The sequence below is a fragment of the Gordonia sp. 'Campus' genome (assembly GCF_022206305.1).
Classification (GTDB): Bacteria; Actinomycetota; Actinomycetes; order Mycobacteriales; family Mycobacteriaceae; genus Gordonia.
Window position 1 is genome coordinate 288,083 of the sequence record NZ_JAKOIW010000002.1, and the last position, 90,409, is coordinate 378,491.

Here is a 90,409-nt window from a genome sequence, read left to right on the forward strand (position 1 = left end):
TGGATGAGATCGAGCAGCGGCATGCCGCGGCCGGTGTAGCGCTTGGCCAGCGACACCACGAGGCGCAGGTTGGCCTCGAGGAGATGCGCCCGGGCTGCTTCGCCCTCACGGACGATGGTGGCCAGGTCTCGCTTCTTGACCGCCGAGAGCCGTTTCTTGGTCGCCAGAACGTGTTTGGCGTAGAGGCCGGCCTCGATCTGCTTGGCGAGTTCGACCTCCTGCTCCGCATTGAGGAGAGCGGTGCGACCGATTCCGTTCAGATAGACGCGGACCAGATCCGCCGCCGGAGACTGAGCGTCGAGATCCTGTTCGGTCATCGCCGGCCGGGTACCCGGAGGGGTGGGATCGGCGAATCCTTTGGTCGGGGTCGAACGTGCAACTGTCGAGCGTGACATGCGGCCTCCTGACTTGAGTGCGTTCACTGGGTCCAACGTCCATGTGTGGCCGATAGTTCCCGAGAGTGATTCGGCGCAAACCTGCCGGAGGCTTGGTTGACCTGCGAATTCTTTTTCTCGAGTCGACAAGCGGCTGAGAAGTTGCTGAGATGTCGCGCGCGTGGGAACGCGCTCGCCCGTACGCGGAAGACCCCGCCGGGCGCGGCGTCAGCGGTGGGGGTCGTCCGGGTCGACGACGTGGCCGTCGACGGTGCGCGACAGCTGATGCTCGGTGTGGGTGAGCGCGGGCGGCCCGACGACGTGGTGGTCGGCCCCGTACTTGTACTGCGGCACCTCGCCGCGCTTGCGGGGCGGACGGTCGTTGGCGATCAGGACAGCCATCCACGGCAGGGGGATCGAGACGGCGACGATTGCCAGGGCGAGCAGACCGGACCCGGTCAGGCTGTAGGCGATACCCGCGATCAGCAGTGCCGGGACTCGAAATGCCATGAGGAACAGATACTTCCGGACACGGGCCCGATGCTGTGCCTCGAGGGAGTCCGGTGCGTCGGTGATCAGGTAGGTCTCGGCGCCGACCGCCTGTCTCGCACCGGCACGACCGAAGTCGTCTGCGTGCGGTGCGCTGCTGTCACCCATGTCATCCCTTTGTTCGAACACCTTCTCCACTGTCCCACTTTCGTTCATCGATTGCACCCACGGGCATCCGCGCCCACCGTGTGACGCACCGAGAGCCGGTGACGCACAATGGAGGCATGGGAACCGAAACCATCGAACGCCCGGACCTCGACGAATGGTCCGACACCAAGACCGACGAGCGTCCTGATGCCGACGCGACGGACCGGGGCGACGACGACCGCCCCAAGTTCTTCCACTACGTGAAGAAGGACAAGATCGCCGAGAGTGCCGTGATGGGCAGTCATGTCGTCGCGCTGTGCGGCGAGACCTTTCCGGTGACCCGTTCGGCCAAACCGGGTTCGCCGGTGTGCCCGAAGTGCAAGAAGATCTACGCCAAGATGCGCAAGTGATCGCTCGGCTGGCCGGCCGGGGGGCCGGTCAGCCGCGCAATCGGTCAGTCGCGGTCGCGCGGGTGGCGCCGGATCGGACCCGACGACAACCGGTCGGGGAGGGTGCGGAGCTGACCGGTGAAGTCGGAGGTCTGCGAGTTCACCCAATGACGGACCTGCGTGGTGGTGGACTCCTTGGCGGGCCAGAACTGTTGGACCGAGGCGTTGAACTCGGCCCCGATCACGATGCCGAATCCCAGTGAGAACGTGAAGAGCAGGAAGGCGATCGGGGTCGCGAGCGCGCCGTACGACACCCCCGCCTCGGTGATCTTCGTCAGATAGATCCGCAGGACGTAGCTGGCGACCCAGAAGAACACGCCTGCCACGATGGCGCCGCCGATGAGCCGGTGCCAGGGCAGCGGATTGGGCAGCGCCAGATGGTAGAGGGTCGTCAGGACGAACAGCAGCACGACGGCGACGAACGGGAAGTAGCCGTAGTCGATGGCGGTCGTGATGAACGACCCCCACGACTCGGGGACGATCGCGCGGAGGTAGTTGGGGCCGAGCGCGACCAGCGGTAGCAGGAACACCGCCACGCTGAGGAACCCCACGTAGAGAAAGAGTGCGAAGAAGCGCTGCCACACCGGGTGTCGGACCTCGTGCTGGTTGTGGGCGTGTGCGATCGAGGCGATGAAACAGGACACCGCCGACGATCCCGCCCACAGCGACAGGATGAATCCGACCGACATCGGGCCGATGCGTCCTCGTCCCAGGACACTGTCGACGGTCGGGATGATCAGGTCGTCGACGACGGTGGGGGTGAAGGTCCGCTCGGCGAAGTCGACGATGCGCGCGTAGATCACGTCGACGGTGTCCGGCCCGAACCATCCCGAGATGTACCCGACGGAACCGAGCAGGCCGAGGAGCAGCGGTGGCAGCGACAAGGCCTGCCAGAACGCGGCCTGTGCCGCCCAGCCGATGATGCCGTCGTCCCAGGACTTGACGATCGTGCGCCAGACCACGCGGTGGATGTTGGGCAGAACCGGGAGGCCGGGAGCCGTCGCGGCCGCGGGCACCGGGTCGTCGGTGCCGCTGCGGTCCTGGTCGGGGGCTGAATCGTCCGGTCTCGGGGTGACGTCCGGCGGCCGGTCGTCCGTACCCGCGCGCGACGGTCCGGTCGGGGTGGGCCCCGCCGTGAGGACCTCGACATCACCGGACGCGGGTGCCGGCCGTCGCGGTGTGCGCAGTGGTGCGGTGGTGGCGTCGCCACCGATCGGCGCGGTGACCGTGCCCGACACCGCGGGTGCGGACCGGCCCGGTGACGCGACCCGGCGTCGGGTCCGTCGCGAGAGGGGGTCGCCGGATGGGCGCGGCGCAGTCACCGACGACGTGTCGTCGGCGAGCGGTGCCGGGTTCCTCTTTCGCGTTGTGATGAGTTCAATATCCCCGATCCGCGGTGCAGATGGGTACCCGGGTCACCAGGCGAGTCGTTCGGATCGCGCGCCCGCCGCGGTCTCGGCGGCTCCCGGACGCGGTGTCGCGATGCGGAAACCGTCGGCGGGCGGCGGTACGATTGTCGGGTCCCCTTGGGCGCGGGTCCCGCACGCGAGGGGTCATTTCATGCCCGGCAGGGAACCCGCACGCCGTCAGGAGCAGCACACAGGTGACGTCAGCCGAACCCTCCGCCAGCGCCACTGGCACCGCACCTCCGGGACCGAAACTCCAGCTCCGGGCCTGGCAGCGTCGGGCACTGACCAAATACCTGACGCAGAAGCCCAAGGACTTCCTCGCGGTCGCCACCCCCGGCGCGGGCAAGACCACCTTCGGTCTCCGCATCGCCCGTGAGCTCCTCGACGACCGGACGGTCGACAAGATCACCGTCGTCGCGCCGACCGAACATCTCAAGCATCAGTGGGCCGAGGCCGCGGCGCGGGTCGGTATCGCACTCGATTCGCGGTTCACCAACGCCGCGGGCCAGACGAGCTCGGATTTCCACGGCGTCGTCGTCACCTATGCGCAGGTGGCCGCACACCCGGCTCGTCACCGTGTGCGCACCGAGAACTACCGGACCCTCGTCATCCTCGACGAGATCCACCACGGCGGTGACGCCAAGTCGTGGGGCGAGGCCATCCGCGAGGCGTTCGACGACGCCGAGCGTCGCCTGCTCCTCACCGGAACGCCCTTCCGATCCGACGATTCGCCCATCCCGTTCGTCACCTACGAGCCCGAGGCCGGCGGACACCAGCGGTCCAAGGCAGACCACACCTACGGCTACGCCGATGCGCTCAAGGACGGCGTCGTCCGGCCGGTCGTGTTCCTGGCGTACTCGGGTGAGGCGAGCTGGCGCGACAGCGCGGGGGAGGAGTACACGGCTCGTCTCGGCGAGCCCCTGTCCGCCGAACACACCACCCGGGCGTGGCGCACGGCGCTCGACGCGCACGGCGACTGGATTCCGGCGGTGCTCACCGCCGCGCACACGCGCCTGGGTCAGTTGCGCGCCACCGGCACCCCGGATGCGGGCGGCCTGGTCATCGCGACCGATCAGACCGCCGCACGTGACTACGCCGAGCTGCTGACGGCGATCACGGGCAAACCACCCACGCTGGTGCTCTCCGACGATCCGAAGTCGTCGTCGCGGATCGGACAGTTCGCGGCGTCGACCGACGAATGGATGGTCGCGGTGCGGATGGTGTCCGAGGGCGTCGACGTGCCCCGGCTCGCCGTGGGCGTGTACGCGACGAGTTCGTCGACGCCGTTGTTCTTCGCGCAGGCGATCGGGCGCTTCGTGCGGTCCCGGCGCCCGGGCGAGACCGCGAGTGTCTTCCTGCCCTCGGTACCTGTGCTGCTGGATCTCGCCGCCCAGATGGAGGTCGAACGCGACCACGTGCTGGGCAAGCCACACCGGGAGAGCGACGGGCTCGACGATCAGCTCCTCATCGATGCCAACAAGCAGCAGGACGAGCCGGGGGAGGACGAGCCCACCTTCCAGTCCCTGCACGCCGACGCCGAGCTGGACCAGGTGATCTTCGACGGCACGTCGTTCGGCACGGCCACGTTCGCCGGCAGCGACGAGGAGTCCGATTACCTCGGGCTGCCCGGGCTGCTCGACGCCGACCAGGTACGGGCGTTGCTCCGCAAGCGTCAAGAGGATCAGGTCACCGCGCGGACGACCGCCGCGGAGACGCCGTCGCCGACCGAACAGCCCACGCCGGGACGCGCACCGGGCACCACCGGGGACAACCTGCACGCCCTGCGGAAAGAGCTCAACACCCTCGTCGCGATGCATCATCACCGCACCGGCAAGCCCCACGGCATGGTGCACAACGAACTCCGCACGCGGCTCGGTGGCCCGCCGACGGCGATGGCCAGCGCGGACCAGCTCAAGGAGCGCATCGCGGCCCTCCGCGAGTGGCGCTGACCCTACGCGGATCCGGGTCACGAGGTCGTCGACCTGAGACACGAGAGAGCCCGGCCGGAATGTTCCGGCCGGGCTCTCTCAGTTCAGACGGTGCCCGTGTCAGACCGACGAACCCATGTCAGACCAGTTCGCCCGCGGACTCGACGACGGTGGCACTGAGCTCGACGAGACGGGTCTCGTGCTCGTTGAAGTGATGACGGCAGAAGAGAAGTTCGCCGCCCTTGGGCAGGACGGCACGTACCTTCGCTGCGGCGCCGCAACGATCACAGCGATCGGCGGCGGTGAGCGGCAGGTAGATCGGGGCTGTGGTGGCGATGTCAGTCATGGTTCCTCCGTCCCGGTCCGGCGCCGGTGTCCGGACGCCTTCCCTTCGAGCCGACACATCCGGGCGATGCGTCAACCTCACTCTGTCAGACGCTGGAGGCGTCCGTATTGTTCCGGCAGGTGCGCTCGGTGTGTCGTCACTCACCGTTTACATCGGGCAACGGAATGACAACGGAATCGATGATCCAGAACCCACGGTTCCGGCAACGACGGTTCGAGTGACGGCAACGCCTCGCGCAGATGCAGAACGACCCGGCCGGTCGGCCGGGTCGCACCACTCTACGCGCTTCGCGCGCCGGCGATCATTTCGTGCGGGTGCTCTCCTGGGATGCACTGTCCGAGTCGGATTCCGAGGCCGTGTCGGCAGTCGGGATGTCGCCGGTCGACGACGTATCCGCCTCACCCGCGGCCACGAGTGCCTCCTGCTCCTCGCGGAGATGCGTCACCGCGTCGGAGGACTCGTTGTCGCGGTCGCGAAGGTACTCGCGCAGCGAGTACGCGAACGCCGCGGCCCAGCCGATGGCGATCACGATGTAGAAGATGTTGCGGACGGCGCCGGGGGCGTCGATGAAGTCGCTCTTGAGCAGGCTGCGCGTATTGGTGAGGACGATGAGGCCGCCGACCGAGGAGCCGAGGAGACGGGGCGGGACGTGACGGACGAGCCACGCCGCGATGGGCGCTGCGATGACACCGCCGACGAGGATGGCCCCCACCCACGCGAAGTTGATCCCCTGCGAGCCGAGGCTGAAGAGGAAGCCGAGGCTCGCGGCGACCGCGATGATGAACTCGCTCGTGTCGATCGACCCGATGACCTTGCGCGGTTCGAGGCGACCACTGGCCAGGATCGCCGGAGTCCCGACAGGGCCCCACCCGCCGCCGCCCGTGGCGTCGACGAAGCCGGCGACGAAGCCGAGTGGGCTGAGGAAGCGCTTGCGCAGCGGCTTGCCGAGATTGTGGCGCGGAATGCCCTGGAACGTGAAGCGCACCAGGATGTAGAGGCCGAGCAGTAGCAGGATGATGGCCATGACGGGCGCGGCGGCCTCGGTGGACAGATTCGACAGGATGGTCGCGCCCAGGAACGCACCGATCGCGCCCGGGATGGCGATCCGCCGTACGACGCGCCAATCGACGTTGCCGAACTTCCAGTGCGAGACACCCGAGACGAGCGTGGTGCCGATCTCGGCGAGGTGGACGGTGGCCGACGCCGCCGCCGGGTTGCTGCCGATCGCGAGGAGCAGGGTGGTGGTGGTGACGCCGTAGGCCATGCCGAGACTGCCGTCGACGAGCTGGGCTGCCAGGCCGACGAGGCCGATCAGGACAATCGTTCTCATGGTGGGTCTTTCCGGGAAGTCACGCCGTCAAAGGCGTGGCGAGGCTGAGCGGGCACGATGCGGCCGCGAGAAGGAAAACGCGAAGGTGGGGACGCACGTGGGCCCCGGGGTGGGTTGGGTCGTCTCACAGACACAGCATCGAGGCTGTGCGCAGCAGGTCAACGGTGGCGCGGCGCACCAGCATGGCGCCTCGTCTGCTCCCGGTCACTGCGTAAGTCACCGCGCCATCCTATGTAGTGCGTCGGGCAAACTCCGACTCTCCGGCCGTGTCGGAATCGGCGCGCGCACAAACCTTGACAAGCGCGGCACTCCCGTGCATTAGGTCCCGATCGCCAGAAACGCCGCCGGCCCCCGTACCGATGTGGTGCGGGGGCGGCGGCGTACAGAGAACCGGGCGTTCTAGTCCAGGTAGTCGCGAAGGACCTGGGAACGCGACGGGTGGCGCAGTTTCGACATGGTCTTCGACTCGATCTGCCGGATGCGTTCACGGGTCACCCCGTAGACCTGACCGATCTCGTCGAGGGTGCGGGGCTGACCGTCGGTCAGGCCGAACCGCAACCGCACCACGCCCGCCTCGCGCTCGGACAGGGTCTCGAGCACCGACTGCAGCTGATCCTGCAGAAGGGTGAAGCTGACCGCGTCGACCGCGACGACGGCCTCGGAGTCCTCGATGAAGTCGCCGAGCTGGCTGTCGCCCTCGTCGCCGATGGTCTGGTCCAGCGAAATGGGCTCCCGGGCGTACTGCTGGATCTCCAGCACCTTCTCCGGGGTGATGTCCATTTCCTTGGCGAGCTCTTCGGGCGTCGGCTCACGGCCGAGGTCCTGGAGGAGTTCACGCTGGATGCGACCGAGCTTGTTGATGACCTCGACCATGTGCACCGGGATACGGATGGTGCGGGCCTGGTCGGCCATGGCGCGCGTGATCGCCTGGCGAATCCACCACGTGGCGTACGTGGAGAACTTGTAACCCTTGGTGTAGTCGAACTTCTCGACCGCGCGGATCAGGCCGAGGTTGCCCTCCTGGATGAGGTCCAGGAATGCCATGCCGCGGCCCGTGTAGCGCTTCGCGAGTGAGACGACGAGGCGCAGGTTGGCCTCGAGCAGGTGGTTCTTGGCGCGGTTGCCGTCGCGCGAGATCCAGTTGAGGTCACGCTTCTGGGCGGTGCTGAGCTTCTCGCCGGCATCCATGATGCGGCGCAGACGCTCGGTGGCGAAGAGGCCGGCCTCGATGCGCTTGGCGAGCTCGACCTCTTCCTCCGCGTTCAGCAGCGCGACCTTGCCGATCTGCTTCAGGTAGGCGCGAACGCTGTCTGCCGACGCCGTGAGCTCGGCGTCCTTGCGAGCCTGCCGCAGGGCCTCGGATTCCTCCTCGTCCCAGACGAAGTCGCCGGACTTGGCGGCCGCGGAGTCGTCCTTGGCCGCTGCTTTGCCTGCCGCCGGAGCCGCGCCCGCGGCGGGGGTGGACTCGGCGGACTCGTCCTCGGACTCTTCGGACTCGTCGTCGTCCTCGTCGACCTCGAGGTCGTCGTCGATCTCGACGTCCTCGAGAACGGCGTCGGGGCCGTCGATGTCGTCGATCGAATCCGGATCGTCGGGCTCGGCGCCCGCGTCCTCGGCTCCCTCGGCGGAAGCGGCCTTCTTGGTGGCCTTCTTCGGTGCCGCCTTCTTGGTGGCCTTCTTCGCTGCTGCCTTCTTCGCGGGCGCCTTGCGGGCGGCGGTCTTCTTCGCAGCCTTCTTGGCGGTCCGCTTGGCCGGGGTGTCGGTCGCGGCGGGGGTCGACTGCGTCGACTCGTCGGCCTCTGCATCACCCTGGTGGGTCGTGATGGCTGCCACGTACAACCTTTCGAACTGTCTTCTGTGGTGTCTTCCGTCGTCCGTCACCAGACATGACACGGCAGCACGAGCCGCCGTGGACGAGGTCTTGGTTTCTCGGTTGGAATGACCGGTGACGACCATTGTAACGACATCGCGTCGTCCGGTGTGTCAAAGCCCTGGTCACGCCCTGCGCGGCGTCAGGTCTTGAGCCCCTGGGAGACGGCCATGGCCGCACCGACGATACCGGCGGTGTTCAACAGCGTCGCGGGCACCACGGGCGTCTTGTTGGTCAGCAGCGGAATCCACTTGTCCGCCTTACGACTGATGCCACCGCCGGCGATGAACAGCTTCGGCCAGAAGAGGGCCTCATAGGTGGCGAGGACCTCGGACACCTTCTCTGTCCACTTCTCGTAGGTCCAGCCCTTCTCCTCGCGGACACGCGACGAGGCCTGGTGCTCGGCCTCCTTCTTGCCGACCTGGAGGTGACCGAGCTCGGTGTTCGGGACGAGGTTGCCGTTGTTGAGGATCGCCGACCCGATGCCGGTGCCGAACGTCAGCAACATGACGACACCGTCGACGCCCTTGCCCGCGCCGTAGGCGTCCTCGGCCATGCCCGCGGCGTCGGCGTCGTTGAGCACCGACACGGTCCGGCCGCCGAGATGCCCGCTGAAGAGGTCGTACACGTCGGTGCCGATCCAGGCCTTGTCGATGTTGGCTGCCGTGCGCATGACGCCGTCGGTGACCACGCCGGGCAGCGTGATGCCCACCGGCCCCGTCCACTCGAAGTGTGCGACGACCTCGGCGACGCCGTCGGCGACCGCGTCGGGAGTCGCCGGTTGCGGGGTGAGGACCTTGAACCGTTCGCCGACGAGGTCGCCGGTGGCGAGATCCACGATCCCGCCCTTGATCCCGGAGCCTCCGACATCGACCCCGAAGGCGAGGTCGGCCGGTCGGTCCGCATCATCGGTGGACGTGGTGGTGCTGGGGGCAGTCATGGTGGGGCTCCCTGTCCGGGTCGGCGGCAATCCGAAGACCAGGCTATCCACGGGCGGGCCCGGATGCGCGTCATCGCAGCAGATGTCGGCGACCGAACCGCCCCGGCGACCGAGACATGGGTCACCGCCGCACCGGCCCGTCGCGCCGATGTGCTGACATGGAAGGCGTGGATCAGACAATTCCGGTGGACGAACTCGCTGCGGTCGCCGATGCCGTGGCCCAGCAGGCCGCCGCGCACGTGCGCCGTCGCCGACCCGAATTGTTCGGTGCGACACCAGGTCACGGAGCCCCTGACGACGCCGCCGCGCCGGTGTCGACGGCACCGGACCCGGTCGCGACGAAGTCCACCGAGACCGACCCGGTCACGCTGGCCGACACCGAGACCGAGCGCCTGATCCGCGCGTTGCTGCGCGATGCCCGGCCCGACGACGAGGTGCTGGGGGAGGAGGACGGCGGTAGTCGCGTCGTGCCCTCGGGTGTGCGGTGGGTCGTGGACCCGATCGACGGGACCGTCAACTTCATGTACGGCGTCCCCGCCTACGCCGTGTCGGTGGCCGCCCAGGTCGACGGGCGTTCGGTGGCGGGCGTCGTCGTCGACGTCGCCCGGCATGTGACCTACGGCGCCACACTGGGCCGCGGTGCCTGGGTGTCCGAGGGGAACGGTGTCCGGCGGCCGCTGCGCTGCACGTCCGTCGAACGGGCCGAACTCGCGCTGGTGGCAACGGGTTTCGGGTATGACGCGGATCGTCGTCGACAGCAGGGCCGGATCGTCGCCGACTTGCTGCCGCGGGTTCGCGACGTACGCCGGATCGGCGCGGCGGCCCTCGACCTCTGCATGGTGGCCTCGGGTGCGGTCGATGCCCACTACGAGCACGGCCTGAGCCCCTGGGACTGGGCCGCCGGCGGCCTCATCGCGTCCGAGGCGGGCGCGATCGTCCAGACGCCGCCGCCGGATTCGCGGGCCGACGAGGGGCACATCACGGTCGCGGTCGCACCCGGGATCGCCGACGAATTCCTCGCTCTCCTCGACGAGCTCGGTGCCCGGGACCCGTTGACCTGAGCTCCCGGGCAGATCCGGTGGAGCGCACTCAGCAGCTCGCCGAGTGCACCGCCTTCACCAGTGCCGGATCCACACCGGTCTCGGGGTTCTTGGGGTCCGCCGACCGCAGTGCCTCGAGCGCGGCCTGGGCGTCCTGGGACATCTCGCCGCCCGAGTGATACGCGCCGAGGGCGACGTCGACGGCCGTGCCCCGACGTCCGTCGTCGACCAACTGGGCGCAGGGGAAGGCAAGCCACGTGGCAGCGGCCGCCGCGCGTCCGGCGGGCCCGAACCGGATCTGCGCCACACAGTCGAGGTCCTGGTTGGGATACAGCGGATCGTCGGCGTACGGGGTGTCGGGGACCGGGGTGAACCCCTGGGCGGTGAGGTCGTCCGACACCGAACGGGCGGCGCCGCGTTCGTCGGAGGCGTTGAGGACGCGGACGCCGAAGGTGGCCAGCGGGGCGGGGACGACCTCGAGCATCTCGTCCCGGCCGACCACCGTCAGGGTCGGCGGCGCAGGCGGGGGAGTCGCGCCGGCTTCGACGGATGTCGGCGGCGTCGGCTGATTGCACGCGGTCGGAACCGATTCGGTGTCGTCGCCTCCCAGCGCCACCGCCCACACGACGACGCCGAGGATCAACAGGGCGACAACTGTGACGATCGCCGGGGTGTACCGCCGCCGGCGATAGGGCCTGCCGTGCTCGTCGGTCGGATAGCCGGTCGTAATCTTCGACACCACCGTGGACTGGCTCCTCAACTGGCTGTTGCGGCCCTCACCGGTCCGCGCGGTCTCGGATCACTCTAGAGGTTGCCGTTCCGACCGCCGATGCGCCTCGCCGGTGGCGTCCGCGGACACATGGAGCAACGTCCCACTTGGAACACCAGACGTTTTTTGCACCAATATTGCGCCCGATATTGACCGACGGATAGTGGTCGTCTACGCTTCGGGCGCCCGCGCTTCCAGACCCGGGGTGCGCCCGATACCAAATCGTGACTGAACTCACACAATACGCGCGCTACTCGGGTACGAATCTCGCCCGAGACGACGTTGTAGTGACCCCAACGGCAAGACAATCCCGGCGGAGTCGTGCGCACATCACGTGGGAGGGCAACCCGCCCTCAGCGTGAGCGCCCCCACTCTCGACAAGTTAGGCACACAATGGCAACAGATTACGACGCGCCGCGACGCACCGAGACCGAGGATCTCAACGAGGACTCGCTCGAAGAGCTGAAGGCACGACGCAGCGAGGCGCAGTCCTCGGCAGTGGACGTCGACGAGAGTGACACCGCGGAGTCCTTCGAACTGCCGGGTGCCGACCTCTCCGGCGAGGAGCTCTCGGTCCGGGTGATCCCCAAGCAGGCTGACGAATTCACTTGCACCAGCTGCTTTCTCGTCTACCACCGCAGCCGATTGGCAGAAGAGAACGGAAGCTCGCTCATCTGTGTCGACTGTGCGTGAACCCGCCTGAGGGACTCCCTCGGGTAGATCGTCCGGGCCGACCCGACGGCCAGGGGTGACACAGCAGAAGAAGCTGCCGAAAGGGGCCGACGCCGATCATGGCGCGGCCCCTTCGTCGTGTCCGGGTCTGGGTCGTGTCCGGGTCTGGGTCGTGTCCGGGTCTGGGTCGTGTGTAAGTCAGGGGCGTGTCAGTCGGCTACGCCGGGGCGGTTCGCCGCGGCGTCGTCGATGCCCAGCGCGGCGAGTAGCTCGGCCGGGCGACGCGTCGAGACCAGCCAGTACGGGGTGGGGTCGTCGGGATCGTCGAGCACAATCAACACCATCGTCTTCACCCAGGACCGGTGCACGAGGTATGCGGCCGGATCGAGCTGGCGGCCCAGCGCGGCACTCTTCGCCGTGGCCGGGACCGTCGCCCCGCGGGCCACGACAGCCCGCGGTAGCCGGGCGCGGTGCGCGTGCAACTCGCGATCCGGCGACACCCGGATTCGGGTGCGGCCCATCGACCACAACATCAGCGCGCAGAGTGCCGCGGTGACGACATATCCGATCGCGCTCCAGCTGCTGCCGTGCGCCGACAGCTGGATCTCGTAACCGACGACACCGGTCAGGACGACGGCCGCCAGCCACCACCACCACGGGACGTGGAGCCGTTCGTCGAACAGGTCGGCGGACGAGTCGGTGACGACGGCGTCACGGCCTGCGGGTGCATGGGGGGCGTCCGACGCGCCTCCGGGGCGTTCAGGCGAATGATCTGCGGTCACGTGACCAGCGTAGTCTGCGTGCGTGACCCCAGATCTTCCCCCTGTACCGCCGATCGCGGTGCGTCGCCTCGACCCCGATCTCCCTCTTCCCGTCCGGGCCCATCCGGGTGACGCGGGGGTCGACCTGTACTCGACCATCGACCTCGAACTCCCCGCCGGGCGCCGTCAGCTGGTCGGTACCGGGATCGCGATCGCACTGCCCTTCGGAACCGTCGGACTCATCCACCCGCGGTCGGGCCTCGCCGCCCGCGCCGGTCTCTCGATCGTCAATTCTCCGGGGACGGTCGACGCGGGTTATCGCGGCGAGATCAAGGTCTGCCTGATCAATCTCGATCCCGAACAGACGATCTCGATCGCCCGCGGCGACCGCATCGCCCAACTTCTCGTGCAGCGCGTGGAACTCCCGGACTTCGTCGAGGTCGACGAACTCGACGACACCGCCCGCGGCGAGGGTGGTTACGGCTCGAGTGGCGGCCACGCCATTCTCACCTGAGTCCGGGCCTCCCGGAGTCGATTACTGTTCTCTCTGTGACCGGCGGAGCGCTCCGCCTCGGTCGCGGTGTCGAGGATGAACAGCCCAGGGCATGTCGATGGTCCGGGGCGGGCGAGGAGTAGGCGATGGCACAGGACGAATCGGACGAGTTGCGGGTCGGTCAGGCGAGGGGACCCTACGACATCGACGCACTCGTCACCGAGCCGCGCGAGTTGGAGAACTCACATCTGGACCTCGGGTCGGTACTGGTCCCGGTGGTCGAGGGTGGCCAGGTGACCGTGGAGATGTCCGAGGCGCACCAGCCCCAGAACGTCTACCTCGTGACGCCCATCGGGCGGATCTCGGTGAGCGCCTTCGCCGCACCCAAGTCGCCCGGCATGTGGCGCGAGGTGGTGCGGGAGCTGGCCGGTTCGCTCCGCGACGACGGCGCGGTGACCAGTGTCGAGGACGGCCACTGGGGTCGCGAGGTGGTCGCCGAGATCGATGGCGCCACGCACCGGTTCATCGGCGTCGACGGCCCCCGATGGCTGGTCAGGTGTGTGGGCAGCGGCCCGTCGGAGAGCGCTGACGATCTCGCGCGCCTGAGCCGGGCCGTTCTCGCCGAGACCGTCGTCCGTCGCGGCTCGGAGCCGTTCCCGCCGCGGGATCCGCTGCCGATCGTGCTGCCGCCGGTGCTCGCCGAACAGGTCGCCGCGGCTCAGCAGCAGATGTTCGCCGATCCGGCCTCCGCCGAGGCTCAGGCCGCCCCACCGACCCAGGCGCCCGTCGCCGATGCGCCGGACACCACCGACGAGGCCGGCCCGGTGACCGGCGGCGCCCTCGACCAGGTGGCGCACGCGACCGTGTACGGGGACAACGCCTACGCCGACGAGCCCGATCCCGAGGCCGCCGCGCCGAGCCAGGCGCCCGAGTCGGCGGAGGCCACCTCCGCAGACGCCGACGAGGATCCGCAACCCCCGTCGTCGGGTTCGGCGATGCAGCGCTTCCTGCGCCGACGGTGACCGCCGGGTCACGTCAGGCGTGACAGGCCGTCGAAGGCGCTCCGCCCGAGCAACGCGGCATCACGGCCCCACCCGTCGAGGGTGACCTCGGTGAGCGCCGAGCGCGGCGCCGCGCGGTCCCAGGCCCGCGCGACCTCGATCGGATGGACCGGGTCGTCACCCGCCGCGACGATGCCGAGCGGCACTGCCAGTCCGGCGATGTCCGATGGGGTGGGGGCTCGGTAGGACGCGGCCTCGCGCAGCGCGTCGATCAGGCCCGGGTGCAGCCGCCGCCATGAACGAGCCAGCTCGGCGGCCAGCCAGTCGGGGCTGCCCGCGGACATCGCGGCGATCGTCGCCTCGAGACCGTCCCGCTCGAGCGCCTCGGCCGTGGCCCGCGCACTCGAGGCCGCCGGCGCAAGGCGCGCATCCCCGCTCCAGGCGGGCAGCGCCGCAAGGACCCCGGCACAGCGATTCCCATCATCGGTGAGTGCCCACTCCAAGGCGACCGCGGCGCCGATGGACACTCCGCCGACCAGGATCCGGCCGTGTGACCGCGCCGCGCGTGTGAGTGCCTGGCGGTAGCCCTCGATCAGTGGCGTGGCGGGTTCCAGGGCGATGAGCTCCAGCCCGCGAGCCGCCGCGGCGGGGCCGAAGGCGCGGGTGACGTAGTCGGCGTCCGACCCGGTTCCGGGGATCGCGACGAGTGCGGTCGGTCGGGGTCGATCGGAGCGGTCGGTGCCGAGCATCAGACGATCATCCCCTAGGGTGGCCCGGGGTCACGAAGGTGTCCTCCGACCACGGAATCCGACCGTGGTCGTCCACGTTGTCAGTGGACGATGCCGAGGTCTACGCTGGCGGACAGGCCACCGATCATGCGTTCGGTGGCCCACGGACACCGCCGCACACGTCCGCGGTGCCGTCCGAAATCCATTGGGAGGTTGAGATGCCCACAGCCGGCTATCTCAAGCGACTGACCCGTCGGCTCACCGAAGATCTCGGTGACATCGACGCCGAGAAGATCGCCGAGGAGTCGAAGGCGACGGGCGCGCAGCGCGCGTCCGACTGCTGTCGCGGCGACGAGGTCACGATGCACGGTGAACTCCGTGCGGTCGAGACCTGTTCACGCTCCGCCAAGGCCGGCGTGAAGGCCGAGTTCTTCGACGGCTCCGACATCGTGATGCTGAAGTGGCTCGGGCGGAACCGGATCACCGGCATCGAGCCCGGCCGCAAGGTGACGGTACGGGGACGGCTCGCCGAGCAGGACGGCCACAAGGTGATCTACAACCCGTACTACGAATTGCACGGCGTCGACGAGTGAGCGATCCCGAGCCGCGTGCTCCCACGGTCCTCGAGCAGATCGGCGGCGTGTCGGGGCTGATCTACTCCACGGTCCCGGTGATGGTGTTCGTCCCGGCGAACTCGTTCTTCGGCCTCACCGTCGCGATCTACGCGGCGCTCGGTGTCGCGGCCGCGCTGTTCCTCTTCCGGCTGATCCGCCGCGAACCCCTGACCCCGGCCGTCTCCGGCCTGCTCGGTGTCGCGATCTGCGTCTTCATCGCCCGAGAGGTGGGAGATGCCAAGGGTTACTTCCTCTTCGGCATCTGGACCACCCTCGCGTACGCCATTGTGTTCGCGGTGTCGATACTGGTCCGCTGGCCCCTGATCGGGGTGGCGTGGCACCTGGTCAACGGCGAGGGGTCGGCCTGGCGCAAGCAGCGCAAGGTCCTGCGCGCCTACGACATCGCCACCGCGCTGTGGACGCTGGTGTTCGTCGCGCGCTATCTCACCCAGTCCGAGCTCTACGACGACGGTGCCACCGGCTGGCTCGCGTTCTCACGCATCGCGATGGGCTGGCCGCTGACCGCCCTGGTGGTGCTCGCGACGATCCTCCTGGTCCGGCGCGCTCACCGAGCCGAGGAGCGAATCGCCGGGACCATCGACACCGACATCGACGTGGCCGAGGGTGTCCCCACCGACGAAGCGACCGCCGACGATCCGACCGCCGACGATCCGACCGCCGAGAACGTCACCGGGCGATCTGCATCGCCTCGTAGAGCGCGGGTTCCACTTCGGTGGGAGCGATGAAGACGAGCTCGTCCCCACCTTCGATGGGGTCGTCGCTCTGCGGGACGATGACACGGCCTCCGCGCAGGATGGCCACGAGCGCGGCGTCCCGGGGGAGTGCGAGCCTGCGGACCGGTTTGCCCGCCAGCGGTGTGTTCGACGGCAGCGTCAGTTCGACGAGGTTGGCCTGACCCTGACGGAACGTCATCAGACGGACCAGGTCGCCGACCGAGACGGCCTCCTCCACGAGTGAGGCGAGCAGTCGCGGGGTGGAGACGGCGACGTCGACGCCCCAGTCCTCGTCGAACAGCCACTCGTTGCGGGGGTCGTTGACGCGCGCGACGACCCGGTTGACCGCGAACTCGGTCTTCGCGAGGAGGCTGACGACGAGGTTTGCCTTGTCGTCGCCGGTCGCGGCGATCATCACATCGAACGTCTGCAGTTGTGCCGCTTCGAGATTCGCCAGTTCGCACGCATCGGCCAGGACCCACGTGGCGCCGGCGACCGCGTCGTGGTCGATGTGATCGGCGTTGCGCTCGAAGAGGGTGACCTCATGGGTGTTCACCAGCAGCTCGCGCGCGATGGACCGCCCGACCGCACCGGCACCGGCGATGGCGACCTTCACAGCGACTTCTCGTTCACAGCGATTTCTCGTTCACAGCGGGGGGACTCCTTCAGGGCTGACGTGGTCAGGACTCGGTCTGGGTGAACGGTGCCGCGGCGACCCCGCGGGCGTTCTTGAGATTGTCGAGCAGGACTGCTCCGTAGATCACATCGTCCTGTTGCAGAACGGTTTTGGCGTCGGGGAGAACCGGGCGTCCGACCCGGAGGAGAAAGGCGATGCGTGCACCGGTCTGCTCCTGGAACTTCGCGACCGTCACCCCGATCCACGTGTCGTCGACGTCGATCTCGGCGAGTGCGAGCGACCCCGAGGGATCACGCCACTCCGTCATCGTCGTCTCGCCGAGCGCCGAGACGAATCGCTCGGTCGTCCACGGGACGGTGGCCACGGTGGGGATGCCGAGCCGTTCGTAGACCGCGGCGCGCTTGGCGTCGTAGATGCGGGCCACGACACGTTCGACGTCGAAGGTCTCGCGGGCCACGCGTGCGGAGATGATGTTGGAGTTGTCGCCCGAGGACACCGCGGCGAACGCGTCGGCATGCTCGATGCCGGCCTTCTCCAGGATCTCGCGGTCGAAGCCGACTCCGGTGATGGTCCGGCCCGCGAAGTCCGGGCTCAGGCGCACGAAGGCGGACGGGTCGCGGTCGATGATCGCGACATCGTGTCCGCGCTTCTGCATCGCCATCGCGAGCGATGACCCGACACGCCCGCAACCCATGATGACTACCTGCACGACATTCCTCTCCCCAGGCGGTCCGTCTGCCGCGAGTCGAACCTACCCGCCTCGCCGCGAACGCTCTAGGGTTGCCTGGTGTCCACCGTCTCCAAGGTGTCCGTCGCGACGAAACGCCTCCTGCTCGGCAGGCCGTTCCGCAGCGACACCCTCGGTCATACCCTGTTGCCCAAGCGGATCGCCCTGCCGGTCTTCGCCTCCGACGCGATGAGTTCGGTGGCGTATGCGCCGCAGGAGATCTTCCTGGTCCTGTCCGTCGCGGGGATCAGCGCCCTCGCGTTCACCCCGTGGGTCGCGATCGCCGTCGCGGTCGTGATGATCGTCGTCGTCGCGAGCTATCGGCAGAACGTGCACGCCTACCCGTCCGGGGGTGGGGACTACGAGGTCGCCACCGTCAATCTCGGTCCGAATGCGGGTCTGACGGTCGGCAGCGCCCTGCTCGTCGACTACGTGCTGACGGTGGCGGTGTCGGTCACCTCGGCCGCGGAGAACATCGGATCGGCCATCCCGTTCGTCGGCGAACACAAGGTGTGGTTCTGTGTCGGCGCGATCATCCTGCTCGCCGCGGTGAATCTGCGCGGCATCAAGGAATCCGGCGCGTTCCTCGCGATCCCGACCTACGGGTTCATCATCGGCGTTCTCGGCATGCTGATCTGGGGGTTCACCGAGATCTTCGTACTCGGCCAGGACATCCACTCCGAGACCGCGGCCTTCGGCATCGCGGCCGAGCAGGACGACCTCACCGGACTGGCGCTGATCTTCCTGGTGGCGCGCTCCTTCTCCTCCGGATGTGCCGCCCTGACCGGGGTGGAGGCGATCAGCAACGGCGTGCCCGCTTTCCGCAAGCCCAAGTCACGCAACGCCGCCACGACGCTGCTGCTCCTGGGCGCGTTCTCGATCACCCTGCTGCTGGGCATCGTGCTGCTCGCCGAGAAGATCGGCGCGAAGTACGTGATGAACCCCGCACAGGACCTGATCGGCGCGCCCGAGGGTTATCAGCAGAAGGCGATGATCGCCCAGCTGGCCCACGCGGTGTTCGACTCGTTCCCGCCCGCCTTCTTCTTCGTCGCCACCGTCACCGCCCTGATCCTGTTGCTCGCCGCCAACACCGCGTTCAACGGCTTCCCGGTGCTCGGTTCGGTGCTCGCCCAGGATCGGTACCTGCCCCGGCAGCTGCACACCCGCGGCGACCGGCTGGCGTTCAGCAACGGCATCCTCTTCCTGGCGATCGCCGCGATCATCTTCGTGGTCGCCTTCGGGGCGCAGGTGACCTCGCTGATCCAGCTCTACATCGTCGGCGTGTTCGTGTCGTTCACGTTGAGCCAGACCGGCATGGTGCGGCATTGGACGCGCCTGCTGCGCACCGAGACCGACCCCAGCGCGCGGCGCCGCATGAAGCAGTCGCGGATGGTCAACTCGGTCGGACTGGTGATGACGGCGACCGTCCTCGTCGTGGTGCTGCTCACCAAGTTCACCGAGGGTGCCTACATCGCGGTGATCGCCATGATCGCGCTGTTCGTCATCATGAAGCTCATCCACCACCACTACGCCTCGGTGCAGCGAGAACTCGACCGCGCGGAGAACGACGACGAGGCGGTGCTGCCCAGCCGCACCCACTCCATCGTCCTGGTGTCGAGCCTGCACATGGCGTCCAAGCGCGCACTCCGCTACGCCCGCGCGACCCGGCCGGACGTCCTGGAGGCCATCACGGTCAACGTCGACGACCGCGACACCCGCAAGCTCGTCTCCGAATGGGAGGCCAGCGACATCACGGTCCCACTCAAGGTGATCGCCTCGCCTTACCGCGAGATCACCGGGCCCGTCATCGAATACGTGCGACGGGTGCGTCGGGAGTCACCCCGCGATGTCGTCACGGTCTTCATCCCCGAATACGTCGTCGGACACTGGTGGGAGCAGATCCTGCACAACCAATCGGCTCTCCGCCTCAAGGGGCGCCTGCTGTTCGAACCCGGCGTGATGGTGACCTCGGTGCCGTGGCAGCTCACGTCGTCCGACCGCCGCAAGGAGGAGCCGGCGTACTGGGCGCCCGGCGAGACCCGGCGCGCCCTCGGCGAACCCGAGCGGCGCACATGAGCGGGTCGGGTTCCCGTCGTATCGAGGTGAGCGTCGACCGGCCGGCCAACGGCGGGGAGGCGGTCGGTCGGGCCGATGGGCGGGTCGTGTTCGTCCGGGGCGCGATCCCGGGAGAACGGGTGCTCGCCGAGATCACCGACGACCGGCACGACGCGTACTGGCGGGCGGACGTAGCCGAGATCCTCGATGCCTCGCCGCACCGGGTGACCACGCCGTGCCCCGCGGCCGCAGGCGGCGCCGGGTGCTGCGACCTCGGGCATGTCGCACCCCGGTATGCCCGCGAACTGAAACAGGCTGTCCTGCTGGACGTCCTGGGCCGGGTCGGGCACCTGTCGGAAGAGGTGGTCGCCGGTACCGAGCTCGCTGTTCGCGGCGTACGACAGCTGGGGGACGCCGACACCGGGTGGCGCATCCGCAGTCGGCTCGCCGTCGATGAGCACGGGCGTCCGGGCCAGTCCGCCCATCGCGGCTCCCGGGTGATCGTCGAGCCGTGCGTGCAACCGGCGGCAGGGATGCTCGACGGCCTCGCCGGCCGACTGTTCACGCCCGGGGCCGAGATCGCCGTGGTCCTCGACTCCGCGGGTACCCGCCACATCACCGAACTCGCCCCCGTGACGGCCCCCCGTCGGGGCCGCGGGGACAGCAGACGCCGAGCCCAGCAGAACCGCGTCCGCCGGGCGCGTCCGCGCACGCAGGTCGTCGTCGACGGGGAGGCCACGGCGCTGCATCGGGTGGGCGACCGGTCCTGGCGGATTCCCGTGGCCGGGTTCTGGCAGGCCCACCGCGACGCCCCCCGGGCCTACTCCGACACCGTCGTCGAGTTCGTCGGAGCGCACCTAACATCGCCAGCCCGTGTCGCCTGGGACCTGTACGGCGGTGCCGGCGTCTTCGCCGGTGCGCTGCTCGACGCCGAACCCTTCGGCAGCGGTCTGGAATCCGTGCACATCGTCGACTCCGACGCGTCCGCGCTCGACGCCGCGTCGCACACCTTCGAGGCGGAACAGGATCGCGTGCTGGTCCACCGCGGCGATGTCGGTGCCGCGATCGCCGGGCCGGCTGCGCCCGCGCGCCCCGACATCGTGGTGCTCGACCCGCCGCGCACCGGTGCCGGCGAGCAGGTGATCGGCGCGGTGACGGCCGCGGGGCCGTCCGTCGTCGTTCATGTGGGGTGCGATGCGGCGCGGTTCGCACGTGATCTCGGACTCTTCGAGCGGCACGGCTATCGGGTTGCCGAGATCCGGGGTTTCGACGCGTTTCCGCTGACCCACCACGTGGAGGCGATCGCCTGCCTCGTGCCGGCCGCCGCCGGGTGACGCGGCGCGGGTCCCGACGGGTCCCGGTCGACGCCTCGACGACCATCCGTGGGTCGGGGCCGCGACGAATGCTTCCGTAGACTGACCACACATGTACCGGACCCGTCCGGTGCCCACAGCCGACCTGATGTCCTCGCGTGGTGGAGGAACAGGGTGATGGAGGAAATCATGGGTGTGCTCGACCGGATCAGCTCGCCGGCCGATCTTCGGCCCCTGTCGGACGCGGAGATGGAATCGCTCGCGTCCGAGATCCGCACGTTCCTGATCGAGAAGGTGGCCGCCACCGGCGGTCACCTGGGGCCGAATCTCGGTGTCGTCGAACTGACCCTGGGAATCCACCGTGTCTTCGACTCGCCGTCGGATCCGATCCTGTTCGACACCGGCCATCAGAGCTACGTCCACAAGATCGTCACGGGCCGCAAGGACGGCTTCGACCAGCTGCGCCAGCGCGGCGGTCTCACCGGTTATCAGGAACGCGCCGAATCCGAGCACGACTGGGTGGAGTCCTCGCACGCCTCGGCCGCGCTGTCCTATGCCGACGGTCTCGCGAAGTCGTTCGAGCTGACCGGCCAGCCGGACCGCACGGTCGTCGCGGTGGTGGGCGACGGTGCGCTGACCGGCGGCATGTGCTGGGAGGCGATCAACAACATCGCCGCCTGCAGCCGACGCGTGGTGATCGTCGTCAACGACAACGGCCGGTCGTACGCGCCGACCATCGGCGGTCTCGCCAGCCACCTGTCCGGCCTCCGGCTGCAGCCCGGTTATGAGAAGTTCCTCGACGAGGGACGACGCGTCGTAAAGCAGATGCCCGTGGTCGGTGAGCCCGCATACGCGGTCCTGCACGGGATGAAGAGCGGACTCAAGGATCTGCTCGCGCCGCAGGCGATGTTCACCGACCTCGGCCTGAAGTACGTCGGCCCCGTCGACGGACACGACATCGACGCGGTCGAGTCCGCGCTGCGACAGGCCCGCGACTTCGGCGGGCCGGTCATCGTCCACACCGTCACCCGCAAGGGGATGGGTTACGCCCACGCGGAGAACCATGTCGCCGATCTGATGCACGCGACGGGGATCATCGACCCGGTCACCGGCCGGCCCACCAGTGTGTCGCCGCAGGATTGGACCGCGGTCTTCTCCGCCGCACTCCTCGATGCCGGCGCCAACCGCCCCGACGTCGTGGCCATCACCGCGGCCATGCCCGGACCGACCGGACTGACCCCGTTCGGGGAGCGCTACCCCGACCGCATGTTCGACGTCGGGATCGCCGAGCAGCATGCGATGACCTCGGCGGCGGGTCTGGCCCTGGGCGGGCTGCACCCGGTGGTCGCCATCTACTCGACCTTCCTCAACCGTGCGTTCGACCAGTTGCTCATGGACGTCGCGCTGCTGAAGCAGCCGGTGACCCTCGTCCTGGATCGCTCCGGCATCACCGGCCCCGACGGACCCAGCCATCACGGGATGTGGGATCTGTCGCTCATGGCGATGATCCCCGGCCTGCGGGTCGCCGCGCCGCGTGATGCCGTCCGCCTGCGGGAGGAGTTCGACGAGGCGCTCGGGGTCGACGACGGACCCACCGCCCTCCGGTTCTCCAAAGGCGCAGTGCCCGAAGACATCCGGGCAGTCGAGCGGCTCGACGACGGCGTCGACGTCCTGCACCGTTCCGATCGTGATCTCGGTCCCGCAGGCGGCGACGTGCTCATCGTCGCGGTCGGCGCGTTCTGCGGCCTGGCCGTCGACACCGCCGAACGACTCGCCCGGCAGGGCATCGACGCAACCGTCATCGACCCGCGCTGGGTGTTGCCCGTGCCGGCCTCGGTGGTCGAGGTCGCCCGCCGACACCGTCTGGTCGTGACGCTGGAGGACGGATGCACCAGCGGCGGTGTCGGGTCGGCCGTCGCGGCAGTCCTGTCCGCCGCCGAGGTGATGGTGCCGGTCCAGATCAAGGGCATCCCGCAGGAGTTCATCCCGCACGCCTCGCGAGGTGAGATCCTCGGCGAACTCGGTTTGACCGCGCAGGATCTCGCCCGGTCGGTCACGGCGACGGTGTCCGGGATGCAGGCCGGTCCGGGGTTGTCGGGTCAGATCGAGAACCGACCCGACCCGGCCCGGAGTCGCGCCGACGACTAGACCGGGTCCGCGCCGCGTTTGGCGGTGAACGGCGGTGGGCATTTCCCCGTGGTGAACGTCGAACCCGGTGCCGCGGGCCGGGATCGGTTGGACTCGCGGGTGCCGACGATCGGTGTCGAAGAGGAATTCGTCCTCGTCGACCGCGATTCCGGGCGTCCGGTCGGACGCAACCGCGAGGTCGCGGCTGCCGCATCGGCCCGTGGGCTCGACCTCGAACTCGAATTGACCTCGTCCCAGGTCGAGATCGCCACGCCGACGGCGGTGTCGGGCGAGGAGATCGGTACGCATCTGCGCCGACTCCGCACCATCCTGGTCGACGCGGCCCGTGAGGTCGGTGTCGACGTCGTCGCGTGCGGAGTGCCACCGAGGGTGCCGGACTCGTTCCCGGTGACCGACACCGGTCGGTACCGGGCCATCGCCGCCCGGTACGGAATGCTCGCCCACGAGCAGGGGATCAGCGGCTGCCATGTGCACGTCGGTGTGCCCGACACCGACACGGCGGTGTCGGTCTGCAACTGGATGCGGCCGTGGTTGCCTGCTCTGCTCGCGGTGTCGGCGAACTCGGCCATCTACCGAGACGCCGACTCCGGGCACGCCAGCTGGCGCTCGGTGCTGTGGTCACGGTGGCCCGCGGCGGGGCCGCCCCCGCACCTGCGCTCGGCCGAGCACTACGCCGACATCGTGAAAGTTCTGGTCGCCACCGGCGCGATCCTCGATCCCCACATGCTGTATTGGGACGTCCGCCCGTCGGATCACCTGCCGACGGTCGAGGTGCGCGTCGGGGACGTCCAGATGCGGGTCGAGGAGACCCAGGCGTTCGCCTCGATCGTCCGTGCGGCCGTCATGACCGCACTCGACGACGGTGCAACGGGCGCGCGGGCAAGCGCGGTGCTGGACTCGGCGCTGCTGTCGGCCGCGTACTGGACAGCGGCTCATGACGGGCTCGATGGACAGGCCGTCGATCCGGCCACGGGTGCACTGCTGCCGGCGTGGTCCCGCGTCGATCAGTTGCTCACCGTGATCGGTCCGGCACTGGACCGTTCGGGTGAGCGCGAGTCTGTCGATGCGGTGCTGCAGACCATGCGCACCGAGGGCAACGGTGCCTCACGTCAGCGGCGGATCTTCGATGCCACGGGGACCGGCCTGGCAGTCGTGCGCGCAGCGACCGTGGGTCGTGAACTCGGCCCGGGGTGAGGGGCCGTCAGCTTCGGAGCCGCGAGGTCAGCGCAGGGTGGCGAGGTTCGAGATCGACTGGTGCACATCCGATTCGAGCACCTTGGCAACGAGTCGGCCCACCGCGCCGTTGAGGAGCCCGCCGGACAGCTCGGCGGACAGGTCGAAATGCGACCCGTCGGCGATCTCGTCCACCTTCATCGCCAGGTCGATCTTCACCCCGCCCCGGCCGGTGCCCGACAGCGCGATGAGACGCGGCTCGTCGTAATCGGTCACGGTCCAGTGGATGACGTTGCGGAACCCCTTGACCTTGATCAGCGACGAGATCGTGGTGCCCTCGGCGATCGTATCGGGTACCGGGGAGCGCCATCCGCCGAAGATGGTCATCCACTCGTCGAACCGTGCAAGGTTGCTGGCGAGTGCCCAGGCTGCGCCCGGGTCGAGGTCGGAGTCGTAACCGACGGAGACTGTGGCCACTGAATAGCTCCCATCCGTGAGGGTGGTCCGTGCCGGGAGTTGTCTTACCCCGCTCCGGGTCGTGCACTCGGGTGTTGGCTTTCGGGTCGTCGTGACCACCGAATGTAGCCGAGGATCGACCGCCGCGCGGGGCCGGCACCGCGACGACCATGCGCGGCGGGCGTGTCGTCGCCTACTCGCCGACCGTCTCCTGCGCTGGTCGGGCGGCGTCGCGCAGCGCCTCGGCGAGCGGTTCGGCACAGAGTCCGCGCTGCCAGGGCCGGGCTGCCGAGGCGGCGAGACGGGCATCGACGTTCTCGGTGGTGATCTCCCCGTCGACGCCGTCCCAGCAGAGCTGTCGGACGAGATCGGGGGCGAGGAGATTCTCCACGGGCAGGGTGTGGGCCTCGGCGATGTCCTTCAGCACCGGCCGCACCTTCTGCAGGCGTGCGTTCGCCTCGGGGTTCCGCTGTTCCCACCTGCTGACCGGCGGCAAACCGGGACCGTTGGTCTTGCGCGACGGGAGTTTGCTGTCGGGGAGTTCACGCGCCCGCTGCAGAGCGCTGAGCCAGACGTTGGCCTGCCTGCGTTGTCGGGGACCGCCGAAGACCGGGAGCCGGGTCAGTTCGGCTGCCGTCTTGGGATCGACGGTCGCGGCGTTGACGATGGCGGTGTCGGGCAGGATGCGGCCCGGCGCGACGTCGCGTCGTTCCGCCAGCTCTTCCCGCGCGGTCCACAGTTCCCGGACCGCGGCGAGGGTGCGGGTGGACTTGATGGTGTGGATGTTCGACGTCTTGCGCCACCGGTCGGTGCGCGGGGGAGCGGGCGGTCGACCCAGGACGTAGGCGAATTCCTCACGCGCCCAGCCGTTTTTGCCGTCGTCGGCGAGGGCGGCGTCCATCGCGTCGCGCAGTTCCACCAGCACCTCGACGTCGAGCGCGGCGTAGTTCAGCCAATCGGCGGGCAGCGGTCGCCGGGACCAGTCGGCGGCGCCGTGGCCCTTGAGTAGGCCGAGTCCCAGGAACTGGGCGACCATGGCCGCGAGGTTGACCTTCGCGAGGCCGAGCAGTCGACCCGCCAGCTCGGTGTCATAGAGCTCGACGCATTCGAAACCGAGTTCCCGCAGGCAGGGAAGATCCTGATCGGCCGCATGCAGCACCCATTCCGGTCCGCGCAATGCGTCGATGACGGGTGCGAGCGCCGCGGGGTCGCCGATCGGGTCGAGCAGGAAGCTGCCCGCCCCGTGACGCTTGATCTGGATCAGATAGGCGCGCTGGGAGTAGCGGTACCCCGATGCACGTTCGGTGTCGACTGCGATCGGACCCGTGCCGGCGGCCAGGGCCGCCGCTGCGTCGGCGAACTCCGTCGCGGTCGAGAGCACCGGCGGAACCCCGCCCGCGGGTTCGAGCAGTGGCGTGACCTCGGGGGCTGCGTCATCGCCTGCACCCTCGGTGCCGGTTGTCGTCACCTCTGGTTCGACCGGTCCGGCGGCCTCGCTCACGTCGCGCCGAGTTCGGTCACGCCGACCGGCGGGAGACCGGCCGCGGAGGCCAGGACGTCACAGAATGCCTCGAGATGGCTGTTCAGGCCGTCGGCGGTCAGGGCCGTCCAGGACGCGCGTACCTCGAGTTGGTGGGCCCGCGGCGGGCCGGCGATGTCGCCGTAGCGGACGGACGTGGTCGAGGTGACGGTCCCGCCGAGTGCGGTGACCTCGATGCGGGTGGCGGTGTCGTCGGGGGTCGAGCCGGCCCCGACAGGGACGCCGAGGGCGTCGCTGAGCCAGCTCCAGGCCACCTCGGGGAGCAGCGGGTCCATGGCCAACGCGGCCTCGACCTCTGCCTGTAGAAACGCGACGAGTCGGATCGTGCCGTTCCACGCGTCCTGGCCGGCCGGGTCGTAGAGCAGGATCAGGCGACCGAAGGCGCTGCCCTGTGCGTCCGCGGGCACATCGTCGAGGTCCTCGGGCGGGCGCACCTCGGCGCCGACGGCATAGCTGTACGGCGCCAGGCGCTGGGGCGGGCGGATGGGTCCGACCTCGATCTCACGGCGGACCCGGGCAGCGTGCAGCGACTCCACCGCCGCGCGGAAATCAGCAGGCTCGTCCTGAGCTCCCGAAGAGGTCACCGTTCGACCGTAGGGGTGGGGTGCCCGACCAGCGCGGAGGCGCGCCGAGGCAGCCGGCCCCGGCATCGGATGAGGTGGGTTGCGCAGGGCTTTCCCGAGCGAATCGGGGGCATGGCAGAGTAAGCGGTGATGACGAACGCAACTGGTACCCGGGTCCATAGGTCGCACCTGCCGCTGGTCGCCGCGGCCACCGGCGCGACCCCGTCACGCCGACCGGTGTGGTTCATGCGGCAGGCGGGCCGCTCCCTCCCCGAGTATCGGGCGATCCGCGCCGATCACGGCATGCTGGAGTCCTGCTTCGACGCCGAGCTGGTCTGCGAGATCACGATGCAGCCGGTGCGCCGGCACGATGTGGACGCCGCGATCCTCTTCTCCGACATCGTTGTGCCGCTCAAGGCCGCGGGCATCGATCTCGACATCGTCGCCGGCACCGGTCCGGTCATCGCCGAGCCGGTGCGCTCGCCGGAGGCGGTCTCGCGCATCCCGCGTCTGGAACCCGCCGCCGTGGGATCGATCTCGCGCGCCATCGGCCTGCTGCTCGACGAACTGGGCGACACGGCGCTCATCGGGTTCGCCGGCGCGCCGTTCACCCTCGCCTCCTACCTCATCGAGGGCGGACCGAGCCGCAATTACGAACGCACCAAGGCGATGATGCACGGCGACCCGGAGACCTGGGCCGAACTCATGGCGCGCCTCGCCGACATCACCATCGCGTTCCTGAAGGTCCAGCTCGACGCGGGTGTGGACGCGATCCAGCTCTTCGACTCGTGGGCGGGCATGCTGTCGGCCGCCGACTACCAGCGATTCGTGGCGCCGCACAGCGCCCGGGTCCTCGCCGAAGTCGCCGAGTACGGGGTGCCGCGTATCCACTTCGGCGTCGGCACCGGGGAATTGCTCGCCCCGATGGCGCATGTCGGCGCCGATGTCATCGGCGTGGACTGGCGCGTCCCCCTCGAGGAGGCCGTTCGCCGCGTCGGTCCGGGCAAGGCCGTGCAGGGCAACCTCGACCCGACCCTGCTGTTCGCCGGCCAGGACGTCGTGGACGGCGAGGTGCGACGGGTCGTCGCCGACGGCGATCGCGCGGTGGCGGCCGGGGCGATCGGGCACATCTTCAACCTGGGTCACGGGGTTCTGCCCGGCACCGACCCCGACGTGCTCACCAGGGCCGTCGAGCTCGTTCACAGCATCTGATGCCCGGTTCGGCCCGGGTCGCGATCGTCGGCGGTGGCATCTCCGGTCTGACTGCCGCGTACCGCCTGCGCCGCGCCCTCGGTGCCGACGCCGCCCTCGACCTGTTCGAGTCCTCGGACCGGACCGGCGGGGTCCTGCACACGACCACCGTCGGTGATCAGGCCGTCGACGTCGGCGCCGAGGCGTTCATCGTGCGTCGTCCCGAGGCGCTGGATCTCGTCACCGAACTCGGACTGGCCGATCGGATCGTGTCGCCGACGCCACGTCGCCCCGCGGTCTGGTCCGGTGGCCGGCTGCATCCGCTGCCCAGTCCCGCACTGATGGGCATCCCCGCCACCCCCGCGGCGGTCGAGGGCCTCGCCGAGCCCGGTGACCTCGACCGGATGGCCGCCGAGGCCGGTCGCCCACTGGACTGGCAGACCGGCGCCGACCCGAGCGTCGGTGCGCTCGTCGCCGACCGGTTCGGGGAGTCGGTGGTGGCCCGCAGTGTCGACCCCATGCTCGGCGGCGTGTACTCGAGCCTCGCCGGCGAGATCGGGTTGCGCGAGGCCTTGCCGGCCCTCGCGGCGCGGCTGGACGGGGGAGCGCCCTCGTTGACCGCGGCGGTGAACGACCTCGTCTCGGCGGGCGCAGCCGTCACCGGCCCTGTCTTCGGCACCCTGGTGGGCGGTTACGGCGTCCTGCTCGACGCCCTGCGCAGTGCGGCCGCCGCCGACGTCCGGTGCGAGTCCCGCGTGGTCGACGTCGAACCGGCCGAGGACGGATGGCTGGTCCGCACCGTCGACGCCGCACACACCTACGACGCCGTGCTCCTCGCGACCCCGGCGTGGGAATCGGGGCGGCTCCTACGCGGTTCCGTACCCGACCTGGCCGCGCCGCTGGAGGCCGTTCGTGCGGCGTCGTCGGTGGTGGTGTCGATCGCGCTGTCCCCGTCGACCCCGCTTCCCGAGCACTCGGGCGTTCTGGTGGGCACGGGGGAAGGGTTGCGCGCCAAGGCATTCACGTTCAGTTCGCAGAAGTGGGCGCATCTGGCGGCGCCGGACCGGCCGGTGTCGGTGCGTGCGTCGTTCGGTCGGTTCGGTGCGCCCGTACCGGAACCGGGCGACGAACCCGGCGTCGACGACCGGTTGCGCGCCGAGGCGCTCGAGGACCTCGACGAGGTGTGTCGCTCAGCCGGTGCCACCCCGGTGTCGGACCGTGTCGTCGACACCCGTGTGCGACGCTGGACCGGCGGGCTCCCGGTCTACGGACCGGGCCACCTGACGGCGATGGCGCAGATCATCGCGGCGCGACCGCGACGCCTGGCCCTCGCGGGATCGTCGTACGCCGGCGTCGGGGTGCCGGCATGTATCGGTCAGGCCGGACGCTCGGCCGCCGCGCTTCTCGACGACCTCCGCTGATCGGTCGCCACGACTGACCTGGCTGGTCGACGCCGCCGGCCCGGTGGCACGATGGCACCCATGAGCCGCTTGGATTACGCAGAACTCAACTCGACGATCCGCTACCTGATGTTCTCGGTGTTCGCGGTCCGGCCGGGGGAACTCGGCACCGACCGGGACCAGGCCAAATCCGACGCCACGGACTTCTTCAAGTCGCTCGAGGACTCCGGCGTCGTGGTCCGCGGCGTGTACGACGTCTCCGGTCTGCGTGCCGACGCCGATTTCATGATCTGGTGGCACGCCGAGGACGTCGAGCCCATCCAGGCGGCCTACGCGAAGTTCCGGCGGGAGACCGCCCTCGGGCGGGCCTGCAACCCCGTATGGAGCAACGTCGCACTCCACCGTCCTGCCGAGTTCAACAAGAGCCACATCCCGGCTTTCCTCGCCGGTGAGGACCCGGGCAACTACATCTGTGTGTACCCGTTCGTCCGTTCCTACGAGTGGTACCTGCTGCCCGACGAGGAGCGTCGCAAGATGCTGGCCGACCACGGCAAGGCCGCACGTGCCTACAAGGACGTCCGTGCCAACACCGTGTCGTCGTTCGCGCTCGGCGACTACGAGTGGCTGCTGGCCTTCGAGGCGCCCGAGCTGCACCGCATCGTCGACCTCATGCGTGACCTGCGCGCCACCGAGGCGCGGCTGCACGTGCGCGAGGAGACGCCGTTCTTCACCGGCCCGCGCGTCGAGGTGCCCGCGCTGATCGACGCCCTGCCCTGAGGATCACTGCCCCCTGAGGTGCGAGCGAAGCGAGCCCCGAAGGGTCTCGGTCGCACTTCAGGGGAATAGTGCTATTCGGCGGGTTCCAGCGTCAGGCTGATCGAGTTGATGCAGTACCGCAGATCGGTGGGGGTGTCGTAGCCCTCGCCCTCGAAGACGTGGCCGAGGTGGCTCTTGCAGTTGGCGCAGAGCACCTCCACCCGTCGCATGCCCAGCGAGTTGTCCTCGAGCTCGATGATCTTGTCACCGGCGAGCGGAGAGAAGAACGACGGCCAACCGCAATGGGATTCGAACTTGTGCTCGCTGCGGAACAGTTCGGTGTTGCACGCCCGGCAGCGGTAGATGCCCACGGTCTTGGTGTCGGTGTACTCGCCGGTGAACGGCGCCTCGGTGCCGGCCTGGCGCAGGACACGGTACTCGGCCGGGCTGAGGCGCTGCCGCCACTGCTCGTCGGTGAGTTCGGCGGCGTTCGTGGTGGCGTCGTCGGCGTGATCGTCGGGGCGGGTCGACGCGGTGCTGTCGGTCATGGATTCCACGGTAGCGCGCTCGGCGGCAGCGGTTTCAGTTCGACTTGGAGAGCGAGACCTCGGGCTCCGCGTCGGGCGTCGTGTCGGCCGCGGCCGGCGGTGCGGTGTCCGACCGGACCGGCAGCATCGCCCCGGCCACGCCGTCGGCCCGCATGTCGAGGTAGCGGAACAGCAGCGAGCAGAACACGGCGATCATCAGCAGGGACCAGCCCCAGGTGACCTTGTTGTACTCGACCATCCAGCCGAAGGCCGTCCATCGCTGGGAGTAGAAGCCGTCGAATGTCATACAGCCGTAGACGCCGAGCCAGGCCGGCCAGTTGCGCATCGGTGATCCGGGTAGCAGCACCGTCATCAGCAGGGGGAACAGCAGCATCGAGTAGTAGCCCTGGCCGAGTGAGCCGACGAGGAACGTCGTGCACAGCAGCACACCCGACGACGTGGCGAGCCACATGAGCTCGTTCGCCTTGCGGTAGTAGCGGTACAGGAACCACAGCGAGAAGACCGCCATCGCCACGAAGGCGATCCGTAGCAGCAGCACGAGCCACGGGGCGACCCCGAAGTAGGCGCCGTTACCGGCGATGGAGCTGTTGTAGTAGTCGCGCGCCTCGCCCAGGTAGGGCACGGTCCGGCTGATGAACGCGTCGGCGTCGACCGACAGGGGCCACGCGACGACGGTCAGGACGACGGGGATCGCGATGGCGAGGACGAACACGCGCCACTGCCGGTTGAGGAGCGGGAGGAGCATCAGCGGCGCCAGCACGGGCTTCACCGCCAGCGTGAGTCCCATCGGGACGCCGGCCCACCAGTCATGCCGGGATCGCATCAGCATCAGGAATGCGACGAGTCCGAGCAGCACGAACGAGTTGAAGTTGGTGAAGACCAGGGTGTGGGCGACGGTCTCGGTGCTGAAGAAGAAGAACAGCACGACCGGGGTGACCCACGAGTTGAGCGCGTACCCGAACATCCGCGTCAAGAGGTAGGCGCTGATGAGCAGCGCGATGACGCTGACCGCGATGAACGCCCATCGAGCGCGTTCGTAGTCGATGACCGCCACGGGTGCCATCAGCAGTGTCCCCGACGGGGGGTACAGGTAGTGCGGATCGACGGTGGCGTAGTTCTCGCCGTACACCGGCAGGTTGTTGAGGAAGTTGAAGGCCGCGGAGTACACCGGCTTGAAGTCGTCGGTGCGGTCGCCGTTGACCCCCAGGAACACCGAGCGGTGCACGACCATCAGGAGGCTGATCGGCCACAGCACCATCGGGATGATCCGCTGCGCACTCATCTGGGGATAGAGATACCTGTCGAGAACGGCCACCCGCGAACCGTACTACGGGCGCCCGGAAGCCCGACCAGAACCCTGCGGCATGTCAGACGGGGCAGCCGCGCTGGGTCGGACCCGACAGCGGCGTCGACTCGACGTACTGCGCGGCGACCTCGGCCGCGCACGCGCTGCGGCCGAGCACCGAGTAACCGAGGCCGTCCCAGGTGACGGTGACCGGCTCTGAGCCGGCGTTGATGAACAGCGGGACGAGCGCGTTGGCGCCGTCGCCCCCGTTGATCGAGTCGCGCGTTCCGTTGAGGACGAGAGGATCGGCGGGTAGCGAGGTCGGCGGGCGGACCGGGTCACCGGCCGCCCAGCCGTTGCACCGGACCAGCGACAGGGCGCTGTTCGCGCCGGTGAGTGGATTCTGCTTGGACCAGGCGTCGACGAGTCCGGGGACCTCGTTCTGGCCGACCGGTCCGGTCACGTCGTTGCATCGCGACACCAGTGCCCCGTCGGACAGCCGAAGCGTTGCCGCCTGCTCGGCGAGGCGGACCAGGGCGGCGGTCTGGCCACGATCGACGGCACCGATCGCGGACGCGAGGTCCAGGAGCGCCTGAGGACGGTCGGGGGCCAACGCGAGGGTCGTCGTGATGGCGTTCAGCGCCGCCGTGTCGGAGAGGGAGCCGAGATCCCCGGCGCGCGCCTTGCCGAGCAGGCCGGTCATCGTGGCCACACCGTTGGAGCCGAGGGCGCAGCCCGGCAGTGCAGAGCAGCGCTGAGCGAAGCCCTGCAACGCGACCTGCACGCCGCGCGCCTGCGACTGCGCGCGGTCGCGGGCGTTCGCCCCGAACGGTGTCGGGGTGTCGAGGATGATCCGTCCGGCGCGTCCGCCGTACAGGGACGCGTAGCTCAGGACGACGTCGGAACCTTCGCCGACGCCGATCAGACCCAGATGATCGACGCCCCATCGCTGCCGCAGGGTCTCGAGGTCGGCGGCCGCGCTCGCCGCGCCGAAGTCGAGTTGGTAGGGGGTGAGCGTCTCGGTGCAGCCGTCGGACGCCGACGACGCGGCCGCTGCCAGCCGGGAGATCCGCGCGTCGGTGGTGGTACCGCGCTCGGTCAGCCCGTTGTCGGCGATCGTCGTGCGTTCCAGTCGGGTCATGCAATCGAGGTCGCTGCTGAGCGGGATGCCGCGATGATCGACGGCCACCACCGGATGCGACGCGAGCAGGGCGCGGCCCGCACCCGACGCCATCACCATGAGGGTCCGCGAGGAGGGGAGGTCGGAGCCGGAGGTCAGGACGAGGGGTGCGGCGTCCGCGGGGGTTTCGGCGGTGCGGGCGCGTGTCAGCGCGATCGACACGACCTCGCCGTCCGGCTTGTTCCGGTCGATCGGGGAGTCGTACTCGGCGCATTCGATGGTCACGCCGTCGGGTCGCGTGATCTCGTACCGGTTGCTCGTCGCGGATGCGCATTCGCTCCACTCGAGATCCGACTTCGGGGCCGTCAGCGCCGGTGCGGGTGGTTCCGTCGACGACGACGCGGCCGGGCCCTGCTGTCCCGGGCCGCCCGGGATGAGGTCGGGTCCGCGATCGGGACCCACCGCGCACGAGGACAGGGCGATCACGGCGGCCAGACCGAGGACGGCACCGGCGACGGCCCGACGGCGGACCGTCGGGGCCGCACTGCCGGCGGGGGTGTGCGCTCGTGGCATGACCGCGAGGGTAGTCAACGGTTCTGAGAGAAGGCCCGTCACGGGTGTCGGTCCGCGCGGCGCCACCGCGTGAAGACGAAGCCGTCGTCGTCGGTGATGATCGACGCCGGCTGCATGGATCGCAGGGCGGGCGTCTCGGTGCCGGGGTGGCTGACGGCGATGCGCCTGGCGGTGCCACCGACGAAGAACGGGCTCGTCGTCAGGCACAGTTCGTCGAGCGCGTCGGCCCCGGCGACCGAACCGAGCAGGCTGGGTCCGCCCTCACACAGCACACGCGACCAACCGCGTTCGACGCACCGGGCGAGAACCGCCGCGATGTCCACGGTGTCGTCGCCGCAGTCGATCAGGGTGGCACCGGCGTCGGTGAGCGCCCTTCTGCGGTCCGCCGGTGCGTCCCGGCAGGTGAACACGACGGTCTGCGGGTGGGTGACGGGGGCGTAGTCGGGTGGCACCGACAGCGACTTCGACACGAGGGCGAGAACCGGTGCGGGTTGTTGGCCGTCGGCGTCTCGGAGCGCTGCGAAGACGGCGTCGGGCTGCGGCTGACCATAGTCCTCGGTGGTCGCGGTGCCGGCGCCCACGAGGATCACATCGGCGAGGCCGCGCAGGACCCGGAACAGGGCCTTGTCCCCGTCGCCGCCGAGACCCCCGGATCGCCCTTCGACGGTGACGGCCCCGTCGATCGAGGACACCATGTTGGCTCGTACGAACGGTGTGGCCGGTCCGGACCCCGTCGTCGCACGGGGCGGGTAGGCGTACTGGTGGGCGAGCCAGAGCAGCGTGTCGTCGCCGGGACGCCCGTCGTTGGATGTGACGTGGGTCGCTTTCTGCAGGTGGAACATGTGTTGATCATTCCGGAGATGGCTACTCTCCACACATGGTGGCCCGACTATGCGATCGCAACCCTGCGACCTCGCCCGACGTACTCATCGATCAGATGGTGCCCCCGTCGACGTTCGACGAGGTGAGTTTCGACTCCTACATCCCGGACCCCAACGAGCCTTCGCAGGCCGAGGCGGTCGCCAAGGCACGCGACTTCGTGGCCCGGGCCTCGAAGGCCCGTTCGGGCAAGAAGGGCCTCTTCTCGCGCAAGTCGCAGGCGCAGGGGATCGGTCTGTACCTCGACGGCGGTTTCGGTGTCGGTAAGACCCACCTCCTGGCATCGATCTACCACTCGATGCCCGAACCGAAGTCGTTCGCGACGTTCGTCGAGGTGACCCACGTGGTCGGCGCCCTCGGCTTCGTGAACGCGGTGGAGCGGCTTTCGCAGCACACCGTGCTGTGTATTGACGAGTTCGAGCTCGACGACCCGGGCGACACCATGCTGGTCTCGCGCCTGCTGACCGAGCTGACCGCCAAGGGCGTCTCGATCGTGGCCACGTCGAACACCCTGCCGGGACAGCTCGGCGAGGGTCGTTTCGCCGCGCAGGATTTCCTGCGTGAGATCCGCAAACTGTCCGCGGTGTTCGAGACGGTCCGCGTCGACGGACCGGACTACCGGCATCGCGACCTGCCGCCGGCCCCCGACCCGCGCAGCGAGTCCGAACTCGCCGAGCTCGCCGAGTCGACCAGCGGTGCGACGCTCGACGACTTCGACGCGCTGTGCGACCACCTCAGCACGCTGCATCCGTCGAAGTACAAGGACCTCGTCGAAGGGGTCTCGCTGGTCTGCATCTCGGGAGTGCATCCAGCCAAGGACCAGTCCGTCGCGCTGCGCATCGTGGTGTTGGCCGACCGCCTCTACGACGCCAACATCCCCGTGACGGTGGCCGGGGCGAAGCTGGACGAGATCTTCACCGAGGAAATGCTCGCCGGCGGCTACCGCAAGAAGTACCTCCGCGCGACGTCGCGTCTGCTGGCACTGTCGCGGTTCGCCGAGTCGGCGGTCTGACATTCGGGCCGACGCAGTGGTCGGCCCGCACACTGTGGAGTTGTCATGTTCGTGCACGGCCCGCCAATTCGGGCCGTGGCGGCAACGTGCCCGCAGGGAGCAGTGGTTGACGCGGTTCTCGTGAACTACGCGGCGGCGTCGTCGAGGCGCATGGTGCGTCGGTTGTAGGCGGGTAGTGGTCTGCGTCTGGGGTCCACCTCGATGGGTGGGATCAGCCAGGGATGCCGGTCGACACCGATGGCAACATCCCAGCCGTGGTGGTGAACCTGCGTGTGACACCGCTGGCAGAGTAGGCAACCGTTGTCCAGACTGGTCGTGCCACCGTCCGCCCAGTGCTGGATGTGGTGGACCTGGGTGTGCGACGGTGGCGCACCACATTTGATGCAGCAGGCGTCTCGGATGACCACGGCTTTGCGCAATTCTGCAGGGTAGACCCGTTTCTCACGTCCCATGTCGAGGGGCACGGTGGCCGCGTCGACCACGACCTCGGTCAGGGTCCCGTCGCACGTGAGAGCTCGGGCGGTGGCGTCGGTGACGGTGCCCGTCCACGGCAGGGTGCTCAAATCGGTGGTGTCGGCGGGGATTGTCAAGATCAGCTGTGTCCGTGGGGCTCCCGCGGTCTGGATAGTGGCGCCCAGGCAGGCCTGGTCGAGGATCAGTTCGAGCGCGTCGGCGCGTCGCTGTTCGGGCGAGCGGCGATCGTTGGCGCCGTCGGGCTCGGGCCGCGGGACGGAGCGATCGTCGATCATGGCGATGAACTTCTCGCCGATGACGTTGGTCAGATCGGCGGCGATCTCGACCCGACCGTCGTCGGTGACGTTGTGGACGACCGCATTGAGTCTTCGATCGTCGGCGGCCGGAATGCCGCCGTCGGCTTCGGCAACGATGTTGCCGAGTGTTCGAGCCCGTCGTAGCACCTCTGCGGGCGTGGCGCCGGAGAGTACCTGGGTGATCAACTCGGACTCATAGATTGCTCTGTCGACGTCGGAAAGCGAGGTGGGAGAACGCTTCTCGATGTGGTCGACGCCTCGGACGACGGCGTCGACGATCTCTGCGGACATCCGGCCGTCGGCGGCGTGCGCGGACAACCTGTGGAGATCTGATAGTCCATCGGCGGCGCGTAGGACACGTGAGGCGACCGCGGGGGCAAAACCCATCTCGATGAGGAGTTTCCGCAGCGTCGAGTGGTTGCGCTTCGCGACGCCGAGTCGGTTCAGTTGTGCTGTGCGCACGGCGATCCGGTGATCTATCACGTTCCGGATGAGCCGCAGTGTGTCCAGCTCTGTGAATGCTGCACGCCCGGCGGGATCATCATCCGGGGACTCCGCGTCGATCAGTTGATCGAGAATCGGTGTGAGATGGGTCATGCCTCCAAGGTACTCGAACATTCGATCGAACGCCAGGGTCGTCTACGCGAATAGTGTTGCACTGCAACAATTCTGAATCTCACACTGTGGTCTGTTTGGCGTCTCGATGACATCATCTGTCACAGGAGTCTTCGAAAGTCCCGCGATGGGCCGCGAACTTGAGTTGATGTGACTCAACAAAGTTCTTTGGGAATCGTGGTTCACGATGCCCGGAACGTCGCCTGAAAGTCGTTTAGGTCTTCAGCGGGCGTGTCATTTCTCGTGACCTGCCTCGGGCGTGACACCGTCGATGTCATCGACGCGTACCGCGCCGCCCACCCATATGCGCATCGAGTCATCGGCGCCCGAGGGATACCTCACCACCCGAACCGAACCCCCTGAAAATGTGCGCTACGCACTGAGTTTCAGACTTCGTGAAAGCGCTCAGCTCGTTCCTGATACGTGACGTGAGAACCTATGGGCTCGGACGGATCAGCCGCAGGCGACTGATCATTCGGAAGGCGTCGGGACGGGAGGCCGTTGCTGCGGTGCAAAAGACGGGCAAGGTGTGGGACGAGGTGAAGGTGACGGCGACGTCCTCGTCGACCAGGACGTCCACCAGGTTGATGAACCTCTGCTGTGCCTCGTTGTCGGCACGATCGAATGTCGGTATCTCGGTGATGGTCCAGCGGGGATACATTCGCGCCCACGTCAGATACTCCATTGTCGACACCGGCGCGCCACACAATTGCGCGAATGAGGCCTGCAGGCACCCGTCACGCTCGGAGTGGACCTCGAAACGTCGCCCGCGAACAGTGAGCGCGACGGTCCCCGTGTCCTCGGACAGGCGATCTGATGGCAGCACTGTGGTCCATCTTCCCGCGGCGAAGCCGATCGCGTCCCCGCGGGCGGATGAGCGGTAGTCAGTCTCCCCGTTCAGGTGGTGGACGTCGAAATGGTCCTTGATCATCGTGATCCCGGGCTCGAAGAGGTGATGCCAGATGGGGTTCGGCATCAGATCGTCCGGGGCGTAGTTCGACGTCGCCAGCACGGTGATCCGGCGGGCGAGCACGTACTCCAGCAATCGGGTGAGAAGACGTGCGTCCCCGGCGTCGTGCACGTGAAGCTCGTCGAAGTACAGCAACTCGCTGTCGCCGATGACATCGTCGATGCTCAGGTGTAGCGATTGCGGGTGGTTCCGGTGCTCGTGTGCGCGGCGATGGAGTTCATCGAAGAAACTGTGAAAGTGAATCCGCACCTTCCTCGGTGTTGGGGTGGCGTCGTAGAAGGCGTCCGCCAGCCACGTCTTGCCCCGGCCGGCGGAACCGTAGATGTAGAGGCCGCGCCGGCTCGATGAACGCCGTGTCCGGTGTCTCTCAAAATGGAGGTTCGCGAGCCGATCGACGAGCAGCCGTTGCTGAGTGTCCAGCTCGATTCCAGCGTCGATGGCCGCCGCGGAGATGGCGGTGACTATTGCCAGAGGCGCTGGGGTCACTCCCAAATGGTCACACGGGAAGCGCGGCGCTTCGGCTGCGCGTGGTCGATGTCACCTGTCCTGTCCGACCCGCTCGCTCCTACCGCCTACTCACAGCTTCCGCGCCAACACGAAGTCGTGTTCAGTGCTGCCGCCGAGGGTGAACGTCTTCTCCCCGACGCGCGCGAAATCCATCTTCGCGTAGAAGCGCTGGGCGCGGACGTTCTGCTGGTTGACGCCGAGCCACACGACGCTGCTGCCGTGTGATCGGGCACGCTCCACGGCCGCGGCCATCAGCAGACGGGAGGGGCTCGCTCCCTGGCGGGAGTGATGGTCGGGGAGTACGTACAGCTTCGACACCTCGGTGACCGGACGCTCGATGACGACGGCACAGACATCGGGGTCAGTCGGCTCCCGGTGGAAGACCAGCGCATAACCCACGATCGGACCGCCGACGCCGTCGCGTGCCACCAGGACGTCGGTCTGCGGTTCGGCGATGTGTTCGCGGAAGTTGTTCTCGCGCAGACTGTTCTCGATGAAACCGGAGATGTCGTCGGGCGTCGCGTGCGGTGGGCAGGCGAGTGGGAACGTGCGTGCGGCCACCTCCGCGACCGCGGCTGCGGCGGCGGGATCGGTCACGAGTTCGACGGCGAAGGCGGTGTCGTCGACGTCTGTCACCAGAGTGGCCGCGCCGGGTCGGCGGTCCAGGCGTTCATCGAACCGTCGTAGACGGCGACATCGTCGCGGCCGAGCGTCTGGAGCGCGAGAGCGGCTGCGGTGGCGGCGATCCCGCCGCCGCAGTAGGTGACCGGACGCACCGACGGGTCGAGGGCACCGGCCTCGTCGAACAGTTGACGCAGTTCTTCGATGGGTCGGAGCTGCCCGGAACCGTCGACCAGCTCGGCGAAGGGGACGTTGACGCTGCCCGGGATGTGGCCGCTCGCGAACGACTCCCGATCGAGAGCGTTGATCAGCAGGACCGAGCGATCTCCGGTGGCGGCGGCGACCTCGTCGGTGGACACGATTCGTTCGGGTCGGCGACGCGGGGTGAACGACGCTGTGTCAGGGATGATCTCGCCGGTCTCCACCGGCAGCCCGGCGGCCGTCCAGGCGGAGTAGCCACCGTCGAGGACGAGCACGTCGTCGAATCCCTCGAGACCGAACTGCCACCACAGGCGGGTTGCCCAGATGCCGTTGGCGGTGTCGTAGACGACGACGGTCGAGTCGTCACCGATCCCGAGAGCGCCGACGGCCGCGGCAAAACGATCCGGGTCCGCAGCCGCGAAAGGCGCCTCGCCGTCGGGGTCACTGAGGTCGGTGATCTGTTCGGCGAACACCGCGCCGGGCAGATGGCCGGCCCGATAGGTCTCCCGGCCGGAGGCGATGTGCGCGCCGTCGGCGTCGAAGCTGAGGTGGACGGTGCCGTCGACGACACGCAGGTTCTTCTCACCGAGACGCGCGGCGAGGTCCGGGGCGGAGATGAGCGGGGTCATGACAGACACGGTAGTCCCGCGGTCACCACGGTTCCGCAGTCACCTGAGCGGTTCGGCAACGAAATCGGAGAGCTCGACGCGGCGGGTCTTGTCCCAGTAGTCGACGATCCGCCACGGCAGGACCGCGACGACGCGGCCGGCGGGATTGCGGTACCAGTTGGTCATCGCCGGGTGAGTCCACACCATCTGCGCGTGGGCGCGATCGACGGCATCGTTGTACTCGTCGGTGACGTCGTGCCGAACCTCCAGGACGCCCAACCGGTTCTCGATCATCGCGCGGAGGGCGTCACATACGTAGCGCACCTGGTATTCGAGGATGCTGATGAAGCTGCCGCCATGCCCGAGTGCGGTGTTGGGGCCGGTGAGGATGAACAGGTTGGGGAAGTCGGGAGCGGTGATACCGAGGTAGGCGTATGCGTCGTGGTCGCCCCACGCCTCGACCGTCGTCTTTCCGCCACGTCCGACGATGTCCATCGGGTACAGGTATCTGTCGCTGTGGAATCCGGTGGCGAACACGATGATGTCGACGTCGTGAGCGACACCGGTGCTGTCGACGAGTCCCTCGGGTGTGACACGCTCGACGCCCTGCGGCACGAGCTCGACATTCGGCCGGCGCAGCATGCGAAACCAACCGTTGTCCAACAGCATCCGCTTGCCGAAGGGTGGGTAGTCCGGCGTCGACAGCGCGATGAGATCGTCGCGGTCGCCGAGTTCGGCACGCATGTACCGCAGGTAGAACTCGCGGTGACCGTGGTTGACGGCGTTGATCGACGCCGTCGGCTCGGGCCACTCCGGGTCGACGTGCAGCGTCGAGTGGACCTTGTCGTTGAAGATCCACGACAGTCGGGCGCGGTACCACTCGCGGTAGCCCGGGAGGTTGTCCATCAGCCAGTGCACACTGTCGCCGACAGGGGCGAAGTAGTCGTCGTTGGGCGCGATCCATTGCGGCGAACGCTGGAAGATCGTCAGTGAGCCGACGCGGTCGGCGATGGCGGGCCCGATCTGCATCGCGCTGGCGCCCGATCCGACGATGGCGACGCGTTTGCCCTCGAGTGCTCCCGGCTCGTCGAGTTCGTCCGGCCACTCCGCCGAGTGGAACACGGGCCCGCGGAAGCTGCTCATCCCGTCGAGCTGGGGAAGCTTGGGTCGGTTGAGGAGTCCGACCGCGCTGATCAGGATGCGGGTCGTGAGAATCTCTTCCCGACCCTCTCGGCCCCGAACGGTCACGCGCCACTGCTGAGCGTCGGCGTCGTAGATCGCCGAGCGCACCTCGGTGCCGAACCGCACGCGTTCCCGGATCGAATGCCGGTCGGCGAAGGCCTGCAGATATCCCTGGACCTCGTCGCGCTTGCCGAAATGCGTGGACCACGGGTGGTCGAACGACGAGATCGAATACAGGTAGCTCGGGGTGTCCACCCCGGCGCCGGGGTAGTGGTTCTCGTACCACGAGCCGCCGACCTCGTCGTTCTTCTCCAGCACGATGTGTTCGATGCCGGCTTCGGCGAGCTGGGTGGAGATCAGCATCCCGGCCACGCCGGCCCCGATGACCACCGCGTTCATCGAGGTGGCGGATTCGGGCTGCAGGTCCGACAGGTGGGGGTCGCCGAGGGTGCCGTGCACGATCTCGGTCATCATCGGTCCGAATTCGGGCGCGACGTCCTCCCCGGCGGTGAACGACATCAGTGCCGCCACCAGGTCCTCGTCGGCAGGGCGCCGGGGCGGCGCTCCCTGGTCGTACCAGTGCTCGAGTGCGTCGACCACCGCGTCGCGGATCTCTTCCTGCACCTCGGCGGCGAGTCCGCCCGACGAGTTGTCGTCCATCCCACGGCTGCGGGTGGGCCGGTACCGGTCGGCCATCCAGCGCCTGTCCCCGGTCATCTCGACGAGTACGGCCAGCAGGGTCGGGATGTTGCCCGCGGCCACGGCCGAACGGATCTCCGCTGTGATCGGCCGCGTCGTCGGACGCTGGGAAACAGAAGTCATGACTAAAACTAACCACTGTTAGTAGCTGCACGTCAACACCCGGTTACTAGACCCTCAGAGCCTCTTGACGACGAATTCGAGCTGTGCCACTGTGTCCTCAGTCATACTAACAACGGTTAGTGATCACGGAGGATGACATGGAACTCAGCGAAGCAATGCGCACGACGGGCACCTGCCGCTACTTCAGCGACCGGCCTGTCGAGGACGAGGTGTTGTACCGGGCGTTCGACGACGCGCGCTTCGGTCCGCAGGGCGGCAACCGGCAGCCCGTCCGCTGGGTCGTCGTGCGTGACGAGGCCACGAAGAAGGCCCTCGCCGACCTGTACCTGCCGTTCTGGGAGCCCTACTACAACTCGATCCTGGAGGGCAGCAAGAAGGTCGGCGCCGTTCCGAAGACCATCGAGAGCGCCAACTACTTCGCCCACCACCTCGCCGAGGTTCCCGCCCTGATCGTGGTGTGCGCGGAATTGGACGGGCTGCATCCGACCGATCACGAACTGGGTCGTCTCAGCGTGGTCGGCGGCGGATCGATCTACCCGAGCGTGCAGAACCTCACCCTCGCGCTGCGGCAGCAGGGTGTCGCCACCGCGCTCACCACACTGCTGTGCGCTGCGGAGAACGAGGTCAAGGAGCTCCTGGGGATTCCGGACGACTACCTGACCGCGGCGCACATCGCGGTCGGGTACCCGCGAGACGGCTTCCCGCGCAAGCTCACCCGCAGCCCGGTCGAGGACATCGCGTTCCTCGATCGCTTCGACAACCGGATGTTCGCATGAGCGCGCCCCCGGTGTCCCGTTCCGACCGAACTCTCACCGACGTGCAGAAGTCGCCGCTGGGTCGCGCCACCATCGGCGACCAGTTGCGCAGGCTCGCGAGGTCGCAGGGCTCGACCCCGGCCATCATCGCCTACGACGCCGATGGCGGCCGGTCGTCGACCTCGTACCGCGAGCTGAACGCGATGGCCAACCGGGTCGCGCATGTCCTGCTCGACCTCGGCGTCGGTCGCGGCGACCGGGTGGCGGTCATGAGCCGCAACCGTGTCGAGACGGTCGCCACCTATTACGGGGCACTCAAGATCGGCGCCGCGTACTCGGGTGTGAGCCCACTGTTCCGGGAGGGTGAGATCGCCCAGCAACTCGGCCATCTCGAACCCTCGGTCCTCGTGGTCGAACAGGCCCTGGCCTCGCTCGCCGGGCCCATCGCCGACAGCCTGGGCGTCTCGGTGCTCGTCGTCGGCGAGCCCGAGCCGAATTCGTGGAACTCCTACGATGAGTCGGTCGCTGCGGCGGACGATGCGGAACCGGAATGCGACGTCGACGAACACGACCTCGCGATGATCGTCTACACCAGCGGTACCGAGTCGACGCCGAAAGGTGTCGAGATCGCGCACCGCAACTATCTGATCTCCACCTCGCCCGCGTACACCTGGGGTCTGCGTTGCCGCAACGACGACGTGTGGCTCTACGTCATGCCGTTCCACACCATCGCCGGCATCGGTTCGCTCACCTCCCTGACGCTTCTGGGCGCCACCCTGGTCCTGCCCGCCGCCGTCGATCCGGCCACGTCGCTCCGCATGATCCGCGACGAGAAGATCTCGGTGCTGGCGCAGACCCCGACGTTCTTCATCGCGTTGGCCAACCATCCTGACTTCGGGCCCGACTCCGTCGGTACGGTGCGCCGCTGCTTGACCTACGGGGGACAGGTGTCTCCGCATGCGGTCGACGCGTGGGCCGCCGCCACCCCGGAGTCGGTGTGGGGCACCTACTGGGGTCAGTCCGAACTCACCCAGCTCGGCTCGGTGGGCTGGTTCCGCCGACTCGAGGACGTGCCCGGTCAGGACCCCACGTGGATCGGAAAACCGGTGGGTCATCTCGAGGTGCGCGTCGTCGACGCCGACGGCAACGAGGCCGCGGAAGGTGAACTCCTCTGCCGCACACCGTCGGTGATGCTCGGTTACTTCAAGGACCCCGAGCGCACCGCTCAGGTGCTGGAGGGCGGTTGGGTCCACACCGGTGACATCGTCCGCATCGACGCCGACGGCAACATGTTCTTCCGCGACCGGCGCAAGGACATGATCAAGACCGGCGGTTTCAACGTCGCGTCGCAGGAGGTCGAGCGAGTCCTGCAGGCGCACCCCGACGTCGAACGTGCCGCCGTCGTCGGCTTGCCCGATCCGTACTGGTCCGAGGCCGTCACCGGCTTCGTCGTCCTGCGGTCGGGTGCGGAGGTGAGCGGCGACGACATCCGTGAGTACTGCCGCACCGACCTGGCAAAGTACAAGGTGCCCAAGGCGGTCCACGTCGTCGATGCGCTACCGACCGACGCGCAGGGCAAACTGCTCAAACGCGAGTTGAGGAAGGCCTATGGAACCGGTCAGGGCTGAGGACGACGCGGTCGCGTCGACAACAGGCAGTCGCCGGCCGCGCAGGCGGCGCGACGAGATCGTCGAGGCCGCCGCGCGGTACTTCGCCGATCACGGGTACTCCAACGCCGGGATGCGCGACATCGCGCAGGCGGTGGGTATGCGCGGAGCGAGTCTGTACAACCACTTCCAGTCCAAGGAGGAGATCCTCTACGCGATCGCCCTCCGGATGACCGAGGACCCGCAGCAGGATCTGCTCCTGCTCGAGGGTGAGGGCGGTCCCGTCGAACGGTTGACGAACCTGGTCGAAGCACACGTGCGACGCCTGGCGCGTCACCGCGTGGAACACCTTGTCGCACTCCGGGAGCTGTCGGCGCTGACCCCGGAACACCGGCGCGTGGTCACCGACTACCGGAAGTACTACCAGCGGCGGATTCGCGATGTCGTCGACGCCGGTGCCCGGTTGGGGATGTTCGAGGTGCGTGACCCGCACCAGTCGGCCATCGCGGTGCTGGACCTGATGAACGGGATCAGCTGGTGGCTCAACGATTCTCATGATGTCGACCAGCTGGTGCGGGATTACGTCGACTTCACCATCAACGGCGTGCTCCACCACCGGCCGGTGCGGTGAGCGGGCCGCTCGCGGGCGTGCGGGTGGTGGAGATGCCCGGCCTGGGCCCGACCCCGCATGCGTGCATGATGCTCGCCGACCTCGGAGCCGATGTCGTCCGGCTTCGCCGCCCCGGCCCCGAGCCGGCCGGCCCGGACGGGATCGTCGATGCCGATGCCGGGCTCTACCGCTCGCGTCGCAGCGTCGACGCCGACCTCAAGAACCCTGACGATCTCGCCGGAATCCGCGAGATGATCTCGCGCGCTGATGTTCTCGTCGAGGGTTTCCGGCCGGGGGTGATGGAACGACTCGGCCTCGGGCCCGAGATCTGTGACAGCGCACCTCATCTGATCTACGCGCGGATGACCGGCTGGGGCCAGTACGGCGACCGAGCTCACTCCGCGGGCCACGACATCAACTATCTCGCCGTGACCGGCCTGTTGGAGGCGATGGGGCCGGCCGGTGTTCCACCCATACCGCCGCTGTCGCTCGTCGGTGACTTCGGCGGAGGGTCGATGCTGCTGGTCGTCGGCGTGCTCGCCGCCCTGCACGAGCGTGAGCGCAGTGGTCGGGGACAGGTGATCGACGCCGCGATGGTCGACGGTGCGGGTCTGTTGGCGCAACTGCAGTGGTCGTGGAAGGCTGCCGGGCGCTGGGCATCCCGCGACGAGGGCAATCTGCTCGACGGCTCGGCGCCCTTCTACGCAACGTACCGGTGTGCCGACGGGAAGTTCGTCGCCGTCGGTGCCCTCGAGGAGAAGTTCTGGCGCAATGTGGTCGAGACCCTGGGTCTCGGTGACCTGCCGGACCGGTGGGATCGCTCTGCGTGGCCGGTCATCTCGGCCGCTCTCGCCGCACGGTTCGGGACCCGCTCGCGCGACGAGTGGGCCGCGACGTTCGACGCCGTCGACGCCTGCGTCACTCCGGTTCTCGACTTCGATGAGGCCGTGACCGACCCGGTCGCCGTGCAGCGGGGAAGTCACGTGCGCGTCGACGGGGCCGTCCAGGCCGCGCCCGCGCCGCGGTTCTCACGTTCGGAGCTGCGGGTTCCTGTGGCTCCCACCCAGTCCGCGCTCGGGGACATCGTCGACGAGTGGGCAGAACCGGCGTAACCGCCGCAACAGAAAACCCCCGACATGGTCGGGGGTTTTGTGGTGCGCGATACAAGGATTGAACTTGTGACCTCTTCCGTGTCAGGGAAGCGCTCTCCCACTGAGCTAATCGCGCGGGAATGGAGTTGTGTTGACTTGGAGGTGGCGACGGGAATCGAACCCGTGTGCACGGCTTTGCAGGCCGTTGCCTCACCACTCGGCCACGCCACCATCTGCGAGTCGACTCGCGCCGAGCGGATGACGGGATTCGAACCCGCGACCCTCACCTTGGCAAGGTGATGCGCTACCAGCTGCGCTACATCCGCATGCCCACGAGCGATCTTGTGGATCGTCTTGCTCGCGGTGCGAAGAGAAACTTACGCGATGGTCTCCGAACTATCCAAATCGCCTGGTCAGCGCGTTGGTGCCGAGCAAATTCCCAGCGTGTGATTCATCTGGGGCCTGCGTTGAGGTGGCAGTGACGTGGAACACCCGTGGGATTTGGGAGTTGCGGCTCCTGGCGTGTAATCTTCTGCCTCGTGCACAGGCGCCTGTGACATCTCGATGCAAGCGCCGGACACGGTCCCGTGGCTCAGTGGAAGAGCGTCCCGTTCACACCGGGAAGGTCGCTGGTTCGATCCCAGCCGGGACCACCGAATGCAAGAGCCCCGCCGAGTCGCCGGCGGGGCTCTTGTCGTTGCGGGCCGCGTGCGACGACGCATTCCACAGACACGATCTACGGAGTCATGGAGCGTCCGGCCGGATTTCCAGGTCTTTCGGCACAGGAGAATGCTGCCGCAGATACCGGATCACGTCATCGTCGATGGGGCTCCGACCCGTACCGGAGCCGTCGCCGTGAACCTCTGCGTGCAGCCGTTCCATCCGCTGATCCAGTTCGTTCGCGGTGCGGGCCGCCGAGGCAAGTTCGGTCGCCAGATGATCGGGGACATCGCCGTCGTACTTGTAGAAGATCTTGTGTTCCAGAGTGGCCCAGAAGTCCATCGCCACGGTTCGGATCTGGAGTTCGACGACGACCTCGACGGGCCCGGTGGACAGGAAGACCGGAATCGCGACGATCGCGTGCAGGCTCTTGTAGCCATTGGGTTTGGGTGCCGCGATGTAGTCCTTGATCTCGATCACCCGGATGTCGTCGTGCGACGTGAGTGTTTCCAGGATTCGGTAAGTGTCGGCGATGAAGCTGCACGTCACGCGGATGCCCGCGATGTCGGTCAGCTGTGCGCGAATCGAGGTCAGGTCGGGGGCGATGCCTTTGCGCATGGCCTTGCGCAGGATGCTCTCGGGGGTCTTGACCCGCGAGGTCACGTGTTCGATCGGGTTGTAATGGTGCAGGTGGAGGAACTCGGTGCGCAGAATGGTCACCTTGGTCAGGATCTCGTCGACCGCGAACTGGTGTTCCATCTGAAACCGGGTCATGTCGTCCCGGAGTCGCGTGAGATCGCCGAGGATCTCTCGGTCGATCGGACTGTCGCTGTCGCTGGCTGTCATCGGTCCTCCGCGGTGTCACGAGCGATGGACGCACGACGGCCACCGACCATCAACGATAGAAGCCGGCGGGCGCTGCCGGCGCCGCGTCGAGGACGCGCCACCCGGCCCGGAACGTCGGCGGGCGGGATCGAGTCCGTAGCGAGTGTTCCAGGCCCACGGCGCTTCGAGTGAGCTGGCTCACAAACCGGGAGTAGTCTCGCCGCGTGGCCCCCAAGACTGCCGTCGAACCGCCGGAGTCGCCACGTTCCGCGCCCGCACCGATACCGGGGGTCGCGGTCATCGTGGCCGCCGTGTTCGCACTGGGCGTGATCGTCTGGCACATCACGGCCATCCCGATCACGAACCCGTTCTACGGACTGTTCGAGAACGCCACGGACGTGCGGGTCTATCGCTCGGGAGCGGCGACCGTGCTCGACGGCCGTTCGCTGTACGACGACCCGGTGCTGTGGCGACTGCACTTCACCTACCCACCCTTCGCCGCTGTCGTGCTCGTCCCGCTCGCCGTCGTGGGTCAGGCGGTGGCCGCCATCTGCTGGTGGGCACTCGGATTCATCGCCCTGGCCGGCGTCATCGCGATGGGATTGCGCAGTCTGAACTACCGTGTCGACGCGCGGCTGGTCGCCTTCGCGGTTCTGCTCGCCGTCGCGTCGACCGCGCTCGAACCCATTCGCACGACCATCTGGCTCGGTCAGATCAACATCATCGTGATGACCCTGATCCTCGTCGACCTCGTGTTTCTCCGGCCGACGTCGCGGTGGCGGGGGATCGGCATCGGTCTCGCCGCGGGTCTCAAACTCACGCCGCTCTTCGTGATCGTCTACCTGGTGCTGACCCGGCAATGGCGGGTCGCGGGCACCGCGCTCGCGACCTTCGCGGGCACCATCGTGGTCGGGTTCCTCGTCATCCCGGGGGACGCATGGGCGTACTGGACGCGTCACCTCGTCGACACCGACCGGATCGGCCGGGCTGACTCGCCGGCCAATCAATCGGTGCGCGGGGGACTGTCGCAGATGCTCGCGTATTTCGACATCGGACGTTTCGCCGACGCCGGGCCCGGGGGACCGGTGTACCAACCGCCGGTGTGGCTGTGGGTGCCGGCCGCGCTGATCGTCGTCGTGGTCGGCCTGTGGGCGGCGATCGTCGCCCACTCGGAGTCGAGGGAGTTGCTCGCGGCGACGATCGTCGGGATGACGATGTGCGCGGTGTCCCCATTCGCGTGGGGCCACCACTGGGTGTGGTGCGTCCCCCTGCTCGTCGTCACTCTCGACCTCGCGATGCGACGGGGCACGACGGCCGGTACCTGGTGGTACTGGCTGGGGCCCGTGGGTGTCGTCGCGTCGACGTTCACCTGGTGGCGTCACTGGTGGGACAGCGGCCCGTACCTGACCTCCGACCATGCGATCGCGCTGGGACTGTTCATGATGCCGCGGGTCGCGGACGGGCAACCCTGGAACGTCGCCCTCGTCCTCCTCTATTCGTGGTGCTACCCGATGCTGCTCGGGATCACCGCCCTGGCGACGTTGGTCGGCACCCTGCGCGCGCGTCGTCGACGACGGCCTCCGAGGCGGTCGTCGCGGACCGAGGATGTCGTCGCGGTCGCGTAATCTGGACCCCACTTCTCGCGGCCAGACACCGGAGCCGCTCGACCAGGGTGGGAGACCATGTCGACATCGGGGGCCAGGGAGTCCGGGGCGACGAGATCACCGGCCGCGACGCGTCCTGTCCCTCGCGGGTCCCGGTGGCACCGTTTCCGCATCCGCGCCCGGCATCGTCGGTACCTCGTCCGGAACAACCCGCGCTGGCACCGGGTGTACCGCATCGCCGTCGGTGTCGTCGGGAGCATCGTCTTGGTGTGCGGCATCATCGCGATCCCATACCCCGGACCCGGGTGGCTCATCGTTTTTCTCGGACTCGGCATCCTCGCCTCCGAATTCGACTGGGCGCACCGGTTGCTCAAGTTCGCCCGGTCCAAGTACGACGCCTGGATGGAATGGATCGGCAGGCAGCACTGGTCGGTGCAGGCCGTGTTCTGGGTCGGCACATGCCTGATCGTGCTGGCGACGCTGTGGTTGCTCGGTCTCCTGTCGACGGTCGCCGGGTGGGTCGGCCTCGACTACGACTGGCTGGCGAGTCCCATCCTCGGGTGAGTTCGGACCGCCTGCGGACCCGCGTCGGACCGTCAGCGGTAGGGGTGCACTCCGCGGTCGGTGGCGCGGATACCATCAGAGTCGCAAACGTCCCGTCCCGGACGCGTCTTGACGTGTCCTCCCCCCGACCCTAGGAGCGCCCCCGTGCCCGACGACGTCCAGGTGACCAGCCCCGCCACCATCCGTGTGCCGGCTGGGACGACCGCGGGCACCGCACTGCGCGAGGCCGAGCTGCCCAACAAGGGACCGGGCGCCATCGTCGTCGTCCGTGATGCGGCCGGAGATCTGCGCGATCTGTCCTGGGCGCCCGACGCCGACACCGACGTCGAACCGGTCGCGGCCGACACCGAGGCCGGGCGCAGTGTGATCCGGCATTCGACTGCACATGTTCTCGCGCAGGCGGTCCAGGAACTGTTCCCCGACGCCAAGCTCGGCATCGGCCCGCCCATCAAGGACGGCTTCTACTACGACTTCGACGTCGCCGAACCCTTCACGCCCGAGGACATCGCCGCCCTCGAGAAGAAGATGAAGCAGATCGTCAAGTCGGGGCAGCGGTTCTCCCGCCGTGTCTACGCCTCCAAGGACGAGGCGCGAACCGAACTGGCTGCCGAGCCGTACAAGCTCGAACTCATCGACGACAAGGGCGCCGCCGACGACGCCGAGGTCATGGAGGTCGGCGGCGGCGAACTGACGGTCTACGACAACCTCAATCCGCGTACCGGTGACCGGATCTGGTGCGATCTGTGCCGCGGACCACACGTGCCGACGACCAAGTACATCGCGGCGTTCAAACTGACCCGCAGCTCGGCGGCCTATTGGCGCGGCGACCAGGCCAACGCCGGCCTGCAGCGCATCTACGGCACCGCCTGGGAGTCGGCAGAGGCGCAGGAGGCCCACCTCGCCATGCTCGCCGAGGCCGAGAAGCGCGACCATCGCCGCCTCGGTTCCGAACTCGACCTGTTCAGCTTCCCCGACGAGATCGGGTCCGGGCTGCCGGTGTTCCACCCCAAGGGCGGGATCATCCGCAAAGAACTCGAGGACTACTCGCGGTTGCGGCACTCGCAGGCCGGGTACGAGTTCGTCTACACCCCGCACGCGACCAAGGGCGATCTGTTCAAGAAGTCGGGTCACCTCGACTGGTATGCCGACGGCATGTACCCGCCGATGCAGCTCGACGAGGAGGTCGACGCCGACGGCGTGGTCCGGCGCCCGGCCATCGACTACTACCTCAAGCCGATGAACTGCCCGATGCACAACCTGATCTTCAACTCGCGTGGCCGTTCGTATCGTGAACTGCCGCTTCGCTTGTTCGAGTTCGGCACGGTGTACCGGTACGAGAAGTCGGGCGTCGTCCACGGCCTGACCCGTGCACGCGGCTTCACCCAGGACGACGCTCACATCTATTGCACCCGGGAACAGATGGGCGAGGAGGTGCGGTCGCTGCTGCAGTTCGTGCTCGACCTGCTCCGCGACTACGGACTCGACGACTTCTACCTGGAGTTGTCGACCCGGAACCCGGACAAGTCGATCGGGTCGGACGAGGCGTGGGAAGAGGCCACGGAGGTCCTGCGCGACGCCGCGTCGAGCTTCGGTCTCGACCTCGTCGACGATCCCGGGGGTGCGGCGTTCTATGCGCCGAAGATCTCCGTCCAGGCCCGCGACGCCATCGGCCGGACGTGGCAGATGTCGACCATCCAGGTCGATCTGATGCTGCCGGACCGGTTCGAGATGGAATACACCGGTTCCGACGGCGCCAAGCACCGGCCGGTGATGATCCACCGGGCGCTGTTCGGGTCGATCGAGCGGTTCTTCGGTGTGCTCACCGAGCACTATGCGGGCGCGTTCCCGGCGTGGCTCTCCCCGGTGCAGGTCGTCGGAATCCCGGTCGCGGAGGCGTTCGTCGATCATCTGCAGGGTGTCGTCGGCGAGTTGGTCGCCGCGGGCATCCGTGCCGAGGTGGACTTCTCCGACGACCGCATGCAGAAGAAGATCCGCAACCACACCACCGGCAAGGTGCCGTTCATGCTGCTCGCAGGCGAACGGGATGTGGAGGCGGGTGCGGTGAGCTTCCGGTTCCGCGACGGCACGCAGGTCAACGGCGTGCCTGTCGGCGACGCGGTCGCCGCGATCACCGCGTGGGTCGCGAGCCGGCGCAATGAGTCGCCGACCAAGGACCTGCTCGAGGAGGCACTCGGCGAGGTGGAGACGGTGGTAGTCGCGGGGGCGCTCGATGAGTGACGCGACGGCCGGGTCGCCGGGCGAGATCCGGGACGAGGGTGTCGGGATCGGTGACCGCCTGCAACGGCTGTGGAGTCCGCACCGGATGACCTACATCGCCGACCCGCAGCCGGCGGAGAAGAGCGGTCACCCGTTCCTCGACATCCCGACCATGTCCGACGAGGACGGCCTCATCGTGGCGCGCGGCGAGGCGGTCTACGCGGTGCTCAACCTGTACCCGTACAACCCGGGCCACACCATGGTGGTGCCCTACCGTCAGGTCGCCGACCTCGAAGACCTGACGGCCACCGAGTCCGCGGAGTTGATGGCCTTCACGCAGCGGATGATCCGGACCATCAAGTCGGTGTCGAATCCCAACGCGTTCAATGTCGGTCTGAATCTGGGGTACGCCGCGGGCGGCTCCTTGTCGGAGCACCTACACCAGCACATTGTGCCCCGATGGATGGGCGACGCGAACTTCATCACGATTGTCGGCGAGACCAAGGTGATGCCACAGTTGCTCCGCGACACCCGCGGACTGCTTGCGGAGGCATGGCAGCGGCTCGGCGACTGACGCGTGCGACAGGCGATGGGTGAACGAAGTCAGACGATGAGTGACCGGGGCGCGTCGGTGCGCGGCGCGCGGCGACATGGGGAAGGAACTCGGCGATGCTGAGCATTCTGGGTCGGGCGTCGGTCTCCAAGGTGACCCTCCCGATGGGACGCGCTCTCCTGCGCACCGGGCTGACCCCGGACATCATGACCGTGATCGGCACGCTGGCGACCGTCGCGGCCGCCCTGACGCTGTTCCCGATGGGTCACCTGTTCCTGGGCACACTGGTCATCTGGTTGTTCGTCATGTTCGACATGCTCGACGGCGCGATGGCCCGGGCCCGGGGCGGCGGCACACGGTTCGGCGCGGTGCTCGACGCCACGTGCGACCGCATCGCCGACGGCGCCATCTTCGCCGGTCTGGTGTGGTGGTGCACGGTGACCGAACCCCACCATCTGCTGCTGGTGGCCACACTCATCTGCCTGGTGACCTCACAGGTCATCTCGTACGCGAAAGCGCGCGCGGAGGCGAGCGGGCTGTACGGCGACGGCGGCCTCATCGAGCGTCCCGACCGGCTCATCATCGTGCTCGTCGGCACCGGGATCACCGGTCTCGGCGTCGACTGGGCCGTACATGTCGCGATGTGGCTGCTCGCCGTGGGCAGCGTGATCACCGTCGGACAGCGCATGTGGTCGATCTCGGAGTCACCCGGCGCCCGCGACCTGATTCCCATTCCCGCCGAGACCGACGAGTCCGCCGCAGCAGGGGAGTCCGACGATCGGCCCGGTGCCGGTCCGGACGATTCCGTCCCACCGGCGGGGCATCGATGACCGACGTCGGCGCGCTGGCCGCGGACCTCGGTTACCGGGCGGGCTGGGCCGCGGTCCGGTGGGCACCGGAACGGGCTGCCCGCGCCGCGTTCGACAAGGCCGGGTCATTCGCCGGGCGACGCAACGGGGGCCCGGACCAGTTGCGGCGCAACCTTGCCCGCGTCGTCGGCGTCGATCCGGCCGAAGTCCCCGACGACCTCCTCGCCGACGCGATGCGGTCCTACGCCCGGTACTGGTGTGAAGCCTTCCGACTCCCGGCCCAGGACCGGGCGACGGTGTCGTCGACCGTCACTCTCCCCGACGACGACCGGGCCCGGCTCGACGCCGCGCTCGCACGCGGCAAGGGAGTGGTCCTCGCCTTGCCGCACACCGGCAACTGGGACATGGCCGGGGTGTGGTTGGTCCACCACTACGGCCGGTTCGCCACCGTCGCCGAACGGTTGAAACCGGAATCGCTGTTCGACCAGTTCGTCGCCTACCGGGAGTCCCTCGGCTTCGAGATCTTCCCGCTCAGCGGTGGGGAGCAACCACCGTTCGGACGGCTCGCGGAGCGGTTGCGCGCCGGGGGCATCGTCTGTCTGCTCGGTGAGCGTGACATCGCCCGGCACGGGGTCCCGGTGTCCTTCTTCGGTGAACAGACCCGCATGCCGGCCGGATCGGCGCGGTTGGCGATCGAGACCGGGGCGGCACTGATGCCGGCACATCACTGGTTCGAGGAGGCGCCGCGTTCCCGGATGTCCTGCGGTGAGCCGATCGACGTCTCCGGTGGGGTGGCGGCGGCGACCCAGGCGCTCGCGGACGCCTTCGCTGCGAACATCGCCGCCCATCCCGCGGACTGGCACATGTTGCAGCCGCTCTGGGAGGCCGACTGGACCGACCGGCAGCGGCAACGCGTGGAACAGGATCCCCAACAGTGACTTCAGCGACCGAGCGCCCGACGACCGCGGACCTGGGGACCGGATCCAGGGGAGTGGCATGAGAATCGGGATGATCTGCCCCTACTCGTTCGACGTGCCGGGCGGTGTCCAGGCACACGTCACCGAACTGGCCGACGTCTTCCTCGACCGTGGTCACGAGGTCAGCGTGCTGGCCCCCGCGGGTCGTGACACCGAACTGCCGGAGTATGTCGTGCGAGCCGGGCCGGCCCTGGCCATCCCGTACAACGGCTCGGTGTCCCGGGTGAACTTCAGCCCGAAAGGCTATCTGCGTCTGCGACGCTGGATCGCGGAGAACGGTTTCGACGTCCTGCACGTCCACGAACCGAACTCGCCGAGCATCTCGATGCTCTCCCTCATGGTGGCGTCGGGACCGATCGTCACCACGTTCCACACCGCCACGTCGAAGTCGTTGTGGCTCAGCGTCTTCCAGGGGATTCTGCGGCCGTATCACGAGCGGATCACCGGCAAGATCGCCGTGTCGGAGCTGGCTCGCCGCTGGCAGATGGAGTCGCTCGGCTCGGACGCGGTGGAGATCCCCAACGGGATCAACGTGTCGTCCTTCGCCGACGCCGCGCCGCTCGAGGGGTATCCGCATCCGGGCGGGACGATCCTGTTCCTGGGCCGATTCGACGAACCCCGCAAGGGCATCGACGTGTTGATGCGTGCGCTTCCGTCCGTGGTCGCGAGATTCCCCTACGTCCGGGTGCTGGTCGTCGGCGGCGGCAATCAGGCGGCGCTGCGCCGGCGGGCGGGCACGCTGGCGGACCACCTGGTCTTCCTCGGCCAGGTGGACGACGCCACCAAGGCGCGGGCACTGGCCTCCGCGGACGTCTACTGCGCGCCGAACCTCGGCGGGGAGAGCTTCGGGATCGTGCTCGTCGAGGCGATGGCGGCCGGCGCCGCGGTCATCGCGAGCTCGCTCAACGCCTTCCGCCGGGTCCTCGACGACGGGCGCGCAGGCCGACTGGTCGAGACCGGTTCGCCCGAAGAGCTCGCCGCGGGCATCGTCGAACTGCTCTCCGACCCCGAGGCCCGGGAACGACTGGTCGCTGCGGGTCGCGTGCGGGCCGACAAGTACGACTGGTCGAGGGTCGCCGACCAGATCCTGAGGGTGTACGACACGGTGACGGTCGGCGCCGGGCCGGTCGTGGTGTCCGACTGATGGCCACCTGGATCGTCGTCGGGGTCGTCGCGGCGCTGCTCGTCATCGGGTGGGCCTACCACACGGCGAACCGGCTCGACCGTCTCAACGTCCGCGTCGACCTCGCACGCCAGGCGCTGGAGTCGACCCTCGACAGACGCTCGGTGGTCGTACGGGCGGTCGCCGCCGAGATGATCGCGGGCGCTCCCGATGGGGGATACCGCAAGTCCGACGACGACGAGGTGGCCGTGTCGGCCCGTGCGCTCATGACCCTGGCCGATCGCGCCGAACGTGCCGCGCCCTCCGATCGAGAGGACGCCGAGAACGCCTTGTCGGCGGCGCTGGCGCGCACGGATTCGCGACGGCGCTCGCCGGCGCTGGTGGTCGAACTCGCCGATGCCGAGACGAGGGTGATGATGGCGCGACGCTTCTACAACGATGCGGTCCGCGACACCCGCGCCCTGGCGCAGCGCCGTCCGGTCCGGTGGCTGCGACTCGGTGGCCACGCCTCCCCGCCGGAGTACTTCGAGATCATCGAACGCGTCACCCCAGGCCAGGCGGACTGATCCCTCGTGGGAGGGGATCCGCCGCTCACCTAGACTGGTCGCAGGACCGCCGCCGTGAACGCGGCAGGTCGAGACTGCGACACGAGGAGATTTTCAGTGAGTCACAACGGCGCGACCGTTCCCGAGGTCGGCCAGGGCACCGCCCGGGTCAAGCGCGGCATGGCCGAGATGCTCAAGGGCGGCGTGATCATGGACGTGGTCACCCCCGAACAGGCGAAGATCGCCGAGGACGCCGGCGCGGTCGCGGTCATGGCCCTCGAACGTGTCCCCGCCGACATCCGCGCGCAGGGTGGGGTCTCCCGCATGAGCGACCCGGACATGATCGACGGCATCATCGCCGCGGTCTCGATCCCGGTGATGGCCAAGGCGCGCATCGGTCACTTCGTCGAGGCGCAGGTCCTGCAGAGCCTCGGCGTGGACTACGTCGACGAGTCGGAGGTACTGACCCCGGCCGACTACAGCAACCACATCGACAAGTGGGCGTTCACCGTGCCGTTCGTGTGCGGGGCCACCAATCTCGGTGAGGCGCTGCGTCGTATCACCGAGGGTGCGGCGATGATCCGCTCCAAGGGCGAGGCCGGAACCGGCGACGTCTCCAACGCGACCACCCACATGCGCAAGATCCGCGACGAGATCCGACGGCTGACCTCGCTGCCCAAGGACGAGTTGTACGTGGCGGCAAAGGAACTGCAGGCGCCCTACGATCTGGTGGCCGAGGTCGCCGAGGCCGGCAAGCTCCCGGTGACCCTGTTCACCGCGGGCGGTATCGCGACTCCCGCCGACGCCGCGATGATGATGCAGCTCGGCGCCGAGGGCGTGTTCGTCGGTTCGGGCATCTTCAAGTCCGGCAACCCGGCCCAGCGGGCGGCCGCGATCGTGCAGGCCACCACCTTCCACGACGATCCCGACGTGCTCGCCAAGGTGTCGCGCGGACTGGGCGAGGCGATGGTCGGCATCAATGTCGATGACATCCCCCAGCCGCACCGCCTCTCCGAGCGCGGCTGGTGACCGATTCGTCCGGAATGTAGCTGCTCAGCACCACCTTTCACCTCCGCGAGGCCCTCGCCCAACACGCCCGACGACGAACAGTCGACATGCGTGGCGGGTCGGGGGCCTCGCGGCGGTAGTATCTGCTGATCATGGATGCGGCGACCATCGTTCGAGATGCCTCGGTCTCGGGCACACACATCGTGGGTGATTTGCGGCTCGAGTGGTCCGCCGCGTGCAATGTCGGCAGGGTCCGAGAGACGAACGAGGATGCGGCCCTGGCCTTGCCGGGCATGTACCTCATCGCCGACGGTATGGGTGGACACGACAGCGGCGAACTCGCCAGCGAGGCAGCGCTGCTGACCCTCTCCGAGGCGACGAGCGCGGGTGAGCTGAAGGCCACCCAACTGCAACTCGACGACCTGCTGCTCGCCGCGCAACGGCGGATCGGCGAGATCGACACCGAGACCGACCGGCGGGCGGGCACCACGGCCACCGGCGTCGTGCTCGTCACGCACGACCAGGCCCCGCACTGGCTGGTCCTCAACATCGGCGACTCGCGGACCTATCGTTTCCAGAACGGCTCGCTGAACCAGCTGACGATCGACCACTCGCAGGTCCAGGAGTTCATCGACGCCGGGTTCCTGACCCCCGAGCAGGCCCGAACCGACCCGCGGCGCAACGTGATCACACGTGCGCTCGGTGCCGGGATGATCGATCCGGTGGCCGACTACTCGACCACCCCGGTCTATCCGGGCGACGTGCTGCTGGTGTGCACCGACGGACTGACCGGTGAGCTCCCCGACGAGGAGATCGGCGACATCCTGCGGCACGCGTCGGGGTCGCAGGAGGCGTCCGAGCGGTTGGTCGACGCCGCGCTGGCCCTCGGCGCACACGACAACGTGACCGTGATCGTGGTGACCGTCCACGAGTCGGTCCCGACGCTGACGATGCCCGCGCTCGACGGGGCGGCCGCGGGGGAGGCCGCCGGGCAGGCCCCGGCCCCCGACGCGAGCTGATCGGAGATCTCATGACCACGGGTCACGATCGGGCCCCGACCTCCGCGGACCCCGACGACTCCGGCACCGACACACCGCTCGACTCCGGCGCGACCTATGTCGAGTACTGCGGCGAGCGCATCGCCCTCGACGCCGAACGCCGGTTCTTCATCGGGCGTGAGGCCGATCTGTCGATCGACGACAACCCCTATCTCCACCGTCGATTCCTGGTGATACACAACGAGAACGGTTTGTGGTGGCTCACCAATCTCGGCACCCATCTGTCGGCGAGTGTGTCCGCGGGCGATGTCGGGTTCTCCGCGACGCTGGGGCCGGGCGCGCGTATGCCGCTCGTCTTCGGTGAGACCACCATCGTGTTCACCGCGGGCCCGACGACCTACGAGCTGAGTCTTTTTGCCCGGGCGCCGCAGGTGAAGTCAGTGACCCGCCCGGAATACAGCGGCGGACACACCACCCAGGGCGTGCCGACGCTGACCGAGAGCCAGAAACTGCTCATCATCGTGCTGGCCGAGGAGATCCTGCGCCGTGAGGGGACCGGGGCGAGTGCGATCCCGTCGTCGGCACAGGCCGCTCGTCGCCTCGGGTGGCCCATCACCAAGTTCAATCGCAAACTCGACAACGTCTGCGACAAGCTCGACCAGCTCGGCGTCAGCGGGATGCGGGCCGGCGGGGGCAAACTCGCCAGCAACCGCCGGACGAAGCTCGTGGAGTACGCGGTGTCCTCCCGGATCGTGACTCGCGAGGACCTGCCCCTCATTGATGCCGAGGCGGCCCGCAACGCCGCCGGTTGACCGGCGACCCCGTCTTGCGGGGCTGTGACCTGCGGTGACCCGACTGGGTAGTTCTCCCCATGGGGAGGGGAGTTCTCCCCATCGACCCCGCGGTCGAAGCCTCATAATCTTCAACTCATCACCGGGACACCCCGGACGACCACCGGTTCGAATGAGTGAAGAGGAAGCACACAATGACTGCGATCGCCCATCAGGCCCCCCAGCACCTGCGCTCGGTCAACCCTCATCGTGACGCCGCGGCGCTCGCCCGCCGGCAGGAAGCCCTCGCGCGGCTCGCGGCGCGCCGCATGCCGCTGCCGGGGCATCAGCTGCAGCCCTCGCGTCCGGGGCAGGCCGCCGGTCTGGCCCACCGCTCAGGGCACCCCCACCTGCACCGTCCGGTGGCCGCTCCGGTGTCGATGGAGATCCCGGCGCCCGCCGAGGTGACCGCCGACCGGGCGAAGCCGAGTCTCACCTCGCGCGAGGTCGAGGTGCTGCGCACCTGGATGCTCGTGGACTCGAAACCGGCAGTGGCGCAACAGCTCTACATCTCCCTCGGCACGGTCAACACCCACCTGACCCGCATCCGGGCCAAGTACGCCGAGATCGGCCGTCCGGCCCCGACCAAGGCGTCACTCGTCGCCCGGGCCATCCAGGACGGGATCATGACGCTCGACGAGCTCTGATCGCGGAACGTTTGGCCGGCGGGCAGGGGAGAGCCCACCGGTCCGGTGCGCGATACTGGTCTGCGTGGCAGCCATCGAGGACATACTCCAGGTCGAGCAGATCGACAATGACATCTACCGTGGCGGTGCCTTCCCGAGTCGCCTGCAGCGCACCTTCGGCGGTCAGGTCGCGGGCCAGGCCCTGATGTCGGCGACCCGGACGGTATCCGAGGAGTTCGACGTCCACTCGTTGCACGGCTACTTCCTGCGCCCCGGCGACCCGGACCGTCCGGCGGTGTTCCTCGTCGACCGCATCCGCGACGGACGATCCTTCGTGACCCGGCGGGTGACCGGAGTCCAGAACGGCGAGGCCATCTTCACCATGTCGGCGTCGTTCCACGTGCGCACCGATGAAGGCTACGAACACCAGGACCGGATGCCCCCGGTACTGCGGCCGGACGAGCTCGCCGACCGATCCGAAGAGCTGAGTGAGAGCGAGCGGGCGGTCTTCCAGGAGTGGCGCAACTTCGACCTCCGCATCGTCCCGGCGGACAAACTGGTCACCTCGCCGTATTTCGCTGCGCAGCAACGGGTCTGGTTCCGCTACCGGCACCCGTTGCCCGACGACACGGTCTTCCACGTCGGCACGCTCGCCTACATGAGCGACATGACCCTGATCGGTTCGTCGCGCGTGCCGCATCCGGACTCCAAGCCGCAGGTGGCCTCCCTCGACCACGCCATGTGGTTCATGCGGCCGTTCCGCGCCGACGACTGGCTCCTCTACGACCAGACCTCGCCGTCGGCGGGAGCCGGACGCGCACTCACGCAGGGGCGGATCTTCGACCTGCAGGGACGACTCGTGGCCGCGGTCACCCAGGAGGGCCTGACCCGCACCGGGCGGCGCGACCCCGCCCGGACCGATCGGTGACCGCGACGAACCGGCCGCGTATCGGGGTCCTCGCGCTGCAGGGTGACGTCCGCGAGCACGTCCACGCGCTCGAGGCCAGCGGTGCCGATGCCATCGCCGTCCGTCGTCCGGCCGAGCTCGACGAGATCGACGGCATCGTCATTCCGGGCGGCGAGTCGACCACGATGAGCAAGTTGCTCGGCATCTTCGACCTGTTCGACCCGCTGGCGGCGAAACTGTCCGACGGCCTGCCCGCCTACGGGTCCTGCGCGGGCATGATCATGCTCGCGTCCACGATCCTCGACACCCGCCCCGACGCGCGGCACCTCGATGCCCTCGATGTGACGGTGCGCCGCAACGCATTCGGCCGCCAGGTCGAAAGCTTCGAGACCGATCTCGACTTCACCGGGATCACCGACGCCGACGGTGCCGACCCGATGCGGGCGGTGTTCATCCGGGCGCCCTGGGTCGAAACGGTGTCGCCGGAGGTCGAGGTTCTCGCGCGGGTGCCCGACGGTCCCGCGGCCGGCCGGATCGTCGCGGTCCGTCAGGGGAAGGTCCTCGCCACGTCGTTCCATCCGGAGGTGACCGGCGACCGGCGCGTACATGAATACTTCGTGGAGATGGTGCGTCGGTAAGATCGTGCCGGACCATCGGTAGACCACCCGGCGGTGACCCGCCCAGCGGTACACCACGAGCCCCGGCACGAGCCGGGAAACGATCGAGCAGGGCGACCGAGCAGAGCAACAGGAGCGCCGGACGCGGGCAGCGGCCCGCGGCACGTGCCGGCGCCGGGAAAGGAATCGACGGACATGAGCGGCCACTCCAAATGGGCCACCACCAAGCACAAGAAGGCGGCCATCGACGCCAAGCGCGGCAAGATGTTCGCGAAGCTCATCAAGAACATCGAGGTGGCGGCGCGGACCGGTGGCGGTGACCCGTCGGGCAACCCGACGCTGTTCGACGCGATCCAGAAGGCCAAGAAGTCCTCGGTCCCCAACGACAACATCGAGCGGGCCCGCAAGCGTGGCGGCGGTGAAGAAGCGGGCGGCGCCGACTGGCAGACCATCATGTACGAGGGCTACGGGCCCAACGGTGTCGCCGTTCTCATCGAGTGCCTCACCGACAACCGCAATCGCGCCGCGGGCGAGGTACGCACCGCCATGACCCGCAACGGCGGCAACATGGCCGACCCGGGTTCGGTGTCCTACCTGTTCACCCGCAAGGGCGTGGTCACGCTGGAGAAGAACGGACAGTCCGAGGACGACGTCCTCATGGCCGTGCTCGACGCAGGCGCCGAAGAGGTCACCGACCTCGGCGAGTCCTTCGAGATCGTCAGCGAGCCCGGCGATCTGATCGCCGTACGCAGCGCACTCCAGGAAGCCGGTATCGACTACGACTCCGCGGAGGCGAGCTTCCGGGCGTCGGTCGAGGTCGCCGTCGACGCCGACGGTGCGCGCAAGGTGTTCAAGCTCATCGACGCGCTCGAGGACTCCGACGACGTCCAGAACGTGTACAGCAACGTCGACATCAGCGACGAGGTCCTCGCCGAACTGGAGAACGACTGAGCGTCGGGCGTCCGGTGTGTTGCTGACCGGACTCGTCCGTCCCTGCCGATAGAATCTCGAACAACTGTTCGCAAGAGGTTCGTCGATGCCTGGGAGGGTACGAGTGCGTGTCATGGGCGTCGATCCGGGTCTGACCCGGTGCGGCATCGCGCTGGTGGAGTCGGGACGCGGCAGGTCGGTGACGGCACTCGACGTCGACGTCGTACGGACGCCGAGCGACATGGAGCTCGCCGAGCGGTTGCTCGCGATCTACACCTCGGCGTCCCACTGGCTCGATGTCCACCAGCCCGATGTGGTGGCCATCGAGCGCGTCTTCGCGCAGAACCAGGTGTCCACCGCGATGGGGACCGCGCAGGCCGGCGGTGTCATCGCCCTCGCCGCCTCACAGCGCGACGTCCCGGTGCGATTCCACACGCCGTCGGAGGTGAAGGCCGCGGTGACCGGCAGCGGCCGCGCCGACAAAGCACAGGTGACCGCGATGGTCACCCGCATCCTGGGGATGCAGACCAAGCCGAAGCCCGCTGATGCGGCCGACGCACTCGCGCTGGCGATCTGCCATTGCTGGCGAGGACCGATGATGGAGCGCATGGCCGCCGCGCAGAAGCAGGCCGATGCCGCCGCGGCGCGACACCGCGCGCGTGTGGCGCAGTCCCGAGAGGGGAGTCGCGCATGATCGCGTCAGTTCGCGGACCGGTACTCGAGGTGGCCCTCGACCACGCCGTGATCGATTGTGCGGGTGTGGGTTACCGCGTCCTCGCGACGCCCGCGACGCTGTCGCGGTTGCGTCGGGGTGACGAGGCCACGCTGCTGACCTCGATGATCGTCCGCGAGGACTCGATGACGCTGTACGGGTTCACCGAGCCCGACGCGCGGGCTCTGTTCGCGCTGCTGCAGACCGTCACCGGCGTCGGTCCGCGGCTGGCGATGGCGACACTCGCGGTTCTCGAACCCGACGCGTTGCGCCGGGCGCTCGCCGAATCCGACACCAAGGCCCTCACCTCGGTGCCCGGCATCGGCAAACGGGTGGCCGAGCGGTTGTGCGTCGAACTGCGGGACAAGGTCGACCGCCCCGCGGGTGAGCCGACCGTCGGGATCGCCGCCGTCGGCGGAATCCGGGAGCAGGTCACCGAGGCCCTCGTCGGGCTGGGCTTCACCGCGGCGCCGGCCGAGAAGGCGGTCAACGCGGTACTCGCCGACCATCCGGACGCCGACGCGTCGACGGCACTCCGGCATTCGCTCTCGCTCCTGGGCAAGGCGTCGTAGATGTTCGACGACACAGACGACCTCGAGGACCGGGACGTGAGCGCCACCCCGGTGCGCTCCGACGGCGATCTCGACGCCGGCCTGCGCCCGAAGTCGCTCGCCGATTTCATCGGGCAGCCGCGCGTCTGCGAGCAGCTCGAACTCGTGTTGCACGGCGCCAAGGGTCGGGGCGGCACCCCCGATCACATCCTGCTCTCGGGGCCGCCGGGACTCGGCAAGACGTCGCTCGCGATGATCATCGCGTCGGAGATGGGTGCCGCCATCCGGGTGACCTCGGGCCCGGCGCTCGAACGCGCGGGTGATCTCGCCGCCATGCTGTCCAACCTGGTCGAGGGCGACGTCTTGTTCATCGACGAGATCCACCGCATCGCGCGTCCCGCGGAGGAGATGCTCTACCTCGCCATGGAGGACTTCCGCGTCGACGTCGTGGTCGGCAAGGGGCCGGGCGCCACCTCGATCCCGTTGGATGTCGCACCGTTCACACTGGTCGGCGCCACGACGCGGTCGGGGTCGCTGACCGGACCGCTGCGCGACCGCTTCGGGTTCACCGCGCACATGGAGTTCTACGAACCCGAGGAACTCGTCCTGGTGCTGCACAGGTCGGCAGGCATCCTGGGGATGGAACTGCGCGGCGACGCGGCGGGGGAGATCGCCCGTCGGTCCCGCGGCACGCCGCGCATCGCCAACCGCCTGCTGCGCCGGGTCCGTGACTACGCCGAGGTGCGCGGTGACGGCTCCATCACGGTGGACGTCGCCCGGGCGGCCCTCGCGGTCTACGACGTCGACGACCTGGGGTTCGACCGTCTCGACCGCGCCGTCCTCGACGCCCTGATCCGTGCGTTCGGCGGGGGACCGGTCGGTGTGTCCACGCTTGCCGTTGCCGTCGGCGAGGAACCCGCGACCGTCGAGGAGGTGTGCGAGCCGTTCCTCGTCCGAGCCGGGATGATCGCGCGCACCCCGCGTGGACGGGTCGCGACCGCCGCCGCCTGGCATCACCTCGGACTCACCCCGCCTGCCGGTGCGATGAACGCCACTTTCGGCGTGCGTCCGCGCGAGGTCGGGGCGGACACGCTCTTCGACGATCTCTGACCACCGCACCACCTGCGGGGATGACCTCCGCGTCAGACGTGGCACACTGTGTGGAGCACAGCTGAGCCGATGGCCGCACAGGACCCGTCCCGACGCCGCTCGCTCAAGCCGTACATCCCGATACACAAAGGACTGACTCTCACCCATGGACGCTCTGCTCTTCCCGCTCCTGCTCGCCCTGCTGGCCGGCTTCATGTTCCTGTCGATGCGGAAGCAGAAGAAGCGCGTGGCCGAGATGCAGGAGATGCAGAACTCGGTGTCCACCGGCACCCGCGTGCAGCTCACGTCGGGCCTGTTCGGCACCGTGATCGACGCGAGCTCGCCCGACGTCGTCGACGTGGAGATCGCGACCGGTGTGGTCACCCGCTGGAACCGACTGGCCGTCATGCGCGTCGTCCCCACCGACGAGGCCGCCGCGACCTACGCCGGTCACGTCGCCCCGGAGAGCGATCCGGCCGACTACGACGACGTCGATTCGGTCAGCCTGGACAAGCCCGCCGCGGACGACGCGCGCGACAACGACAAGTAAGCCGGACCAGCGCCGCGTCGTCGAGGCGACGCGGCGCGCCCATCTGTTCCCCGTTCCATGCCGCGTTCCCGCGCGCCACGACCACGGAGCAGACGGGTCATGCCGGTTCACACGCCTGTCGGCCGGCTGACGCTCTCAAGGAGACCTGAACAGCTGTGACAACTCCCTCTCGGACTTCAGGGAAGGACCGGACTGCGAGGAAGCGGTCGCGACCGACTCGTGAGATCCCGCCGTGGCGGCCCCTGATGGCCTTCATCGGTCTGCTCGCGATCGTCTACGGCCTGATCTTCTTCACCGGTCCGCAGACGATCGAGCCGAAGCTGGGCATCGATCTCCAGGGCGGCACGCGGGTGACGCTGACCGCACGCACCGAGGACGGCAAGACGCCCACTCGGGAGCAGCTCGACCAGGCCAAACAGATCATCGAGCAGCGCGTCAACGGTCTCGGTGTCTCGGGTTCCGAGGTCGTCGTCAGCGGTGACAACCTGATCATCACGGTGCCCGGTCAGGACGGCGCCCAGGCCAAGTCCCTGGGACAGACCGCACGTCTGTACGTCCGCCCGGTCATCGGGCAGCCGGTGATGGCGACCCCGCAGCCGCCGAAGCCCGAGGGGGCCGACGGCACCGACGAACAGACCAACGCGCTGCCCACCGAGGCCGCGGCCGCGGCCATCGAGGAGCAGCGGAAGCTGCGTCAGGCACCGGGGAACGCGAACCAGGAGCAACTGGCGGCCCTGCAGCAGCAGATGGCCAAGATGGACTGCACGCCCACGGCGAACGACCCGCTGCTGGGCAACGACAGGCCGGACCAGTACCTGGTGGCCTGCTCGACCGACGGCAGCGAGGTGTATCTCCTCGGCCCACAGATCATCGACGGCCGCGACATCAAGAACGCCAACGCGGGCACCGACCCACAGACCGGCGAATGGGTGGTGACCCTCGAGTTCGAGGGCAAGGCCGCTGACTTCTGGCCCAAGTACACCGCCGAACAGGCCCCCAATCGCACCCAGACAGCGTTCACGCTCGACTCGCGGGTCGTCTCCGCGCCCGCCATCAACGAACCCATCCCGGGTGGTCAGACGCGGATCAGCGGTGGCAGCGCGAGCCCGTTCACCGAGTCGTCGTCCAATGAGCTCGCCAACGTGCTCAAGTACGGTTCGCTACCGCTGTCGTTCACCGCGTCCGATGCCGAGACCATCTCGGCGACACTGGGTCTCGCCTCGCTGCAGGCAGGTCTCATCGCCGGCCTCGTCGGCCTGATCGCCGTGTTCATCTACGCGCTGGCCTACTACCGGATGCTGGGCATCCTGACGATGCTGTCGCTGGTGGTCGCCGGCGCCATGGTCTACGGCATCATCGTGCTGCTCGGACGCTGGATCGGGTTCACCCTCGACCTCGCGGGCATCGCCGGCCTGATCATCGGTATCGGTATGACCGCCGACTCGTTCGTCGTGTATTTCGAGCGCATCAAGGACGAGATGCGCGAGGGACGCAGCTTCCGGTCGGCTGTTCCGCGAGGCTGGGTGAGCGCACGGCGCACCATCTGGTCGGGTAACGCGGTCAGCTTCATCGCCGCCGCCGTCATCTACATCCTGGCCATCGGCGAGGTCCGTGGTTTCGCGTTCACGCTGGGCCTGACGACGATCCTCGACGTCATGGTCGTGTTCCTCGTCACCCACCCGCTGGTGGTCTACGCGAGCCGGTCGTCGTTCCTGTCCAAACCCAGCGTCAACGGCCTGGGGGCGATCAGCGAGGTCGCGCGCCGGCGCCGCATCGCGTCACGCCGGGTGGCGGGCGACGACACGACCGCGACCCCGCAGGCGGAGGACACCGCCGACACCATCCGTGAGAAGGGAACGGTGCGATGACCGGTCCGGACAAGCCAGCCGCCGGCTCCTCGGCAGTTCTCGATACGGAATCCACCCAACCGGGTTCCGACGCGGACTTCGTCGCCGACCGGGAGCGGTCGTTCTTCTCCCGCCTCTACACCGGCACCGGTGCCTTCGAGATCGTGGGCCGCCGTCGGATGTGGTACGGCATCACCGCGGCGATCCTGCTGGTCTGCCTCGCGTCGATCGGAATCCGGGGGTTCACGCTCGGGATCGACTTCGAGGGCGGCACTCAGATGTCGGTCCCGGTCGTGTCGTCGGAGGTCACCGCGGAGGGCGTCGAAGAGGTTGTCACCTCGGCCCTCGGCGAAGAACCCGAATCGGTGCAGACCGCGGGCTCCGGCGGGAGCGAGACCGTACAGGTGCGCACCGAGACCCTCGACCTCGCCCAGGCGGAGTCGGTGACCCGTGCGCTGTCGGACAGGTTCGGACCCGAACTGTCCCCGGCGGAGGTCAGCATTTCCGACGTGAGCTCCACGTGGGGACGCGAGATCACCGAGAAGATGATCCTCGCGCTCGCGGTCTTCCTCGTGATCGTCTTCGTCTACATCGCCGTCCGGTTCGACCGGGAGATGTCGATCGCGGCGATGGCATCGCTGTTCTTCGACATCGTGTGCACGGCCGGCATCTACTCACTCGTCGGCTGGGAGGTCACGCCCGCGACGATCATCGGTCTGCTGACCATCCTCGGTTTCTCCCTCTACGACACCGTGGTGGTGTTCGACAAGATCGCGGAGAACACGAGATCGGTCCTGCAGACGACGCGTCGCACCTACGCCGAGCAGGCGAACCTCGGCGTCAACCAGACGCTGATGCGATCGATCAACACCACGGTGATCTCGGTGCTGCCGATCATCGCACTGATGATCATCGCGGTGTGGCTGCTCGGGGTGGGCACCCTCAAGGACCTCGGTCTCATCCAGCTGGTGGGCGTCATCGTGGGCGCATACTCGTCGATCTTCCTGGCCGCGCCGCTGCTGGCGACGCTCAAGGAGCGTCGCCCCGATGTCGCGCGACACACCGAGCGTGTCCTCCGTCGCCGCAACGGGCTCGAAACCGGGACGGCCGACGAGCAGCGTCCGGTCCGTGGCCGCCGCCGTGCAACGGGGTCCGCGGTCGTCGACACCGACGACGCGGACCGGGCGGTCCCGACCGGTAAACGTCGCCGCAACCGCTAGTCTCTGGGTCGTGATCGTCCGGCACGAGGCGCCCATCAGGATCCTGAGCCTGCTCGTCGGGCTCGTGGTGGCTGCCGGCCTACTGACCGCCTGCGGAGACGACGGCCCGCCGACCATCGACTACGTCGTCGACGCGCGGATCTCGACGTACAACGCGAACACGGTGAGCGGCAACGCCGACGGTGCACTCATGGCCACCACCAGGCTGCTGCCCGGATTCAGTCTGTTGGGCCCGGCGGGCCAGGTCATCCCCGACCGGGACGTCGGTACCGTCACCGAGGTCCCGGGCCGGGTTCTCACCCTCCGGTACGACTTCTCGCCGCAGGCCGTCTTCTCCGACGGGGTCGCGCTCGACTGTGACGACCTGCTGCTCGCCTGGGCGGCGATGAGCGGCCGGTTGCCCGGATTCACCCCTGTGACCACCGCGGGCTACCGGGACATCGACCGGGTCGACTGCGCCGCCGGAGACAAGAGCGCGACCGTGACGTTCGCACCCGGCCGCGACTACCGCGACTGGCTCGGACTCTTCGGGGCCGGGACGATGCTGCCCGCGCACGTCGTGGCCCGCGACGCCGGCGTCCCCGATGTCGTCGGTCCGATCCGCGGCGCCGATCGTCCGGCACTCACCCGGATCGCCCAGGCATGGAACACCGGATTCGACCTGGCGTTCGGACCCGTCGACCACGCGGACTTCCCGGCGTCGGGGCCCTACCGGATCGACCGCTACTCGAGGTCGGGCGGACTGGTCCTCGTTCCCAACGACAAGTGGTGGGGTGATCGGCCCGAGACCTCACGTGTCGTCATCTGGGGCCGCGGGACGGACGCCACGCGGAGACTGCCCGACGGCAAGTTCGACGTCGTGGATGTGACCACGGGCATCATCGACGGCGACGTCGCCGGATCACCGGGCGCGAGCGGGACGGCCTCGCCCGCGCGGGCGCTGGGCGTCGAGGAACTCGTCCTCGCCGGCCGTGGCGTCTTCGGCGACCTCCGGATGCGTCAGGCCTTCGCGTCGTGTGTGCCGCGAGCCGACCTCGCACGCGACTTCGGGGGCGGTGCGCCGGTGTGGAACCTGCGCGTGCAGTCTCCGGCCGACAACCTGGCGGGGCAGATGAACGGCGAGTTCGGCCAGAACTACCAGCAACCCGACGTCGAGCGGGCGCGCGGACTCGTCCGCGCCGCCACCGGCCAGGGTGCCGCGGACCAGGATCCCGGCGTCGACGGGACGTCGGCGACCGGCGCGACACTGCAGCCCCGCACGGTCCGGATCGGCTACCTCGCACCCACGCCGCGTTGGCAGCGGATGACCGCTGCGATCGCCGCGTCGTGCCGGGCCGCCGGCTTCGTCGTCGTCGACGCCTCCGCGCCGGATCTGCGGCCCGGTGCGCTCGGCAAGGAGGTCGATGCGTTGATCGTCGCCGGGGGAGCGTCCTTCGCGGCTGCCGGCGCCGCCGACCCCAGCAGGGACGCCTACGCGCTGCGCGGCGGCGACCCCCTCAACCTGTCGGGGACCCGGGAGCCGCAGGTGAGCCGGGGAGTGGACCAGTTCGCGGTGACGGTCTCGGCACCGGACCGCCTGCGGCTGACCCGGTCGATCGAGAACGCCACGTGGTCGACGATGCCGTCGATACCCCTCTTCGCGGCGCCCCGGACACGGCAGTGGAAGGATCGGGTGGGCAATGTGGCCGCCGGTCTCGGCCGGAACGGCACCGGATGGAACATGGATCGCTGGATGATCCGCGGATGAGCAGGCGGGAGTGAGTTGATGGGCGTCGTGCCCGAACGAACGGCGGACGCGGTGGCGCGCGCACAGGCGGCGATCGCCCAGCACACCCGGCTCGTCGACGATTTCCCGAGTCCAGGAATCGCTTTCAAGGATCTGACGCCGGTACTGGCCGACCCCGACGGACTGTCGTCGATCGTCACCGCACTCACCCACGGGTGCAGGGACATCGATCTGGTGGCGGGTATCGACGCCCGCGGTTTCCTGCTCGGCGGAGCGGTCGCGCGCGAGTTGGAGGTCGGCGTCCTCGCAGTGCGCAAGGGCGGCAAGCTCCCGCCGCCGGTGCACGCGATCTCCTACAGTCTCGAATACGGCACGGCGACGCTGGAGATCCCCGCCGACGGGCTGGACCTGACCGACCGACGCGTGCTGCTCGTCGACGATGTCCTGGCGACGGGCGGCACCGCCGTCGCCGCCGCGGATCTCCTGCAGCGGGCCGGCGCGAAGGTCGTCGGCGTCGCCGTGATCATGGAACTCGGCGGTCTCGGCGGGCGGGACACCATCGAGCGCGGACTCGGAGACGTCCCCGTGCACGCGGTGACCCTGGACTGAGCACACTCCGCCGACGGCCTGCACCGACAGCGCCGACCCGACGATGCTCGGCGCACCGTCGTCCGACCCCGGACTAGACTCGCGTGGACCGGCTCGGTTGAGCGCGGTGTGAGCACCATGGCGCGAGGAGGCCCGGTCATGCCCGATGAATCCGACACGGATCAGCGGGGCCTGACCCCGGTGGGGTCGCCCGCGAACGGTGATGCCGGATCCGCCGCGTCCGGCGGTCCGGTCCAGACGTCGAACAGCCAGACCCCGACTTCCCAGGCGCCCGCCTCGCAGGCACCGGCCACGCAGGCACCGGCCACCCAGCCGATGATGGCCCCGGGTTCGCCGTCGACCTCGACCTCGGCGTCCCGACGGGTGCGTGCGCGTCTCGCCCGCCGGATGACGGCCACCCGCAGCCAGGTGCGTCCGGTCCTCGAACCGCTCGCCACGCTGCACCGCGAGATCTACCCGAAGGCCGACGTCGCGCTGCTGCAGCGGGCCTACGACGTCGCCGACGAACGGCACAGCGGGCAGAAGCGCAAGTCCGGCGATCCCTACATCACCCATCCGCTGGCGGTGGCCACCATCCTCGCCGACCTCGGCATGGACACCACGACACTGATCGCTGCCCTCCTGCACGACACGGTCGAGGACACGGGCTACTCCCTGCAAGCCCTCGAGAACGACTTCGGGTCCGAGGTGGCGCACCTCGTCGACGGCGTCACCAAGCTCGACAAGGTGGCCCTCGGCAGCGCCGCGGAGGCCGAGACCATCCGCAAGATGATCATCGCGATGGCCCGCGACCCGCGGGTGCTGGTCATCAAGGTGGCCGACCGCCTCCACAACATGCGGACGATGCGCTTCCTGCCGCCGGAGAAGCAGGCGCGTAAAGCCCGGGAGACGCTGGAAGTCATTGCGCCGCTTGCGCATCGACTCGGTATGGCGACGGTGAAGTGGGAGCTCGAGGACCTGTCGTTCGCGATCCTGCACCCCAAGCGATACGAGGAGATCGTGCGGCTCGTCGCCGACCGTGCGCCCTCCCGCGACACCTACCTCGCCCGCGTCCGCGCCGACATCAACAACGCGCTGGCCGGGGCGCGGATCACCGCGACCGTCGAGGGTCGTCCCAAGCACTACTGGTCGATCTATCAGAAGATGATCGTGAAGGGCCGCGACTTCGACGACATCCACGATCTCGTCGGTATGCGCATCCTGTGCGAGGAGGATCGCGACTGCTATGCCGCGGTCGGCGTGGTGCATTCCCTGTGGCAGCCGATGGCCGGCCGGTTCAAGGACTACATCGCCCAGCCCCGCTTCGGTGTCTACATGTCGTTGCACACCACCGTGATCGGACCCGAGGGCAAACCGCTCGAGGTGCAGATCCGTACCCACGAGATGCACCGGACCGCCGAGTTCGGCATCGCCGCGCACTGGCGGTACAAGGAGAACGGTTACCGCCGGTCGGGTAAGAAGTCCGACACCGCCGAGATCGACGACATGGCGTGGATGCGGCAGTTGCTCGACTGGCAGCGTGAGGCGGCCGACCCCGGGGAGTTCCTGGAGTCGCTGCGCTACGACCTCGCGGTCCGCGAGATCTTCGTGTTCACCCCCAAGGGGGACGTGGTGACCCTGCCCGCCGGGTCGACGCCGGTGGACTTCGCCTATGCCGTGCACACCGAGGTCGGGCACCGCTGTATCGGCGCCCGTGTCAACGGCCGGCTCGTGGCGCTCGAACGCAAACTCGAGAACGGCGAAGTGGTGGAGGTGTTCACCTCCAAGGCTCCGACCGCCGGGCCGTCGAAGGACTGGCAGACGTTCGTGGTGTCCCCGCGGGCCAAGGCGAAGATCCGGCAGTGGTTCGCCAAGGAGCGCCGTGAGGAGGCCCTGGAGGCGGGCAAGGACGCGATCGCGAAGGAGGTCCGCCGTGGCGGGCTCCCGCTGCAGCGACTGCTGAGTGCGGAGTCGATGTCGGCGATCGCCCGCGAACTGCGCTATACCGACGTCTCCGCGCTGTACACCGCGGTCGGCGAGAACCACGTCTCGGCACGGCATGTCGTCAACCGCCTGGTCGCCGCCCTGGGCGGGATCGAGGATGCCGAGGAGGCGATCGCTGAACGGTCCACACCGTCGACGATGCCGACCCGGGCCCGGCAGGGCGGCGACGCGGGCGTGGTGGTCGACGGGATCGACAATGTCGTCATCAAACTCGCCAAGTGCTGCACACCGGTGCCCGGCGACGAGATCATGGGCTTCGTGACCCGCGGTGGCGGGATCAGCGTCCACCGGACCGACTGCACGAATGCGGAATCGCTTCGGCAGCAGGAAGAACGAATCCTCGACGTGTCCTGGGCGCCGTCACCGGAGTCGGTGTTCCTGGTCGCGATCCAGGTCGAGGCACTCGACCGCCACCGCCTGCTCTCCGACGTGACCAAGGTGCTCGCCGACGAGCGGGTCAACATCCTGTCCGCGTCGGTGGCGACGAGCCGCGACCGGGTGGCCATCAGCAAATTCACCTTCGAGATGGGCGACCCGAAGCATCTCGGACACGTGCTGAACGTTGTCCGCAACGTCGAGGGCGTCTATGACGTCTATCGGGTGACCTCCGCAGCCTGACCGCCCTGGTCCCTGAGGTGTGAGGAGCGATGGCGACGAGCCACGAAGGGCGTGCCGCGGCACCTCACGATGCCCTTCGTGGCTCGCTTCGCTCGCACCTCAGGGAGCGGAGGTGGGTCGACTAGTCGATGGTGGCGGTCTGGATGGTCACCGGCAGCTTGGGTTCGCCGTCGCCGGGCTGGCTGCCGACCGGGCCGGGGTTGATGCCGCCCGCGTAGATCTTGTCGAGGACCGCCAGTCCCGGTTCGTCGACCTTGCCGACGATCGAGTAGTCGGGACCGAGTTCACTGTCGTTGATGACGATGAACAGCTGGCTGGAGCCGGTGTTGGGGTTCTGCCCGCCCTGGCTGCTGTTGGCGATCGCGATGGTGCCGCGAGGGTAGATCACGGGCTGTGATCCCGACATCGGGTCGGGCTGGCCGACCTTCTTCAGGTCGGTCGGCGGCTCGTCGGGACTGGTCCACCCCGGTCCGCTCATGCCGGTTCCGGTCGGGTCGCCGCACTGCAGGATCTTCAGCTTGTCGCTGGTGGTCATGCGATGGCAGGTCGAGTCGTCGTAGAACTTGTTCTCGATGAGCGAGGTCACCGCAGCGGTGTTGCACGGAGCGCCGTCGCGTTCGAGGGTGATGGGCAGGACGCCCTGCGACGTGGTGAAGGTGACCTGCTCGGTGCCCGATTTCAGGACGCGGTCGTCGGGTTTGGGTGAGGTCCGCTCGTTCTTGGCCGCGGCCTTCAACTCGTCGAGTTCGGCCTGGTACTGCGCCCGCTGATCGGCGGGCACGTTGTCGGGCACCTGGGCGGGGAGCTGATCGAATCGACTCGGCGAGTCCTCGAAGGCGCAGGTCGTCCACCGAGCCGCCTCGCGGTCGTCCATGATCTTCTTCACCACGACGGCCGTGACGCCCGCGACGACGGCCACCACGACGGCCGTGGAGATGGACGCGATCATGATCTTCCGCTTGCGCCGGGCGAGGCGCTCGCTCTCGAGGCGTTCTTCGAGCTTCCGCTTGGCCGCCTCGCGGCGCTCCTCATTGGTGGACACGCGGGTGGATCCTCCTGAATCCGGCACCTCAGTGCCGACGATTGCGCGGCACGAGGTGCCGACGAATGCGCGGACGTCACTACTCGGTAGGCAAGTGTGCCAGTTGTACCTGAGAAGCTGATGCGGCGGGTGGTGAGCGAGGACACCACCAGCGGCGGGAGTCGGTCGGAAACGCACCGATGTCGGGTGCGCGGGCCTCCTGCGCAACAATGGACCCCGACATCTGGCGTCACCAACCGAGCCGACCGAGGAGCACCATGCTGATCACCGGATTCCCCGCCGGGATGTTTCAGACGAACTGCTACGTCGTCGCGACCGGTCCTGCATCGGAAGCGGTGATCATCGACCCGGGTCAGGATGCGGCGCCCCAGGTCCGGGAACTGCTGGCCGAGCACGAGTTGACCCCGGTGGCGGTGCTGCTCACCCACGGACATCTCGATCACACGTGGAACGCGACCGAGTTGTGCGACGAGTACTCGATCCCGGCCTACATCCACCCCGCCGACCGGCCGATGCTCGCCGAGCCCGGTCTCGGCATCGGCCGGGCTCTCGGCGCCATGATCGGCGACGAGGAGTTCGCCGAGCCGGAGAAGGTGATCGAGTTCGTCGACGGTGAGGCGGTCGACCTGGCCGGCATCTCCTTCTCGGTCGATCTGGCGCCGGGCCACACCCAGGGTTCGGTGGTCCTGGGCGTGGAGGTCGACGTCCCGCCGGAGACGCGCGAGGCCGCCGGTGCCGACACGCCCGAGGTCGTGCCGGTCTGCTTCTCCGGTGACGTGTTGTTCGCCGGCTCGATCGGACGAACCGACCTGCCGGGCGGCGATCATCAGCAGCTCCTCGATTCGATCGCTGCGAAGCTGCTTCCGCTGCCCGCGGAGACCGTCGTCCTGCCCGGACACGGCCCCCAGACGACCATCGGCCAGGAGAGGGCGAGCAATCCGTTCCTGACCGGCCTCGACATCCAGAGCACACGACCGAAGGGACGACACGGACTGTGAGCGGAGCATTTCAGGCCCCCCGGGGCATCCCCGACTACCTCCCGCCCGCCTCGGCGGACTTCCGGCGGGTCCGGGACACGCTCACCGAGGCCGCGCGCCGCGCCGGGTACGGCCACATCGAACTGCCCGTCTTCGAGGACACTGCGCTGTTCGCACGCGGGGTCGGTGAGTCGACCGATGTGGTGAGCAAAGAGATGTACACCTTCGCCGACCGCGGTGACCGTTCGGTGACGCTGCGGCCGGAAGGCACGGCGGGCGTCGTCCGTGCCGTCATCCAGCACGGTCTCGACCGTGGCCAGCTGCCCGTCAAGGTCTGCTACGCCGGACCGTTCTTCCGGTACGAGAAGCCGCAGACCGGCCGGTACCGCCAGCTGCAGCAGGTGGGCGTGGAGGCCATCGGCGTCGACGACCCGGCGCTCGACGCGGAGGTCATCGCGATCGCGGACGAGGGTTATCGACGTCTCGGGCTGTCCGGGTTCCGCCTCGAGATCACCTCGCTCGGCGACGACGAGTCCCGGCCGCGCTATCGGGAAGCGTTGCAGGAGTTCCTGTTCGGCCTCGACCTCGACGAGGCGACGCGCGCCCGCGCGGAGATCAACCCGCTGCGGGTGCTCGATGACAAGCGTCCCGAGGTCAAAGCGGCCACCGCGGGGGCGCCGCTGCTCATCGACTACCTGTCCGAGGACGCCAAGGCCCACTTCGACCTCGTCCTCGCGCACCTGGACCGTCTCGGCGTCGCCTATGAGATCAATCCGCGTCTGGTCCGCGGTCTGGACTACTACACCAAGACGACCTTCGAGTTCGTGCACGACGGCCTGGGTGCCCAGTCGGGCATCGGCGGCGGCGGACGCTACGACGGTCTGATGCGGCAGCTCGGTGCCAAGCAGGATCTCTCCGGCATCGGATTCGGGATCGGTGTCGACCGCACCATGCTCGCCCTCGAGGCCGAGGGCGTCGCGGGGACCGAGGCGGCTCGCTGCCAGGTCTTCGGGGTTCCGCTCGGCGCGGCGGCGAAGGCCGAACTCGTCGGTGTCGCGGGCGCACTGCGCGCCGCCGGGATCAGCGTCGACCTCGCCTACGGCGATCGCGGGCTCAAGGGTGCGATGAAGGCCGCCGACCGTTCGGGTGCCCGGCTGGCGTTGGTCCTGGGGGAGAACGAACTCGCCGAACGGCGGATCGAGGTCAAGGATCTCGGCAACGGCGAACAGCGTCAGGTGGCACTCGACGACGTCGTGTCCCAGGTCTCGCAGCTCCTGCGCTGACGCGTCAGCGAACCACCTCGTCGGCCAGCACATCGAGGGATACGCCGCCCAATGCCAGTGCGCGCGAGTGGAAGTCCTTGAGCGTCCACTCCGGATGCGCGCGCAGGGCCGCGGTGCGGGTCTGCTCCCAGACCCGCTGACCCAGCGCGTAGGACGGCGCCTGCCCCGGCCAGCCGAGATAACGGTCGAGTTCAAAGCGCAGGACCGCATGGTCCATCGCCACCGACGAGGTCAGGAACTCCCAGGCCTTGTCCGCATCCCAGATGCCCCCGCCGAGCGACTCCGGCGCGGGCAGTCTGCAGTGCACCCCGATGTCGACGACCACGCGCGCCGCCCGGAGCCGTTGCGAGTCGAGCATTCCCATGCGGTCACCGGGATCCTCGAGCCAGCCGAGCTCGTCCATGAGGCGTTCGGCATAAAGCGCCCACCCCTCGCCATGGCCGGAGGTGAAGGAGGCGAGTTTGCGCCACGAGTTCAGGTCGGGATCGACGATGGCGGAGCCGAGCTGGAGGTGATGGCCCGGCACTCCCTCGTGGTAGACGGTCGTCTTCTCCTGCCAGGTGTGGAAGACGGTCTGGTCCTGCGGCACCGACCACCACATGCGCCCCGGGCGCGACAGGTCTTCCGTCGGCTGCGTGTAGTAGATGATCCCGGTCGACGACGGGGCCAGGCGACATTCGAGCCGAGAAAGCCGCGCCGGGATGTCGAAGTGGGTGCCGCCCAGTCCGTCGACCGCGGCGTCGGAGGTCTCCTGCATCCAGTCGACGAACCTGTGCCGGTCGTGGATCTGGTACTGCGGTTGCCGATCGAGCCAGGCGAGCGTGTCGGCGACTCCTCGTCCGGGGAGCAGTCCTTCGGCGATCTCGTGCTGCTCGGCGACGATCTGTTCGAGTCGGGTGATCGCCCACGCGTACGCGTCGTCGGGGTCGGCGTCCGCGCCGAGGTAGGCGGGCAGGTGGAGAAGATAGCGCTCCCGGCCGACGGCGTCGTCGTCGAGTGCGCTGCCCACGACGCCCGTGCGGAGATAGTTCGCGAACGTCCCGAAAGCGGTGCGCGCGGCGTCGAGTGCGGTGCCCAAGGTGCCGGCCAGTGCCGGATCGGTCGCGATCGTCGCCGTGTTCGCCGCGATGGCCTCGGCCGCGGACTCGGACTGACGTGCCACGGCCTCGACCTGCCGACGTGCGAGCGACGGCCCGTGACGAAGCCGGTGTGCGAGCCCGTCGACGACGCCGGTGAGGGCGCCGGGTACGGCGGTCAGACGTGCGACGAAGACCTCGCGCTGCTCCCGGGTCTCGGTCGGCATCAGGTCGAAGATGTCGCGGATGGCCTGCAGCGGTGAGGCGATGACGTTGCAGTCGCCGATCTGCTCGCCTGCATCGGCGAGCGCGAGTTCGCGCCGGAGCGACGCGCTCATCGTGGCGACCGTGACCCGGTCGACGGCATCGGTGATCTCAGCGTCGGCGAGCGCGGTCAGCGTTGCCGCGGCGACCTCGGCACGTTCCGAACAGGCCTGCGCGGAGAAGTCGGTCAGCCGGTCGTCGTGCTCACCGTGACCGATCTCGGTCGCGAAGAGCGGGTCGAGTGCGCACAACCGGTCGAGGTGTGCGTTCGCGATGGCATCGACCGCGGTGGGCGGACGAGACGAGGCCTGGTCGACGGCGGTCACCGGTCGGCGTTCACAGGTCGTCGGTGGCGAACGTGTCGCATCGGTCGGGGTCGCCGGACTGGTAACCGACCGTGAACCAGCGGGTGCGCTGGGCGGCCGAACCGTGCGTCCAGCCCTCCGGGTTGGAGCCGGGCCCCTGGATCGTGTCGTCGCCGATCGCCTTGGCGGTTTGGATCACGGTCGCGATCTGCTCGTCGGAGATCGGCGCGAGCAGGGCGTCGGGGCCGTCGTCGGCGTGGTGAGCCCACACCCCGGCGAGACAGTCGGCCTGCAACTCCACCCGGACCGACCCCGAACGAGGCCCCTGCGAACCCATCCGCTGGCCTTTCGCGAGAGCGCCCGTCAGGTTCTGGACATGGTGGCCGTATTCGTGGGCCACGACGTACTCCTGGGCGAGCGGCCCGTCACTGCCACCCATCCGGCGCAGCTGCGTGAAGAACGACGGGTCGAAGTAGGCGGTGGAGTCGGCGGGGCAGTAGAAGGGACCGGTCGCCGAACTCGCGGCGCCGCAACCGGTGCGGACGGCGTCGGCGAAGATCACCGTCTGGGGCGGCTGGTAATCCGGCCAGAGATCCGACCACACCGTGTCGACGCTGACCGTGGTCGCCTTGATCCGGCAGATCGTGTTCTCGTTCGCCATCTCGTACGTGCACGAGTCGAGCTGCTGCTGGATCTGCGCGGCGTCCGAGGACGTGCCCTGCTGGGGGCCCTCGGTGCCGAGGATCTCGCCGGGATTCACACCGAAGAGCAGCGCGACGATCGTCAGGATCAGTCCCGCACCGCCGCCGAGTGCGATCCGACCGCCCCCGCCACCGCCCCCACCTCCGGAAACGCTGCCGGTGTCGATCGATCCGCTGCCCTGGAAGGTCACGCGACCCATTCTGGCACGGTCGTCGGGCCCGGCGGGGGCAGGCGATTGACGTCCACGCGTGCCGATGCGGCACCATGGACACCTGGCCTGCGTTCCCGTCGGGCCGATTCGATCGTTGGGAAGGACTCTCAGTGCTCCGCACGCATTCCGCAGGTTCGCTGCGTCGCGCCGACGCGTCGCAGACCGTCACCGTCGCCGGGTGGGTCGCACGCCGGCGTGACCACGGTGGCGTCGTCTTCATCGACCTGCGTGACTCGACCGGGCTCGTCCAGGTGGTGTTCCGGGACGAGGCGGTCGCCGCGGCCGCGCACCGGCTGCGTGCCGAGTACTGCGTCGCCGTGACCGGCGTCGTCGAGGTGCGACCCGAGGGCAGTGAGAACCCCAACCTCAGCTCCGGCGAGATCGAGATCAACGCCGTCGGACTCGAGGTGCTCAACGAGTCGGCGCCGCTGCCGTTCCAGCTCGACGAGTCGCCGGGCGAGGAGGCGCGCCTGCGTCACCGATACCTCGACCTCCGTCGTGAGGGCCCGAGCGCGGCGCTGCGCCTGCGCTCGAAGGCGAACGCGGCCGCGCGCGGAGTGCTCGCCGCACGCGATTTCACCGAGATCGAGACCCCCACCCTGACCCGGTCGACGCCGGAGGGGGCTCGGGACTTCCTGGTCCCGGCACGCCTGCAGCCCGGCACCTTCTACGCACTGCCGCAGAGCCCGCAGCTGTTCAAGCAGCTGCTCATGGTCGCGGGTATGGAGCGCTACTACCAGATCGCGCGCTGCTACCGCGACGAGGACTTCCGCGCCGACCGGCAGCCCGAGTTCACCCAGCTCGACATCGAGATGAGCTTCGTCGACCAGGACGACGTGATCGCGGTCGCCGAGGAGATCCTCGTCGCACTGTGGAAGCTGATCGGCGTCGACATCGCGACCCCGATCCCGCGCATGACCTACGCCGACGCGATGCGCCGATTCGGTTCGGACAAGCCGGATCTGCGTTTCGGCATCGAACTCGTGGAGTGTGCCGAGTACTTCGCGAACACCCCGTTCCGCGTCTTCCAGGCTCCGTATGTCGGTGCCGTGGTCATGCCCGGCGGCGCGTCGCAGCCGCGTCGTCAGCTCGACGCCTGGCAGGAATGGGCCAAGCAGCGCGGCGCCAAGGGCCTCGCGTACGTCCTGATCGCCGAAGACGGCACGCTGTCGGGGCCGGTCGCCAAGAACCTGTCCGACGACGAGCGCGCCGGTCTGGCCGCCCACGTCGGTGCGCAGCCCGGCGACTGTGTGTTCTTCGGGGCGGGAGAGGTCAAGTCGACCCGCGCGCTGCTGGGCGCCGCCCGCGGCGAGATCGCGTCGAAGCTAGGCCTCATCAAGGACGGCGACTGGGCGTTCACGTGGGTCGTCGACGCGCCGATGTTCGAGCCCGCCGCCGAGGCGACCGCGTCCGGTGATGTCGCACTGGGGCACTCGGCCTGGACCGCGGTACACCACGCCTTCACCTCGCCGAAGCCGGAGTCGATCGACGCCCTCGAGTCCGATCCCGGTTCGGCCCTGGCCTACGCGTACGACATCGTGTGCAACGGCAACGAGATCGGCGGCGGATCGATCCGTATCCACCGTCGCGACGTGCAGGAGCGCGTCTTCGAGATCATGGGCATCAGCCACGACGAGGCGCAGGAGAAGTTCGGCTTCCTCCTCGACGCCTTCGCCTACGGCGCACCGCCGCACGGCGGCATCGCCTTCGGCTGGGATCGCATCACCGCGCTGCTCGCCGGTGAATCCTCGATCCGCGAGGTGATCGCGTTCCCGAAGTCCGGCGGCGGCGTCGACCCGCTGACCGAGGCACCCGCCGCGATCACCGCGCAGCAGCGCAAGGAGTCGGGCATCGACGCGAAGCCCGCACCGCGGGGCGGCGCCGAGGCGGCCGACGGTCAGAAGGCGCCGACGCCGGGCAGCTGACGCCACTGCGGTGAGGCCGGGTCCCCGAGACGCGGGAACGGTGACCGGCACGTACAGTGCTCCGGTGACCTCTTCGCCGGGCAACGCTTCCGCGGTGTTCGATCGCTACCGCGCAGAGGGGTACACGCTCTTCGATCCGGACCGGATCGTCGACGCCGGGCCCGGTGCCGATCGACCGGTCGAGCATTACGACGAGCTCCTGGATCCCGCCGGCACCGTACGTTCCGCATGGCAGGACCTCGCGCGGGTCTACCAGGTGCGCGGCGACGGCCGCCTGCGGGAATCGGCCGCCCGGCTCGCTGCATCGGTCAGCGACGACGGTGTCGTCTACAACGAGTTCGACGGCCACGACACGGTCACCCGCGACTGGGAGGTCGACGCCGTCCCGCTCGTCGTCGACGGTGTCGAGTGGGCCGACCTCGAGAAGGCGATCACGCAGCGTTCGATGCTGCTCGACCTCCTGCTCCGCGATCTCTACCGCGATCAGAAGACGATCACCTCCGGACTGGTCGCGCCCGAGATGGTGTTCGGGCACCCGGGGTACATCCGCAAGGCAGCGCGCCTCGAGGTCGCCGGGCCCCATGCGCTGTTCCTGCACGCCGTCGACATCTCGCGAACCGCCGACGGCCGCTTCGTCGCCTACCGCGACCGCACGCAGGCGCCCTCGGGCGTCGGCTACGCGATCGTCGGGCGCCGCCTCATGTCGAAGACCTTCCCGCAGCTCTTCCAGGCATGTGCCCCGCGCCCGATGGCGAACTTCTCGGCCACGATGCGGCTGGCCCTGACCGAGTACGCGCCACCCGGGGTCGATGACCCGACGGTGGCGGTGCTCAGCCCCGGCAGCATGTCCGAGACCGCGTTCGACCAGGCATATCTGGCGTCGGTGCTCGGCTTCCCGCTGGTCGAGGGTGCCGACCTCACCGTCCGGGACGGCGCGGTCTACATGCGTTCGCTCGGCCGGTACAAACGAGTCGATGTGCTGCTGCGGCGCGTCGACGCCGCCTACACCGACCCCCTCGACCTGCGTACCGACTCCCGGCTGGGCGTGACCGGTCTGGTCGAGGCGATCTCACGCGGCAACGTGACCGTGCTCAACACCCTCGGCTCGGGTGTGCTGGAGAACCCTGCTCTGCACACGGTGCTCGAACGGCTCGCGCCGGCGCTGCTCGACGACGACCTGCTCCTGGGGTCGGTCCGCACATACTGGGCCGGTGACCCGTTGCAGCGCACCAAGATCCAGGCATCCCTCGGGTCGCTGGTGGTCACCAACACCTGCACGGACGAGGAGTTCATCGGTCCCATGCTCGCCACGGCCGATCGAGCCGACCTCGCCGCTCGCATCGAGGCCCAGACCTGGCAGTGGGTGGCCCGCGAGCTCGAGGCGTTCTCGGTGGCGCCGACCATCACCCCCGGGGGGACGCGGTCGGGTCAGGTGCGGACCGGTCAACCCGGCACGCTGCGGGCGGCGCCGGTGTCGGTGCGCGCGTTCAGTGTCGCGCAGGGGCCCGGATACGCCGTGATGCCCGGCGGGCTGGGTGCGGTTCTGGCCGACGGGGCCGAGGGCGCGGCGCACCACGTGGTGGCCGCCAAGGACGTGTGGGTGACGAGCACCGACGTCGGCGGCCACGTGTCGCGACGCTCCGAGACGCGGGCCGAGCCGGCCGAGGAGGTCGCGGTCATCGCCCCGGGACGGGTCGTGCCGACCGGATACTCCGACGTCGCGGCCGCCGCCAGCCCTCGGGTGCTGGCCGATCTGTTCTGGCTGGGCCGCTACGGCGAGCGCACCGAACTGGTGACCCGGTTGGCGAAGGTGTCGCGCGAGCGCTATCAGGACTTCCAGTACCGGCCGTGGATGGCGGGCACCCGGGCGGTCCCGCTGGTGTTGCACGCGGTCGCGACGGTGACCGGCACCGCGGGTTACCTGCGCACCGCCGATCTGTTGGTGTCCGGCTCCGACCGCCCGCCGTCGCCCGACCAGGTCAACGAGGCGATCGAGAAGATCGCCGACCTCACCGTCGCACGCTCGGTTCCCGGGACCATCGCCTACTCCGTGGAGCGGCTCGTGAGCAGCGCGCGGGCCGTCCGCGACCAGATGTCGACCAGTACGTGGATGGTTCTCGCGCCGGTCGAACGAGCGGTGGCCACCACATCTCGGCTGCTCGCCGAGTCGCGGGCGGAATCGGGTTCCGACCGTCTCGGCGACGCCGCACTCGACCTCGGCCCCGAACTCGCGCGTGCGCACGCCGAGATCCTCCACGGTGTGCTGGCTCTGACCGGACTGCAGGCCGAGTCGATGGTGCACGACGCGAGCTGGATCTTCATGGACCTCGGCCGTCGTATCGAGCGGGCTCTGACGCTGGCCGACCTGACGCGGGCGTTCTTCGTCGACGCCGGTGACACCGACGTCGAACAGGCGTTGATGGAGTCCTTCCTCGTCGCCAACGAGTCATCGGTGATCTATCGGCGCCGCAACCGGGGTCTCTATCGACCGGACGGCGTCGTCGACCTGCTGCTGTTCGATCCCACCAATCCGAGGTCGATGATCTTCTCGCTGGAGAAGATGAACGCCGACCTGTCCGCCGCCCCCGAGACCCTCCGGTCGGCGGGCGCCGAACGTGCGGTGCAGGAGATGATCGCCGAACTCCGCCGCAGCGATCCCGCCGATCTCGTCCGCGTCGACGCCCAGCGGCGTCGCCCCGATCTCGATGAACTCATGGGAACCCTGCATGCCGGACTCCGCGACCTGTCGGACCTGCTGACACGGACACGGTTCGCCACGCCGCAGCAGGCGCGACCGATCTGGGGTGGTGGTCAGTCATGAGTTCACGGCTGTACCGGGTGATGCACCGGACCAGCTACACCTACGACGACGACGTGTCGTCCTCCTACGGTCGGTGCCATCTGACCCCCCGGGACCTCCCGGGCCAGCGGGTGCGATCGACATCGCTGGAGATCGAACCCGAGCCCGACGACCGCTCCACCGGCGTCGACGTCTACGGCAACAACGACAGCTACTTCCACGTGCGCACCGCCCACCGCGCCCTGACGGTCACGGCCCGATCGGTGGTGGAGGTGGATCCCATCGACCAGGGGCTGCTGTCGAGTCCGGCGGCGCGGTGCGCCTGGGAGGCCGCGCGCCCGGGCGCCCTGACCGGACGGGCCGCCGCGCTGGCTGCGGAGTTCGTCCTCGACCTCGATCCGCCGGAGATCACCCCGGCGGTCCGCGACTATGCGGCCGAGGTGTTCGTGCCGGGTCGGCCCTTGATCGAGGCGGCCACCGAGCTGACCACCCGGATCTTCACCGACTTCGCCTATCGTTCCGGCTCGACGGCCATCTCCACCCGGGTCGACACGGTGATGACCCGTCGGGAGGGCGTGTGCCAGGACTTCGCACGTGTCGCGATCGCCTGCCTGCGCTCGGTGGGACTCGCCGCGCGGTACGAATCGGGATACCTGGCCACCGACCCGCCGCCGGGCAAGGAGAAGATCTTCGGCGCCGACGCGAGCCATGCCTGGGCCGCGGTCTGGTTACCCGACGGCAGGTGGCTGGCCTTCGATCCGACCAACGACAAACTGGTCGACGAACGCCACGTCACGGTGGCGTGGGGCCGGGACTACGACGACGTGCCGCCTCTGCGGGGCGTCATCTACACCGACTCGACCCGAAGCCGGATCGACGTCGCGGTGGACGTGAGCCCGGCCGAATCGGCGGCTGGGGAGGGACCGGACGCGGGCTGAACATCCGCGTCGGCCCGCGGGTTCGGCGAAACCGGTGTGCCGCAGCGTGTTCGGATGTCGTTTCGGCACTTTGCCAGCCGCAACGTGGTACAGATGGATGAACAGTGCTGTCGCGACCTCGTGGCAACGGGTAGGTTGGTGGGCGACATGACGGTCATTACGGAAAGCCGCATCACCAGCGTGGTGCGGGCGGCAGAGGCGCTGCTGTCACATCGCGCCGGATCAGCGGTCGTGCTGGACGATCCCGAGGACCTCGGCGGGAGCGGCCGCACGACGGTCGTGCGGGTGAGGGTCGCACAGAACCCTCTCAGCCTCGACCGATCACTGGTCATCAAGGCGCTGCCCGGGCATGAGGATCCGCAGGCCTTTCACCGTGAGATCGCGTCGTACAAATATGCGACCGCGCTCCCGAACGAGTCCCGTCCGGGCCCGCAGCTGATCGCGTCCGACACCGATCAACGCATCATGGTCCTGTCCGACCTCGGCCACGGTCGGTCGATGCTGGAGTTCCTGGCCGGCGTCGATCCCGTCGAGACCTCGCGCGCGGTCAGTGCCTGGGGTCAGGCGCTCGGCCGGATGCACGCGGCCACGGTCGGTGGCGAGGTCGACTTCCTCGCGCTGCTGCGGCGCGGGCCGTCGGGCACCCAGGGACGCGACATCCTCCGCGACGAGGCGCTGCGCGCGATCGACTCGGTCGCCGGACACGCCGCGGTGCTGGGTGTGGACGTTCCCGAGCACGTCATCGGTTCGCTGCGTGCGGCGGCCACCCTGTTCGACGACGGCGACCATCGCGCGTTCAGCCCGTCCGATGTCGGACCGGAGAACATCATCCTCAACGACGACGGCGTCCAGTTCATGGACTACGAATGGGGCGGTTTCCGCGACGCGACCCTCGACATCGCCTACGCGCTGGTCACCCTCACGGCCCAGCTGCCGCCGCGCACCTCGGCGCGCGCCACCGACCTCGAGGTGTCGATGGTCGACGCATGGCGGTCGGAGGTGCACTCGATCTGGCCGGCGCTCGCCCACGAACGCGAGATGCAGCGCAAGGTGCTCCTCGCACGACTGCTGTGGGTGTGGCTGTCCACGGCATGGATGTTGCCGGGCGATGCAGAGACCACCACCGACTCCGGGACCACCACCGACTCCGGGACCACCACCGACTCCGGGACCGTCACCGACCCAGCGGCCGACTCCGACGCCCTCACGTTCTCGGCGGCCGGATTCACCCACGACTGGGCCCTGCACACCAACGACCCGCGCGTGATCGTGAGCCGGTGGACCGACCTCGCGGCTGCCGCCGGGCGCGCCGGAGACGACGAGACCTCGGTGTTCGCGACCTCGATGGGCGTCGCGCTGCAGCGCATCTGGCTGGCCTGACACGCTCGTGGACGGACTGTTCGACCCACCCGACGACCCTCGGGCCGGTACTGCCGGGCCCGGGGCGGGCGGGCTCACCGCACCGCCGCCGGGCGCACCGCTCGCGGTACGCATGCGTCCGCAGACGCTGGACGAGATCGTCGGACAGCAGCACCTGCTGGGCACCGGCTCGCCGCTGCGACGACTGATCAGCGGCTCCGGGGCGGCCTCGGTGCTGTTGTACGGTCCGCCGGGAACCGGCAAGACCACGATGGCCTCACTGATCGCCCGGGCCACGGGCGGGCGGTTCGAGGCGCTGTCGGCATTGTCGGCGGGAGTCAAAGAGGTCCGGGCGGTCATCGACGTCGCCCGCCGACGTCTCATCGGCGACACCACGAACGGCAGTCAGCAGACGGTCCTGTTCATCGACGAGGTCCACCGGTTCTCCAAGACCCAGCAGGACGCGCTTCTCGACGCCGTGGAGAACCGGATCGTGCTGCTGGTCGCGGCCACCACCGAGAATCCGTCGTTCTCGGTCGTCGCGCCGTTGCTGTCCCGGTCGCTGGTCCTCCAGTTGCGGTCGCTCACCGACTCCGACATCCGCGAGGTGCTCATGCGCGCCGTCGCCGACCCCCGCGGACTCGACGGTGCGGTCGAGGTCACCGACGCCGCCTACGACCATCTCGTCGCGGTGTCCGGCGGCGACGCGCGGCGGGCGCTGACCGCACTCGAGGCCAGCGCGGATGCCACCGATCGGATAGATCTGGCCGACGTGGAGACCGCGATCGACCGTGCCGCGGTGCGCTACGACCGCGACGGCGATCAGCACTACGACGTGACCAGTGCATTCATCAAGTCCATCCGCGGGTCCGACGTGGACGCCGCCGTGCACTACCTCGCGCGGATGATCGCGGCGGGGGAGGACCCGCGGTTCATCGCGCGTCGCCTGATGATCCATGCGAGCGAGGACATCGGCATGGCCGATCCGACAGCACTGCAGACGGCCGTGGCGGCCGCCCAGGTCGTCAACCTGGTCGGGATGCCCGAGGCCAAACTCGCGCTGACGCAGGCGACCATCCACCTCGCGACGGCCCCGAAGTCGGCGGGGGTCGTCGCGGCCATCGGCGCCGCACTCGCCGATGTCGAGTCGGGCAAGGCGGGCGCCGTGCCCGCGCACCTGCGTGACAGTCACTATCCGGGGGCCAAGAAGCTCGGCAGCGGCGTCGCCTACCGATATCCGCACGACGATCCCGACGGTGTTGTGCCGCAACAGTATCCGCCGGACGATCTGGTCGGCAGGGACTACTACATCCCGACCGACCACGGGGTGGAACGCGAGATCGGGCCGCGGGTGGCCAAGCTGCGGTCGATCGTGCGCGGGGCGGTGTCGCGCAGACGCTCTCGCTGAGTTCGCGCAGATGAGAGTCCATGCGCCGCTGCGCGGTGCGCCGACGGTAGTCTGAGATGTCGCGACAACCGACGGCCGCTACCACCAACGGCGAGGACGAACACCACAGTGCAGACGCATGACATCCGGAAGCGCTTTCTGGACCACTTCATCAAGGCCGGGCACACCGAGGTGCCCAGTGCCTCGTTGCTGCTCGACGATCCCAACCTGCTCTTCGTCAATGCCGGCATGGTCCCGTTCAAGCCGTTCTTCCTGGGGGAGCAGACCCCGCCCTACTCGCGGGCGACCAGCGTGCAGAAGTGCGTCCGGACCCTGGACATCGACGAGGTGGGCATCACCACCCGGCACAACACCTTCTTCCAGATGGCGGGCAACTTCTCCTTCGGCGACTACTTCAAGCGGGAGGCCATCACCTTCGCCTGGACACTGCTGACCAACAGCGTCGACGACGGCGGTTTCGGTATCGACCCACAGAAGCTCTGGCCGACGGTCTACCTCGACGACGACGAGGCGGAGGCCATCTGGCGGGACGAGATCGGCGTGCCCGCCGAACGCATCCAGCGGCGCGGGATGAAGGACAACTACTGGTCGATGGGCGTGCCCGGGCCGTGTGGTCCGTGCTCGGAGATCTTCTACGACCGAGGCCCCGAGTACGGCGTCGAAGGCGGCCCCGAGGCCGACGAGGACCGTTATATCGAGATCTGGAATCTCGTGTTCATGCAGAACGTCCGCGGCCCCGGCGGCGGCAAGGACAACTACGAGATCCTCGGTCCGTTGCCGAAGCAGAACATCGACACCGGCATGGGTGTCGAGCGCGTGGCCTGCATCCTGCAGGGCGTGGACAACGTCTACGACACCGATCTCTGCAAGCCGATCATCGACCTCGCCGCGCAGCTGTCCGGGCGGGCCTACGGCGCCGGTTCGCACGACGACGACGTCCGGTTCCGCGTCGTCGCCGACCACGCCCGTACGTCGGCCATGCTGATCGGCGACGGCGTGCTGCCCGGCAACGACGGCCGGGGATATGTCCTGCGTCGTCTGCTGCGGCGGGTGGTCCGGTCCATGCGCCTTCTCGGCGCCGGGAGCGCCGACGACAAGCCCACCATGGGCACGATCATCGGCAAGGTCATCGATCTGATGGCGCCGTCGTACCCCGAACTCGAGACACAGCGCAAGCACATCGTCGACGTTGCGGTGGGCGAGGAGGCCTCCTTCTCCAAGACCCTCGCCGCGGGTTCGAAGCTGTTCGCCGACGCCGCGACCGCCACCAAGGACGCGTCGCGCACCACCATCACCGGCTCCGACGCCTTCACCCTGCACGACACGTACGGATTCCCGATCGACCTCACGCTGGAGATGGCGGCCGAGGCGGGTCTCGCCGTCGATCAGGAGGGCTTCACCGCTCTCATGGCCGAGCAGAAGCAGCGTGCGAAGGCCGACGCCACGGCCCGCAAGACCGGGCATGCCGACCTCAGTGTGTACCGCGATTTCCTGGACCGTGGGCCCACCGAGTTCACCGGATTCGACGAACTCGTCTCGGAGGCACGGGTTCTCGGTCTCGTCGCCGACGGTGCGCGACTCCCGGCCGCCTCGGCCGGCCAGGAGCTGACCGTCGTCCTCGACCGCACGCCGCTGTACGCCGAATCCGGCGGTCAGATGGCCGACGTCGGCACCATCACCACCGGCTCGGGCGTCCGCATGTCGGTCACCGACGTGCAGAAGGTCGGGAAGTCGGTGTGGCTGCACAAGGTCCGCATCGACGAGGGCGAGATCGAAGAGGGCGACGAGGTGCTCGCCGCCGTCGACACCGCCTGGCGTCACGGCGCCACCCAGGGTCACTCGGGCACACACATGGTCCATGCCGCGCTGCGCGAGGTGCTCGGCCCCGGCGCCACCCAGGCCGGTTCGCTGAACCGCCCCGGTTACCTGCGCTTCGACTTCAACGCCACGGGCCCGGTCACCGAGGCCCAGCGCCGCGAGATCGAGGAGATCAGCAACGCCGCGGTCGAGGCGAACTACCAGGTCAACACCTTCGAGACCGGCCTGGCCGAGGCCAAGGCGATGGGCGCGATGGCGCTGTTCGGTGAGAACTACGGCGACCTCGTGCGCGTGGTGGAGATCGGCGGGCCGTTCTCGATGGAGTTGTGCGGCGGCACGCACGTCGCGTCGTCGTCGCAGATCGGCCCGATCACCTTGATCGGGGAGTCCTCGGTCGGTTCGGGGGTCCGGCGCGTCGAAGCGTACGTCGGCATGGACTCGTTCCGCTTCCTGTCGAAGGAGCGGGCGCTGCTCGCCGGCCTGGCCTCGTCGCTCAAGGTGCCGTCGGAGGAGGTGCCCGGGCGCGTGGAACAGCTCGTCACCAAGCTCCGCGACGCGGAGAAGGAACTCGAACGGGTGCGCGCCGAGGCTGCCCGCGCCGCGGTCTCAGGTCTCCTCGACACCGCGCGGACGGTCGGAGCCACCCTGGTGGTCGAGGGTCGAGTGCCGGGTCTCGACGCCAATGGCCTGCGCTCGGTGGTGACCGACCTGCGCGGCCGGGTCGCCGACCGACAGGCTGTGATCGCACTGTTCTCGCCGAGCGGCGACGGCCCGGATGCCAAGGTGCCGTTCGTGATCGCGACCACCGCTGCAGCGCGCGATGCCGGGATCAAGGCGGGCGATCTCGTGAAAGAGGTGGCCCCGCTCGTGGGTGGTCGCGGCGGCGGCAAGCCGGATCTCGCCCAGGGCTCGGGCACCGAGCCGGGCGGGATCGACGCCGCGCTCACACGTATCCGCGAGTTCGTCGGCTGATGCCGCAGCCGCAGCCCCTGCCGGACGGGCCCACACGGCCCCGCGGTCGACTCCTCGGCATCGACGTCGGGAGTGTGCGCATCGGGGTCGCCGTCTGCGACCCTGATGGCATCCTGGCCACACCGGTCGAGACCGTGCGTCGAACCCCTTCGGACACAACCGATCTCGATCGGATCGCCGAGCTCGCCGCGGAGTACGAGGTACTCGCGGTGGTCGTGGGGTTGCCGAAGACGCTCAAGAACACCTCTGGGGCGGCAGCAGAGACGGCACGGGAGTTCGGTGACCGGCTCGCGGCCCGCATCGCGCCGGTCGCCGTGGAGTGGCAGGACGAACGTTTCACGACGGTGACGGCGCAACAGGCGCTGCACGCGAGTGGCCGGTCGGTGAAGTCGTCGCGCAGTGTGATCGACCAGGCCGCCGCGGTCGCTATTCTTCAGGGATGGCTCGATGCGCGACGGTGAATCAGGTGATCCCTCAACAGAGTCGGGAGAGGACCCTTCGGTGACCGACGATCGGCGTCGCACTCGACACCGGGACAGCCAGGGGCGCCGGGCCGAGGGCATGGATCCCGAACGCCTGCGTTACTTCACCCAACCGGCGGAGGGATCGCCGCACACCCGGCATCGCCGGCGCCGCGCGGGTCAGCCGCCCGCGGACCCGGCCGGACGCCGGCCCGCGCCATCGGCGATACCTCCGGCCGAGCAGTCTCGGCCGGTGCCGGACGCGTCCCGTCCCCGCGCCGCGCCGGTTCGGATCCCGCCCGGAGAGGCGCCCCCCACGGCTCCGCCCCGCCCTGAAGCAC

General features: G+C 68.7%; 81 protein-coding genes, 4 tRNA genes and 1 pseudogene (1 of these 86 only partly in view). 55 read left to right on the forward strand and 31 right to left on the reverse strand.

Annotated features, from left to right (window positions below):
• Together MAY35_RS03350 and MAY35_RS03355 are read right to left on the reverse strand one after the other, a co-directional pair.
• On the reverse strand, positions 1 to 317 hold the beginning of the coding sequence (locus MAY35_RS03350; RefSeq protein WP_238419398.1) for a sigma-70 family RNA polymerase sigma factor. It extends 622 nt beyond the left edge of the window; the window shows 317 of its 939 coding nt (coding positions 1-317); it begins with the start codon at positions 315 to 317; its stop codon lies off the left edge, out of view.
• 285 nt (positions 318 to 602) lie between these two features.
• Positions 603 to 1,031: a DUF3099 domain-containing protein gene (locus MAY35_RS03355; protein WP_238419209.1), complete on the reverse strand. Its 429-nt coding sequence runs from the start codon at positions 1,029 to 1,031 to the stop codon at positions 603 to 605.
• 116 nt (positions 1,032 to 1,147) lie between these two features.
• On the opposite strand from MAY35_RS03355, the gene MAY35_RS03360 reads away from it, so the two are divergent.
• Positions 1,148 to 1,420, forward strand: coding sequence for a DUF3039 domain-containing protein (locus tag MAY35_RS03360; protein WP_238419212.1), 273 nt, complete (start codon positions 1,148 to 1,150; stop codon positions 1,418 to 1,420).
• A gap of 44 nt (positions 1,421 to 1,464) precedes the next feature.
• Here MAY35_RS03360 and MAY35_RS03365 read toward each other — a convergent pair whose 3' ends face one another.
• On the reverse strand, positions 1,465 to 2,673 hold the full coding sequence (locus tag MAY35_RS03365) for a YhjD/YihY/BrkB family envelope integrity protein (protein ID WP_374237918.1): 1,209 nt from the start codon (positions 2,671 to 2,673) through the stop codon (positions 1,465 to 1,467).
• A gap of 389 nt (positions 2,674 to 3,062) precedes the next feature.
• On the opposite strand from MAY35_RS03365, the gene MAY35_RS03370 reads away from it, so the two are divergent.
• Entirely contained in the window at positions 3,063 to 4,817 is a 1,755-nt protein-coding gene (locus MAY35_RS03370) for a DEAD/DEAH box helicase (RefSeq protein ID WP_238419215.1), read from the forward strand.
• Between the two features lie 118 nt (positions 4,818 to 4,935).
• On the opposite strand, the gene MAY35_RS03375 is transcribed toward MAY35_RS03370, so the two are convergent.
• The 4 genes from MAY35_RS03375 to ppgK form a co-directional block, all read right to left on the reverse strand.
• Positions 4,936 to 5,142: a hypothetical protein gene (locus MAY35_RS03375; RefSeq protein ID WP_238419216.1), complete on the reverse strand. Its 207-nt coding sequence runs from the start codon at positions 5,140 to 5,142 to the stop codon at positions 4,936 to 4,938.
• 301 nt (positions 5,143 to 5,443) lie between these two features.
• Entirely contained in the window at positions 5,444 to 6,472 is a 1,029-nt protein-coding gene (locus MAY35_RS03380) for a sulfite exporter TauE/SafE family protein (protein WP_238419217.1), read from the reverse strand.
• 399 nt (positions 6,473 to 6,871) lie between these two features.
• Positions 6,872 to 8,428, reverse strand: coding sequence for an RNA polymerase sigma factor (locus MAY35_RS03385; protein WP_238419218.1), 1,557 nt, complete (start codon positions 8,426 to 8,428; stop codon positions 6,872 to 6,874).
• Positions 8,429 to 8,484: 56 nt separating this feature from the next.
• Positions 8,485 to 9,282, reverse strand: a complete 798-nt coding sequence (gene ppgK, locus MAY35_RS03390; RefSeq protein WP_238419219.1) for a polyphosphate--glucose phosphotransferase — start codon at positions 9,280 to 9,282, stop codon at positions 8,485 to 8,487.
• 158 nt (positions 9,283 to 9,440) lie between these two features.
• Between ppgK and MAY35_RS03395 the strand changes: the two genes are divergently transcribed.
• Entirely contained in the window at positions 9,441 to 10,343 is a 903-nt protein-coding gene (locus tag MAY35_RS03395; RefSeq protein ID WP_238419221.1) for an inositol monophosphatase family protein, read from the forward strand.
• A gap of 28 nt (positions 10,344 to 10,371) precedes the next feature.
• Here MAY35_RS03395 and cei read toward each other — a convergent pair whose 3' ends face one another.
• Complete coding sequence (gene cei / locus MAY35_RS03400) at positions 10,372 to 11,064, reverse strand: envelope integrity protein Cei (RefSeq protein ID WP_238419222.1); 693 nt, start codon at positions 11,062 to 11,064, stop codon at positions 10,372 to 10,374.
• Positions 11,065 to 11,484: 420 nt separating this feature from the next.
• Between cei and MAY35_RS03405 the strand changes: the two genes are divergently transcribed.
• Positions 11,485 to 11,784: a DUF4193 domain-containing protein gene (locus tag MAY35_RS03405; RefSeq protein ID WP_004018846.1), complete on the forward strand. Its 300-nt coding sequence runs from the start codon at positions 11,485 to 11,487 to the stop codon at positions 11,782 to 11,784.
• Between the two features lie 188 nt (positions 11,785 to 11,972).
• Here MAY35_RS03405 and MAY35_RS03410 read toward each other — a convergent pair whose 3' ends face one another.
• On the reverse strand, positions 11,973 to 12,545 hold the full coding sequence (locus MAY35_RS03410; RefSeq protein ID WP_238419223.1) for a DUF3093 domain-containing protein: 573 nt from the start codon (positions 12,543 to 12,545) through the stop codon (positions 11,973 to 11,975).
• A 22-nt stretch (positions 12,546 to 12,567) separates the two neighbouring features.
• Between MAY35_RS03410 and dut the strand changes: the two genes are divergently transcribed.
• Both dut and MAY35_RS03420 read left to right on the forward strand, forming a co-directional pair.
• Complete coding sequence (gene dut, locus MAY35_RS03415; RefSeq protein WP_238419224.1) at positions 12,568 to 13,038, forward strand: dUTP diphosphatase; 471 nt, start codon at positions 12,568 to 12,570, stop codon at positions 13,036 to 13,038.
• A gap of 125 nt (positions 13,039 to 13,163) precedes the next feature.
• The gene (locus tag MAY35_RS03420; protein WP_238419225.1) at positions 13,164 to 14,039 is read left to right on the forward strand and encodes a DUF3710 domain-containing protein; all 876 of its coding nucleotides are present in this window, start codon (positions 13,164 to 13,166) and stop codon (positions 14,037 to 14,039) included.
• Between the two features lie 8 nt (positions 14,040 to 14,047).
• Here MAY35_RS03420 and MAY35_RS03425 read toward each other — a convergent pair whose 3' ends face one another.
• On the reverse strand, positions 14,048 to 14,767 hold the full coding sequence (locus MAY35_RS03425) for an alpha/beta hydrolase (protein ID WP_238419226.1): 720 nt from the start codon (positions 14,765 to 14,767) through the stop codon (positions 14,048 to 14,050).
• 197 nt (positions 14,768 to 14,964) lie between these two features.
• Here MAY35_RS03425 and MAY35_RS03430 point away from each other — a divergent pair, with 197 nt between their 5' ends.
• Complete coding sequence (locus MAY35_RS03430; RefSeq protein ID WP_238419227.1) at positions 14,965 to 15,339, forward strand: OB-fold nucleic acid binding domain-containing protein; 375 nt, start codon at positions 14,965 to 14,967, stop codon at positions 15,337 to 15,339.
• Positions 15,318 to 16,106, forward strand: a complete 789-nt coding sequence (locus MAY35_RS03435; protein ID WP_238419401.1) for a DUF3159 domain-containing protein — start codon at positions 15,318 to 15,320, stop codon at positions 16,104 to 16,106. The genes MAY35_RS03430 and MAY35_RS03435 overlap by 22 nt, the downstream gene beginning before the upstream one ends.
• Here the strand turns inward: MAY35_RS03435 and MAY35_RS03440 are convergent.
• Together MAY35_RS03440 and MAY35_RS03445 are read right to left on the reverse strand one after the other, a co-directional pair.
• Positions 16,048 to 16,710, reverse strand: coding sequence for a TrkA family potassium uptake protein (locus MAY35_RS03440; RefSeq protein ID WP_238419228.1), 663 nt, complete (start codon positions 16,708 to 16,710; stop codon positions 16,048 to 16,050). The two genes, MAY35_RS03435 and MAY35_RS03440, sit on opposite strands and share 59 nt — an antisense overlap.
• 64 nt (positions 16,711 to 16,774) lie before the next feature.
• A complete protein-coding gene (locus tag MAY35_RS03445) occupies positions 16,775 to 17,440 on the reverse strand; it encodes a TrkA family potassium uptake protein (RefSeq protein ID WP_238419229.1) in 666 nt (221 codons plus the stop codon).
• Positions 17,441 to 17,518: 78 nt separating this feature from the next.
• Between MAY35_RS03445 and MAY35_RS03450 the strand changes: the two genes are divergently transcribed.
• From MAY35_RS03450 to MAY35_RS03465, 4 genes are all read left to right on the forward strand, one after another.
• Complete coding sequence (locus MAY35_RS03450) at positions 17,519 to 19,534, forward strand: APC family permease (RefSeq protein WP_238419230.1); 2,016 nt, start codon at positions 17,519 to 17,521, stop codon at positions 19,532 to 19,534.
• A complete protein-coding gene (locus MAY35_RS03455) occupies positions 19,531 to 20,847 on the forward strand; it encodes a class I SAM-dependent RNA methyltransferase (RefSeq protein WP_238419231.1) in 1,317 nt (438 codons plus the stop codon). The genes MAY35_RS03450 and MAY35_RS03455 overlap by 4 nt, the downstream gene beginning before the upstream one ends.
• Before the next feature lie 168 nt (positions 20,848 to 21,015).
• On the forward strand, positions 21,016 to 22,974 hold the full coding sequence (gene dxs, locus MAY35_RS03460; protein WP_238419234.1) for a 1-deoxy-D-xylulose-5-phosphate synthase: 1,959 nt from the start codon (positions 21,016 to 21,018) through the stop codon (positions 22,972 to 22,974).
• A gap of 48 nt (positions 22,975 to 23,022) precedes the next feature.
• The gene (locus tag MAY35_RS03465; RefSeq protein WP_238419236.1) at positions 23,023 to 24,168 is read left to right on the forward strand and encodes a glutamate--cysteine ligase; all 1,146 of its coding nucleotides are present in this window, start codon (positions 23,023 to 23,025) and stop codon (positions 24,166 to 24,168) included.
• A gap of 27 nt (positions 24,169 to 24,195) precedes the next feature.
• On the opposite strand, the gene MAY35_RS03470 is transcribed toward MAY35_RS03465, so the two are convergent.
• From MAY35_RS03470 to MAY35_RS03480, 3 genes are all read right to left on the reverse strand, one after another.
• The gene (locus MAY35_RS03470) at positions 24,196 to 24,624 is read right to left on the reverse strand and encodes an SRPBCC family protein (RefSeq protein WP_238419238.1); all 429 of its coding nucleotides are present in this window, start codon (positions 24,622 to 24,624) and stop codon (positions 24,196 to 24,198) included.
• A gap of 172 nt (positions 24,625 to 24,796) precedes the next feature.
• Positions 24,797 to 26,071 (reverse strand): HRDC domain-containing protein, encoded by a 1,275-nt coding sequence (locus MAY35_RS03475; protein ID WP_238419403.1) that lies wholly within the window; start codon positions 26,069 to 26,071, stop codon positions 24,797 to 24,799.
• Between the two features lie 29 nt (positions 26,072 to 26,100).
• Positions 26,101 to 26,727: a DUF3000 domain-containing protein gene (locus MAY35_RS03480; RefSeq protein WP_238419239.1), complete on the reverse strand. Its 627-nt coding sequence runs from the start codon at positions 26,725 to 26,727 to the stop codon at positions 26,101 to 26,103.
• Between the two features lie 129 nt (positions 26,728 to 26,856).
• Here MAY35_RS03480 and hemE point away from each other — a divergent pair, with 129 nt between their 5' ends.
• Genes hemE through hemQ form a run of 3 tightly spaced genes read left to right on the forward strand, consistent with a single transcriptional unit; the run spans position 26,857 to position 30,074 of the window.
• Entirely contained in the window at positions 26,857 to 27,918 is a 1,062-nt protein-coding gene (hemE, locus tag MAY35_RS03485; RefSeq protein WP_238419240.1) for a uroporphyrinogen decarboxylase, read from the forward strand.
• Positions 27,918 to 29,318 (forward strand): FAD-dependent oxidoreductase, encoded by a 1,401-nt coding sequence (locus tag MAY35_RS03490; RefSeq protein WP_238419242.1) that lies wholly within the window; start codon positions 27,918 to 27,920, stop codon positions 29,316 to 29,318. The genes hemE and MAY35_RS03490 overlap by 1 nt, the downstream gene beginning before the upstream one ends.
• A gap of 60 nt (positions 29,319 to 29,378) precedes the next feature.
• Positions 29,379 to 30,074 carry a hydrogen peroxide-dependent heme synthase gene (hemQ, locus tag MAY35_RS03495; RefSeq protein WP_238419244.1) on the forward strand — a complete coding sequence of 232 codons (696 nt, stop codon included), beginning with the start codon at positions 29,379 to 29,381 and terminating at the stop codon, positions 30,072 to 30,074.
• Positions 30,075 to 30,145: 71 nt separating this feature from the next.
• Here hemQ and msrB read toward each other — a convergent pair whose 3' ends face one another.
• The 4 genes from msrB to MAY35_RS03515 are packed head-to-tail and all read right to left on the reverse strand — an operon-like array spanning position 30,146 to position 34,421.
• Positions 30,146 to 30,601, reverse strand: a complete 456-nt coding sequence (msrB, locus tag MAY35_RS03500) for a peptide-methionine (R)-S-oxide reductase MsrB (RefSeq protein WP_238419248.1) — start codon at positions 30,599 to 30,601, stop codon at positions 30,146 to 30,148.
• Between the two features lie 34 nt (positions 30,602 to 30,635).
• On the reverse strand, positions 30,636 to 31,916 hold the full coding sequence (locus MAY35_RS03505) for a glycosyltransferase family 87 protein (RefSeq protein WP_238419250.1): 1,281 nt from the start codon (positions 31,914 to 31,916) through the stop codon (positions 30,636 to 30,638).
• Between the two features lie 52 nt (positions 31,917 to 31,968).
• Positions 31,969 to 33,579 (reverse strand): alpha/beta hydrolase, encoded by a 1,611-nt coding sequence (locus MAY35_RS03510; protein ID WP_238419252.1) that lies wholly within the window; start codon positions 33,577 to 33,579, stop codon positions 31,969 to 31,971.
• A 38-nt stretch (positions 33,580 to 33,617) separates the two neighbouring features.
• Positions 33,618 to 34,421, reverse strand: coding sequence for a pyrimidine reductase family protein (locus MAY35_RS03515; protein WP_238419253.1), 804 nt, complete (start codon positions 34,419 to 34,421; stop codon positions 33,618 to 33,620).
• A 35-nt stretch (positions 34,422 to 34,456) separates the two neighbouring features.
• Here MAY35_RS03515 and zapE (MAY35_RS03520) point away from each other — a divergent pair, with 35 nt between their 5' ends.
• Positions 34,457 to 35,470 (forward strand): cell division protein ZapE, encoded by a 1,014-nt coding sequence (gene zapE, locus MAY35_RS03520; protein WP_238419256.1) that lies wholly within the window; start codon positions 34,457 to 34,459, stop codon positions 35,468 to 35,470.
• Between the two features lie 125 nt (positions 35,471 to 35,595).
• On the opposite strand, the gene MAY35_RS03525 is transcribed toward zapE (MAY35_RS03520), so the two are convergent.
• The 5 genes from MAY35_RS03525 to MAY35_RS03545 form a co-directional block, all read right to left on the reverse strand.
• Positions 35,596 to 36,858, reverse strand: a complete 1,263-nt coding sequence (locus MAY35_RS03525; RefSeq protein WP_238419257.1) for an HNH endonuclease signature motif containing protein — start codon at positions 36,856 to 36,858, stop codon at positions 35,596 to 35,598.
• 433 nt (positions 36,859 to 37,291) lie between these two features.
• Positions 37,292 to 38,311 carry a cell division protein ZapE gene (zapE, locus tag MAY35_RS03530; protein ID WP_238419261.1) on the reverse strand — a complete coding sequence of 340 codons (1,020 nt, stop codon included), beginning with the start codon at positions 38,309 to 38,311 and terminating at the stop codon, positions 37,292 to 37,294.
• Between the two features lie 90 nt (positions 38,312 to 38,401).
• Positions 38,402 to 38,968: a GNAT family N-acetyltransferase gene (locus tag MAY35_RS03535; RefSeq protein WP_238419262.1), complete on the reverse strand. Its 567-nt coding sequence runs from the start codon at positions 38,966 to 38,968 to the stop codon at positions 38,402 to 38,404.
• Complete coding sequence (locus tag MAY35_RS03540) at positions 38,965 to 39,783, reverse strand: sulfurtransferase (protein ID WP_238419263.1); 819 nt, start codon at positions 39,781 to 39,783, stop codon at positions 38,965 to 38,967. The genes MAY35_RS03535 and MAY35_RS03540 overlap by 4 nt, the downstream gene beginning before the upstream one ends.
• Positions 39,784 to 39,822: 39 nt before the next feature.
• Entirely contained in the window at positions 39,823 to 41,766 is a 1,944-nt protein-coding gene (locus MAY35_RS03545; protein ID WP_238419264.1) for an NAD(P)/FAD-dependent oxidoreductase, read from the reverse strand.
• Positions 41,767 to 41,903: 137 nt separating this feature from the next.
• Here MAY35_RS03545 and MAY35_RS03550 point away from each other — a divergent pair, with 137 nt between their 5' ends.
• From MAY35_RS03550 to MAY35_RS03565, 4 genes are read left to right on the forward strand one after another with little or no spacing between them, the layout of a single operon-like run.
• On the forward strand, positions 41,904 to 42,542 hold the full coding sequence (locus MAY35_RS03550) for a nitroreductase family protein (protein ID WP_238419265.1): 639 nt from the start codon (positions 41,904 to 41,906) through the stop codon (positions 42,540 to 42,542).
• A complete protein-coding gene (locus tag MAY35_RS03555) occupies positions 42,539 to 44,149 on the forward strand; it encodes a class I adenylate-forming enzyme family protein (RefSeq protein ID WP_238419266.1) in 1,611 nt (536 codons plus the stop codon). The genes MAY35_RS03550 and MAY35_RS03555 overlap by 4 nt, the downstream gene beginning before the upstream one ends.
• Positions 44,130 to 44,759, forward strand: coding sequence for a TetR/AcrR family transcriptional regulator (locus MAY35_RS03560; protein ID WP_238419267.1), 630 nt, complete (start codon positions 44,130 to 44,132; stop codon positions 44,757 to 44,759). The genes MAY35_RS03555 and MAY35_RS03560 overlap by 20 nt, the downstream gene beginning before the upstream one ends.
• Positions 44,756 to 45,850, forward strand: coding sequence for a CaiB/BaiF CoA-transferase family protein (locus tag MAY35_RS03565; RefSeq protein WP_238419268.1), 1,095 nt, complete (start codon positions 44,756 to 44,758; stop codon positions 45,848 to 45,850). Before MAY35_RS03560 ends, MAY35_RS03565 begins: the two co-directional genes overlap by 4 nt.
• A 40-nt stretch (positions 45,851 to 45,890) precedes the next feature.
• On the opposite strand, the gene MAY35_RS03570 is transcribed toward MAY35_RS03565, so the two are convergent.
• From MAY35_RS03570 to MAY35_RS03580, 3 genes are all read right to left on the reverse strand, one after another.
• A tRNA-Val gene (locus tag MAY35_RS03570) sits at positions 45,891 to 45,965 on the reverse strand.
• Positions 45,966 to 45,986: 21 nt separating this feature from the next.
• Positions 45,987 to 46,060 (reverse strand) — tRNA-Cys (locus MAY35_RS03575).
• Between the two features lie 22 nt (positions 46,061 to 46,082).
• Positions 46,083 to 46,155: transfer RNA gene (locus tag MAY35_RS03580), tRNA-Gly, on the reverse strand.
• 255 nt (positions 46,156 to 46,410) lie between these two features.
• Between MAY35_RS03580 and MAY35_RS03585 the strand changes: the two genes are divergently transcribed.
• Positions 46,411 to 46,482 (forward strand) — tRNA-Val (locus tag MAY35_RS03585).
• A 91-nt stretch (positions 46,483 to 46,573) separates the two neighbouring features.
• Here MAY35_RS03585 and MAY35_RS03590 read toward each other — a convergent pair.
• Positions 46,574 to 47,335 carry a GTP pyrophosphokinase family protein gene (locus tag MAY35_RS03590; RefSeq protein WP_238419269.1) on the reverse strand — a complete coding sequence of 254 codons (762 nt, stop codon included), beginning with the start codon at positions 47,333 to 47,335 and terminating at the stop codon, positions 46,574 to 46,576.
• 203 nt (positions 47,336 to 47,538) lie between these two features.
• On the opposite strand from MAY35_RS03590, the gene MAY35_RS03595 reads away from it, so the two are divergent.
• From MAY35_RS03595 to MAY35_RS03710, 24 genes are all read left to right on the forward strand, one after another.
• Entirely contained in the window at positions 47,539 to 48,939 is a 1,401-nt protein-coding gene (locus tag MAY35_RS03595; RefSeq protein WP_238419274.1) for a glycosyltransferase 87 family protein, read from the forward strand.
• 57 nt (positions 48,940 to 48,996) lie between these two features.
• Positions 48,997 to 49,482, forward strand: coding sequence for a TIGR02611 family protein (locus MAY35_RS03600; RefSeq protein ID WP_238419275.1), 486 nt, complete (start codon positions 48,997 to 48,999; stop codon positions 49,480 to 49,482).
• Positions 49,483 to 49,626: 144 nt separating this feature from the next.
• The gene (gene thrS, locus MAY35_RS03605; protein ID WP_238419277.1) at positions 49,627 to 51,720 is read left to right on the forward strand and encodes a threonine--tRNA ligase; all 2,094 of its coding nucleotides are present in this window, start codon (positions 49,627 to 49,629) and stop codon (positions 51,718 to 51,720) included.
• Positions 51,713 to 52,273 carry an HIT domain-containing protein gene (locus MAY35_RS03610; protein ID WP_238419279.1) on the forward strand — a complete coding sequence of 187 codons (561 nt, stop codon included), beginning with the start codon at positions 51,713 to 51,715 and terminating at the stop codon, positions 52,271 to 52,273. The genes thrS and MAY35_RS03610 overlap by 8 nt, the downstream gene beginning before the upstream one ends.
• Positions 52,274 to 52,368: 95 nt before the next feature.
• Positions 52,369 to 53,082: a phosphatidylinositol phosphate synthase gene (gene pgsA, locus MAY35_RS03615; protein ID WP_238419281.1), complete on the forward strand. Its 714-nt coding sequence runs from the start codon at positions 52,369 to 52,371 to the stop codon at positions 53,080 to 53,082.
• Positions 53,079 to 53,999 carry a phosphatidylinositol mannoside acyltransferase gene (locus MAY35_RS03620; protein WP_238419282.1) on the forward strand — a complete coding sequence of 307 codons (921 nt, stop codon included), beginning with the start codon at positions 53,079 to 53,081 and terminating at the stop codon, positions 53,997 to 53,999. Before pgsA ends, MAY35_RS03620 begins: the two co-directional genes overlap by 4 nt.
• A gap of 58 nt (positions 54,000 to 54,057) precedes the next feature.
• Complete coding sequence (locus MAY35_RS03625; RefSeq protein ID WP_238419283.1) at positions 54,058 to 55,182, forward strand: glycosyltransferase family 4 protein; 1,125 nt, start codon at positions 54,058 to 54,060, stop codon at positions 55,180 to 55,182.
• Complete coding sequence (locus MAY35_RS03630) at positions 55,182 to 55,727, forward strand: LemA family protein (protein ID WP_238419288.1); 546 nt, start codon at positions 55,182 to 55,184, stop codon at positions 55,725 to 55,727. The genes MAY35_RS03625 and MAY35_RS03630 overlap by 1 nt, the downstream gene beginning before the upstream one ends.
• A 96-nt stretch (positions 55,728 to 55,823) precedes the next feature.
• Positions 55,824 to 56,735 carry a pyridoxal 5'-phosphate synthase lyase subunit PdxS gene (gene pdxS / locus MAY35_RS03635; protein ID WP_308192432.1) on the forward strand — a complete coding sequence of 304 codons (912 nt, stop codon included), beginning with the start codon at positions 55,824 to 55,826 and terminating at the stop codon, positions 56,733 to 56,735.
• Between the two features lie 131 nt (positions 56,736 to 56,866).
• On the forward strand, positions 56,867 to 57,733 hold the full coding sequence (locus MAY35_RS03640) for a PP2C family serine/threonine-protein phosphatase (RefSeq protein ID WP_238419289.1): 867 nt from the start codon (positions 56,867 to 56,869) through the stop codon (positions 57,731 to 57,733).
• Between the two features lie 11 nt (positions 57,734 to 57,744).
• Positions 57,745 to 58,524 (forward strand): hypothetical protein, encoded by a 780-nt coding sequence (locus MAY35_RS03645; RefSeq protein WP_238419292.1) that lies wholly within the window; start codon positions 57,745 to 57,747, stop codon positions 58,522 to 58,524.
• Between the two features lie 173 nt (positions 58,525 to 58,697).
• Positions 58,698 to 59,189, forward strand: coding sequence for a LuxR C-terminal-related transcriptional regulator (locus tag MAY35_RS03650; RefSeq protein WP_238419293.1), 492 nt, complete (start codon positions 58,698 to 58,700; stop codon positions 59,187 to 59,189).
• 64 nt (positions 59,190 to 59,253) lie between these two features.
• Entirely contained in the window at positions 59,254 to 60,096 is an 843-nt protein-coding gene (locus tag MAY35_RS03655) for an acyl-CoA thioesterase II (protein WP_238419295.1), read from the forward strand.
• Positions 60,093 to 60,713, forward strand: a complete 621-nt coding sequence (gene pdxT / locus MAY35_RS03660) for a pyridoxal 5'-phosphate synthase glutaminase subunit PdxT (RefSeq protein ID WP_238419296.1) — start codon at positions 60,093 to 60,095, stop codon at positions 60,711 to 60,713. The genes MAY35_RS03655 and pdxT overlap by 4 nt, the downstream gene beginning before the upstream one ends.
• Positions 60,714 to 60,887: 174 nt before the next feature.
• Complete coding sequence (locus MAY35_RS03665) at positions 60,888 to 61,643, forward strand: YebC/PmpR family DNA-binding transcriptional regulator (RefSeq protein ID WP_238419297.1); 756 nt, start codon at positions 60,888 to 60,890, stop codon at positions 61,641 to 61,643.
• 103 nt (positions 61,644 to 61,746) lie between these two features.
• Complete coding sequence (gene ruvC / locus MAY35_RS03670) at positions 61,747 to 62,316, forward strand: crossover junction endodeoxyribonuclease RuvC (protein WP_238419407.1); 570 nt, start codon at positions 61,747 to 61,749, stop codon at positions 62,314 to 62,316.
• Positions 62,313 to 62,906: a Holliday junction branch migration protein RuvA gene (gene ruvA / locus MAY35_RS03675; RefSeq protein WP_238419298.1), complete on the forward strand. Its 594-nt coding sequence runs from the start codon at positions 62,313 to 62,315 to the stop codon at positions 62,904 to 62,906. Before ruvC ends, ruvA begins: the two co-directional genes overlap by 4 nt.
• Entirely contained in the window at positions 62,907 to 63,995 is a 1,089-nt protein-coding gene (gene ruvB, locus MAY35_RS03680; RefSeq protein WP_238419301.1) for a Holliday junction branch migration DNA helicase RuvB, read from the forward strand.
• A gap of 145 nt (positions 63,996 to 64,140) precedes the next feature.
• Positions 64,141 to 64,524, forward strand: a complete 384-nt coding sequence (yajC, locus tag MAY35_RS03685) for a preprotein translocase subunit YajC (protein WP_238419305.1) — start codon at positions 64,141 to 64,143, stop codon at positions 64,522 to 64,524.
• 245 nt (positions 64,525 to 64,769) lie between these two features.
• Positions 64,770 to 66,392 (forward strand): protein translocase subunit SecD, encoded by a 1,623-nt coding sequence (gene secD, locus MAY35_RS03690; RefSeq protein WP_238419307.1) that lies wholly within the window; start codon positions 64,770 to 64,772, stop codon positions 66,390 to 66,392.
• Entirely contained in the window at positions 66,389 to 67,591 is a 1,203-nt protein-coding gene (gene secF / locus MAY35_RS03695; protein WP_238419310.1) for a protein translocase subunit SecF, read from the forward strand. Before secD ends, secF begins: the two co-directional genes overlap by 4 nt.
• A gap of 10 nt (positions 67,592 to 67,601) precedes the next feature.
• Positions 67,602 to 69,338 (forward strand): ABC transporter substrate-binding protein, encoded by a 1,737-nt coding sequence (locus MAY35_RS03700; RefSeq protein WP_238419311.1) that lies wholly within the window; start codon positions 67,602 to 67,604, stop codon positions 69,336 to 69,338.
• Between the two features lie 15 nt (positions 69,339 to 69,353).
• Positions 69,354 to 69,926 (forward strand): adenine phosphoribosyltransferase, encoded by a 573-nt coding sequence (locus tag MAY35_RS03705; protein WP_238419313.1) that lies wholly within the window; start codon positions 69,354 to 69,356, stop codon positions 69,924 to 69,926.
• 138 nt (positions 69,927 to 70,064) lie between these two features.
• Positions 70,065 to 72,527 (forward strand): bifunctional (p)ppGpp synthetase/guanosine-3',5'-bis(diphosphate) 3'-pyrophosphohydrolase, encoded by a 2,463-nt coding sequence (locus MAY35_RS03710; RefSeq protein WP_238419314.1) that lies wholly within the window; start codon positions 70,065 to 70,067, stop codon positions 72,525 to 72,527.
• Between the two features lie 121 nt (positions 72,528 to 72,648).
• Here MAY35_RS03710 and MAY35_RS03715 read toward each other — a convergent pair whose 3' ends face one another.
• Positions 72,649 to 73,569: a peptidylprolyl isomerase gene (locus MAY35_RS03715; protein WP_238419316.1), complete on the reverse strand. Its 921-nt coding sequence runs from the start codon at positions 73,567 to 73,569 to the stop codon at positions 72,649 to 72,651.
• A gap of 257 nt (positions 73,570 to 73,826) precedes the next feature.
• Here MAY35_RS03715 and MAY35_RS03720 point away from each other — a divergent pair, with 257 nt between their 5' ends.
• Both MAY35_RS03720 and hisS read left to right on the forward strand, forming a co-directional pair.
• Positions 73,827 to 74,567 (forward strand): MBL fold metallo-hydrolase, encoded by a 741-nt coding sequence (locus tag MAY35_RS03720; protein WP_238419317.1) that lies wholly within the window; start codon positions 73,827 to 73,829, stop codon positions 74,565 to 74,567.
• The gene (gene hisS, locus MAY35_RS03725; RefSeq protein ID WP_238419320.1) at positions 74,564 to 75,829 is read left to right on the forward strand and encodes a histidine--tRNA ligase; all 1,266 of its coding nucleotides are present in this window, start codon (positions 74,564 to 74,566) and stop codon (positions 75,827 to 75,829) included. The genes MAY35_RS03720 and hisS overlap by 4 nt, the downstream gene beginning before the upstream one ends.
• A gap of 4 nt (positions 75,830 to 75,833) precedes the next feature.
• On the opposite strand, the gene MAY35_RS03730 is transcribed toward hisS, so the two are convergent.
• Both MAY35_RS03730 and MAY35_RS03735 read right to left on the reverse strand, forming a co-directional pair.
• Positions 75,834 to 77,495, reverse strand: a complete 1,662-nt coding sequence (locus MAY35_RS03730; RefSeq protein WP_238419322.1) for a DUF885 domain-containing protein — start codon at positions 77,493 to 77,495, stop codon at positions 75,834 to 75,836.
• Between the two features lie 10 nt (positions 77,496 to 77,505).
• On the reverse strand, positions 77,506 to 78,366 hold the full coding sequence (locus MAY35_RS03735; protein WP_238419409.1) for a neutral zinc metallopeptidase: 861 nt from the start codon (positions 78,364 to 78,366) through the stop codon (positions 77,506 to 77,508).
• Between the two features lie 131 nt (positions 78,367 to 78,497).
• Between MAY35_RS03735 and aspS the strand changes: the two genes are divergently transcribed.
• The 8 genes and pseudogenes from aspS to MAY35_RS03775 all read left to right on the forward strand — a co-directional run.
• Positions 78,498 to 80,312, forward strand: a complete 1,815-nt coding sequence (aspS, locus tag MAY35_RS03740; protein ID WP_238419325.1) for an aspartate--tRNA ligase — start codon at positions 78,498 to 78,500, stop codon at positions 80,310 to 80,312.
• A 64-nt stretch (positions 80,313 to 80,376) separates the two neighbouring features.
• Positions 80,377 to 83,133 carry a circularly permuted type 2 ATP-grasp protein gene (locus MAY35_RS03745; protein WP_238419326.1) on the forward strand — a complete coding sequence of 919 codons (2,757 nt, stop codon included), beginning with the start codon at positions 80,377 to 80,379 and terminating at the stop codon, positions 83,131 to 83,133.
• Complete coding sequence (locus MAY35_RS03750) at positions 83,130 to 84,050, forward strand: transglutaminase family protein (RefSeq protein ID WP_238419327.1); 921 nt, start codon at positions 83,130 to 83,132, stop codon at positions 84,048 to 84,050. Before MAY35_RS03745 ends, MAY35_RS03750 begins: the two co-directional genes overlap by 4 nt.
• 147 nt (positions 84,051 to 84,197) lie before the next feature.
• Positions 84,198 to 85,430, forward strand: a complete 1,233-nt coding sequence (locus MAY35_RS03755; RefSeq protein ID WP_238419328.1) for a hypothetical protein — start codon at positions 84,198 to 84,200, stop codon at positions 85,428 to 85,430.
• A 7-nt stretch (positions 85,431 to 85,437) separates the two neighbouring features.
• Positions 85,438 to 86,817, forward strand: a complete 1,380-nt coding sequence (locus MAY35_RS03760; RefSeq protein ID WP_238419329.1) for a replication-associated recombination protein A — start codon at positions 85,438 to 85,440, stop codon at positions 86,815 to 86,817.
• A gap of 108 nt (positions 86,818 to 86,925) precedes the next feature.
• The gene (gene alaS / locus MAY35_RS03765) at positions 86,926 to 89,607 is read left to right on the forward strand and encodes an alanine--tRNA ligase (protein ID WP_238419330.1); all 2,682 of its coding nucleotides are present in this window, start codon (positions 86,926 to 86,928) and stop codon (positions 89,605 to 89,607) included.
• Positions 89,607 to 90,068 (forward strand): Holliday junction resolvase RuvX, encoded by a 462-nt coding sequence (ruvX, locus tag MAY35_RS03770; RefSeq protein WP_238419332.1) that lies wholly within the window; start codon positions 89,607 to 89,609, stop codon positions 90,066 to 90,068. The genes alaS and ruvX overlap by 1 nt, the downstream gene beginning before the upstream one ends.
• A 40-nt stretch (positions 90,069 to 90,108) precedes the next feature.
• Positions 90,109 to 90,409 (forward strand): annotated as a pseudogene (locus tag MAY35_RS03775) (ABC transporter substrate-binding protein); the annotation flags it as partial.

Excerpts from the sequence above, each read along its gene's own strand:
- MAY35_RS03355 (WP_238419209.1), bottom strand. The coding sequence starts at position 1,031 with ATGGGTGACAGCAGCGCACCGCACGCAGACGACTTCGGTCGTGCCGGT.
- MAY35_RS03360 (WP_238419212.1), top strand. The coding sequence starts at position 1,148 with ATGGGAACCGAAACCATCGAACGCCCGGACCTCGACGAATGGTCCGAC.
- MAY35_RS03375 (WP_238419216.1), bottom strand. The coding sequence starts at position 5,142 with ATGACTGACATCGCCACCACAGCCCCGATCTACCTGCCGCTCACCGCC.
- MAY35_RS03380 (WP_238419217.1), bottom strand. The coding sequence starts at position 6,472 with ATGAGAACGATTGTCCTGATCGGCCTCGTCGGCCTGGCAGCCCAGCTC.
- MAY35_RS03385 (WP_238419218.1), bottom strand. The coding sequence starts at position 8,428 with ATGGTCGTCACCGGTCATTCCAACCGAGAAACCAAGACCTCGTCCACG.
- ppgK (WP_238419219.1), bottom strand. The coding sequence starts at position 9,282 with ATGACTGCCCCCAGCACCACCACGTCCACCGATGATGCGGACCGACCG.
- MAY35_RS03395 (WP_238419221.1), top strand. The coding sequence starts at position 9,441 with ATGGAAGGCGTGGATCAGACAATTCCGGTGGACGAACTCGCTGCGGTC.
- MAY35_RS03405 (WP_004018846.1), top strand. The coding sequence starts at position 11,485 with ATGGCAACAGATTACGACGCGCCGCGACGCACCGAGACCGAGGATCTC.
- MAY35_RS03420 (WP_238419225.1), top strand. The coding sequence starts at position 13,164 with ATGGCACAGGACGAATCGGACGAGTTGCGGGTCGGTCAGGCGAGGGGA.
- MAY35_RS03425 (WP_238419226.1), bottom strand. The coding sequence starts at position 14,767 with ATGCTCGGCACCGACCGCTCCGATCGACCCCGACCGACCGCACTCGTC.
- MAY35_RS03430 (WP_238419227.1), top strand. The coding sequence starts at position 14,965 with ATGCCCACAGCCGGCTATCTCAAGCGACTGACCCGTCGGCTCACCGAA.
- MAY35_RS03455 (WP_238419231.1), top strand. The coding sequence starts at position 19,531 with ATGAGCGGGTCGGGTTCCCGTCGTATCGAGGTGAGCGTCGACCGGCCG.
- dxs (WP_238419234.1), top strand. The coding sequence starts at position 21,016 with ATGGGTGTGCTCGACCGGATCAGCTCGCCGGCCGATCTTCGGCCCCTG.
- hemE (WP_238419240.1), top strand. The coding sequence starts at position 26,857 with ATGACGAACGCAACTGGTACCCGGGTCCATAGGTCGCACCTGCCGCTG.
- MAY35_RS03490 (WP_238419242.1), top strand. The coding sequence starts at position 27,918 with ATGCCCGGTTCGGCCCGGGTCGCGATCGTCGGCGGTGGCATCTCCGGT.
- hemQ (WP_238419244.1), top strand. The coding sequence starts at position 29,379 with ATGAGCCGCTTGGATTACGCAGAACTCAACTCGACGATCCGCTACCTG.
- msrB (WP_238419248.1), bottom strand. The coding sequence starts at position 30,601 with ATGACCGACAGCACCGCGTCGACCCGCCCCGACGATCACGCCGACGAC.
- MAY35_RS03510 (WP_238419252.1), bottom strand. The coding sequence starts at position 33,579 with ATGCCACGAGCGCACACCCCCGCCGGCAGTGCGGCCCCGACGGTCCGC.
- MAY35_RS03515 (WP_238419253.1), bottom strand. The coding sequence starts at position 34,421 with ATGTTCCACCTGCAGAAAGCGACCCACGTCACATCCAACGACGGGCGT.
- zapE (WP_238419256.1), top strand. The coding sequence starts at position 34,457 with ATGGTGGCCCGACTATGCGATCGCAACCCTGCGACCTCGCCCGACGTA.
- MAY35_RS03525 (WP_238419257.1), bottom strand. The coding sequence starts at position 36,858 with ATGTTCGAGTACCTTGGAGGCATGACCCATCTCACACCGATTCTCGAT.
- MAY35_RS03540 (WP_238419263.1), bottom strand. The coding sequence starts at position 39,783 with ATGACCCCGCTCATCTCCGCCCCGGACCTCGCCGCGCGTCTCGGTGAG.
- MAY35_RS03545 (WP_238419264.1), bottom strand. The coding sequence starts at position 41,766 with ATGACTTCTGTTTCCCAGCGTCCGACGACGCGGCCGATCACAGCGGAG.
- MAY35_RS03550 (WP_238419265.1), top strand. The coding sequence starts at position 41,904 with ATGGAACTCAGCGAAGCAATGCGCACGACGGGCACCTGCCGCTACTTC.
- MAY35_RS03555 (WP_238419266.1), top strand. The coding sequence starts at position 42,539 with ATGAGCGCGCCCCCGGTGTCCCGTTCCGACCGAACTCTCACCGACGTG.
- MAY35_RS03560 (WP_238419267.1), top strand. The coding sequence starts at position 44,130 with ATGGAACCGGTCAGGGCTGAGGACGACGCGGTCGCGTCGACAACAGGC.
- MAY35_RS03590 (WP_238419269.1), bottom strand. The coding sequence starts at position 47,335 with ATGACAGCCAGCGACAGCGACAGTCCGATCGACCGAGAGATCCTCGGC.
- MAY35_RS03600 (WP_238419275.1), top strand. The coding sequence starts at position 48,997 with ATGTCGACATCGGGGGCCAGGGAGTCCGGGGCGACGAGATCACCGGCC.
- MAY35_RS03610 (WP_238419279.1), top strand. The coding sequence starts at position 51,713 with ATGAGTGACGCGACGGCCGGGTCGCCGGGCGAGATCCGGGACGAGGGT.
- pgsA (WP_238419281.1), top strand. The coding sequence starts at position 52,369 with ATGCTGAGCATTCTGGGTCGGGCGTCGGTCTCCAAGGTGACCCTCCCG.
- MAY35_RS03620 (WP_238419282.1), top strand. The coding sequence starts at position 53,079 with ATGACCGACGTCGGCGCGCTGGCCGCGGACCTCGGTTACCGGGCGGGC.
- MAY35_RS03625 (WP_238419283.1), top strand. The coding sequence starts at position 54,058 with ATGAGAATCGGGATGATCTGCCCCTACTCGTTCGACGTGCCGGGCGGT.
- MAY35_RS03630 (WP_238419288.1), top strand. The coding sequence starts at position 55,182 with ATGGCCACCTGGATCGTCGTCGGGGTCGTCGCGGCGCTGCTCGTCATC.
- MAY35_RS03640 (WP_238419289.1), top strand. The coding sequence starts at position 56,867 with ATGGATGCGGCGACCATCGTTCGAGATGCCTCGGTCTCGGGCACACAC.
- MAY35_RS03645 (WP_238419292.1), top strand. The coding sequence starts at position 57,745 with ATGACCACGGGTCACGATCGGGCCCCGACCTCCGCGGACCCCGACGAC.
- MAY35_RS03650 (WP_238419293.1), top strand. The coding sequence starts at position 58,698 with ATGACTGCGATCGCCCATCAGGCCCCCCAGCACCTGCGCTCGGTCAAC.
- MAY35_RS03665 (WP_238419297.1), top strand. The coding sequence starts at position 60,888 with ATGAGCGGCCACTCCAAATGGGCCACCACCAAGCACAAGAAGGCGGCC.
- ruvA (WP_238419298.1), top strand. The coding sequence starts at position 62,313 with ATGATCGCGTCAGTTCGCGGACCGGTACTCGAGGTGGCCCTCGACCAC.
- ruvB (WP_238419301.1), top strand. The coding sequence starts at position 62,907 with ATGTTCGACGACACAGACGACCTCGAGGACCGGGACGTGAGCGCCACC.
- yajC (WP_238419305.1), top strand. The coding sequence starts at position 64,141 with ATGGACGCTCTGCTCTTCCCGCTCCTGCTCGCCCTGCTGGCCGGCTTC.
- secD (WP_238419307.1), top strand. The coding sequence starts at position 64,770 with ATGGCCTTCATCGGTCTGCTCGCGATCGTCTACGGCCTGATCTTCTTC.
- secF (WP_238419310.1), top strand. The coding sequence starts at position 66,389 with ATGACCGGTCCGGACAAGCCAGCCGCCGGCTCCTCGGCAGTTCTCGAT.
- MAY35_RS03710 (WP_238419314.1), top strand. The coding sequence starts at position 70,065 with ATGCCCGATGAATCCGACACGGATCAGCGGGGCCTGACCCCGGTGGGG.
- MAY35_RS03720 (WP_238419317.1), top strand. The coding sequence starts at position 73,827 with ATGCTGATCACCGGATTCCCCGCCGGGATGTTTCAGACGAACTGCTAC.
- MAY35_RS03750 (WP_238419327.1), top strand. The coding sequence starts at position 83,130 with ATGAGTTCACGGCTGTACCGGGTGATGCACCGGACCAGCTACACCTAC.
- MAY35_RS03755 (WP_238419328.1), top strand. The coding sequence starts at position 84,198 with ATGACGGTCATTACGGAAAGCCGCATCACCAGCGTGGTGCGGGCGGCA.
- ruvX (WP_238419332.1), top strand. The coding sequence starts at position 89,607 with ATGCCGCAGCCGCAGCCCCTGCCGGACGGGCCCACACGGCCCCGCGGT.